General features: G+C 73.0%; 103 protein-coding genes, 1 tRNA gene and 1 riboswitch (1 of these 105 cut by a window edge). Of the genes, 70 read left to right on the top strand and 34 right to left on the bottom strand.

Going from position 1 to position 112,031, the window contains the following annotated elements; all coding sequences use genetic code 11:
- Nucleotides 1-986 carry the 5' portion of an ATP-dependent DNA ligase gene (locus ACFYUZ_RS19860; protein ID WP_389310922.1) on the bottom strand. The gene continues 73 nt to the left of window position 1, outside the view, so the window shows 986 of its 1,059 coding nt (coding positions 1-986); the start codon lies at nt 984-986; the stop codon falls past the left edge of the window.
- 52 nt (nt 987-1,038) lie between these two features.
- Here ACFYUZ_RS19860 and ligD point away from each other — a divergent pair, with 52 nt between their 5' ends.
- The gene (gene ligD, locus ACFYUZ_RS19855; RefSeq protein ID WP_389310920.1) at nt 1,039-2,067 is read left to right on the top strand and encodes a non-homologous end-joining DNA ligase; all 1,029 of its coding nucleotides are present in this window, start codon (nt 1,039-1,041) and stop codon (nt 2,065-2,067) included.
- A gap of 116 nt (nt 2,068-2,183) precedes the next feature.
- Nucleotides 2,184-3,083, top strand: a complete 900-nt coding sequence (locus ACFYUZ_RS19850) for an alpha/beta hydrolase (RefSeq protein ID WP_389310918.1) — start codon at nt 2,184-2,186, stop codon at nt 3,081-3,083.
- Nucleotides 3,084-3,215: 132 nt separating this feature from the next.
- On the opposite strand, the gene ACFYUZ_RS19845 is transcribed toward ACFYUZ_RS19850, so the two are convergent.
- Entirely contained in the window at nt 3,216-3,878 is a 663-nt protein-coding gene (locus ACFYUZ_RS19845; RefSeq protein ID WP_389310916.1) for a TetR/AcrR family transcriptional regulator, read from the bottom strand.
- Between the two features lie 55 nt (nt 3,879-3,933).
- A complete protein-coding gene (locus ACFYUZ_RS19840; RefSeq protein ID WP_389310914.1) occupies nt 3,934-4,728 on the bottom strand; it encodes an IclR family transcriptional regulator in 795 nt (264 codons plus the stop codon).
- Nucleotides 4,729-5,224: 496 nt separating this feature from the next.
- On the opposite strand from ACFYUZ_RS19840, the gene ACFYUZ_RS19835 reads away from it, so the two are divergent.
- Genes ACFYUZ_RS19835 through ACFYUZ_RS19805 form a run of 7 tightly spaced genes read left to right on the top strand, consistent with a single transcriptional unit; the run spans nt 5,225 to nt 11,175 of the window.
- The gene (locus tag ACFYUZ_RS19835; protein WP_389310912.1) at nt 5,225-6,289 is read left to right on the top strand and encodes an ABC transporter substrate-binding protein; all 1,065 of its coding nucleotides are present in this window, start codon (nt 5,225-5,227) and stop codon (nt 6,287-6,289) included.
- A gap of 45 nt (nt 6,290-6,334) precedes the next feature.
- A complete protein-coding gene (locus ACFYUZ_RS19830; RefSeq protein WP_389310910.1) occupies nt 6,335-7,348 on the top strand; it encodes an ABC transporter substrate-binding protein in 1,014 nt (337 codons plus the stop codon).
- Nucleotides 7,345-8,190, top strand: a complete 846-nt coding sequence (locus ACFYUZ_RS19825) for an ABC transporter permease (RefSeq protein WP_389310908.1) — start codon at nt 7,345-7,347, stop codon at nt 8,188-8,190. The genes ACFYUZ_RS19830 and ACFYUZ_RS19825 overlap by 4 nt, the downstream gene beginning before the upstream one ends.
- Nucleotides 8,187-8,930: an ABC transporter ATP-binding protein gene (locus ACFYUZ_RS19820; RefSeq protein WP_389310906.1), complete on the top strand. Its 744-nt coding sequence runs from the start codon at nt 8,187-8,189 to the stop codon at nt 8,928-8,930. Before ACFYUZ_RS19825 ends, ACFYUZ_RS19820 begins: the two co-directional genes overlap by 4 nt.
- Nucleotides 8,927-9,790, top strand: a complete 864-nt coding sequence (locus tag ACFYUZ_RS19815; protein WP_389310904.1) for an ABC transporter substrate-binding protein — start codon at nt 8,927-8,929, stop codon at nt 9,788-9,790. Before ACFYUZ_RS19820 ends, ACFYUZ_RS19815 begins: the two co-directional genes overlap by 4 nt.
- 4 nt (nt 9,791-9,794) lie before the next feature.
- A complete protein-coding gene (locus ACFYUZ_RS19810; RefSeq protein ID WP_389310902.1) occupies nt 9,795-10,877 on the top strand; it encodes an LLM class flavin-dependent oxidoreductase in 1,083 nt (360 codons plus the stop codon).
- Between the two features lie 46 nt (nt 10,878-10,923).
- On the top strand, nt 10,924-11,175 hold the full coding sequence (locus ACFYUZ_RS19805; RefSeq protein ID WP_030686652.1) for a WhiB family transcriptional regulator: 252 nt from the start codon (nt 10,924-10,926) through the stop codon (nt 11,173-11,175).
- 10 nt (nt 11,176-11,185) lie between these two features.
- On the opposite strand, the gene ACFYUZ_RS19800 is transcribed toward ACFYUZ_RS19805, so the two are convergent.
- The 4 genes from ACFYUZ_RS19800 to ACFYUZ_RS19785 form a co-directional block, all read right to left on the bottom strand.
- A complete protein-coding gene (locus ACFYUZ_RS19800; RefSeq protein WP_389310900.1) occupies nt 11,186-12,160 on the bottom strand; it encodes an acyl-ACP desaturase in 975 nt (324 codons plus the stop codon).
- A 230-nt stretch (nt 12,161-12,390) separates the two neighbouring features.
- On the bottom strand, nt 12,391-14,037 hold the full coding sequence (locus ACFYUZ_RS19795) for an ABC-F family ATP-binding cassette domain-containing protein (protein ID WP_389310898.1): 1,647 nt from the start codon (nt 14,035-14,037) through the stop codon (nt 12,391-12,393).
- 245 nt (nt 14,038-14,282) lie between these two features.
- Nucleotides 14,283-14,699 (bottom strand): SsgA family sporulation/cell division regulator, encoded by a 417-nt coding sequence (locus tag ACFYUZ_RS19790; protein ID WP_229313581.1) that lies wholly within the window; start codon nt 14,697-14,699, stop codon nt 14,283-14,285.
- A 130-nt stretch (nt 14,700-14,829) separates the two neighbouring features.
- Nucleotides 14,830-15,300: a (4Fe-4S)-binding protein gene (locus tag ACFYUZ_RS19785; protein WP_389310896.1), complete on the bottom strand. Its 471-nt coding sequence runs from the start codon at nt 15,298-15,300 to the stop codon at nt 14,830-14,832.
- 106 nt (nt 15,301-15,406) lie between these two features.
- On the opposite strand from ACFYUZ_RS19785, the gene ACFYUZ_RS19780 reads away from it, so the two are divergent.
- A complete protein-coding gene (locus ACFYUZ_RS19780) occupies nt 15,407-16,468 on the top strand; it encodes a WD40/YVTN/BNR-like repeat-containing protein (protein WP_389311022.1) in 1,062 nt (353 codons plus the stop codon).
- On the opposite strand, the gene ACFYUZ_RS19775 is transcribed toward ACFYUZ_RS19780, so the two are convergent.
- Complete coding sequence (locus tag ACFYUZ_RS19775) at nt 16,465-16,764, bottom strand: YciI family protein (RefSeq protein WP_389310894.1); 300 nt, start codon at nt 16,762-16,764, stop codon at nt 16,465-16,467. The two genes, ACFYUZ_RS19780 and ACFYUZ_RS19775, sit on opposite strands and share 4 nt — an antisense overlap.
- 117 nt (nt 16,765-16,881) lie before the next feature.
- Between ACFYUZ_RS19775 and ACFYUZ_RS19770 the strand changes: the two genes are divergently transcribed.
- From ACFYUZ_RS19770 to ACFYUZ_RS19760, 3 genes are all read left to right on the top strand, one after another.
- Complete coding sequence (locus ACFYUZ_RS19770) at nt 16,882-17,586, top strand: endonuclease V (RefSeq protein ID WP_389310892.1); 705 nt, start codon at nt 16,882-16,884, stop codon at nt 17,584-17,586.
- Nucleotides 17,587-17,648: 62 nt separating this feature from the next.
- Nucleotides 17,649-17,768 carry a morphogenic membrane protein MmpA gene (gene mmpA / locus ACFYUZ_RS19765; protein ID WP_389310890.1) on the top strand — a complete coding sequence of 40 codons (120 nt, stop codon included), beginning with the start codon at nt 17,649-17,651 and terminating at the stop codon, nt 17,766-17,768.
- On the top strand, nt 17,765-18,133 hold the full coding sequence (locus tag ACFYUZ_RS19760) for a VOC family protein (protein ID WP_389310888.1): 369 nt from the start codon (nt 17,765-17,767) through the stop codon (nt 18,131-18,133). The genes mmpA and ACFYUZ_RS19760 overlap by 4 nt, the downstream gene beginning before the upstream one ends.
- 77 nt (nt 18,134-18,210) lie before the next feature.
- Here the strand turns inward: ACFYUZ_RS19760 and ACFYUZ_RS19755 are convergent, their stop codons facing one another.
- Nucleotides 18,211-19,416, bottom strand: coding sequence for a saccharopine dehydrogenase family protein (locus ACFYUZ_RS19755; protein WP_389310886.1), 1,206 nt, complete (start codon nt 19,414-19,416; stop codon nt 18,211-18,213).
- Between the two features lie 234 nt (nt 19,417-19,650).
- Between ACFYUZ_RS19755 and ACFYUZ_RS19750 the strand changes: the two genes are divergently transcribed.
- The 4 genes from ACFYUZ_RS19750 to ACFYUZ_RS19735 are packed head-to-tail and all read left to right on the top strand — an operon-like array spanning nt 19,651 to nt 25,420.
- Nucleotides 19,651-20,796 carry a CaiB/BaiF CoA transferase family protein gene (locus tag ACFYUZ_RS19750; RefSeq protein ID WP_389310884.1) on the top strand — a complete coding sequence of 382 codons (1,146 nt, stop codon included), beginning with the start codon at nt 19,651-19,653 and terminating at the stop codon, nt 20,794-20,796.
- Nucleotides 20,793-21,944, top strand: coding sequence for an acyl-CoA dehydrogenase family protein (locus ACFYUZ_RS19745; protein WP_389310882.1), 1,152 nt, complete (start codon nt 20,793-20,795; stop codon nt 21,942-21,944). The genes ACFYUZ_RS19750 and ACFYUZ_RS19745 overlap by 4 nt, the downstream gene beginning before the upstream one ends.
- A gap of 46 nt (nt 21,945-21,990) precedes the next feature.
- Entirely contained in the window at nt 21,991-23,205 is a 1,215-nt protein-coding gene (locus ACFYUZ_RS19740; RefSeq protein ID WP_389310880.1) for an acetyl-CoA C-acetyltransferase, read from the top strand.
- A gap of 40 nt (nt 23,206-23,245) precedes the next feature.
- Nucleotides 23,246-25,420: a 3-hydroxyacyl-CoA dehydrogenase NAD-binding domain-containing protein gene (locus tag ACFYUZ_RS19735; protein WP_389310878.1), complete on the top strand. Its 2,175-nt coding sequence runs from the start codon at nt 23,246-23,248 to the stop codon at nt 25,418-25,420.
- Here the strand turns inward: ACFYUZ_RS19735 and ACFYUZ_RS19730 are convergent.
- The 3 genes from ACFYUZ_RS19730 to ACFYUZ_RS19720 all read right to left on the bottom strand — a co-directional run bounded on the left by ACFYUZ_RS19730 (nt 25,407) and on the right by ACFYUZ_RS19720 (nt 27,000).
- A complete protein-coding gene (locus ACFYUZ_RS19730) occupies nt 25,407-26,144 on the bottom strand; it encodes a MerR family transcriptional regulator (RefSeq protein WP_389310876.1) in 738 nt (245 codons plus the stop codon). The genes ACFYUZ_RS19735 and ACFYUZ_RS19730 overlap by 14 nt on opposite strands.
- A 92-nt stretch (nt 26,145-26,236) precedes the next feature.
- Complete coding sequence (locus ACFYUZ_RS19725) at nt 26,237-26,791, bottom strand: Clp protease N-terminal domain-containing protein (RefSeq protein WP_389310874.1); 555 nt, start codon at nt 26,789-26,791, stop codon at nt 26,237-26,239.
- Nucleotides 26,791-27,000, bottom strand: coding sequence for a helix-turn-helix domain-containing protein (locus ACFYUZ_RS19720; protein WP_116165222.1), 210 nt, complete (start codon nt 26,998-27,000; stop codon nt 26,791-26,793). Before ACFYUZ_RS19720 ends, ACFYUZ_RS19725 begins: the two co-directional genes overlap by 1 nt.
- A 90-nt stretch (nt 27,001-27,090) precedes the next feature.
- Here ACFYUZ_RS19720 and ACFYUZ_RS19715 point away from each other — a divergent pair, with 90 nt between their 5' ends.
- Both ACFYUZ_RS19715 and ACFYUZ_RS19710 read left to right on the top strand, forming a co-directional pair.
- On the top strand, nt 27,091-27,573 hold the full coding sequence (locus tag ACFYUZ_RS19715; RefSeq protein ID WP_389310873.1) for a macro domain-containing protein: 483 nt from the start codon (nt 27,091-27,093) through the stop codon (nt 27,571-27,573).
- A 93-nt stretch (nt 27,574-27,666) separates the two neighbouring features.
- Nucleotides 27,667-28,170, top strand: coding sequence for a hypothetical protein (locus ACFYUZ_RS19710; protein ID WP_389310871.1), 504 nt, complete (start codon nt 27,667-27,669; stop codon nt 28,168-28,170).
- 13 nt (nt 28,171-28,183) lie between these two features.
- On the opposite strand, the gene sph is transcribed toward ACFYUZ_RS19710, so the two are convergent.
- Nucleotides 28,184-29,176, bottom strand: coding sequence for a sphingomyelin phosphodiesterase (gene sph / locus ACFYUZ_RS19705; RefSeq protein WP_389310869.1), 993 nt, complete (start codon nt 29,174-29,176; stop codon nt 28,184-28,186).
- 158 nt (nt 29,177-29,334) lie between these two features.
- Between sph and ACFYUZ_RS19700 the strand changes: the two genes are divergently transcribed.
- Nucleotides 29,335-29,823, top strand: a complete 489-nt coding sequence (locus ACFYUZ_RS19700) for a hypothetical protein (RefSeq protein ID WP_389310867.1) — start codon at nt 29,335-29,337, stop codon at nt 29,821-29,823.
- 96 nt (nt 29,824-29,919) lie between these two features.
- Nucleotides 29,920-30,804, top strand: a complete 885-nt coding sequence (locus tag ACFYUZ_RS19695; protein ID WP_389310865.1) for an oxygenase MpaB family protein — start codon at nt 29,920-29,922, stop codon at nt 30,802-30,804.
- Between the two features lie 188 nt (nt 30,805-30,992).
- Here ACFYUZ_RS19695 and ACFYUZ_RS19690 read toward each other — a convergent pair whose 3' ends face one another.
- On the bottom strand, nt 30,993-32,543 hold the full coding sequence (locus ACFYUZ_RS19690) for a M1 family metallopeptidase (RefSeq protein ID WP_389310863.1): 1,551 nt from the start codon (nt 32,541-32,543) through the stop codon (nt 30,993-30,995).
- A gap of 214 nt (nt 32,544-32,757) precedes the next feature.
- Here ACFYUZ_RS19690 and ACFYUZ_RS19685 point away from each other — a divergent pair, with 214 nt between their 5' ends.
- From ACFYUZ_RS19685 to ACFYUZ_RS19675, 3 genes are all read left to right on the top strand, one after another.
- A complete protein-coding gene (locus ACFYUZ_RS19685) occupies nt 32,758-34,773 on the top strand; it encodes a Xaa-Pro dipeptidyl-peptidase (protein WP_389310861.1) in 2,016 nt (671 codons plus the stop codon).
- A complete protein-coding gene (locus ACFYUZ_RS19680; RefSeq protein ID WP_389310860.1) occupies nt 34,770-36,083 on the top strand; it encodes a M14 family metallocarboxypeptidase in 1,314 nt (437 codons plus the stop codon). The genes ACFYUZ_RS19685 and ACFYUZ_RS19680 overlap by 4 nt, the downstream gene beginning before the upstream one ends.
- Before the next feature lie 118 nt (nt 36,084-36,201).
- Nucleotides 36,202-36,504 (top strand): hypothetical protein, encoded by a 303-nt coding sequence (locus tag ACFYUZ_RS19675; RefSeq protein ID WP_389310858.1) that lies wholly within the window; start codon nt 36,202-36,204, stop codon nt 36,502-36,504.
- Between the two features lie 78 nt (nt 36,505-36,582).
- On the opposite strand, the gene ACFYUZ_RS19670 is transcribed toward ACFYUZ_RS19675, so the two are convergent.
- A complete protein-coding gene (locus tag ACFYUZ_RS19670; RefSeq protein ID WP_389310856.1) occupies nt 36,583-37,539 on the bottom strand; it encodes an FAD-dependent oxidoreductase in 957 nt (318 codons plus the stop codon).
- A 70-nt stretch (nt 37,540-37,609) separates the two neighbouring features.
- Here ACFYUZ_RS19670 and ACFYUZ_RS19665 point away from each other — a divergent pair, with 70 nt between their 5' ends.
- The 4 genes from ACFYUZ_RS19665 to ACFYUZ_RS19650 are packed head-to-tail and all read left to right on the top strand — an operon-like array spanning nt 37,610 to nt 40,571.
- Nucleotides 37,610-38,059: a hypothetical protein gene (locus tag ACFYUZ_RS19665; RefSeq protein WP_389310854.1), complete on the top strand. Its 450-nt coding sequence runs from the start codon at nt 37,610-37,612 to the stop codon at nt 38,057-38,059.
- Nucleotides 38,060-38,072: 13 nt separating this feature from the next.
- On the top strand, nt 38,073-39,710 hold the full coding sequence (locus ACFYUZ_RS19660; protein ID WP_389310852.1) for an ABC-F family ATP-binding cassette domain-containing protein: 1,638 nt from the start codon (nt 38,073-38,075) through the stop codon (nt 39,708-39,710).
- Between the two features lie 28 nt (nt 39,711-39,738).
- On the top strand, nt 39,739-40,173 hold the full coding sequence (locus tag ACFYUZ_RS19655) for a 2-phosphosulfolactate phosphatase (protein WP_389310850.1): 435 nt from the start codon (nt 39,739-39,741) through the stop codon (nt 40,171-40,173).
- A complete protein-coding gene (locus ACFYUZ_RS19650) occupies nt 40,170-40,571 on the top strand; it encodes a hypothetical protein (RefSeq protein ID WP_389310848.1) in 402 nt (133 codons plus the stop codon). The genes ACFYUZ_RS19655 and ACFYUZ_RS19650 overlap by 4 nt, the downstream gene beginning before the upstream one ends.
- 79 nt (nt 40,572-40,650) lie before the next feature.
- Here ACFYUZ_RS19650 and ACFYUZ_RS19645 read toward each other — a convergent pair whose 3' ends face one another.
- From ACFYUZ_RS19645 to ACFYUZ_RS19635, 3 genes are all read right to left on the bottom strand, one after another.
- Nucleotides 40,651-41,043, bottom strand: coding sequence for a DUF2690 domain-containing protein (locus ACFYUZ_RS19645; RefSeq protein ID WP_389311020.1), 393 nt, complete (start codon nt 41,041-41,043; stop codon nt 40,651-40,653).
- A gap of 216 nt (nt 41,044-41,259) precedes the next feature.
- Entirely contained in the window at nt 41,260-43,689 is a 2,430-nt protein-coding gene (locus tag ACFYUZ_RS19640; RefSeq protein ID WP_389310846.1) for a Tex family protein, read from the bottom strand.
- Nucleotides 43,690-43,798: 109 nt separating this feature from the next.
- The gene (locus tag ACFYUZ_RS19635) at nt 43,799-44,665 is read right to left on the bottom strand and encodes a hypothetical protein (protein ID WP_389310844.1); all 867 of its coding nucleotides are present in this window, start codon (nt 44,663-44,665) and stop codon (nt 43,799-43,801) included.
- Between the two features lie 126 nt (nt 44,666-44,791).
- On the opposite strand from ACFYUZ_RS19635, the gene ACFYUZ_RS19630 reads away from it, so the two are divergent.
- Both ACFYUZ_RS19630 and ACFYUZ_RS19625 read left to right on the top strand, forming a co-directional pair.
- Entirely contained in the window at nt 44,792-45,763 is a 972-nt protein-coding gene (locus ACFYUZ_RS19630; protein WP_389310842.1) for a GlxA family transcriptional regulator, read from the top strand.
- Nucleotides 45,764-45,925: 162 nt separating this feature from the next.
- Nucleotides 45,926-46,567 (top strand): DJ-1/PfpI family protein, encoded by a 642-nt coding sequence (locus ACFYUZ_RS19625; RefSeq protein ID WP_389310840.1) that lies wholly within the window; start codon nt 45,926-45,928, stop codon nt 46,565-46,567.
- Between the two features lies 1 nt (nt 46,568).
- Here ACFYUZ_RS19625 and ACFYUZ_RS19620 read toward each other — a convergent pair whose 3' ends face one another.
- Nucleotides 46,569-47,312, bottom strand: a complete 744-nt coding sequence (locus ACFYUZ_RS19620; RefSeq protein ID WP_389310838.1) for an enoyl-CoA hydratase/isomerase family protein — start codon at nt 47,310-47,312, stop codon at nt 46,569-46,571.
- Nucleotides 47,313-47,609: 297 nt separating this feature from the next.
- Between ACFYUZ_RS19620 and ACFYUZ_RS19615 the strand changes: the two genes are divergently transcribed.
- Nucleotides 47,610-48,062 carry an ATP-binding protein gene (locus ACFYUZ_RS19615; protein ID WP_389311018.1) on the top strand — a complete coding sequence of 151 codons (453 nt, stop codon included), beginning with the start codon at nt 47,610-47,612 and terminating at the stop codon, nt 48,060-48,062.
- Between the two features lie 97 nt (nt 48,063-48,159).
- Here ACFYUZ_RS19615 and idi read toward each other — a convergent pair whose 3' ends face one another.
- The 3 genes from idi to ACFYUZ_RS19600 all read right to left on the bottom strand — a co-directional run bounded on the left by idi (nt 48,160) and on the right by ACFYUZ_RS19600 (nt 51,333).
- Nucleotides 48,160-48,780, bottom strand: a complete 621-nt coding sequence (gene idi / locus ACFYUZ_RS19610) for an isopentenyl-diphosphate Delta-isomerase (RefSeq protein ID WP_093873169.1) — start codon at nt 48,778-48,780, stop codon at nt 48,160-48,162.
- 152 nt (nt 48,781-48,932) lie between these two features.
- Nucleotides 48,933-50,192: a GNAT family N-acetyltransferase gene (locus ACFYUZ_RS19605; RefSeq protein ID WP_389310835.1), complete on the bottom strand. Its 1,260-nt coding sequence runs from the start codon at nt 50,190-50,192 to the stop codon at nt 48,933-48,935.
- A gap of 199 nt (nt 50,193-50,391) precedes the next feature.
- Nucleotides 50,392-51,333 (bottom strand): cation diffusion facilitator family transporter, encoded by a 942-nt coding sequence (locus ACFYUZ_RS19600; protein ID WP_389310833.1) that lies wholly within the window; start codon nt 51,331-51,333, stop codon nt 50,392-50,394.
- Between the two features lie 387 nt (nt 51,334-51,720).
- Here ACFYUZ_RS19600 and ACFYUZ_RS19595 point away from each other — a divergent pair, with 387 nt between their 5' ends.
- The 18 genes from ACFYUZ_RS19595 to ACFYUZ_RS19510 all read left to right on the top strand — a co-directional run bounded on the left by ACFYUZ_RS19595 (nt 51,721) and on the right by ACFYUZ_RS19510 (nt 70,565).
- Complete coding sequence (locus tag ACFYUZ_RS19595; protein WP_389311016.1) at nt 51,721-53,538, top strand: DUF5941 domain-containing protein; 1,818 nt, start codon at nt 51,721-51,723, stop codon at nt 53,536-53,538.
- Nucleotides 53,535-54,272 (top strand): sugar phosphate nucleotidyltransferase, encoded by a 738-nt coding sequence (locus ACFYUZ_RS19590; protein WP_389310831.1) that lies wholly within the window; start codon nt 53,535-53,537, stop codon nt 54,270-54,272. The genes ACFYUZ_RS19595 and ACFYUZ_RS19590 overlap by 4 nt, the downstream gene beginning before the upstream one ends.
- Complete coding sequence (locus tag ACFYUZ_RS19585; RefSeq protein WP_389310829.1) at nt 54,260-55,321, top strand: iron-containing alcohol dehydrogenase family protein; 1,062 nt, start codon at nt 54,260-54,262, stop codon at nt 55,319-55,321. Before ACFYUZ_RS19590 ends, ACFYUZ_RS19585 begins: the two co-directional genes overlap by 13 nt.
- The gene (locus tag ACFYUZ_RS19580) at nt 55,299-56,111 is read left to right on the top strand and encodes a CDP-alcohol phosphatidyltransferase family protein (RefSeq protein ID WP_389310827.1); all 813 of its coding nucleotides are present in this window, start codon (nt 55,299-55,301) and stop codon (nt 56,109-56,111) included. The genes ACFYUZ_RS19585 and ACFYUZ_RS19580 overlap by 23 nt, the downstream gene beginning before the upstream one ends.
- Before the next feature lie 47 nt (nt 56,112-56,158).
- The gene (locus ACFYUZ_RS19575) at nt 56,159-57,004 is read left to right on the top strand and encodes a glycosyltransferase family 2 protein (protein ID WP_389311015.1); all 846 of its coding nucleotides are present in this window, start codon (nt 56,159-56,161) and stop codon (nt 57,002-57,004) included.
- 49 nt (nt 57,005-57,053) lie between these two features.
- Nucleotides 57,054-57,986, top strand: a complete 933-nt coding sequence (locus ACFYUZ_RS19570; RefSeq protein WP_389310825.1) for an ABC transporter permease — start codon at nt 57,054-57,056, stop codon at nt 57,984-57,986.
- Nucleotides 57,979-58,764: an ABC transporter ATP-binding protein gene (locus ACFYUZ_RS19565; protein WP_123456319.1), complete on the top strand. Its 786-nt coding sequence runs from the start codon at nt 57,979-57,981 to the stop codon at nt 58,762-58,764. The genes ACFYUZ_RS19570 and ACFYUZ_RS19565 overlap by 8 nt, the downstream gene beginning before the upstream one ends.
- Nucleotides 58,765-58,931: 167 nt before the next feature.
- Complete coding sequence (locus tag ACFYUZ_RS19560; protein WP_389310823.1) at nt 58,932-59,579, top strand: TetR/AcrR family transcriptional regulator; 648 nt, start codon at nt 58,932-58,934, stop codon at nt 59,577-59,579.
- Nucleotides 59,580-59,891: 312 nt separating this feature from the next.
- The gene (gene hpnC, locus ACFYUZ_RS19555) at nt 59,892-60,803 is read left to right on the top strand and encodes a squalene synthase HpnC (protein ID WP_389310821.1); all 912 of its coding nucleotides are present in this window, start codon (nt 59,892-59,894) and stop codon (nt 60,801-60,803) included.
- On the top strand, nt 60,800-61,750 hold the full coding sequence (hpnD, locus tag ACFYUZ_RS19550; protein WP_389310819.1) for a presqualene diphosphate synthase HpnD: 951 nt from the start codon (nt 60,800-60,802) through the stop codon (nt 61,748-61,750). Before hpnC ends, hpnD begins: the two co-directional genes overlap by 4 nt.
- 106 nt (nt 61,751-61,856) lie before the next feature.
- The gene (gene hpnE, locus ACFYUZ_RS19545; RefSeq protein ID WP_389310817.1) at nt 61,857-63,383 is read left to right on the top strand and encodes a hydroxysqualene dehydroxylase HpnE; all 1,527 of its coding nucleotides are present in this window, start codon (nt 61,857-61,859) and stop codon (nt 63,381-63,383) included.
- Nucleotides 63,380-64,480, top strand: coding sequence for a polyprenyl synthetase family protein (locus ACFYUZ_RS19540; RefSeq protein WP_389310815.1), 1,101 nt, complete (start codon nt 63,380-63,382; stop codon nt 64,478-64,480). Before hpnE ends, ACFYUZ_RS19540 begins: the two co-directional genes overlap by 4 nt.
- 107 nt (nt 64,481-64,587) lie before the next feature.
- On the top strand, nt 64,588-66,573 hold the full coding sequence (gene shc / locus ACFYUZ_RS19535) for a squalene--hopene cyclase (protein ID WP_389310813.1): 1,986 nt from the start codon (nt 64,588-64,590) through the stop codon (nt 66,571-66,573).
- A complete protein-coding gene (locus tag ACFYUZ_RS19530) occupies nt 66,573-67,244 on the top strand; it encodes a 1-hydroxy-2-methyl-2-butenyl 4-diphosphate reductase (protein WP_389310811.1) in 672 nt (223 codons plus the stop codon). Before shc ends, ACFYUZ_RS19530 begins: the two co-directional genes overlap by 1 nt.
- Before the next feature lie 7 nt (nt 67,245-67,251).
- Nucleotides 67,252-68,277: an adenosyl-hopene transferase HpnH gene (hpnH, locus tag ACFYUZ_RS19525; RefSeq protein ID WP_389310809.1), complete on the top strand. Its 1,026-nt coding sequence runs from the start codon at nt 67,252-67,254 to the stop codon at nt 68,275-68,277.
- Nucleotides 68,274-69,659, top strand: a complete 1,386-nt coding sequence (locus ACFYUZ_RS19520; RefSeq protein ID WP_389310807.1) for an aspartate aminotransferase family protein — start codon at nt 68,274-68,276, stop codon at nt 69,657-69,659. The genes hpnH and ACFYUZ_RS19520 overlap by 4 nt, the downstream gene beginning before the upstream one ends.
- 74 nt (nt 69,660-69,733) lie before the next feature.
- Complete coding sequence (locus ACFYUZ_RS19515) at nt 69,734-70,363, top strand: helix-turn-helix domain-containing protein (RefSeq protein WP_389310805.1); 630 nt, start codon at nt 69,734-69,736, stop codon at nt 70,361-70,363.
- Between the two features lie 46 nt (nt 70,364-70,409).
- Entirely contained in the window at nt 70,410-70,565 is a 156-nt protein-coding gene (locus ACFYUZ_RS19510; RefSeq protein ID WP_189803391.1) for a DUF6126 family protein, read from the top strand.
- Between the two features lie 6 nt (nt 70,566-70,571).
- Here ACFYUZ_RS19510 and ACFYUZ_RS19505 read toward each other — a convergent pair whose 3' ends face one another.
- Nucleotides 70,572-71,393 (bottom strand): tyrosine-protein phosphatase, encoded by an 822-nt coding sequence (locus ACFYUZ_RS19505; RefSeq protein ID WP_389310803.1) that lies wholly within the window; start codon nt 71,391-71,393, stop codon nt 70,572-70,574.
- Nucleotides 71,394-71,733: 340 nt separating this feature from the next.
- Nucleotides 71,734-71,921: riboswitch (cyclic di-AMP (ydaO/yuaA leader) on the top strand.
- A gap of 4 nt (nt 71,922-71,925) precedes the next feature.
- Between ACFYUZ_RS19505 and ACFYUZ_RS19500 the strand changes: the two genes are divergently transcribed.
- Nucleotides 71,926-72,882, top strand: a complete 957-nt coding sequence (locus ACFYUZ_RS19500; RefSeq protein WP_389310801.1) for a peptidoglycan DD-metalloendopeptidase family protein — start codon at nt 71,926-71,928, stop codon at nt 72,880-72,882.
- Nucleotides 72,883-73,032: 150 nt separating this feature from the next.
- Entirely contained in the window at nt 73,033-73,827 is a 795-nt protein-coding gene (locus tag ACFYUZ_RS19495) for an SGNH/GDSL hydrolase family protein (RefSeq protein ID WP_389310799.1), read from the top strand.
- Here ACFYUZ_RS19495 and ACFYUZ_RS19490 read toward each other — a convergent pair.
- From ACFYUZ_RS19490 to ACFYUZ_RS19470, 5 genes are read right to left on the bottom strand one after another with little or no spacing between them, the layout of a single operon-like run.
- Entirely contained in the window at nt 73,814-74,674 is an 861-nt protein-coding gene (locus tag ACFYUZ_RS19490; protein WP_389310797.1) for an STM4011 family radical SAM protein, read from the bottom strand. The genes ACFYUZ_RS19495 and ACFYUZ_RS19490 overlap by 14 nt on opposite strands.
- A 9-nt stretch (nt 74,675-74,683) precedes the next feature.
- Entirely contained in the window at nt 74,684-76,015 is a 1,332-nt protein-coding gene (locus tag ACFYUZ_RS19485) for an STM4012 family radical SAM protein (RefSeq protein ID WP_389310795.1), read from the bottom strand.
- The gene (locus tag ACFYUZ_RS19480; protein ID WP_389311013.1) at nt 76,012-76,833 is read right to left on the bottom strand and encodes an STM4013/SEN3800 family hydrolase; all 822 of its coding nucleotides are present in this window, start codon (nt 76,831-76,833) and stop codon (nt 76,012-76,014) included. Before ACFYUZ_RS19480 ends, ACFYUZ_RS19485 begins: the two co-directional genes overlap by 4 nt.
- 11 nt (nt 76,834-76,844) lie before the next feature.
- On the bottom strand, nt 76,845-78,002 hold the full coding sequence (locus ACFYUZ_RS19475) for an STM4014 family protein (RefSeq protein ID WP_389310793.1): 1,158 nt from the start codon (nt 78,000-78,002) through the stop codon (nt 76,845-76,847).
- Complete coding sequence (locus tag ACFYUZ_RS19470) at nt 77,999-78,958, bottom strand: STM4015 family protein (protein WP_389310791.1); 960 nt, start codon at nt 78,956-78,958, stop codon at nt 77,999-78,001. Before ACFYUZ_RS19470 ends, ACFYUZ_RS19475 begins: the two co-directional genes overlap by 4 nt.
- A gap of 165 nt (nt 78,959-79,123) precedes the next feature.
- Between ACFYUZ_RS19470 and ACFYUZ_RS19465 the strand changes: the two genes are divergently transcribed.
- The 3 genes from ACFYUZ_RS19465 to ACFYUZ_RS19455 all read left to right on the top strand — a co-directional run bounded on the left by ACFYUZ_RS19465 (nt 79,124) and on the right by ACFYUZ_RS19455 (nt 81,507).
- Nucleotides 79,124-79,450 carry a hypothetical protein gene (locus tag ACFYUZ_RS19465; protein WP_389310789.1) on the top strand — a complete coding sequence of 109 codons (327 nt, stop codon included), beginning with the start codon at nt 79,124-79,126 and terminating at the stop codon, nt 79,448-79,450.
- Nucleotides 79,451-79,491: 41 nt separating this feature from the next.
- On the top strand, nt 79,492-80,595 hold the full coding sequence (locus ACFYUZ_RS19460; RefSeq protein WP_389311011.1) for a DUF6745 domain-containing protein: 1,104 nt from the start codon (nt 79,492-79,494) through the stop codon (nt 80,593-80,595).
- 141 nt (nt 80,596-80,736) lie between these two features.
- Nucleotides 80,737-81,507: an SIMPL domain-containing protein gene (locus ACFYUZ_RS19455; protein WP_389310787.1), complete on the top strand. Its 771-nt coding sequence runs from the start codon at nt 80,737-80,739 to the stop codon at nt 81,505-81,507.
- 202 nt (nt 81,508-81,709) lie between these two features.
- On the opposite strand, the gene ACFYUZ_RS19450 is transcribed toward ACFYUZ_RS19455, so the two are convergent.
- A complete protein-coding gene (locus ACFYUZ_RS19450) occupies nt 81,710-82,492 on the bottom strand; it encodes a TetR/AcrR family transcriptional regulator (protein ID WP_389310785.1) in 783 nt (260 codons plus the stop codon).
- Between the two features lie 63 nt (nt 82,493-82,555).
- A complete protein-coding gene (locus ACFYUZ_RS19445) occupies nt 82,556-83,734 on the bottom strand; it encodes a Glu/Leu/Phe/Val dehydrogenase dimerization domain-containing protein (protein ID WP_389310783.1) in 1,179 nt (392 codons plus the stop codon).
- Nucleotides 83,735-83,858: 124 nt separating this feature from the next.
- Between ACFYUZ_RS19445 and ACFYUZ_RS19440 the strand changes: the two genes are divergently transcribed.
- The 4 genes from ACFYUZ_RS19440 to ACFYUZ_RS19425 all read left to right on the top strand — a co-directional run bounded on the left by ACFYUZ_RS19440 (nt 83,859) and on the right by ACFYUZ_RS19425 (nt 86,992).
- Nucleotides 83,859-85,061: an MBL fold metallo-hydrolase gene (locus ACFYUZ_RS19440; RefSeq protein ID WP_389310781.1), complete on the top strand. Its 1,203-nt coding sequence runs from the start codon at nt 83,859-83,861 to the stop codon at nt 85,059-85,061.
- Nucleotides 85,062-85,263: 202 nt separating this feature from the next.
- Nucleotides 85,264-85,803, top strand: a complete 540-nt coding sequence (locus ACFYUZ_RS19435; RefSeq protein ID WP_389311009.1) for a hypothetical protein — start codon at nt 85,264-85,266, stop codon at nt 85,801-85,803.
- 283 nt (nt 85,804-86,086) lie between these two features.
- On the top strand, nt 86,087-86,545 hold the full coding sequence (locus tag ACFYUZ_RS19430; RefSeq protein WP_389310779.1) for a DUF6325 family protein: 459 nt from the start codon (nt 86,087-86,089) through the stop codon (nt 86,543-86,545).
- Between the two features lie 153 nt (nt 86,546-86,698).
- A complete protein-coding gene (locus ACFYUZ_RS19425) occupies nt 86,699-86,992 on the top strand; it encodes an SHOCT domain-containing protein (RefSeq protein WP_389310777.1) in 294 nt (97 codons plus the stop codon).
- Between the two features lie 33 nt (nt 86,993-87,025).
- Here the strand turns inward: ACFYUZ_RS19425 and ACFYUZ_RS19420 are convergent, their stop codons facing one another.
- Entirely contained in the window at nt 87,026-88,333 is a 1,308-nt protein-coding gene (locus tag ACFYUZ_RS19420) for a chloride channel protein (protein ID WP_389310775.1), read from the bottom strand.
- Between the two features lie 336 nt (nt 88,334-88,669).
- Nucleotides 88,670-89,359 carry a TetR/AcrR family transcriptional regulator gene (locus ACFYUZ_RS19415; RefSeq protein ID WP_389310773.1) on the bottom strand — a complete coding sequence of 230 codons (690 nt, stop codon included), beginning with the start codon at nt 89,357-89,359 and terminating at the stop codon, nt 88,670-88,672.
- 99 nt (nt 89,360-89,458) lie between these two features.
- On the opposite strand from ACFYUZ_RS19415, the gene ACFYUZ_RS19410 reads away from it, so the two are divergent.
- The 7 genes from ACFYUZ_RS19410 (at nt 89,459) to ACFYUZ_RS19380 (ending at nt 95,602) form a co-directional block, all read left to right on the top strand.
- Nucleotides 89,459-90,058, top strand: a complete 600-nt coding sequence (locus ACFYUZ_RS19410) for a hypothetical protein (protein ID WP_389310771.1) — start codon at nt 89,459-89,461, stop codon at nt 90,056-90,058.
- On the top strand, nt 90,055-91,014 hold the full coding sequence (locus ACFYUZ_RS19405) for an NAD-dependent epimerase/dehydratase family protein (protein ID WP_389310769.1): 960 nt from the start codon (nt 90,055-90,057) through the stop codon (nt 91,012-91,014). Before ACFYUZ_RS19410 ends, ACFYUZ_RS19405 begins: the two co-directional genes overlap by 4 nt.
- Nucleotides 91,015-91,598: 584 nt before the next feature.
- Nucleotides 91,599-93,617 carry an ATP-binding protein gene (locus ACFYUZ_RS19400; RefSeq protein ID WP_389310767.1) on the top strand — a complete coding sequence of 673 codons (2,019 nt, stop codon included), beginning with the start codon at nt 91,599-91,601 and terminating at the stop codon, nt 93,615-93,617.
- A gap of 6 nt (nt 93,618-93,623) precedes the next feature.
- Nucleotides 93,624-94,058, top strand: coding sequence for a roadblock/LC7 domain-containing protein (locus tag ACFYUZ_RS19395; RefSeq protein ID WP_190159412.1), 435 nt, complete (start codon nt 93,624-93,626; stop codon nt 94,056-94,058).
- A 2-nt stretch (nt 94,059-94,060) separates the two neighbouring features.
- Nucleotides 94,061-94,432, top strand: a complete 372-nt coding sequence (locus ACFYUZ_RS19390) for a DUF742 domain-containing protein (protein ID WP_093873136.1) — start codon at nt 94,061-94,063, stop codon at nt 94,430-94,432.
- Nucleotides 94,410-95,033 (top strand): ATP/GTP-binding protein, encoded by a 624-nt coding sequence (locus tag ACFYUZ_RS19385; RefSeq protein WP_389310765.1) that lies wholly within the window; start codon nt 94,410-94,412, stop codon nt 95,031-95,033. Before ACFYUZ_RS19390 ends, ACFYUZ_RS19385 begins: the two co-directional genes overlap by 23 nt.
- Complete coding sequence (locus tag ACFYUZ_RS19380; protein WP_389310763.1) at nt 95,030-95,602, top strand: GAF domain-containing protein; 573 nt, start codon at nt 95,030-95,032, stop codon at nt 95,600-95,602. The genes ACFYUZ_RS19385 and ACFYUZ_RS19380 overlap by 4 nt, the downstream gene beginning before the upstream one ends.
- A 78-nt stretch (nt 95,603-95,680) precedes the next feature.
- Here ACFYUZ_RS19380 and ACFYUZ_RS19375 read toward each other — a convergent pair whose 3' ends face one another.
- Complete coding sequence (locus ACFYUZ_RS19375; RefSeq protein WP_389310761.1) at nt 95,681-96,889, bottom strand: acyl-CoA dehydrogenase family protein; 1,209 nt, start codon at nt 96,887-96,889, stop codon at nt 95,681-95,683.
- Between the two features lie 580 nt (nt 96,890-97,469).
- Between ACFYUZ_RS19375 and ACFYUZ_RS19370 the strand changes: the two genes are divergently transcribed.
- Nucleotides 97,470-97,543, top strand: a tRNA-Pro gene (locus ACFYUZ_RS19370).
- A 161-nt stretch (nt 97,544-97,704) separates the two neighbouring features.
- Here the strand turns inward: ACFYUZ_RS19370 and ACFYUZ_RS19365 are convergent.
- Nucleotides 97,705-100,293 carry a SpoIIE family protein phosphatase gene (locus ACFYUZ_RS19365; RefSeq protein WP_389310759.1) on the bottom strand — a complete coding sequence of 863 codons (2,589 nt, stop codon included), beginning with the start codon at nt 100,291-100,293 and terminating at the stop codon, nt 97,705-97,707.
- A gap of 1,046 nt (nt 100,294-101,339) precedes the next feature.
- Between ACFYUZ_RS19365 and ACFYUZ_RS19360 the strand changes: the two genes are divergently transcribed.
- The 4 genes from ACFYUZ_RS19360 (at nt 101,340) to ACFYUZ_RS19345 (ending at nt 112,022) form a co-directional block, all read left to right on the top strand.
- Entirely contained in the window at nt 101,340-109,994 is an 8,655-nt protein-coding gene (locus tag ACFYUZ_RS19360) for a DNRLRE domain-containing protein (protein ID WP_389310757.1), read from the top strand.
- A 26-nt stretch (nt 109,995-110,020) separates the two neighbouring features.
- Nucleotides 110,021-110,641, top strand: a complete 621-nt coding sequence (locus ACFYUZ_RS19355; protein ID WP_389310755.1) for an SMI1/KNR4 family protein — start codon at nt 110,021-110,023, stop codon at nt 110,639-110,641.
- A 357-nt stretch (nt 110,642-110,998) separates the two neighbouring features.
- Complete coding sequence (locus ACFYUZ_RS19350; protein ID WP_389310753.1) at nt 110,999-111,172, top strand: hypothetical protein; 174 nt, start codon at nt 110,999-111,001, stop codon at nt 111,170-111,172.
- A 25-nt stretch (nt 111,173-111,197) separates the two neighbouring features.
- On the top strand, nt 111,198-112,022 hold the full coding sequence (locus tag ACFYUZ_RS19345; RefSeq protein ID WP_389310751.1) for an alpha/beta fold hydrolase: 825 nt from the start codon (nt 111,198-111,200) through the stop codon (nt 112,020-112,022).
- The last annotated feature ends 9 nt before the right edge of the window (nt 112,023-112,031 follow it).

Genomic DNA, 112,031 nt, shown 5'->3' with positions numbered 1-112,031 from the left:
CGGTCCGGGCGCCACCGTTTGAACTGGGCGGTGTGGCGGAAGCGGTCCCCCTCCATGTGGTCGTAGCCGACCTCGCAGACCCGCTCCGGCCGCAGGGCCACCCACGAGAGGTCCCTCCCGCCCGACCAGCGGCTGGGAGCGCCCGGAAGCCGGGCCTCCTCGTGCGCGGCCTCGTCCGTCCACGCCGCCCACGGGTGCCCGTCGGAGGGGTCCGTCCGGAGCGGCTCCAGCTCCTCCACGAGCTCGGCGCGGCGGGCGGCGGTGAAGGCCGCGCACACCCCCACGTGCTGGAGGGCGCCCTGCTCGTCGTACAGGCCGAGCAGCAGCGAGCCGACGACGGGCCCGTTCTTGTGGAAGCGGTATCCGGCCACGACGACGTCGGCCGTCCGCTCGTGCTTGACCTTGTACATGAGGCGGGCGTCCGGTCGGTACGCCAGGTCGAGCGGCTTGGCGATCACCCCGTCGAGGCCGGCGCCCTCGTACTGCTCGAACCAGCGCGCCGCGAGCTCGGGATCCCGGGTCGCGGGGGCCAGGTGGACGGGCGCGTCGGCTCCGGCGAGGGCCCGCTCCAGGGCCGCCCGGCGCTCGCTCAGCGGGGTGTCGAGCAGCGAGTCGTCCCCGAGGGCGAGCAGGTCGAAGGCGATGAACCGGGCCGGGGCGGTCTCGGCGAGCAGGCGGACCCGGGAGGCCGCCGGATGGATCCGCTCCGCGAGCCGGTCGAAGTCGAGGCGGCCGTCGTGCTCGACGACGATCTCCCCGTCGACGACGCAGCGCTCCGGCAGCCGGGCCGTCAACGCCTCGACCAGCTCGGGGAAGTAGCGGGTGAGCGGCTTGCCCGTCCGGCTGCCGATGACGAGCTCCGGCCCGTCCCGGTGCACGATCGCGCGGAAGCCGTCCCACTTGGCCTCGTACTGCATCCCGGGCGGGATCCGCTTCACGGGCTTGGCCAGCATCGGTTTCACGGGCGGCATCACCGGAAGATCCATGGGGAGATTGTCTGGTATGCGGCACTTGTCGGCGAGCCCTAGGCTGACCGGCATGGCAGGCAAGGCGGCAGCGGTGGAACTGGAAGTCGGCGACCGGACCGTACGGGTCTCCAGCCCCGACAAGGTGTACTTCCCGGAGTCCGGCTACACCAAGCTGGACCTGGTCCGGTACTACCTGGCCGTGGGCGACGGCATCACCCGCGCCCTGCGGAACCGCCCCACCACCCTGGAGCGCTGGCCCGACGGGGTGGCCGGCGAGTCCTTCTTCCAGAAGCACGCCCCGAAGAACCTCCCGGACTGGATCCCGACGGCCCGCATCACCTTCCCCAGCGGCCGGACGGCCGACGAGGTGTGCCCCACCGAGCCGGCGGCCGTGCTCTGGGCGGCCAACCTCGGCGCCGTCACCTTCCACCCCTGGCCGGTGCGCCGGGACGACACCGACCGTCCCGACGAGCTCCGCATCGACCTCGACCCCCAGCCGGGCACGGACTACGCCGACGCCGTCCGCGCCGCCCACGAGCTGCGCGCGGTCCTCGACGAGCACGGACTGCGCGGCTGGCCGAAGACCTCCGGCGGCCGGGGCCTCCACGTCTTCGTCCCCATCCTTCCCGAGTGGACGTTCACCCAGGTCAGGCGGGCGGCGATCGCCTGCGGCCGGGAGCTGGAGCGGCGGATGCCGGACCGGGTCACGACGAGGTGGTGGAAGGAGGAGCGCGGTGAGCGGATCTTCGTCGACTACAACCAGATGGCCCGGGACCGCACGATGGCCTCCGCCTACTCCGTGCGCCCCCGGTCGAACGCCCCCGTCTCGGCGCCGCTGAGGTGGGAGGAGATCGGCGAGGCCGTGCCGCGGGACTTCGACATCAGGACGATGCCGGCCCGGTACGCGGAGGTCGGCGACGTCCACGCCGACATGGACGAGGAGCGGTTCGGCCTGGAGTCGCTGCTCGAACTGGCCCGGCGGGACGAGGCGGAACGCGGCCTGGGCGACCTGCCGTATCCGCCGGAGTACCCGAAGATGCCGGGCGAGCCCAGGCGGGTGCAGCCGAGCCGGGCGAAGAAGGGGGCCGAGGAGGGGTAGGGGCGGAGGGCCGGGACGCTCCCGGGCGGGCGTCACCGGCCCTCTGGCTCCGTTTCGAAACAACACGAACGGTCGTGCTAATATTTTTTCCTCCAGGACGACCGAGGAGATCCGGCATGTACCCGATGGCTCCGCTCATCCGCACCGCCCTGAACACCACCGCGCGCCTCGCGCCGGGCCCGGCCGGCCGCTGGGCCTTCCACCTCTTCGTCCGGCCGCTCGGCAGGGCCCGGCTCCGGCCCGGCGAGGCCGCGCTCCTCGCGGGCGCGCGCACCGACCGCCTCCGCGTCCGCGGCAAGGAGGTCGTCACGTACGCCTGGGGCGACGGCCGGCGGCCCGTCCTGCTCGTCCACGGCTGGTCCTCCCGCGCCTCGCGGCTCGGCGCCTTCGCCGAGGAGCTCCTCGCGCGGGGATACAGCCCGGTCGCCTTCGACGCGCCCGGCCACGGCGACTCCTCCGGCAGGGCGAGCAACATCGTCGAATACCGGGAGATCATCCGGGAGCTGCACGCCCGGCACGGCGACTTCGAGGCCGTCGTCGCCCACTCGTTCGGCGTCCTCGCCTCCCTCTTCGCCCTCCGCGACGGCGTCCGCACCTCCCGCTTCGTGGGCCTCGGCGGCGTCGGCTCCTTCGACATGGTCCTGGAGGGCTTCCGGGCGGGGCTCGGCCTGGACGAGCGGGTGATGCGGGCCATGCGCGCGTACGTCGAGCGACGGCTCGTCCCCGGCGAGCCCGGTCTCTGGGAGCGCTTCGGCGCCGACCACGCCCCGGACGAACTCGGCGCGCCCGTCCTGCTGTTCCACGACGAGGGCGACGACATGGTGCCCCTGGCCCAGGCGCGGTTCCTCGCCGGGGTCCACGGCGAGCGGGCCCGGCTCGTCGTCACCCGGGGCCTCGGCCACCGCCGCATCCTCGCGGACCCCGGGGTCGTGGCCGAGGCGGTGGGGTTCGCGACGGCGGGCTCCGCCACGGCACGGACGGCCGGCACGCGCGAGGGCGTCGCCTCGACGGCGTAGGGGGAGGGGGCGCCCGCCGAGGGCCGTCGGGGCGTCCGGTCGGGCCGGGGCGCTCGGTCCGGATCGGTCCGGTCGGTCCGGGTCGGTTCGATCAGGCCGGTGGGTCCGGTCGGTCGGTCGGGCCGGGTCCGGTCAGGCCGGGTCGGCGAGCGCCGCCCGGCCCCTGTCCGTGGCCGAGGCGAGCAGGCGGGCCGTGATGCCCCGCTCGGCGCGGGCGTACGAGCCGGGGTCGCCGAACAGCACGGACCGGGCGTTGGCCGCCTCCATGAGGGCGATCACCTCGAAGGCCAGCTGTTCCACGTCCAGGTCCTCGACGAACTCCCCGGCGGCGCGCGCCTCCGTCAGGGCCCCTTCCACGTACGCGGTCCAGTCGCGGCGGGCACCGGCGACGGCGTCGTGCACGGGACCCGTGCGGGCGTCGAACTCGGCCGAGACCGCGTAGAAGAAGCAGCCGCCCGCGAAGACCCGCTCCGCGGAGTACGCGAGCCAGTTCCGGCACAGCTCGCGCACCCGCCGCGCGCCCGGCGGAAGCTCCTTCAGCGGGGCGACCACGCGGTCGGCGAAGACGGCGACGGCGGCCCTGACGGTGGCGAGCTGGAGCTCCTCCTTGGAGCCGAAGAGGGCGAAGACACCGCTCTTGCTCAGCTCCAGCTCGGTCGCGATCCGTCCCAGGGACAGGCCTTCGAGCCCCTCGACCGAGGCGATGTCCATCGTCCGGCCGAGGACGAGGCGCCGCGTCTGGTTGCCCCGCTCGACGCGCCCGTCCGTCTTGGTCCCGGTGCCGCTTCCGCTCATCACCCCATCGTACTGAACGCACGACCGTGCGGATACTTTCGCGCGGCACCGGGCACTACCCGACCCGCTCTCCCGGCTGCCGCCGCTCCGCCGGGGCGAGCAACAGCACCTCCAGGGCCCGCGCGCAGGCCCGCGCCTGCGCCAGGTACCAGTCGAGGCGCGCGTCGGTGATCAGCTCGGGGGTCCCCCGCACCGCGAGCGCGAACCGCGCGTACCCCGTGCGCTCCAGGACCGGTACGGCCACGGTCCGCACCCCGAGAGCCGACTCGCCGTCGTTCAGCGCGTACCCCGCCTCCCGTACGCGCGCCAGCTCGGCTGCCAGGGCGGGCGGTTCGACGATGGTCCGCTCCGTGAACGCGTACAGCGGGGGCAGGGAGTGCGGGCCCGCCTCGCCCGCCCGGGGCCATGCGAGCAGCACCTTCCCGAGCGCCGTCGAGTGCAGCGGCCGGCGCAGTCCCACCTTCGGGGTCACCGACCCGCCCGCCACGATCACCGCGTGCGGGCCGCTGCGCAGCGCCAGGTCGGCCGTCGCGCCGGTCCGTTCGGCCAGATCGGACAGCTCGGGAGCCGCCAGGTGCAGCCCCCGCTGGTGGTACGAGAGCCGGCCCAGCTCCGTCATCGCCGGACCGAGCCGGTAGCGCGCGGTCCGGGCGTCCTGCTCCAGGAAGCCCGCGCCGAGCAGGGTGCGGGCCAGCCGGTGCGCCGTCGAGGTGGAGAGCCCGAGCCTGCGCGCGAGGTCGGAGGCGCTCAGGTCGGGTCCGTTGTCGTGGAAACAGTGCAGCACGTCCAGTGCGCGGCGGACCGCCTGGGCGCCCGCCGGGGGTCGGACGATGCCGGCCTCGGTCGTCATAGGGCTCGTCATAGGGTTCGCTCCCCGTGGGTGATCGGGCTCCCACGCTCCCACATGGCGGGAGCCGAATCGGGCCCCGGGCGGGGTCGGAAACACTCCGTTCATGCGCAATCCCACATCATGGGAGCCGAGTTGTGGGCGACGGAGCGGCCGTGGCAAGGTTCCGGCCAGGACAGCCCAGCGGCAGCGACCCGGAAGGAGCCGGCAGGCGATGAACGCACGACACGTACCGCTCGCCCTCACCCGGCGCCGCCACATCGACCTGGCACGCGTCACCGGCACCGGCTGTCGCTGACCCCGGGCCTCCGCCGACGCGCCGTGCCGTAGCTTTCGCGCCACGCCGTCGGCGCCACACGCACCTCATGCGCCGAGAGCGCCGCACGCCCACGCCCGCCGGTCCTCCACCGGTCCGCAGGCCTGCCCCTCTCCTCCTCCTTCTGCCCCTTTCGCTTCCGGCCGCGCCCCGCCGCCGTCTCCCGACCCACCACACCCCGGGATGCCCTCCATGACGTACGCCCGCGTTCCCGACGCGCTCTGGTTCACCCGCTGCCCCGTCCCCACCGCCACCGGCGTCGCCGCCGACCGGGGCTGGCTGGCCGAGGAGTTCGCCCCGGACGGCATCGCCGTCCGCTCGCTCCAGGACTCCGACCCCGGCGCCGACCGCGCCACCCACTTCACCCACGCCCTGCCCGGGCTCTTCCGCGAGGGCGGCAACGTGCCCGCGCTGTGGGCCCGTTCGCGCGGCGAGCGGACCCGGCTCGTCGGGCTCACCTGGATCGAGGAGCGCCAGGTGGTGCTCGTCGCCCCCGGCTCCCCGGTGCGCGGGGCCGCCGCCCTGCGCGGACTCCGGCTCGCCGTGCCCCGCCACTCCGTGCCCATCGACTTCTGGCGGGCGATGGCCCTGCGCGGCTTCGAGGGCGCCCTCGCCTCGGCGGGGTACGGCCTCGACGACGCCGTCCTCGTCGACGTACCGGCCGACGGTCATCAGGGGCAGTGGGCTGCCGGGCTCGACGCCCTGCGCCGGGGCGCGGTCGACGCCGTCTACGTGAAGGGGGCCCTCGCCGTCGAGGCGGCGCGGCGTGCCGGTGCCGAGGTGGCCGTCGAGCTGGACGACCTGCCCGACCCCGCGCACCGCGTCAACAACGGCACCCCGCGCCCCCTCACCGTCCACCAGGACCTCCTGGACGCACACCCCGAGCTCGTCGCGCGCTTCCTCTCCGTACTGCTCCGCGCCGCCGACTGGGCCGCCGGCGAGCCCGCCGAGGTGGCCCGGATCCTCGGCGCCGAGACCGGCGCGGGCGCCGAGGGCGTCGCCGGCGCCTACCGGCCCGGCACCCACCGCACCCTCCACCCGGACCTGTCCGGCACCCGCCTCGACCTGCTCGCCCGGCAGGAGGAGGCCCTGCGCGCCCACGGCTTCCTGCCCGAGGCCGTGGACGTACGGGCCTGGGCCGACCAGGAGCCCCTGCGCCGCGCCCGCCTGATCGCGGCCGCCGCCGCACCGACGGCGCCCGCGCCGGAACCGCCCGCGCCGGAACCGTCCGCGCAGCCCGTCCCGTAACACCACCCGCCCCGCACGCCCCTCGATCCCCGGAGGACGACCGCCATGCGCCCACTGACCACCCCGCTCGCCGCTCTGGCGGCCCTCGCCGCCCTCACCACCCTCACCGCCTGCGGCGGCGCGGCCGACGGCGGCGAAGCGAAGGGGAGGAAGAGCGGGGAGGGAACGGTCACCGTTCGCATCCCCGACCCCGGCAACGCGGGCGTCCTCGCCCGGGGCAAGAAGGACGGCAGCCTCGACAAGGCCCTCGCCGCCGTCGGTGCCAAGGTCGCCTGGACCGGCAGCGCCGGGCCCTTCGCCCCGGCCGCCCAGGCGATGAACGCCGATCAGCTCGACATCGCGACCGGCTCCATCACCTCCGGCATCACCTCCCTCTCCCAGAGCCCCGGCTTCGTCTTCTTCACCGCCACCGACCCCGACCCCGTCGGCGAGGGCATCCTCGTCCGCGAGGGCTCGGACATCACCTCCGTCCAGGACCTCGTCGGCCGCAAGGTCGCCGTGAACAAGGGCGGCACCGGCGAGTACCTGCTCCTCAAGGCGCTCGCCAAGGCCGGGATCCCCGCCGACAAGGTCGAGCGCGTCTATCTGCGCCCCGACCAGACCGCCGCCGTCTTCAACGCCGGACAGGTCGACGCCTGGGCCGTCTGGTCCACGTACGCCGTCGCCGAGATCGGCACCGGCAAGGCCCGGTTCGTCGCCGACGGCACCGCCATCGGCTCCGACAACTACAGCCTCAACGCCGTCCGTACGGGCTTCGCCAAGGAGCACCCCGAGATCGTCAAGGCGCTCTACGCCTACCTCCACGAGCACAGCGCCGAGGAGAAGAAGGACCCGGCCGCCTACCTCAATGTCTTCACCGACGCCGGCCCCACCGCCCTCGACGGCAAGGCCAAGGACGTCCAGATCGCCTTCACCGCCAAGGGCGGGACGGTCGACCCCATCGGCCCCGAGGACGTCAAGCGCTTCGAGACCGTGGCCCGGTTCTACGCCGACCAGAAGGTCACCCCGGGCAAGGTCGACATCGCCGCCCACCTCCTCGACGTCGAGAAGCTGTCATGACGGCCGCCACCGACGAAGGGGAGCGCACGGACGGACTGGTCACCCCGCGCCCACCCGTCCGCCGCGCCCGCCCCCGCACCTACGTCGTCACCGTCCGCGCCCTCGGCCCCGTCGCCCTGCTCGCCCTCTGGTGGGCCTCCTCCGCCACCGGCCTCCTGACCCCCGACGTCCTCGCCTCGCCCCCGCAGGTCCTCGACGCCGTAGGGGAGCTGTGGGGCAACGGGCAGCTGCCCGACGCGCTCGCCACCTCCCTCACCCGCTCCGGCCTCGGCCTCGTCATCGGTCTCGCCGCCGGACTGGTCCTCGGCATCACCACCGGCTTCACCCGCCTCGGCGACGAACTCCTCGACTCCTCACTCCAGACCCTCCGCACCATCCCCTTCCTCTCCCTCGTCCCCCTCTTCATGGTCTGGTTCGGGATCAACGAGACGGCGAAGATCCTGCTCATCGCCGTCGCCACCACCTTCCCCATGTACGTCTCCACCACCGGTGGCGTCCGCGACACCGACCGCAAGCTCGTCGAGGCCATGCGCAGCTTCGGCCTCGGCCGGCTCGCGATCGTCCACCAGGTCGTCCTGCCCGGCGCGCTGCCCTCGCTCCTCGCCGGACTGCGGCTGTCCATGACGCTCAGCGTCATCGCGCTGATCGCCGCCGAGGAGATCAACGCCACCGAGGGCATCGGCTATCTGATGTCCCAGGCCCAGAGCTACGCCCGCACCGACATCCTCGCCGTCTGCATCCTCGTCTACGGACTCCTCGGCCTCACCGCCGACGTGTTCGTCCGCGGCCTGGAGCGGATCCTCATGCCCTGGCGCACCGCCGGACCGGGAGGGACCACATGACCGCCGTACGCGTACGGGGACTGCGCCGGGTCTTCGGCGACCGCGCCGTCCTCGACGGTCTCGACCTCACCATCGGACGCGGCGAGTTCGTCGCCCTCCTCGGTGCCAGCGGCAGCGGCAAGACCACCCTGCTGCGCATCCTCGGCGCCCTCGACGGAGCCGACGGGGGAGAGGCCCTGGTCCCCGCCGTCCGCACCATCGTCTTCCAGGAACCCCGGCTCATCCCCTCCAAGAAGGTCCTAGCGAACGTCACCGTCGGACTGCCGCGCGGCGCGGAGACCCGGGAGACCGGTCTGCGGGCGCTCGCCGAGGTCGGCCTGGAGCGGCACGCCGAGGCCTGGCCGGCGACCCTCTCCGGCGGCGAGGCCCAGCGCGCGGCCCTGGCGAGGGCCCTGGTCCGCGAGCCCGAACTCCTTCTGCTCGACGAGCCGTTCGCCGCGCTCGACGCGCTGACCCGGCTCCGCATGCAGGACCTGGTCGGCGAACTGCGCCGGATCCACCGGCCGGCCGTCCTGCTCGTCACCCACGACGTCGACGAGGCCGTACGCCTCGCCGACCGGGTGGCCGTCCTGCGCGACGGGCGACTCGTCACCGACGAAACCGTGACCGTGCCCCGCCCCCGCGACCCCGGCGACCCGGCCTTCGTGGCCCTGCGCCGCCGCCTCCTCGCCGACCTCGGCGTCCACGCCCCCGAGGAACCGTCCACCACCGCCCCGTCCCTCGAAGGAGTCTCCGCATGACCGTCGTCATCGGTGTCCACCGCAGCAACCCCTCCCTCTACCACCTCTCCCGCCTCGGCTACGCGGAGGAGGAGCTCGCCGCCCTCGGCGAGACCGTGACCTGGCACCCGTACACGGACGGGGTCCGCACCGGCGCCCACCTCGCCGAGGGCACCATCGACTTCGGCGGCACCGGCTCCACCCCGCCGGTCACCGCGCAGGCCGCGGGCCACGACATCGTCTACACGGCCGTCTCCGCGCCCCGCCCCGACCACGGCGCCCTCCTCGTCACCGAGGACAGCCCGGTCCGCACCGTCGCCGACCTCAAGGGCGGCACCGTCCACCTCGCCGTCGGCTCCTGGCAGACGCACCTCGTCGCCAAGGCCCTGGACGACGCCGGACTCTCGTACGCCACCGACATCACCCCCGTCCGCGCGGACGGGGACAGCGAGGCGAAGCTGCGCGCCGGGGAGGTCACCGCCTGGGTCGCCCAGGGGGCCGAGCTCGCCGCCGCCCGCCGCACCGGTGGCCTGCGGACCCTGATCCGTACCGGCGAGGTCATCAGCGACCGGTCCGTCTTCTTCACCCGCCGCGACCTGGCCGAGCAGCGGCCCGAGCTCGTCGAGGCGCTCATCCGGGCGCTGCGGCGCGCCGACGCGTGGGCCGCAGCGCACCCGCGCGAGGCCGCCGAGCTCGCCGCCGCCGACCAGGGCGGCACGGTCGAGGACTGGGAGACCGCGCTGAAGGCCCTGCCCTGGACCGTCGAGGAGGTCACGGAGGAGTTCATCGCCGAGCAGCAGCAGGCCGCCGACATCTTCCACCGCACCGGATTCGTCGACCGCGCGATCACCGTCGCCGACGCCCTGCCCCGAAAGGCCTGACCCGATGACGCACCCCGCACCCGAAGTCCTCTGGTACGTCATCCCGCGCGAAGGCGCCTATCCGTGGGAGCCGGAGGGCCGCCGCTCCGTCGACCTCGGCTATCTCACCCAGCTCGCCGGCACGGTCGAACGCCTCGGCTTCACCGGCGCGCTGCTCGCCACCGACCTGTACGACGTGTGGCCGCTCGGCTCCGCGCTCGCGTCCTCCACCAGCACCCGCTTCAAGCCGCTGCTCGCCGTCCACCCGGGCCTGATCTCCCCGACCCTGCTGGCCAAGATGGCGCTGAGCTTCGACAACCTCTTCGGCGGCAGGCTCCGGTTCAACGTCGTCAACGGATCGACGAACTCCCTGCGGGAGTACGGCCTGCACGTCGAGCACGACGAGCGGTACGAACTGAGCGCCGAGTACTGGTCGATCGTCAAGCGCCTCACGGCCGGCGAGGTCTTCGACCACAAGGGCCGCTTCTACGACCTCAGGAACGCCGGCGCGTCCTTCCGTGACCTGCGCCCCGTCCAGGCGCCGCACGTGCCGCTCTGGTTCGGCGGTTCCTCGGCGCCCGGCATCGAGATGGCCGCCGAGCACGTCGACGTCTACCTCACCTGGGGCGAGCCCCCGCACCTGCTGAAGGAGAAGCTCGACCACGTCCGGGCCCGGGCCGCCGCCCACGGCCGCACCCTCCGCATCGGCCTGCGGCTCCACCTGATCGTCCGGGACACCGAGGACGAGGCCTGGGCCGCGGCCGACCGGCTCCTGGACGTCACCAGCGAGGCGACCTACGCCCGGCAGCTCGGCGACCGCGCGGGCGAGGACGGCGTCGGCTGGCAGCGCCAGTTCCGCCAGCACGGCGGCAAGGTGCCCGCCCGGGCGCGCGAACTGGAGACCCACCCGAATCTCTGGCCCGGCATGAGCCTCTTCCGCCCCGGCCCCGGCACGGCCGTCGTCGGCTCCACGGCCCAGGTCGTGGAGCGGCTCAAGGAGTACCAGGACCTGGGAGTGGACACCTTCATCCTGTCCGGGAACCCGCTCCTGGAGGAGGCGTACCGGGTGGCCGAGACGGTGCTTCCGGCGCTGGGTATACGCCATTGATCGAACGTTGATGGCGCGTTTACGGCCCTTGGGCAAGCTGTCGGTCATGCAGACGGATACCGACGTGCTCACCGCCCCCGACCTCTCCTGGCGCGAGAACGCCCTGTGCGCCCAGGCCGGCCCGGAGTTCTTCTTCCCGGCCCCCGGCTCCTCGACGCGCGAGGCGAAGCAGCTGTGCGGGGCGTGCGAGGGGCGCCTGGCGTGCCTGGAGTACGCCCTCACCCACGACGAGCGGTTCGGGGTGTGGGGCGGGCTCTCCGAGAAGGAGCGCGGGCGGCTCAAGCGACGGAGCCGCTGAGCCGCCGGGCTCAGCCGGCCGCGCGCGCGGCCATCCGGGCCTTGCGGGCCGCGAGCTTCTCGTCGAACTTGCTCGCCTCGCTGTCCAGCCCGTTCATGTAGAGCCCCAGCTCCTCCTGGGCGCGCAGGCCGTCCGGGCCGAGGCCCTCGATCTGGAGGACCTTGAGGAAGCGCAGGACGGGCTGGAGGACGTCGTCGTGGTGGATGCGCATGTTGTAGATCTCGCCGATCGCCATCTGCGCGGCCGCCCGCTCGAAGCCCGGCATGCCGTGTCCGGGCATCCGGAAGTTGACCACGACGTCCCGCACGGCCTGCATGGTCAGGTCGGGGGCGAGCTCGAAGGCCGCGCCCAGCAGGTTGCGGTAGAAGACCATGTGCAGGTTCTCGTCGGTGGCGATGCGGGCGAGCATCCGGTCGCAGACCGGGTCGCCGGACTGGTGGCCGGTGTTGCGGTGCGAGATGCGCGTGGCGAGCTCCTGGAAGGCCACGTACGCGACGGAGTGCAGCATCGAGTGCCGGTTGTCGGACTCGAAGCCCTCGCTCATGTGCGCCATCCGGAACTGCTCCAGCTTGTCCGGGTCGACGGCGCGGGAGGCGAGCAGGTAGTCGCGCATCACGATGCCGTGCCGGCCCTCCTCGGCGGTCCAGCGGTGCACCCAGGTGCCCCAGGCGCCGTCGCGGCCGAAGAGGCTGGCGATCTCGTGGTGGTAGCTCGGGAGGTTGTCCTCGGTGAGCAGGTTGACGACGAGCGCGATCTTGCCGATCTCGGTGACCTTGGACTGCGACGGCTCCCAGGCCTCGCCGTCCTCGAAGAAGCCGGGGAAGTTCCGGGCGTCGGACCACGGAACGTACTCGTGCGGCATCCAGTCCTTGGTGACCTTCAGGTGCCGGTTGAGCTCCTTCTCCACGACCTCTTCCAGCGCGTAGAGCAACCGTGCGTCGGTCCACTCCGCCGAGCTGCCGAGAGAGGGGGAGGTGAGCGTCACGGGAACTCCTGGGATGGGGGACGGGGAGGGCATACGGGTATACCTACGGATTCGTAGGTTACGAGACCGTAGGTTAAGCCTCCGTAAGGCGTCGGCCAAGCCCGTCCCGGCGATGTCCGGTTACGTTCCGTTATGCGCGCAGCTCCGGCGGGGCGCCGGAGACGCAGGTCACGTGCCGGTCGGCCGCCGGGGACCCGGCGGCCGACTACACAGCGCAGACGCCCGACGGCTCAGAGCAGGGGCTGCGGGGCCGCCCCCCTGACCTCCTCCGCCGTCGTCGGCCGCAGCCCGCCGTCGAGCAGCAGCCAGCGGGTGATCCCCAGCGACTCGAGGAACGCCACGTCGTGGCTCGCCACGATCAGCGCCCCCTCGTAGGCCTCCAGGGCCGCCGTCAGCTTCCGCACCGACGCCATGTCCAGGTTGTTCGTCGGCTCGTCCAGCATCAGCAGCTGCGGAGCCGGCTCCGCGAGGAGCAGCGCGGCGAGCGTCGCCCGGAACCGCTCCCCGCCCGACAGGGTGCCGACGGGCTGATCCGCCCGCGCCCCGCGGAACAGGAACCGGGCGAGGCGCGCCCTGATCGTGTTCGCCGTCGCCTCGGGCGCGAAGCGCGCCACGTTCTCCACCACGCTCAGCCCGTCGTCGAGCACGTCGAGCCGCTGCGGCAGGAAGCGCAGCGGCACCCGCGCGTCCGTCTCGCCCGCCAGCGGCTCCAGCTCCCCGGCGATCGTCCGGAGCAGCGTCGTCTTCCCGGCGCCGTTCCGGCCGACCAGGGCGATCCGCTCCGGGCCCCGCAGCTCGAACGCCCCGTCGACCCGGGCCCCGTGGCGCAGCTCCAGGTCCCGCAGGTGCAGCACCTCGCGGCCCGGCGGCACCGAGGTGCGGGGCAGCTCGACACGGATCTCGTCGTCGTCCCGTACCGCCTCCACCGCCGCGTCGAGCCGCTCCCGCGCCTCCGAGAGGCGCTCGGCGTGCAGGGTGCGCTGCTTGCCGGCCGTGACCTGGGCGTTCCTCTTGTTGCTGTTGGCCACGAGCTTGGAGGCGACCCTGTTCTCGAAGCTCTTCTGCCCGTACCGCCTGCGGCGCGCCGACTTCACCTGGCTGTCGGCGAGTTCGCGCTTCTGGCGCTGCACGTCGGCCTCGGCGACCCGCACCATCCGCTCCGCCGCCTCCTGTTCGGCGGCGAGCGCCGTCTCGTACGCGGTCCAGTTGCCGCCGTACCAGGCGACCTCGCCGTCGCGCAGATCGGCGATCTGGTCGACCCGCTCCAGGAGTTCCCGGTCGTGGCTGACCACGACCAGGACCCCCGACCACTTCTCCACCGCCTCGTACAGCCGGGCGCGGGCGTGCAGGTCCAGGTTGTTGGTGGGCTCGTCGAGCAGCAGCACGTCGGGCCGGGCGAGCAGCAGCGCGGCGAGGCGCAGCAGCACGGACTCGCCGCCCGAGATCTCGCCCACGGTCCGGTCCAGGCCGACCCGGTCGAGTCCGAGCTGGTCGAGGACGGCCCGGGCCCGCTCCTCGATGTCCCAGTCGTCGCCGAGGGCGGTGAAGCGCTCCTCCGCGGCGTCGCCCGCCTCGATGGCGTGCAGGGCGGCCCGCTTGCCGGCGATGCCGAGGATCTCGTCCACCCGCCGCGAGGTGTCCAGGACCAGGTTCTGCGGGAGGTGTCCGAGCTCGCCGGTGACCCGGACGGTGCCGGACGCGGGCGTCAGTTCGCCCGCGATCAGCTTCAGGAGCGTGGACTTGCCGGAGCCGTTGAGCCCGACGAGCCCGGTGCGGCCGGGGCCGACCGAGAGCCGGAAGTCGTCGAGGACCTCGGTGCCGTCGGGCCAGGAGAAGGAGAGTGCGGAACAGGTGATGAAGGTGGGGTGATGCGCCATGGAGGCCTCCCGGTCGCGCGAGCGTGGAAAGGGGCAACGCGAGGAGACACCGGGGCGCGGGCAGTGTGGAGAACGGCTCGTACGCCGAGGTCGAGAACGGCACGACGCGGCACAGGGGGCACGCGCGGCTCGGTGTCTCGCAACCTCAGACGAGCAACGTCCTTCTCCGATCGGGCGACGACAAGGTCGGTACGGACCGTACGGCCCGGACCGGGAGGCCCGCAAACGATTTACGGGGCGGGTCCTCAGGGATGCTCGCGGAGCAGCTCCGCGAGGTCCTGGTCCCAGTCCAGGTACTGGTGCTCGCGCCCCGCCGGCACCAGGTGCTGCGAGCGCTCCAGGAAGAGGCGCAGCTCGGAGGTCCGCACGTGGACCATGGCCACCCCCTCCGGGGCGTGGAACTCGACCACCGTGCGGTCGTAGCCGTACGGCCGCAGCCGCACGTCTCCGACCCCGGCCGGGCGCTCGACCCCCTGCACGAGCAGTTCGCGCGCGAAGGCCCAGGAGACCTCGACGCCCTCCAGGGTCGCCGGCGGCGGGAAGGCCATGCTCACGGCGTACGGATCCTCCCGGTCGTACCGCAGCGTGGCGGGGACGGTCTCCATCCGGGGAGCGGACGCGACCAGACGGGCCTGCACGGCCTGCTCGATGACGGCGGACAAGACCGGCTCCTCTCACGCGGGCTTCGGATCCTGTGCGTCTCCCCGACACCAGGGCACCTGACACCCTTCAAGACGAGCGGCACGGCCGGAACGTGCACTCGGGTCCCACGTGAGCTGCGTCACCGAGCGGTCAGCGCTCCTCGGGGGCGTCGTCGTCCGGCTCGGCGCAGGGACCGGAGTGGTCGCAGTACGGCTGGTTCCCGGAGGCCCCGCAGCCGCAGAGCATCACCCGCGTCTCGTGCCGGTCGCCGTGGGTGCCGGTCACGACGAGGTCGCCCCGCACCACCAGCTGCCCGGCGGGCGTGCGCCGGACCGTGGTCGGGGAGTCCGGGGGCTCGGCGACGGCGTCCTCGGGGCGGTGGTGGTACTGGAGCGCGCCGGAGGGGCAGCGCCGGACGACCTCCGCGACCCGGGCGGGGTCCGCGGCGTCGGGCAGCACCCACGGGCGCCGGGACAGGTCGAAGACCTCCGGCAGGCCGTGGACGCACTCGGCCGCGTGCAGACAGCGGCGCGGTTCGAAGGTGACGGTGATGCCCTCGCCCTCGTACTCCTTGAGCCTCGGCTTCTCGTCGCCCGTCCGCTCGCTCGTACGGTCGGTCATGCGACCCAGCCTAGGAACGCCCGGCCGAGGACGCACCCTGGACGGGGACCCGCCCGGGGCACTAGTTTCCGGCGCCATGACGTCCATGGGGAAGACGAGACGAACGATGGCGGTGGGGCTGATCGGGGCGGCGCTCGCGCTGACCCTGGCCGCCCCGGCGCGGGCCGGGGAGACCCCCACGGCAGCGGCCGGCTGGGAGCTGACACCGACCGGCACCGACGCCCGCTTCCGGGGGCTCGCGCCGGTCGACCGCCGGACCGCGTGGGCCGCGGGTTCGAAGGGGACGGTGCTGCGCACCACCGACGGCGGCCGGAGCTGGCGAAACGTGTCGCCGGCCGGCGCGGGCGACCTGGAGTTCCGCGACGTCGAGGCCTTCGACGCCCGCCGGGCCGTCGTCCTCGCCATCGGCGAGGGCGAGGCCTCCCGGGTCCTGCGCACCGAGGACGGCGGCGCCACCTGGACCGAGTCCTTCCGGAACACCGACCCGCGGGCCTTCTACGACTGCATGACCTTCTTCGACCACCGGCACGGACTCGCCATGAGCGACCCGGTCGACGGGAAGTACCGCATCCTCTCCACCCGCGACGGCGGCCGCTCCTGGCAGGTCCTGCCGAGCGCCGGGATGCCGGACGCGCTCCCCGGCGAGGCGGGCTTCGCCGCGAGCGGCCAGTGCCTCGTGTCGGCCGGCCCCCGGGACGTGTGGCTCGCGACGGGCGGCGGCGCCACCGCGCGCGTGCTGCACTCCGCCGACCGGGGACTGACCTGGACCGCCACGGAGACGCCGATCCCGGCCGGCGACCCGGCCCGCGGCGTCTTCGGGCTCGCCTTCCGCGACCGCGCGCACGGCATCGCCGTCGGCGGCGACTACCGCAAGGACCAGCCGTCGCCGCGGGCCGGCGCGGTCAGCACCGACGGGGGCCGCACCTGGCACGGCTCGGCCACCCCGCCGCCCGCCTACCGCTCCGGCGTCGCCTGGCTCCCGCACGGCAAGGCGGCCGCGCTCGCCGTCGGCCCGACCGGCACCGACCTCACCACCGACGGGGGCCGCACCTGGCGCACGGTCGACACCGGCTCGTACGACACGGTCGACTGCACCCCGGACGGCTCCTGCTGGGCCTCCGGCGAGAAGGGCCGCATCGCCCGCCTGGTCAGGAAGGACAGGCCCTAGGCGGGCAGCTCCTCCCGGTACGCGGCGATCCCGTCGACCGTCTTGGTCGCGTAGAACTCCGTGATCCGGTACGCGCACACGCCCTCGACGCTGAACGGGTCGGCCGCCGCGATCTCCTCGATCTCCGCGCGGCCGACCCCGGCGGCCAGGATCACCCCGCCGTCCCGGGGGTTCTTCCGTCCCGACGCCAGGAACACGCCGGCGGCGTACTGCGCGTCGAGCCACTCCACGTGCGCGTCGAGCAGCGCGTCCACCCGCTCGACGGGCGCGGTGTAGGTCAATTCGAGTATGAACATGATCGCCAGGCTACCCGTGCCTCCCGGCGACCGTTCGGCCCGTCGGGAGAGGCGTACCCGGCGGCGGGCATCGCGGCCCTCGGCCACCGACCCCCGGGCGCCTAGGGTGGGCCCATCATGACGATCATCGAGATTCCGGCGGGCTGGCCCGCCGACGAGGACGCGGCGCGGGACGTGCAGCGGGAGCTGCGGGGGCGGCTCGTGCTGGGGGAGAGCGGGCCGCCGCCGGGGGAGGGGCACGTCACCGGCCTCGACGTGGCCTACGACGACGAGCGCGACCTCGTCGCCGCCGCGGCCGTCGTGCTCGACGCGCGCACCCTCGACGTGGTGGAGGAGGCCACGGCGGTCGGCCGGGTCTCCTTCCCGTACGTCCCCGGGCTCCTCGCCTTCCGCGAGATCCCGACCGTGCTCGCCGCGCTCGGCGCCCTGACCGCCGACCCCGGCCTGCTGGTCTGCGACGGCTACGGCCTCGCCCACCCCCGCCGCTTCGGCCTCGCCAGCCACCTCGGAGTGCTCACCGGGCGGCCGTCCATCGGCGTCGCCAAGAACCCCTTCACCTTCACGTACGACCGACCCGGCGGCGCGCGCGGCGACTCCGCGCCGCTCCTCGCCGACGGGGAGGAGGTCGGCAGGGCCCTGCGCACCCAGGCCGGCGTCAAACCCGTCTACGTCTCCGTGGGCCACCGCGTCTCCCTCGACAACGCCTGTGCCCACACCCTGTTCCTCTCCCCGCGCTACCGCGTGCCCGAGACCACCCGTCACGCCGACTCCCTCTGCCGCAAGGCGCTCAAGGAGGCACAGGACTCGCTCGGGACCGTCTGAGTATCCCGGGTGAGTACCCGTACGGATGCCCGTTGTCGGACCCCCACGGCAGAGTGGGGTCCATGACAGCTCGCGTTCCCGCACCCCGCGGTCTCACCGTCGCCCTCGCCGTCGCCGGGGTCTCCGCCCTCGCCTGGGCCTGCGCCGTCCTGTACGTCATCGCGGACTGGACGCTCGGATGATCGGACGCCTGCGCTGCGCCGTGCTCGACTGCCCGGACGCCCGCGAACTGGCCCTGTTCTACCAGGGTTTGCTGGGCGGAGAGGTCGAGTGCCCCGACCCGGCGCTCGCCGTCGGCGAGGGTTCCGCCGTGCTGTGCGACGAGGGCGGCCCGGTGCTCGCCTTCCAGAGCGTGGCCGACCACCGTCCGCCCGTCTGGGGCGCGCCCGAGCAGCAGTTCCACCTGGACGTACGGGTCGGGGACCCGGCCGCCGCCCACGAGGCCGTGCTCGCCCTCGGGGCCACCCCGCTCGACGGGGGCGATGCGCCCTCCTGGCGCGTCTACGCGGACCCGGCGGGCCACCCCTTCCGCCTCGTCCGGCACTGACCCGCCCCACGGCGCCGGCCCCGCCCCGCGGGACGGGGCCGGCGCCGTAACGCCGTCCGTTGGGCGGGCGGCGCGTCCTAACCGCGGTGCGCCACCCGGAAGCGGATGCCCGCCGCCCGCAGGCGGTCGGTGAGGGCGTCGCCCATCGCCACCGCCGTCGTCACCTGGCCGGCGGTCTTCGGCAGGGGGTCGAAGGCGAGGCAGAGGGCCGCCTCGGCGAGCATCCTCGCCGTCTCGTCGTAGCCCGGGTCGCCGCCCGAGACCTCGGTGAAGACCCGCCGTCCACCGCCCTCGCCGACGAACCGGACCGAGAACCAGCTGCGGGCGCGGCGCTCGGGCGACGGGCCCTGTCCCGATGAGTAACGCGCCATCAGCCAGGAGCGGACCGGCGGCAGTTGGGCGGCCGCGACGCTCGCGCCGATGGCGGCGGTGCCGCCCAGGGCCATCGGGAGGGTCTTCACGGAGGCGTAGTGCCGGTAGCGGAAGTCCGGTCCGTAGCGTTCGAGGGCGGCGGCCGAGCGGGCCACCACCTGCGGGTCGAGCGTCGGCAGCGGAAGCGCCCAGGTGCCCGTCTCCCGGCTGAACCTCGGCCCGCCGAGGGGCGCGCGGGCCCGGCGGCCCACGAGGCGCGGCTCGTGCAGCCGCCGCTCGTGCGCGGCCCGCAGGATCTCCCGGCCCCGGCCGAACGCGGTCAGCGCCGAGGCGAAGGTGCCGCCGGAGAAGGCGGCCCCCGCCCGGACGAAGCCGTCGACGCGCAGCGGCACGTCCTCCGGCAGCTGCCGGACGGTGAAGTACACGCCCAGGTCGTGCGGGACGGAGTCGAAGCCGCAGGCGTGCACGATGCGGGCGCCGGTCTCCCGGGCGCGGGCGTCGTGCCGTACGAACATGAGGTCCACGAACTCGGCCTCGCCCGTCAGGTCCAGATAGTCGGTGCCCGCCTCCGCGCAGGCCGCGACCAGCCCCTCCCCGTGCCAGACGTACGGGCCGACCGTGGTCGCCACCACCCGCGCGGACTCGGCGAGTTCGCGCAGCGACCCGGGATCGGCGGAGTCGGCGACGACCAGCGGTAGGGCGGCGAGCCGCGGACGCCCGGCGGCCAGCCGGTCCCGCAGGGCCTCCAGCCTGCCGAGGCTGCGCCCGGCGAGCGCCCAGCGGCAGTTCGCGGGGGCGTGCTCGGCCAGGTACTCCGCGGTGAGTTCGCCCACGAAGCCGGTCGCCCCGAAGAGGACCACGTCGTACGGCCTGGTTCCGGTCTCGCGCCCCACGCCCGCCCCTGTCTCCATCAAGCCCTCATCTCGGCCGTACCGCGCCGCCGCGCGCGGATGTCGTCGGCGGAGGATAGCGGAACCGGGGGCGGGCCCCCGCCGCCGGATCCGGCCGATCCGGAGGAGGGGGCCCGGACCGCGCGCCTCCGGAATTTCCAAGCGCTTGCTCGGCCCGGGGGCTTGTGCCGAGTGGAACGCGTTCCTAGCATCTTCGGTGTTACATCATTGGTGTCACACACTCCTGGGGGCTCGATGAGCACGACGCACACCGCCCGCAACGGCCCGCTCACGGGCGTGCGCGTGGTCGAACTCGCCGGGATCGGGCCCGGCCCCTTCGCCGCCATGCTCCTCGCCGACCTCGGCGCCGACGTCGTCCGCGTCGACCGCCCCGGCGGCGCCGGCATCGGCATCGACCCCGCCCGCGACCTCACCAACCGCAACAAGCGCTCCGTCCTGGTCGACCTCAAGGCCGAGGACGGCCCCGCCACCGTGCTCGACCTCGTCGAGCGGGCCGACATCCTCGTCGAGGGCTACCGCCCCGGCGTCGCCGAACGCCTCGGCGTCGGCCCCGGGGCCTGCCTCGCCCGCAACCCGCGCCTCGTCTACGGCCGGATGACCGGCTGGGGCCAGGACGGTCCGCTCGCCCCGACCGCCGGACACGACATCGGATACATCGCGATCACCGGCGCCCTCGGCATGTTCGGCCCCGACCCGGACGGCCCGCCCACCATCCCCGCCAACCTCGTCGGCGACTACGCGGGCGGCTCCCTCTACCTCGTCATCGGCGTCCTCGCCGCCCTCCAGCACGCCCGGACGCACGGCGAGGGCCAGGTCGTCGACGCCGCCATCGTCGACGGCACCGCGCACCTCACCACCATGATCCACGCCATGCTCGCGGCCGGCGGCTGGCAGGACCGCAGGGGCGTGAACCTGCTCGACGGCGGCTGCCCCTTCTACGGCGTGTACGAGACCTCCGACGGCGGACACATGGCGGTCGGCGCCCTGGAGGAGCGGTTCTACGCCGACTTCGTCCGCCTCCTCGGCGTCGAGGACGCCGCCTCCGCCCGCCACGACCTCGCCCGCTGGCCCGAACTGCGCAAGGCCGTCGCCGACCGCTTCCGGAGCCGCACCCGCGAGGAGTGGACCGCCGTCTTCGACGGCTCCGACGCCTGCGTCGCCCCCGTCCTCTCCCTCCGCGAGGCACCCGCCCACCCGCACCTCTCGGCCCGCGCCACCTTCACCGAGCGGGACGGCATCCCCCAGCCCGCCCCCGCACCCCGCTTCTCCGCCACCCCCGGCACCCTCCGCACGGGCCCCGCCCTGCCCGGTGCCGACACCGCCGAGGTCGCCCGCGACTGGGCCGTACCCGCCCTGAAGAGCCAGGAGTCCGAAGCATGAAGCGCCAGCTGTACACCGCCGACCACGAGGCCTTCCGGGCGGTCGTCCGCACCTTCCTGGAGAAGGAGGTGCTGCCCCACTACGCCCAGTGGGAGAAGGACGGCATCGTCTCCCGCGAGGCCTGGCTCGCCGCCGGCCGGCAGGGCCTCCTCGGGCTCGCGGTCGAGGAGGAGTACGGCGGCGGCGGCAACCCCGACTTCCGGTACGCCTCCGTCCTCGCCGAGGAGTTCACCAAGGCGGCGGCCCCCGGCCTCGCCATCGGCCTGCACAACGACATCATCGGCCCGTACCTCACCAAGCTCGCCACCGACGAGCAGAAGCGGCGCTGGCTGCCCGGCTTCTGCTCCGGCGAGATCGTCAGCGCCATCGCGATGACCGAACCCGGCGCCGGCTCCGACCTCCAGGGCATCCGCACCACCGCCGAGGACCACGGCGACCACTGGATCCTCAACGGCTCCAAGACCTTCATCTCCAACGGCATCCTCGCCGACCTGGTGATCGTCGTCGCCCGGACCACGCCCGAGGGCGGCGCGCACGGGCTCTCGCTCCTCGTCGTCGAGCGGGGCATGGAGGGCTTCGAGCGCGGCCGCAACCTCGACAAGATCGGCCAGAAGTCGCAGGACACCGCCGAGCTCTTCTTCACCGACGTCCGCGTCCCCAAGGAGAACCTGCTCGGCGAGCTCAACGGCGCCTTCGTGCACCTGATGACCAACCTCGCCCAGGAGCGCCTCGCCATCGCCGTCGCCGGCATCGCCGGAGCCGAGCACCTCCTGGAGCTCACGACGCGGTACGTGAAGGAGCGCGAGGCCTTCGGCCGGCCGCTCGCCAAGCTCCAGCACGTGCGCTTCGAGATCGCGGAGATGGCCACCGAGTGCGCCGTCACCCGCACCTTCGTCGACCGCTGCATAGCCGAGCACGCCGATCCGACCGGCCTCGGGCTCGACCCCGTCAACGCCTCCATGGCCAAGTGGTGGGCGACCGAGCTCCAGAAGCGCGTCGCCGACCGCTGCCTGCAACTGCACGGCGGATACGGCTACATGAGCGAATTCCCGGTCGCACGCGCCTTCACCGACGGCCGGATCCAGACCATCTACGGCGGTACGACGGAGATCATGAAGGAGATCATCGGCCGCTCCCTCCTCGGCTGACCCCGTCCCGCACCCCTCGAAGAACCCTCATCGCGAAAGGCTTCCCGTGAGCACCGAAGCGTACGTGTACGACGCGATCCGCACCCCGCGCGGACGCGGCAAGGCCAACGGCTCCCTGCACGGCACCAAGCCCATCGACCTGGTCGTCGGCCTCATCCGGGAGATCCAGGCCCGCAACCCCGGACTCGACCCGGCCGCCATCGACGACATCGTCCTCGGCGTCGTCGGCCCGGTCGGCGACCAGGGCTCCGACATCGCCCGGATCGCCGCCGTCGCCGCCGGCCTGCCCGACACCGTGGCCGGCGTCCAGGAGAACCGCTTCTGTGCCTCCGGCCTCGAAGCGGTCAACATGGCCGCGATGAAGGTCCGCTCCGGCTGGGAGGACCTCGTCCTCGCCGGCGGCGTGGAGTCCATGTCCCGCGTCCCGATGGCCTCCGACGGCGGTGCCTGGTTCGCCGACCCGATGACCAACCTGGCGACCAACTTCGTCCCCCAGGGCATCGGCGCCGACCTCATCGCCACCCTGGAGGGCTTCTCCCGCCGCGACGTCGACGAGTACGCCGCCCTCTCCCAGGAGCGCGCCGCCGCCGCCGTCAAGGACGGCCGCTTCGCCCGCTCGATCGTCCCCGTCAAGGACCGCGCCGGACTCACCGTCCTCGACCACGACGAGTTCCTCCGCCCCGGCACCACCGCCGACTCCCTCGCCCGCCTCAAGCCCTCCTTCAAGGACATCGGCGAACTCGGCGGCTTCGACGCGGTCGCCCTGCAGAAGTACCACTGGGTCGAGGAGATCGACCACGTCCACCACGCGGGCAACTCCTCCGGCATCGTCGACGGCGCCTCGCTCGTCGCCATCGGCTCCAAGGAGGTCGGCGAGCGGCACGGCCTGACGCCGCGCGCCCGGATCGTCTCGGCCGCCGTCTCCGGCTCCGAGCCGACCATCATGCTCACCGGCCCGGCCCCGGCCACCCGCAAGGCCCTGGCCAAGGCGGGCCTCACCATCGACGACATCGACCTGATCGAGATCAACGAGGCCTTCGCGGCCGTCGTCCTGCGCTTCGTCAAGGACATGGGCGTCTCCCTGGACAAGGTCAACGTCAACGGCGGCGCCATCGCGCTCGGCCACCCGCTCGGCGCCACCGGCGCGATGATCCTCGGCACCCTCGTCGACGAGCTGGAGCGCCAGGACAAGCGCTACGGCCTCGCCACCCTCTGCGTGGGCGGCGGCATGGGCATCGCCACCGTCGTCGAGCGCGTCTGACGTCCCGTCCGCACCCCTTACTCACGGAGAAGCAGCAGTCATGAGCGAGAGCACCACCATCCGCTGGGAGCAGGACGAGACCGGGATCGTCACCCTCGTCCTCGACGACCCCAACCAGTCCGCCAACACCATGAACCAGGCCTTCCGGGCCTCGATCAAGGCGATCGCCGACCGCGTGGAGGCCGAGAAGGACTCCATCCGCGGCATCATCTACACCTCCGCGAAGAAGACCTTCTTCGCGGGCGGCGACCTCAAGGACATGATCCAGGCGGGCCCCGAGCACGCCCAGGACATCTTCGACAGCGCGATCGAGATCAAGAACGCGCTGCGCCGCATCGAGACCCTCGGCAAGCCGGTCGTCGCCGCGATCAACGGCGCCGCGCTCGGCGGCGGCTACGAGATCGCCCTCGCCTCCCACCACCGCGTCGCCCTCGACGCGCCCGGCTCCAAGATCGGCCTGCCCGAGGTCACCCTCGGCCTGCTCCCGGGCGGTGGCGGCGTCGCCCGCACCGTGCGCCTCATGGGCATCACCGACGCCCTCCTCAAGGTGCTGCTCCAGGGCACCCAGTACGCCCCGAAGCGCGCCCTGGACAACGGCCTCGTCCACGAGATCGCCGCCACCCCCGAGGAGATGATGGCCAAGGCCATCGCCTTCATCGACACGCACCCGGAGTCCCAGCAGCCCTGGGACGTCCCGGGCCACCGCATCCCCGGCGGCACCCCGTCGAACCCGAAGTTCGCCGCCAACCTGCCGGCCTTCCCGGCCAACCTGCGCAAGCAGCTGAACGGCGCTCCCTACCCGGCGCCGAAGGCCATCATGGCCGCCGCCGTCGAGGGCTCCCAGGTCGACTTCGAGACCGCCCTGACCATCGAGAGCCGCTACTTCACCGAGCTGGTCATCGGCCAGACCGCGAAGAACATGATCCAGGCGTTCTTCTTCGACCTCCAGGCGGTGAACTCGGGCGCGAGCCGCCCGAAGGACGTGGAGAAGCGTCAGGTCCGCAAGGTCGCCGTCCTCGGCGCCGGCATGATGGGCGCCGGCATCGCGTACTCCTGCGCCCGCGCCGGCATCGAGGTCGTCCTCAAGGACGTCTCCGCCGAGTCCGCCGCCAAGGGCAAGGGCTACTCCGAGAAGCTCTGCGCCAAGGCGGTCTCCCGGGGCCGCACCACCCAGGAGAAGGCCGACGCCCTCCTCGCCCGCATCACGCCCACCGCCGACGTGGCGGACCTGGCCGGCTGCGACGCGGTCATCGAGGCGGTCTTCGAGGACACCGCGCTCAAGCACAAGGTCTTCCAGGAGATCGAGCACGTCGTCGCCCCCGACGCCCTCCTGTGCTCCAACACCTCCACCCTGCCCATCTCGGTCCTCGCCGAGGGCGTCGAGCGGCAGGACGACTTCATCGGCCTGCACTTCTTCTCGCCCGTCGACAAGATGCCGCTCGTCGAGATCATCAAGGGCGAGCGGACCGGCGACGAGGCACTGGCCCGCGCCTTCGACCTGGTCCGGCAGATCAACAAGACGCCGATCGTCGTCAACGACTCGCGCGGCTTCTTCACCTCGCGGGTGATCGGCCACTTCATCAACGAGGGCGTCGCCATGGTCGGCGAGGGCATCGAGCCCGCCTCGATCGAGCAGGCCGCCGCCCAGGCCGGCTACCCGGCGAAGGTCCTCTCCCTCATGGACGAGCTGACCCTCACCCTCCCGCGCAAGATCCGCAACGAGACGAAGAAGGCGGTCGAGGAGGAGGGCGGCACCTGGGTCACGCACCCGGGCGAGGCCGTCATCGACCGCATGGTCGACGAGTTCGGCCGCCCCGGCCGCAGCGGCGGCGCGGGCTTCTACGAGTACGGCGAGGACGGCAAGCGCGGCAAGCTCTGGCCGGGGCTGCGCGAGCACTTCACCAAGCCCGGGTACGAGATCCCGTTCCGCGACATGCAGGAGCGGATGCTGTTCTCCGAGGCCCTGGACACCGTCCGGCTCCTGGAGGAGGGCGTCCTGACCTCCGTCGCCGACGCCAACATCGGCTCCATCATGGGCATCGGCTTCCCGGCCTGGACCGGCGGCATCCTCCAGTACGTCAACGGCTACGAGGGCGGCGTGGCCGGCTTCGTAGCCCGCGCGCGCGAGCTGGCGGAGACGTACGGCGAGCGCTTCGCCCCGCCGGCCCTCCTGGTGGAGAAGGCCGAACGGGGCGAGACCTTCACCGACTCCTGAAGGCGCTCCGCAACTCCTCGCTCAGTGAGCGCTGGAAAGCGGTGAGGAGGGCCTGGACCACCATCGGCTGCATGTGCGCCGAGAGCGACTTCATCGCGCTCAGGTGGTCCGGGTCCTCTCCGCTCTCCCGGTACGGGCTCCACACCTCGTCCCGGAAGAGCCGGGAGAGCTCCTGCGCGGCCGCGCGGGCGTGCTCCAGGAGCACGGTCCGGGAGGCGAGGATCGTCTCGTGCTCGATGGGCACGTCGAGCAGCTCGACCCCGAGCCGCAGCAGCGCCCCGTCGAGGCGGTACGTGTCGTCCTCGTCGGTCCGGTCGAGCACGCCCATCGCGGCCAGCCGGTCCACGTCCCGCCCGGTCAGCGCCCGCCCGGCCCGCCGCTCCAGCTCGCGCCGGGTGATCGTCTCGGCGGACTCCGGCGCCCACGAGGCCACGAGGGCCCGGTGGATGGCGAGGTCCTGCGCGCTCAGGTCGTCCGGCAACTGTCCGAGATACCGCTCGATCGCGGCCAGCGTCATGCCCTGCCGCTGGAGCTCCTCGATCAGCGCGAGCCGCGACAGGTGGTCGGCCCCGTAACGCCCGACCCGCCGAGCCCCGATGACGGGCGGCGGCAGCAGCCCCCGGGTCCCGTAGAACCGCACGGTCCGCACCGTGACCCCGGCCCGCGCGGCCAGCTCGTCCACGGTGAAGGTGGGCACCAGGTCGTCGTCGCTCGCGTCCTCCATGGTTCAACAGTATTGCTGTCTCACCACTGCTGTAAAAGCCCTGCGGAGCCGGCCGTGAAGATCCCGGCCCGCCGGACGCCGTGGCCGGAGGATCAGAGGGGTGCCGGGGAGGACAGGGCCGTGTCGACGGAGGCGAAGGTGACGCCCTGGTCGGCCAGCGCCTCGGAGACGACGCCGCCGAGGAGGGTGAGGGCCAGGAGGAGGTGCTCGTCGCCGATCTCGCGGTCCTTGCGGGCCAGGGCCGTGCGGAGCGACTTCTCCAGGACGGTCTTCGCCTCGCGGGAGAAGGTGAGGCGGCCCGACCACCACCCGGTGTCCTTGCGGTCGCCGGACAGCGCGCCCGCGCCGTGGGTCTCCTCGACGCGCTCGACGATCGCGCCGACGTCGATGCCGAGGCCGGCCAGGGCCTCCGCGTCCGCCCGGGACAGTCCGGCCCGGCGCCGCGCGTCGGAGAGCGCGGAGAGGAGGGACGGGCGGCGCTCCGGCGGGCACAGCCGCCCGAGCACCGCCGCCGCGCGGGTGTCCTCGCGGTCGAGGAGGGCCAGGAGGAGGTGCTCCGGGGTGACGACGGCCGCGCCGCCGCGTTCCGCGTGGGCGGTCGCCCCCTTCACCGTGGCGCGCGCGGCCTTCGTGAACCGTTCGAACATCACTGCCTCCCGTACTTCTTGTGGACGGCCTGCCGGCTGACACCCAGCTCGGTCGCGATCTCCTGCCACGACCATCCGTGGTTGCGCGCGCTGCGCACCTGGACGGCCTCCAGCTGTTCCAGCAGTCGCCGCAGGGCGGAGACGGCCCGCAGCCCGACCCGGGGGTCGCGGTCGCCGGCCCGTGCGGCGAGATCGGTCGCATCGGTCATGCCGTCAATGTAGGTTGACACCCGGCGCGTGTCAACCATGGTTGACACGCGGGCCGCCCCGTTGTCGGTGCCGCCTCCTACGGTGACCCCATGACCGTGATCGAGTACGTACGAGGGGACGCCACCGCGCCCCGGGGGAAGGGCGTCCGGATCATCGCCCACGTCTGCAACGACCTGGGCGGCTGGGGCAAGGGCTTCGTGCTCGCCGTCTCGCGCCGCTGGCCGGAGCCGGAGGCGGCCTACCGGCGCTGGCACCGGGAGCGGGCGGGCAACGACTTCGGGCTCGGCGCGGCCCAGTTCGTCCAGGTCTCGCCGTACCTCTGGGTGGCGAACCTGGTGGGTCAGCGGGGGATCCGCGCCGGCCGGAGCGGTGGCGTCCCCGTGCGGTACGAGGCGATCGACGCGGCCCTCGGCCTGCTGGCGGACAAGGCCGTCGAGCTGGGGGCCTCGGTCCACATGCCCCGGATCGGCTGCGGACTCGCCGGTGGCACCTGGGACCGCGTGGAGCCGCTGGTCCGGGGGCGGCTGACGACCCGGGGGATACCGGTCACCGTGTACGACTTCGGCGGGTAACGGGCGCCGGGGCGGGGCGTCGTGGGGGTGTTCGGGCGGGCGGGCTAGAGTCGGCGGCTGTTCGAATCGGGGGATCGGGAACAGGGGAGTCAGATGTACGCGCAACTCAGGGAGAAGGCCGACGAGTTGGCCGGGGTCCTGTGGCGGGAGCACACCGTCTACCGGGAGCGGGGCGGCGGTGTGGTGATCCGGGGCGAGCACGTGCGCCGGTGGATCAGCCTCGCCCCGACCGGGGGGAAGGACCGGGCCCTGCTGCGGGCCGGTCGGATCCTGGACGGGGGGACGACCGCCCCGGCCCGTACGGAGGTGGTCGTCGACCTGACGGCCGGGACGGCGGAGCTCGCGACCGTCTGCCGCCGGCTGCTCGCCGAGGTCGCCGCGGCCGCCGAGCCCGCGCCGGGGCCGTCCCGCGCCGGAAGGCCGGGGGAGCGGGGGAGGGGGAAGGGGAAGCCGGGCCGGACGGCTCGTGCCGCCCGGCCCGGCCGTCGCCCCCGTCGGGAGCGGCACACCAGCCCCGGTTCCTGGTTCGTCCTGCTCTGCGTCGTCGCGGTGCTCGGCGCCTGGCTGTACGGCCTCTTCGGGCAGTACCGCTACTGAGGGGCCGCTCCGGTCAGAAGCCGGTGACGGGGTAGTGGTCGGAGAGGTTGGTGTAGGTGTACTGCGTGCCCCAGCTGGAGACCGTCCACGGCGCGCTCTGCTCCAGGACCACGTTGTTGGTCCAGCCGGCGGGCCGGGCGTTCCCGGACCGGTAGAGGACGTAGTCGAGGTCCTCGCGCGGGTCGGTCGGGTAGCGGTAGGACGCGATCGAGTTCAGCTGGGTGTCGAAGGAGTACGGGTGGCCGGTGCGGGCGTCGGCCGGCGCCAGGTCCGCGTCGGCGAGCATCGTGCCGTACTCGGGGGTGTGCGAGTCGACGTTCATGTCGCCGGCGACGATCACCTGCTCGTTCGCCGGGATGTTCTTCGCGTCGAGGAAGGCGTCGATCGTCTTGAACTGCCGGCTGCGCATCTGCGCCGCCTCGCCCGCCGAGCAGCCCGGGTCGGTGGACTGCGCGTGGGTGCCGACGACGTGCACGCGGGTGCCGTTCACGTCGAGCACCGTGTAGGCGAAGCCCTTGTTCGAGTACCAGTCGGCGCCGCAGGCGTCCTTGTAGACGTACTGCTCCTTGCGGACGATCGGCCACTTGCTGAGGATCGTCACCCCGCCGTCCTCCGGCGTGGTCGAGGAGTAGGCCCCTCCGGTGGCGTCCCAACCGGTCTTGCCGCGGCCGACGACGGGGGTCTGGTACGGGTACTGCGCGGCGGCGTTCGCCTTGAGGGCGTCCGAGGCGGAGTTGTCGAAGGCCTCCTGGAGCACGACGACGTCCTGCCCCTGGAAGAAGGGGGCGGCGGGGATCGCCTTGGCCCGGTGGTCCTGTCCCCAGTTCGGGTACAGGGTCTTGGAGAACAGGAACGTGTTGTACGTGAGCACCTTCAGCCGGGGCGCCCCGGTGGAGGCGGCGGTCGCGGCCGGGGCGGCCGTCACCAGGGTGGCGGCGGCGAGCGCGAGGGAAAGGGCGGCGCCGGGGGTGCGGCGGAGCGCGGCGAACGACACGTGAACTCCCATGATTGCGTGGGGGGTTGGACTGGCGCCGCACATACAATCAGCCGTGGTTACCTTCCGGTAGCCTCTGGGTGCCGGGAATATTGCCGAGCCTGCAAGATCACGCCAACTCTCGCCCGGGTGCCTGATTTGGCGTGTTTTGGAGCAGGTAGAATGCGCGCATGACCCTCGCGACGAACTCCACTGTCTTCAAGATGGACCTCGGTCCGCTCAACCCCGTCTGGGCCGAGCTCATCCTCGGTCTGGTGTTGTTCGGGCTCACCTTCCTGATCCTGGCGAAGGGCATCCTTCCGAAGATCAAGCGCACCCTCGACGAGCGTGACGACGCCATCGAGGGCGGCACCGGCCGCGCCGACGACCTGCGCGCCGAGGCCACCGCCATCCGCGAGCAGTACGAGGCGGAGCTCGCCGAGGCCCGCCACGAGGCCGCGCGCATCCGCTCCCGGGCCACCGAGGAGGGCTCGGCCGCCATCGCCGCCGCCCGCGCCGAGGGCCAGGCCGAGCGCGACGCGATCCTCGCCGCCGGTGCCGCCAAGATCGCCGAGGAGCGCGCCGCCGCCGAGCGCGAGCTCAACGCCGACGTCGACGCCTGGGCCCACGCCCTCGCCGCCCGCATCGTCGGCGAGCCGGTCGGTGCCGACCGCGCCTGACCCCGTACTTCCCGGAAGGGGCCGTCACCAGGGCCGCAGCGCCCGCGTGACGGCCCCTTCGTCATGGGTGCAGCCTGGACACATGAGGAGAAGGCGATGGAACGTGTGAAGCCGCTCGACCGCGCCCCGGCCGGTCACGACCCCGCGCCGCCGCCCGTCGGCGGAGTGCTGTGGAGCGTCGCGGGGGACGTCCGGGCGCTCCTGATGCTGCCCGCCGCCCTCACCCTCCAGGTCGCCCACCCCGCGATCGGCGCCGGCGTCGACGACCACTCCGTCTTCCGCACCGACCCCTGGGGCCGCGGGGAGCGCTCCCTGCGCTCGCTCCAGCTGTGGATCTACGGCGGTGAGGAGGCCGCCGGAGAGGGCCGCCGGCTCCGGGAGCTGCACCGGACCATCCAGGGCACCGACGCCCACGGCCGCCGCTACCACGCCCTCACCCCGGCCTACTACTCCTGGGTGCACGCGACCGGCTTCCCGATCTACCGGCACGGGCTCCGCCTCCTCGCCCGCCCCCTCACCGAGGCGCAGGAGCGGCAGCTGTACGCCGAGTGGCTCCAGGTCGGGCGGGTCCTCGGCATCCACGACCGGGACATGCCGCAGACGATCGAGGCGTTCTGGCCGTACTACCGGAAGGTCCTGGCCGAGGAGATCGAGGCCACCACCGTCGTACGGGAGCTGCTTGACACCGACCTGCCGCTGCCCGCCCCGGACCGGGGCCCGCTGCCGCTGAGGCTCGCCCTCCGCCTCCTGTGGCCCGTCCTCCGCCGCCCCTTCCTGCGGCTGCGTGCCTTCCTCACCGTCGGGCTGATGCCGCCGGACGCCCGGGAGGCCATCGGCCTGGAGTGGACGGACGCGCAGGAGCGCACCCTGCGCCGGTTCGCCCGGGTCGTCCGGGCCGTGGTCCCGGCCCTGCCCGAGCGCCTGCGCTACCTGCCGATGGCCAGGAAGGCCCGAGAGGCCGCCCGCCGCGCGACGCGCTGACGGACGGCCTCCCGAGGGACCCGGGGCCCGCGGATCGGGTTCACGGATCGGGTTCACGGAGCGGGTTCACGGATCGGCCCGCGCACCGCAGACCCGCGCACCGCAGACCCGCGCACCGCAGGCCCCCGGACCGAAGCGCGCGGCCCGGGCGCCGACCGGCCCGCCGGAGCCGGTCGGCAGGCTCCGGGTCAGTGACCCGCGTGGCCCCCGTGGCCGCCGTTCTCGTGGATCGTGTTCGTCTCCGCGATCTTCTTCCACGACTTCGGCTGCACGGGCTTCGCCGGCTTCGCGGCGGAGCGGGCCGACGGCGCCGCCGCGGGGGCGGACAGGCCGGCCGTGGCGGCCGCCGTGGCGGCCGGCTTCGACGGCTGGTAGAGCCAGGTGTCGAAGAGCGCGGCCAGCGGCTTGCCGGAGACGCGCTCCGCGTACCGGACGAAGTCCGAGACGTGCGCGTTGCCGTACGCGTGCTCCTGCGGCCAGCCCTTCAGGATCGCGAAGAAGTCCTCGTCGCCGATCTCGTTGCGCAGGGCCTGGAGCGCCAGCGCCCCCCGGTCGTACACGGCGCCGTGGAACTGGTTCTCGGCGCCCGGGTCACCCGGCTTCACCGTCCAGAACGGGTCGTCGGCCGCCCGGGAGGCGTACACGTAGTCCGCCAGCTCCTGGGCCGTTCCCTCGCCCTCCTTCTCCGACCACAGCCACTGGCTGTAGCGGGCGAAGCCCTCGTTGACCCAGATGTCCTTCCAGTCGGCGACGGACACGCTGTCGCCGTACCACTGGTGCGCCAGCTCGTGGACGACCACCGACACGTTCGCGCCGTTGGCGAACTGGCGCGGGCTGTAGAACGGACGGGTCTGCGTCTCCAGGGCGAAACCGCTGGTCACGTTCGGCACGTAGCCGCCCAGGGCGTTGAAGGGGTACGGCCCGAAGACCGACTCCAGCCACTCCGCCACCTCGGTCGTGCGCTCGATCGAGGCGCGCGCCGCGCCCGCGTTGTCGCCGAGGTCCTTGCTGTACGCGTTGAGGACGGGCAGCCCGTTCGCGGTCCTGTCCGTCGTGATGTCGAACCTGCCGACGGCCAGCGTCGCCAGGTAGGTCGCCTGCGGCTTGTTGGAGCGCCAGTTGAAGCGGGTCCAGCCGAGCCGGGAGGACTGCGACTGCAGCACGCCGTTGCTGATGGCCTGGTGGCCGTCCGGCACGAGCACCGAGACGTCGAAGGTGGCCTTGTCCAACGGGTGGTCGTTGGACGGGAACCACCAGACCGCCGAGTCCGGCTCCTGCGCGGCGACGCCGCCGTCCGGGGTGCGGGCCCAGGCCGACCAGCCGTCGATCTTGAACTCGGAGGGCTTGCCCGCGTAGCGGACGACCACCGAGATCGGCGTGTTCTTCGCCAGCGGGGACGCCGGGGTGACCTCCAGCTCGTGGTCGCCCGAGGTGGCGAACTTCGCCGGGCGTCCGTTCACCCGGATCTCACTGACCTTCAGGCCGAGGTCGAGGTTGAAGCGGGACAGGTCCTGCCTGGTGGTGGCGAGGATCGTCGCCGTGCCCTCCAGGAGGTCCGTCGCCGGCTGGTACTTCAGGCGCAGGTCGTAATGGGAGACGTCGTAGCCGCCGTTGCCGCTGGCGGGGTAGTAGGAGTCGCCGATGCCCGGGGCGCCGGGGGTGAAAGAGGCCGCCGATGCCGGGATCGCCAGCAACAGAGAGGCCGCCAGGGCGCTCGGAACGATGAGTCTGCGGTGCACGGGTGCTCCCCAAGTCATAAGAAACGTAAGACGCGCGGGTGGTCGTCGGTCCTTAGTTCGGACCTTATTCAGCCCCCCGACGCACCGTCACGTCCAGAGGACCCCCTGTCACACGATCGCCATTCGGCCGACATGTACCGTGCGCCACCCGAATCGCACCCGAATGCCTCCGGCACTCTTTTGTCCGGGAGTTGACCGGGGTACGTTCCGGCGCATGCCGATGCGAAAGCGGAGAACCCGCGGAGCCCGACTGACGTACGGAACCCTCGTGTCCGCGGCCACGGCCGCCCTGTTCGCGACCCTGGTCACCCCCGCCGGCGCCCGGCCGGAACCGGTGTCGTCCTTCCCGCGCGAGTCCCGGCCCGTCCACTCGTACGCCGACGCCGTCCGCGAGTCCGTCTGGGTCGACACCGGCCTCGACGGCGACGGCGACGGACGCGCCGACCGGGTCGCCGTCGACATCGTGCGCCCCCGCGAGCCCGCGGCGGCCGGCCGGAAGGTCCCGGTCATCATGGACGCCAGCCCGTACTACTCCTGCTGCGGACGCGGCAACGAGGGCCAGAAGAAGACCTACGACGCCGACGGCGACCCCGTCCAGCTCCCGCTCTTCTACGACAACTACTTCGTCCCCCGCGGCTACGCCTTCGTCGCCGTCGACCTCGCCGGCACCAACCGCTCCGACGGCTGCGACGACGTCGGCGGACGCTCCGACGTCCGGTCCGCGAAGGCCGTCGTCGACTGGCTGAACGGCCGCGCCCGCGGCTACACCTCCCGCACCGGCGGGACCCCGGCCCGCGCCACCGCCTGGAGCACCGGGAACGTCGGCATGATCGGCAAGAGCTGGGACGGCACCATCGCCAACGGCGTCGCCGCCACCGGCGTGGAAGGGCTGAAAACGATCGTCCCGATCGCCGCGATCTCCTCCTGGTACGACTACTTCCACTCGCAGGGCGCCCCGCTCTACGACGCCAACCCGAGCTGGCTCTCCGAGTACGTGAACAGCCCCGAGGCGCAGGGCCGCTGCGGCGCCGTCCAGGACCGGGTCACCGCGGGCACCCCCTACAGCGGCGACTGGACCCCGGCCTGGACCGAGCGCGACTACGTGAAGGACGCCGGCAAGGTCAGGGCCAGCGTCTTCGTCGTCCACGGACAGCAGGACCTCAACGTCCGCACCGGTCACTTCGGCCGGTGGTGGGACGCGCTCGCCGCCCACGGCGTCGAGCGGAAGATCTGGCTCTCCCAGACCGGCCACGTCGACCCCTTCGACTTCCGGCGCGCCGACTGGGTCCGCACCCTGCACCGCTGGTTCGACCACTACCTCCTCGGCTACGACAACGGCGTCGACCGCGAGCCGGTCGCGGACGTCGAGCGCGCCCCGGACGTCTGGGCCACCGACCGGCAGTGGCCGGCGCGCGCCGCGACGACCACCACCCTGCGCCCCGCCCCCGGCCCCGCCTCGGGCCCGGGCGTCCTCGGCCGCGCGCCCGCCGCCCCCGGCTCCACCGCGACCTTCACCGACGACCCGGGCCTGGGCGAGCTGGACTGGGCCGCCCGGATCGACGGCACGACCCCCGAGAAGGCCGGCTTCGTCACCCGCCCGCTCTCCCGGGACCTGCGGATCTCCGGCTCCTCCGAGGTGACGGTCACCGCGACCCCGACCACCTCCACCGCGCACCTCTCCGCCGTCCTCGTCGACCTCGGCCCCGACACCATCCGGGACTACGCGGCGGCCGGCGAGGGCATCACCACCCTCACCGACCGCACCTGCTGGGGCGCGAGCACACCGGGCGACAGCGCCTGCTTCAATGAGACCGCGGCCCGTACGGCGGACGTGGCGTACACGGTCGTCAGCCGCGGCTGGGCCGACCTCGGCACCTGGGCCGACCCGCGCCGGGAGCGCCCGCTGACCCCCGGAAGGGCGTACACCCTCACCCTCGACCTCGCCCCGGCCGACCACGTCGTCCCGGCCGGCCACCGGCTCGCCCTGATCGTGGGCGGCACCGACAAGGACCTCCTCGATCCCCCGTCGACCACCCCGACCCTCACCCTCGACCTCGCCCGCACCTGGGCGAAGGTGCCCCTCGTCGGCGGCGCCGGGGCGTTCGAGCGGGCGACGACGGGAGCGGTCCCGGCCGTGCCCCGGCCCACGGCGGGCCCGTCCCTGAGCGGTTCCGTCCCGCCGGTGGCCGTCACCGGACCGCGTCTGCCCGGCGTGGAGGAGGCCCGATGAATTCCCCGACCAGGTACCGGAGTTCCCGGCGGTCGTTCGCCCTCGTGGTGGGTGCCGCCGTCCTCGCCCTGCCGCTCGTCACCGTCCCCGCCAAGGCGGCGGACAGCGCGCCCGCGAAGCCCCTCCCGCGCACCGGGTTCGAGGAGAGCCTGGGCGCCCGGTGGACGACCGAGGCCGAGGAGGGCGAGTTCCTCGCGGCGGTCGACCGGGGCAGCGACCGGGTGTCGCTGCGCGAGATCGGCACCACCGGCCAGGGCCGCCCGCTGCGGCTGGCCACCGTCGGCGCGGGTCACGCGGGCACCACCGTGCTGCTCGTCTGCAGCCAGCACGGCGACGAGCCGGCGGGCCGGGAGGCCTGTCTGAGCACGGTGCGCGACCTCGCGTACGCGCAGGACCGGGAGACCCGGCGCTTCCTCGCCCGCACCACCCTCCTGGTGGTCCCCACCGCCAACCCCGACGGCCGGGAGGCCGACACCCGGGGCAACGGCGACGGGGTCGACGTCAACCGCGATCACCTCGCCCTGCGGACCGCCGAGGCACGCGCGATCGCCGCCGTCGTCCGCGACCGGAAGCCCGCCCTCGTGTACGACCTCCACGAGTACGGCGCCACCCCCCGCTACTACGACAAGGACCTGCTCGCCCTCTGGCCCCGCAGCCTCGACGCCGACCCGCACGTCCACGACGAGTCCCGGACGCTCTCGGAGTCCTACGTCCGGCCCGCCGCCGGGCTCGCCGGTCACAGCAGCGGCATCTACGGCATCTGGACCGACCCCCTCACCGGCGAGCCGGTCAAGCAGGTCGCCGGTGACGGCCAGGAGCGGATCCTGCGCAACACGGCCGGCGTCAAGCACTCCGCCGGGCTGCTCGTCGAGACCCGGGTGGACGCCCTCGACCAGGCGGAGAAGGACGATCCGTCCCTCAACCACCGGCGCCGCGTCGCCACCCACCACGCCGCGCTGGAAGGGGCCTTCGCCTATCTCGACGAGCGGCGCGGGCCGCTCACGGCGGCCACCGCCCTCGCGCGGCGCGCCGGCTTCGCCGACCGGGGTCCGGTCTACCTCGGCGGCGCCGACAACGATCCGGCCGAGCCGGAGGAGATCCTCGCCGATCCGCCCTGCGGCTACCGCCTGGACGCCGCCCAGTACGCCGAGGCGGGCGACGAACTCGCCCTGCACGGCGTGACCGTACGGGCGGAGGGCGCCGGGGCGTTCGTGCCGCTGCGCCAGTCGCAGCGCGCGCTCGTCCCGCTGCTGCTGGACGCGCGGGCCGCCTATCACCTCGTCAGTGGGAGTCCTGTGGAGGAGTGTTGACGATCGGGTGACCCCGGCCCGGCGTCGCGCGATCCGGGTGTTTGCCGAGGTAAAGTTACTGGTCGGTACTGACCATGCCTCGAACAGGGCCCCACGGCCCTGAAGTTGGAGAACCATCATGCGCCACACCAAGCCCGCACGCCGTGCGCTCACGGCTCTGCTCGCCACCACGCTGCTCGCCGGGGGCGTGCTGCTCGGACAGACGGCGACCGCCGGGCCGGCCGCCGCCAAGCCCATCACCTGCAACGTCGCCCAGCTGCGGGCGGACGCCCACAAGGAGCGCGACCGGGGCAACCAGCTCAAGCGCCTCGGCGCCAGGGAGGAGGCCCGCAGGGCCTTCGCCCGCGCCGACGCCCTGGAGCGCAGGGCCCAGCAGTGCATCGACGCGGAGCGGAACAACAAGCCGCCGCTCTGGAAGTAGTGCACGACGCGGGGCGGTCGCCATCCGAAAGGAGGCGACCGCCCCGCGGTCGTTCCGGCCCGGACCCCGCGCCGTCCCTCAGCCGACGGCCAGCTCCGCCGCCCGCTCCGCGCAGCCCCAGGCCACCGTCACCCCCGCGCCGCCGTGGCCGTAGTGGTGGACGAGCCGCCCGCCGCCCGGCAGCGGCACCGCCTCGATCCGCACCCCGCCGGTCCGCGCGGGCCGCAGACCCACCAGGTGCCCCAGGACCCGGGCCCCCGCTATCTCCGGCCGCACCCGCGCGCACCGCGCCACGATCGCCGCCGCCGTCGCCGGATCCGGAGCGAGCCGCTCGTCGCCCTCCTCCGCCGTCCCGCCGAGCACCAGCCGGTCGGCGTGGGGGAAGTAGTACGTGGTCTCGCCCGCCGACTCGTCCGCCGCCGTGAACCACTCCTCGATCCCCGGGTTCTCCACCAGCACCAACTGCCCCCGCACCGGCCGCACCCCGGGATCCGGCACGAGCTCCCGCGCCGCGAGCCCCGTGCAGTCGACCACCACCGGGGCCAGCGCCGCCGCCTCCTCGAAGCCGTCGACCCGGCGCTCCTCGAAGATCCCGCCCATCGCCTCGAACCGGCCGCGCAGGAAGGCCAGGTGGACCGGCATGTCGATCAGCGGAAGACGCGCCGCGAGCCCCGTCCGGTACGGCCCCGGCACCTCCTCCGGCGCCAACTGCCGCAGCCCCTCGACCTCCTTCGCCCACGGACCGAGCCCGTCGAGGACCGTGCCCGCGTGGACCCCGGACACCCACCGGACCCCGCTGCGCTCCGGATCGACGGCCAGCTCCTCGTACACCCGCAGGGAGGCGAGCGCCCAGGCCCCGACCTCGGCCGCAGGCTCGATCCGGTACGGCCACCACAGGGCGCCCGCCACCGCCGAGGTCGTTCCCGTCACGGCGTCCCGGGACCGGATCCGGACCCGCAGCCCGCGCTCCGCCAGCCTCGTCGCCGTCGCCAGGCCGACGACCCCGCCCCCCACCACGATCACGTCGCTCGTCATGCCCGGGACCGTACCGGGACCGGGACATTTCCGGGACGGTGCGGCCACGGAAGGCGGAAATACTCGAGTCATGCCGGTCCCGTACACGTCCTTCGACCTCGTCCCCGCCACCCCGTCGGGCGGCGACCCCCACCACCACGACTTCCTCGTCGACGGCAGGCCGCTGCTCCACCGGCTCGACGAGACCGACGGCTTCGACTCCGTCTCGCCCCTCGCGGCGGACCTCCCGCCCACCGTCCGCCCCGAGCACGCCCACCGCCTCCTCCTGGCCGACGGCACCCGCCGGGTGATCCACTCCTGCCCCGACTGCGAGGACCCCGGCTGCGGCGCGGTCACCGCCGTCGTCGCCCGCGAGGGCGGGGACGTCGTCTGGCGCGACTTCGCCTGGCAGACCGGCACCGCCGCGGACCCCGTCCGCGAGGGCTACCCCGGCGTCGGGCCGTACCGCTTCCACGGCGCCACCTACCGGTCCGTCCTGCTCAGGCTCCTCGAATCCCCGGCGTGTCGCAGCGTCGCCTAGGATTCGTTCCCTGATGACTGCAACCCTCGTCGCCAAGGACCTCGCCGCCGGCCACGGCGAACGCACCCTCTTCGCCGGGCTCGACCTCGTCGTCGCCCCCGGTGACGTCATCGGCCTCGTCGGCGTCAACGGAGCCGGGAAGTCGACCCTGCTGCGGCTGCTCGCCGGGCTCGACACCCCGGAGGAGGGCGAGCTGCGGCTCTCCCCGCCCACCGCCGCCGTCGGCCACCTCCCGCAGGAGCCCGAGCGGCGCACGGGGGAGACCGTGCGGGAGTTCCTCGCCCGCCGCACCGGCGTCGCCGCCGCCCAGACCGCCATGGACGAGGCCACCCAGGGCCTCGTCGACGGCACGCCCGGCGCGGACGACGCGTACGCCGTCACCCTGGAGCGCTGGCTGAACCTCGGCGGCGCCGACCTCGACGAGCGCGCCGAGGAGGTCGCCGACTCCCTCGGCCTCACCGTCGGCCTCGACCAGCCGATGACCGCCCTCTCCGGCGGCCAGGCCGCCCGCGCCGGCCTCGCCTCGCTGCTGCTCTCGCGCTACGACGTCTTCCTGCTCGACGAGCCCACCAACGACCTCGACCTCGAAGGCCTGGAGCGCCTGGAGTCCTTCGTGAAGGGGCTGCGCGCCGGGACGGTCGTCGTCAGCCACGACCGCGAGTTCCTCACCCGCACCGTCACCAAGGTCCTCGAACTCGACCTCGCCCAGCAGCAGATCACCCTGTACGGCGGAGGCTACGAGGCGTACCTGGAGGAGCGGGACACCGCCCGGCGCCACGCGCGCGAGGAGTACGAGGAGTACGCCGACAAGAAGGCCGCCCTCGAAGGGCGCGCCCTCATGCAGCGCAACTGGATGGACAAGGGCGTCCGCAACGCCCGCCGCAAGGCCTCCGACAACGACAAGATCGGCCGGAAGCTGCGCGGCGAGGCCAGCGAGAAGCAGGCCGCGAAGGCCCGGCAGACCCAGCGCATGATCGAGCGCCTCGACGTGGTCGACGAGCCCCGCAAGGAGTGGGAGCTGCGCATGGAGATCGCCGCCGCGCCCCGCTCCGGCTCGGTCGTCGCGACCCTGCGCGAGGCCGAGGTGCGCCGCGGCGACTTCGCCTTCGGCCCCGTCACCCTCCAGATCGACTGGGCCGACCGGGTCGCCGTCACCGGCGCCAACGGAGCCGGGAAGTCGACCCTGCTCGCCGCCCTCCTCGGCCGTCTCCCGCTGGACTCCGGCGACTCGGTCCTCGGCTCGGGCGTCGTCGTCGGCGAGGTCGACCAGGCCCGGAAGCTCTTCCACGGCACGGAGACGCTCCTGGAGGCCTTCTGCGCGGCCGTGCCCGACACCGAGCCCGCCGAGGTCCGCACGCTGCTCGCCAAGTTCGGCCTCAAGGCCGTCCACGTGCTGCGGCCCGCCACCACGCTCTCCCCGGGCGAGCGGACGCGCGCCGCGCTCGCCCTGCTCCAGGGCCGGGGCGTGAACCTGCTCGTCCTCGACGAGCCGACCAACCACCTGGACCTGCCGGCCATCGAGCAGCTGGAGTCCGCCCTCGACTCGTACACCGGCACGCTGCTGCTCGTCACCCACGACCGGCGCATGCTCGACGCGGTCCGCACCACCCGCCGCATCGAGGTCGCCGCCGGCAAGGTGACCGAACTCTGATGCCGCTCCTTTCCGGGCCGGCCCCGCGATGACGGTCTCCTTCGGCCGGGGGCCCGCCGGAGCGAGGGCCCTCGCTCCGGCGGGCCCCCGCGTGGTCGTGGTCGACGTGCCGTCCTTCACCACCGCCGTGGGCGTCGCCGTCGAGCGCGGCGCCGCCGTCCTTCCGTACCGTCGGCGCGACGCCACGGCCGCCGCGTACGCGCGGGAGCTCGAAGACCTGCTGGGGGCGGGAGCGGTGCTCTCCGCCTTCGGCGGCCCGCACACCCGAACGACCCCGGAGGCGACCGCGGCGGCCACGCTGTGGGCGGCGACCGAGGACCCGGTCGCCGCCTTGCACGGCTGCGACTCGGGCCGTGAACTGTACGAGTACGGCTTTCCGCAGGACGTGGCCGTGGCCGCCGAGATCGACAGCTCGACGACCGTGCCCGTTCTGGTGGACGGCGCTTTCCAGGAGGCACGATGACCGACCTACTGACCCGGCTGACCGAGATGCTGGACGATCTGGACGCGGACGTGGACGAGACGATCGACCTCGCCGACGAGATCGCCGCCTCGGGCGACGCCGGTCTCCTGCCGCGCCTCCAGGCGGAGCTGGACCGGGCCCTCGCCGAGCGGAACGCCTACGCCCGGGAGCTCCTCGGCGGCGTCCTCGCCGCCCTCGGCGGCCCGGACGTCCTCCCCGCCCTGGTCCGCGCCTCCGCCGTCGACCTCGGGGACGACCAGGACGGCCTGGCCGCCGAGATCGTCGACCTGGTCCAGGCGGACCCGAAGGCGGCCCGTCGTCTCCTCCAGCCCATGACGGAGGACGACGACCTCTCCGTCGCCAACCGCGCCGACTGGGCGCTGCGCTTCCTGCCGTAGGCGGGGCGCACGCGAAGAGGCCACGGCCCGGTGGGGCCGTGGCCTCTCGTACGGTCGCGGAGGTCGCGGAGGTCGGGGTCTACCAGTAGACGCCGCGGTCCACGGCGCCCGTGCCGGAGTCCTTGAGGCACACGCGGTAGTGGTAGCCGCTGCCGCCGAGCACGTCGGACCAGTCGGACGCCGGGTCCGGGATCGTGACGGAGGGGCTGCGGACCAGCGGGCCGGCGTGGCCGTTGTGCTTCTCGATGCGGCCGTAGCGGTCCCACCGGTTGTCGGGGCCGTAGGGGTCGCTGACGCGGACCCAGGCGGCCTGGCACGTGGCCGACCAGCGCAGCTCGGCCTTGCCGATGCCGTCGGAGACGGACGCCTCGGTGACGGCGTCGCCGTCGCAGGCCTGGGAGACGGGGCCGAGGTCGTCGCAGCCGGCGCCGCTGCGGCCGGCGGCGTACGAGGTGCCGGCGAGCGGGACCAGGGCCGTGGTTCACCGCGGCGGCGGAGACGCCCGAGGCCTTCGCGATCACGGGCTTCGCGAGCACGGGCCTCATGGGCTTCACGGGCGGAACGGGCCGCCCCGTTCCGATGCCCGATGCCCGATGCCCGGTGGACGCGGGCCGTCCGCGCGCCCCCTGTCGGGGAGCGCGTGAACGGCCTCGGACCGCCTGCCGGACACCCCGTCCGGCCCGCGCGTCTATCGGCGCTTGCCGCCGCCCTCGCCGAGCAGACCGGCCTTGCGGAGGGCGTCCGCCATCGCGCTGTTCGCGGGCGCGGGCGCCGCCGAACGGTCCCGGCCGCCCCGCTCCCCGCGGTCGCCGCGGTTTCCGCCCTCGGCCCGGCGACCGCCGCCGCCCTGACGCTGCTGCGGCGGCCGGCCGGAACGCTCGCCCCGGTCCCCGCGCTCGCCCCGCTCGCCGCGGTCACGCCGGGGCGCACCGCCCTGGCCGCCCGCGCCCGCCTCGTCGTCCAGCCGCAGCGTCAGCGAGATCCGCTTGCGCGGGATGTCCACGTCCACGACCTTCACCTTGACCACGTCACCGGGCTTCACCACGTCGCGCGGGTCCTTGACGAAGGTCTTCGACATCGCCGACACGTGCACCAGGCCGTCCTGGTGCACGCCGACGTCCACGAACGCGCCGAACGCGGCCACGTTGGTGACGACGCCCTCCAGGACCATCCCCGGCGTCAGGTCGCCGATCTTCTCGACGCCCTCCTTGAAGGTGGCCGTGCGGAACGCCGGACGCGGGTCACGGCCCGGCTTCTCCAGCTCGCGCAGGATGTCCGTCACCGTCGGCAGGCCGAAGGTCTCGTCCACGAAGTCGTCCGCCCGCAGCGAGCGCAGCGTGCCCGTGTCGCCGATCAGCGCCGCGACCTCCCCGCCGGTCGCCTTCACCATCCGGCGCACCACCGGATACGCCTCCGGGTGCACCGCCGAGGCGTCGAGCGGGTCGTCGCCGCCCCGGATGCGCAGGAAGCCCGCGCACTGCTCGTACGCCTTCGGGCCGAGCCTGGCCACGTCCTTGAGCGCCTTGCGGGAGCGGAAGGGCCCGTTGGCGTCGCGGTGCGCGACGATGTTCTCCGCGAGGCCGGAGCTGATGCCCGAGACCCGCGAGAGCAGCGGCGCTGAGGCGGTGTTGACGTCCACGCCGACGCCGTTCACACAGTCCTCGACCACCGCGTCGAGCGAGCGCGAGAGCTTCACCTCGGCCAGGTCGTGCTGGTACTGGCCGACGCCGATGGACTTCGGGTCGATCTTCACCAGCTCGGCGAGCGGGTCCTGGAGCCGCCGGGCGATGGAGACGGCGCCGCGCAACGACACGTCGAGGCCCGGGAGTTCCTGCGAGGCGAAGGCGGAGGCGGAGTAGACCGATGCGCCGGCCTCCGAGACCATCACCTTGGTCAGCTTCAGCTCGGGGTGCTGGGCGAGGAGCTCGGCCGCCAGCTTGTCGGTCTCGCGGGAGGCCGTGCCGTTGCCGATCGCGATCAGCTCGACCGCGTGCTCCTTCGCCAGCCGCGCCAGCTTCTCCAGGGCCTGGTCCCACTTGTTGGCGGGGACGTGCGGGTAGATCGTGTCGGTGGCGACGACCTTGCCGGTCGCGTCGACGACGGCGACCTTCACGCCCGTGCGGAAACCGGGGTCGAGCCCCAGCGTCGCCCGGGTGCCGGCCGGCGCGGCGAGCAGCAGGTCCCGCAGGTTCGCCGCGAAGACCCGGACCGCCTCGTCCTCGGCGGCCGTGCGCAGCCGCAGCCGCAGGTCGATCCCGAGGTGCACCAGGATCCGGGTCCGCCAGGCCCAGCGGACCGTGTCCTGGAGCCACTTGTCCCCGGGGCGGCCGCGGTCGGCGACGCCGAAGCGGTGCGCGACGATCCCCTCGTACGAGGAGGGTCCCTCCGTGGGCTCCTCCGGCTCCAGCTCCAGGCTGAGGGCGTCCTCCTTCTCGCCGCGCAGCATGGCGAGCACCCGGTGCGAGGGCAGCGCCGTGAAGGGCTCGGCGAAGTCGAAGTAGTCGGCGAACTTCGCTCCGGCCTCCTCCCGCCCCTCGCGGACCTTCGCCACGAGCCGTCCGCGGCCCCACATGCGCTCGCGCAGCTCGCCGATGAGGTCGGCGTCCTCGGAGAACTTCTCGGCGAGGATCGCCCGCGCGCCCTCCAGGGCCGCGGCGGCGTCCGCGACGCCCCTGTCGCCGTCCACGAAGGCCGCGGCGGCGGCCGCGGGCTCGACGGACGGGTCGGCGAGCAGTCCCTCGGCCAGCGGCTCCAGACCGGCCTCACGGGCGATCTGGGCCTTCGTCCGCCGCTTCGGCTTGAAGGGCAGGTAGATGTCCTCCAGGCGCGCCTTGGTGTCGGCGGCCCGGATGCTCGCCTCCAGCTCGGCCGTCAGCTTGCCCTGCTCGCGCACCGAGTCGAGGATCGCCGACCGGCGGTCCTCCAGCTCGCGGAGGTAGCGCAGCCGCTCCTCCAGGGTGCGCAGCTGCGCATCGTCGAGCATCTCGGTCGCTTCCTTGCGGTAGCGCGCGATGAACGGCACGGTCGAACCGCCGTCGAGGAGCTCGACGGCTGCCTTCACCTGTCGCTCGCGTACGCCGAGCTCCTCGGCGATCCTTGCTTCGATGGACGTCGTCACGGTGTCCCGACTCGCCTTCTCGTGCCTCAAGCTTGCGAGTGCATTCTGCCGGGTCGGTCACCCGTATGCGGCAACCGACCCGTCCCGCGCGCGTCCCCGTCCCGCCGGGTCAGCCCTTGCCGAGCAGGTCCGCCGGGAAGGCGCCCGCGCCGGCCGCCGCGACCAGGAAGCCGCGTCCCAGCTCGGTGAGGCGCTCGACCCCGGCGGCACCGAGGTGCTCGTACGGGGCGGAGTCCAGCCGGTCGGTGTGCTCCTCCAGCTCGGCGCGCAGGGCCGTCCCCGCCTCCGTCAGCTCGCCCTCGGCGTCGAGGAGCCCGCGCTCGCGCAGCCGCTCCCTCGCCGCCTCCCAGTCGGCGCTCCGCCAGCCGCGCGTGCCGAGGACCCAGCGCGGGGACATCCCCTTGCCGGTGGCGGTGTGGGAGGCGAGGGCCTCGACGGGGTCGAGGCCGGCGGCGAGCAGGGCCGAGAGGTGGCCGTCGCCGCGGTGCTCGCGGAGCAGGGTGGCGGCGTACCAGTAGGCGAGGTGGGGCTGCTCGGGCACCGGCAGGTCGGCGTTGGCCGAGTAGAGCGGCCGGGCGTGCCGGGTGCAGGCCTCGGTGGCGCGCAGGGCGAGCTCCGCGGCCTCGGCCATCTCCGGGGAGGCGACGACGTCGTCGCCGAGCAGCCGCCGCAGGGTGGCGTCGGCGGTGCGCAGCCGCGCGTCCAGGACCTCGGCGGGGGAGGCGGTCTCCCAGACGGCCGGGAGGTGCCCGGAGAGGAACGCGTGGTTGTAGTTGTAGAAGGTCGCGGCGACCGTGCCCGCGCCCACCGCGCCGAGGGCGGCGCTCCGCGCGGCGAGCCGCATCGCGCTCCGGTCGGTGAAGCCGAGGGCGGTGAACTCCCGGTCCAGGTCCGGAGAGAAGTACAGCGTGGAGTGGATCGGATTGAGGGCGTTGTGGCACTGGCGGCCCGCGCGCGGGGCAAGAGCAGTCGTCATGGGCGGAACGTTACCGACTGGTCGGTACGACGGAAACGGCCGGAGGGGGGCGAGCGGGCGCGGGATGGCAGAAAAGGTGGGCTCTCCGTCGTTGCGGACGCCCCCGCACCCGCCAAGGATGGAGCCATGACGCAGCGCCCCGTCCTCGTCGTCCTCTTCGACGACGTCCAGAGCCTCGACGTCACCGGCCCCGTCGAGGTGTTCGCCGGTGCCGGCCGCGCCGCCGGCGACCCGTCCGCCTACCCGATCCGCACGGCCTCCCTGGACGGCGGACCGGTCCGCACGCACAGCGGACTGCGGCTGCTCCCCGACACCTCCCTCGACGCCGCCGTCGCCGACGGGGCTCCGCACACCCTCGTCGTCCCCGGTGGCGAAGGCACCCGCGCGCCCGACCCGGCCCTGATCGACTGGCTGCGCATCCAGGCCCCGAAGGCCGGACGCCTGGTCTCCGTCTGCACCGGCGCCCTGCTCCTCGCCGAGGCCGGACTCCTCGACGGACACCGGGCCACGACCCACTGGATCGCCTGCGACCACCTCGCCCGCCGCCACCCCGAGGTCGAGGTGGACCCGGACCCCATCTTCGTCCGGGACGGCCGGCTCGCCACCTCCGCCGGGGTCACCGCCGGCATCGACCTGGCCCTCGCCCTCGTGGAGGAGGACCTCGGCCGGGACGTCGCCCTCACCGTCGCCCGCCATCTGGTCGTCTTCCTGCGCCGCCCCGGCAACCAGGCCCAGTTCAGCGCCCAGTTGGCCGCCCAGACCGCCCGCCGGGAGCCGCTTCGGGACCTCCAGGCCTGGATCACCGAGCACCCCGAGGCGGACCTCTCCGTCGAGGCGCTGGCCGCCCGCGCCCGGCTCTCGCCCCGTCACTTCGCCCGCGCCTTCCACGCGGAGACCGGCGTCCCGCCCGGCCGCTACGTGGACCGGGTCCGGCTCGAACACGCCCGCCGCCTCCTGGAGGAGACCTCGCACGGGGTCGAGGAGGTCGCCCGCGCCTCCGGGTACGGCACGCCCGAGGCCATGCGCCGCGCCTTCCTGAAAGCCCTGGCGACCGGCCCCGCGGAGTACCGCCGCCGCTTCCACGCGGTCCTGTCCTGACCGTCCGCCTGTTCCGTCGTCGGCCTTCTGCCGGCGCCGGTCGGCCCCGCGGCCGATCGGGCGCCGTCCGGAGGCGGTCCCTTCGTGGACCGGCCCTCCGCCCGTGCATCCACGGGCGGGCGGTCCCGTCCTCACCGTTCCCACCCACCGAGAGGAACCCCCGTGCAGATCGCCGTCCTGCTCTACGACCGCTTCACCACCCTCGACGCCGTCGGCCCGTACGAGCTGCTCGCCCGGCTCCCCGGTGCCGAGACGGTCTTCGTGGCCAAGGAGGCCGGCCCGGTCCGCAACGACCAGGGCAGCCTCGCGCTCGTCGCCGACCGGAGCCTCGCCGAGGTCCCGAGCCCGGACATCGTCCTGGTCCCCGGCGGCCCCGACGCGCGGGTCGCCATGGACGACCCGGAGATCCTCGACTGGCTCCGTACCGCCGACGCCACCAGCACCTGGACCACCTCCGTCTGCACCGGCTCGCTGATCCTCGCCTCGGCGGGCCTGCTGGAGGGCCGCCGGGCGACCACCCACTGGCTCGCCTTCGACGAACTGCGGGCGCTGGGCGTCGAGCCCACCGGCGAGCGGGTCGTCCTCGACGGCAAGTACGTCACGGCCGCCGGCGTCTCCTCCGGCATCGACATGGCGCTGCACCTGCTCGGCCGGATCGCCGGGGACGAGACCGCCCAGACGATCCAGCTCCTCACCGAGTACGACCCGCAGCCGCCGTACGACGCGGGCTCGCCGGAGAAGGCCCCGGCGGCGATCGTCGCGCACTGGCGGGGCCGGCCCGTCGAGTCGCTGCCGCAGGGCTGACTCAGAGCACGTACGTGAAGCGGGGCGCGCGGCGCTCCAGGAAGGCGGCGACGCCCTCGGCGGTGTCGCCGCTGCCGCGTGCCTGCTCCGCCCAGTGGGCGTCCCGGTCCAGACGGCCGTCGGCGAACTCCTTGGCCGCCGCCTGGGTGAGCAGCGAGCGGGAGGCGAGCAGCCGGGCGAACTCGGCCACCCGCTTGTCCAGCGCGCCCGCCGGGTGCAGCTCGTCCACGAAGCCGGTCCGCAGGGCCCGCTCCGCCTCCATCAACTCGCCGGAGAACAAAAGGTACTTGGCGGTCGAGGGGCCGACCAGGGCGGTGAGTCTGCGGGTCGAGGAGGAGGCGTAGACGATGCCGAGCTTCGAGGGCGTGATCCCGAAGCGGGCGCCCTCCTCGGCGAAGCGCAGGTCGCAGGCGGCGGCGAGCTGGCTGCCGCCCCCGACGCAGAAGCCCCGCACCGCCGCGACGGTCGGCTTGGGGAAGGCCGCGAGCGCCTCCTCGGCCCGCACCGAGAGGGCCTGCTGCTCGTCCCCGGGCTCCCGCAGCGCCGAGATGTCCGCCCCGGCGCAGAAGGTGTCGCCCTCGCCGGTGAGGACCAGCACCCGGACGGCCGGGTCGGCGGCGAGCCGCTCCAGGACGGCGGGCAGGGCGCGCCACATGCCGACGCTCATGGCGTTGCGTTTGGCGGGGTTGGAGATGACGACGGTGGCGATCCCGTCCGTGACGCTGTCCTTCAGCTGCGGCTCCATGGGCCGGATGCTATCCGCCGGGCCCGAACGTACGATCAGGAAGGGGTCGCTCCGAACCTCGGCGCCGCTCCCCGGCCGGCTGCCGCTCCTCGGCGGCGCCGTCGCGGCCGCTGGAGGGACCGCTTCCGGAATCCTCAGAAAGCGCGCAGGATCAGTCGAACAACTGACGTTGGCATACCCAGCCGATCAGAAGGTGACCGATAGGTGTCGACTTCTGGTCAGTAGGCCGGTCCGCTCGCGCGTATTGCCAAGACTCGATCCGTGGCGAGAATCGAGCACGAGGGCGGGAACGGGACCGTGGACACCCACGGGGGTGTCCCCGCCCGGCAACCGTCCTACGAAGGAGTCTGGCGCTTCACCGCTGCAGCGGTCGACGTCTCCGTCCCGCAGGCCCGGCACGCCGTACGCGACCTGCTGGTCCGCCAGGGCGTCCCCGTCCGCGAGGAGATCATGGACGGCCTGCTGCTGATCGTCTCCGAGCTGGTGACCAACGCCGTGCGGCACGCGGCGCTGCTCTCCCCGGAGATAGCGGTGGAGGTCGCGATCGGCCCCGAGTGGGTCAGGGTGTCCGTCGAGGACAACCACCCCTACCGTCCCAAGGCCCTGGAGGCGGACTGGGGCCAGACCGGCGGCCGGGGGCTCCTCCTGGTCCGCGAGATCGCCCAGGAGTCCGGCGGCGCCTGCGACGTCGAACACACCGCGAGCGGCGGGAAGATCATCTGGGCGGCGCTGCCCCTGGGGCCCGCCTGAGGGGCCCGCCTGAGGGGCCCGCCGGGCCCGGATCCGGCGCGCACGGCTGGAAGGCCCCGGCCCCGATGGCACCGGGGCCGGGAGGCGCTCCCGGGGGTCACCAGCCCCCGGACGGGCCCGTCAGCTCCCTGATCGCCGGCCGCGCCGCGTCCAGGACCGTCATGAACCAGGCGGAGAAGGGCGCGGCGGCGTGCCGCTCGGCCAGTTCGTCGGCGGTCACGAAGTCGGTGGACTCGATCTCCTCCGGGTCCGGCCGCGGGGCGGCCTGCACGAGGCCGACGAAGAGGTGGTTGAACTCCTGCTCCACCAGGCCCGAGGCCGGGTCCGGGTGGTTGTAGCGGACGGTGCCGGCCTCCGCGAGCAGCGTCGGCGAGACGCCCAGCTCCTCGAAGGTCCGCCGGGCCGCCGCGGCGAACGGCGCCTCGCCCGGGTAGGGGTGGCCGCAGCAGGTGTTCGACCAGACGCCGGGGGAGTGGTACTTGCCGAGCGCCCGCCGCTGGAGCAGCAGCCGGCCCGACTCGTCGAAGAGGAAGACGGAGAAGGCGCGGTGGAGCTGCCCCGGCGCCTGGTGCGCGGCGAGCTTCTCCGCGGTGCCGATGGTCCTCCCCTCCTCGTCGACCAGTTCGAGCATGATCGGCGCCGGGACTCCGGACGGCTGGACACCGTTCGACGTGATCTCCGGCGAGATCTGAGCCGCGGTGGCTGGTGTGGTCGGCATACCCATCCTTCGCATCGGTCCTCGGCCCGTTGGGGCCCCCACAGTGTGCCGTACAAAACCGGCTTGTCCGCACTTCGGCGTCCGGACGTGGCCGCTCCCACCGCACCGGAGTACAGGCGGTGCGGCGGGAGCGGGAGGGGTCCAAAGGGGCACTACACCCCGAAAGGTGCCGGATAGGCGAGTGTGCCCGGCGGCACGGGCGCGGAAGCGTCCAGGACGAGCGCCATCATCGCCTCGTCCGGGACCTCGAAACCTGGCTTGATTCCATACTCGGACGCCCGTACGAACCCGAACCGCGGGTAGTACTCCGGATGGCCCAGGACGAGCACGAGCGGCTCTCCGCGCAGCCGGGCCGCGTCGAGCACCGCCCGGACGACGGCCTGCCCGGCCCCCGTCCGCTGGTGGGCGGGCGCCACCGACACCGGGGCCAGCGCGGCCGCGGGGACGCCGTCCACCAGGCACCGGGTGATCAGCGCGTGCGCCGCGATCGTGCCGTCCGGGGCCTCGGCCACGTACGACAGGCCCGGCAGCCAGGCGTCGTCGCGCCGGAGCGCGTCGACCAGATCGGCCTCCGTCTCCGAGGGCGCGGCCTCCGACCCGAAGGCCGCGGCCACGACCCGCCGGATCTCCGCCGCGTCCGCCTCGGTCTCCGGCCGGGTGCGCCAGCGCGGATCGGCGGCCCGCAGGACGAAGCCGGCGTACCCGTAGTCGGAGCCGTGCCCGCGCCGCAGCGCGATCTCGGCGCGGGCCCCCGCCACCGCCTCGGCCATGCCGGGCACGGTGGTGTCCGCCGCGTCGGCGTGCGCGGCGAGCGGGACGTAGTACTCGTCCCAGTCGCTCTCGGGCTGCGGGACGGTCCCCAGGACGTGGTAGCCGGCCGCCACGGCCGCCGCCGCGTTCCCGGCGACGGTACGCAGGGTGTAGTGCTCCTCCCAGAAGGCGCGGGCCGCCGGGCCCGGCTCCTCGGTGGTCCAGACGCACTCGGTGAGCACCAGCGTGCCCCCGGGGGCCAGCAGCCGGCGCCATTCGGTCAGCGCCCGGTCGAAGCCGAGGACGAAGACCGAGCTCTCCGCCCAGACCAGGTCGAAGGAGCCGTCGGGGAACGGCAGGGCGCGCATGTCGGCGTTCAGGGTGCGGATCGCGCCGTCGAGCCCGCGGGCGGCGGCGGTCTCCCGCAGCTCCGCCAGGAACGGCTCGTGCGTGTCGACGGCGGTCACCTCGGCGCCCGCCTCGGCGGCCAGGAGCAGCGCGGAGCGGCCGGGGCCGCAGCCCAGGTCGAGCACGCGCGGCCGCTCCGGGAGGCGGCCCGAGAGCGCGAGGAGCCGGCGGGTGGTGGCGTCGGAGCCGGGGCCCTGCCGCGGCAGGCCGTGGTGCAGGGCGAAGAAGGAGTCGTGCAGAGCATTGTCGGACAACGTGGAAACCCTTGGGGTGAAAGGGCCCCGGCCGACGACGTGACGTACCGGTGGAAGGACCGGGATCAGGTCAGCCGGAGACCCGGAGGCTGAGGGACGACCGGGTGCTGCCGCACGGGGCAGCCTCCATCGCGACGGTCATCAACCTCAGCTCCTCTCCACACGCGTTCGTGCGAGGAGACTAACAGCCGGAGGCCGCTCAGAGGCAGAGTTTCGCCTCGTGCTCCGCGTGCCCGGCGGGCTCCAGCTGGAAGGTGCAGTGCTCCACGTCGAAGTGCGAGCCCAGGCAGCCCTGCAGGGCGTGCAGCATCTTCTCGTGCCCGACCGAGTCGAGCGCGTCCTGGTCCACGACGACGTGCGCGGAGAGCACCGGCATCCCCGAGGTGATCGTCCAGGCGTGCAGGTCGTGCACGTCCTCGACGCCCGGCAGGGCCAGGATGTGCGCCCGCACCTCCGCCATGTCGACGCCCTTCGGAGCCGCCTCCAGGAGGACGTCCAGGGTCTCGCGCAGCAGCTTGAGCGTGCGCGGCACGATCATGAGGCCGATCACGATCGAGGCGATCGGGTCCGCGTACTGCCAGCCCGTCGCCAGGATGATCGCCGCCGCGACGATCACGGTGACCGAACCCAGCGCGTCCGCGAGCACCTCCAGGTACGCCCCGCGCACGTTGAGGCTCTCCTTCTGGCCCCGCATGAGCAGCGACAGCGAGATCACGTTGGCCACCAGGCCGATCACCGCGAACGCGATCGCCGGTCCGCCCTTGGTGTCGGCCGGTTCGATGAACCGCTGGACCGCCTCGTACAGCACGTATCCGCCGACCACGAGCAGCAGCAGACAGTTGGCGAGCGCGGCCAGGATCTCGGCCCGGGCGTACCCGAACGTGCGGTTCCCCGAGGGGGGCCGGTTCGCGAAGTGGATCGCGAGGAGCGCCATCGCGAGGCCGACCGCGTCGGTCGCCATGTGCGCCGCGTCCGCGATCAGGGCGAGGGAGTCGGCGACCAGGCCGCCGACGATCTCGATCACCATCACGGAGAGCGTGATGCCGAGCGCGATCCGCAGCCGGTTCTTGTACGCGGCGGCCGCCGTGCCCGTCGGCGGCGGGCCGCCGTGGCCGTGCCCGTGATCGTGTCCAGCCCCCATGACAAGGCCTCCCGGTCGTGTCGGATGTGTGCCCCGATTCGCAAGTGAACTACGGGTGGGGGGTATGTGCAACACGGTACTGAACACCGTTGTCATATGCTCTGACCTGCGGCGACGTCGGAGCGAGGGCGCGCGCCGCCGGCCTCTCGGGGCGGGCTTCGCGGGGCGGGCCGCCGATCGCCCGCGATGATCTCCGCGGAACGCGGCGCACCCGGACGGACACGGACGGTCCCGGGGGAGTCCTGTCGGCGAAGCCTCGGTGAAATCGTCCTCCGTTCATCCGATAGCCTCAGCCGACGTGTCGCCGCCCGGTGCCGGGCCGCACCGCCGCGCCGGGGCCGCCATGGCCCCGCCGGCCCCTCCGTCAGCTCCAAGGAGTGAGTTCGTCTGTCGACCGCCATCCTCACCGGCCCGCCGGCACCCGGATCCTCGCTCGACGGTGATCTGCGGTCGCTCGGCTTCGACGTCCGGATCGCCTCCGGCGCCGAGGAGGCCGGCGCCCTGCTGGCCGCCGTCCCGGCGGGCGAGCGCGTCGCGCTCGTCGACCCCCGGTTCGTCGGTCACCTGCACGCGCTGCGCCTCACCCTGACCGACCCCCGCTTCCCCGCGGCCGCCGCCCCCGGCGCGCTCACCGCCCAGCGGGAGGCCCGCCCCGCGCTCGCCCGCGCCCTGGAAGCGGTCTCCACGACCGCCGGGGCCGCCGGCAGCGACACGCTCACCGACGCCCACGGCCTCACCGACTCGCTCGCCGAGGCCCTCGACGCCGACGGCGTCGCCGTGCACCGGCCCCAGCTCGGCACCCTCGTCGCCACCGTGCCCACCGACGCCGAGGCCCGCCACGAGGCGCGCGCCGCCGTCGACGCCGTCGACGACGAGGCCGTGCGCCTGCGCTCGGCCGTCAAGGCGCACGACGGCTTCTTCACCACCTTCTTCATCAGCCCGTACTCGCGCTACATCGCCCGCTGGTGCGCGCGCCGCGGCCTCACCCCGAACCAGGTCACCACCGCCTCGCTGCTCACCGCGCTGATCGCGGCCGGCTGCGCGGCCACCGGCGTCCGCGGCGGCTACATCGCCGCCGGCGTCCTCCTCATCGTCTCCTTCGTCCTCGACTGCACCGACGGGCAGCTCGCCCGCTACGCGCTCAAGTACTCGACGATGGGCGCCTGGCTCGACGCCACCTTCGACCGGGCCAAGGAGTACGCCTTCTACGCGGGCCTCGCCCTCGGCGCCGCCCGCGACGGCGACGACGTGTGGGCGCTCGCCCTCGGCGCCATGGTCCTCATGACCTGCCGGCACGTCGTGGACTTCTCCTTCAACGAGGCCAACCACGACGCCACCGCCAACACCAGCCCGACCGCCGCCCTCTCCAGCAGGCTCGACAGCGTCGGCTGGACGGTCTGGGCCCGCCGCATGATCATCCTGCCGATCGGCGAGCGCTGGGCGATGATCGCGGTCCTCACCGCCGCCACCAGCCCCCGGATCGTCTTCTGGGCCCTGATCGTCGGCTGCGCCTTCGGCGCCTGCTACACCACGGCGGGCCGCGTCCTGCGCTCCCTGACCCGCAGGGCGAAGCGGACCGACCGGGCAGCCCAGGCGCTGGCGGACCTGGCTGACTCGGGCCCGCTGGCCGGGATCGCGAGCCGTGCCCTCGCCCGCACCGGCCTGCGCGGCCCCGGCTTCGTCCTCGCCCTGATCGCCACCGGAGCGCTGCTCGCCACGGTCCTCGCCCGCCCCTTCGGGGACCGGCAGACCGTGATCATCGCGGTCTTCTACGCGGTCTTCGCCGGCGCCGCCGTCGCCCGCCCCCTCAAGGGCGCCCTCGACTGGCTGGTCCCCCCGCTCTTCCGCGCCGCCGAGTACACCACCGTCCTCGTGCTCGCGGCCCGCTCCGACTCCCCGCACGCCCTTCCCGCCGCATTCGGGCTGGTCGCGGCCGTCGCCTACCATCACTACGACACGGTGTACCGCATCCGCGGAGGCACCGGCGCGCCGCCCGCCTGGCTGGTGCGCGTCACCGGCGGACACGAGGGGCGCACGCTCCTGGTGACCGCTCTCGCCGCCCTGCTGGCGGACCGCGGCGACGACTTCACCCTGGCACTGACCGCGCTCGCGGTCGCCGTCGCGCTGGTGGTGCTGGTGGAGTCCATCCGCTTCTGGGTCTCCTCCGGAGCACCCGCCGTTCACGACGAAGGAGAAACAGCATGATCGGCCTCGTACTGGCAGCCGGTGCCGGACGGCGTCTGCGCCCCTACACCGACACCCTTCCGAAGGCCCTCGTGCCCGTGGACGGCGACACCACCGTCCTCGACCTCACGCTGAAGAACTTCGCCGAGATCGGCCTCACCGAGGTCGCGATCGTCGTCGGCTACCGCAAGGAGGCCGTCTACGACCGCAAGGACGCCCTGGAGGCCAAGTACGGCCTCCGGATCACCCTCGTCGACAACGACAAGGCCGAGGAGTGGAACAACGCCTACTCCCTGTGGTGCGCCCGTGAGGTGCTCAAGCGCGGTGTGATCCTCGCCAACGGCGACACCGTCCACCCGGTCTCCGTCGAGAAGACCCTGCTCGCCGCCCGCGGGAACGGCCAGAAGATCATCCTCGCCCTCGACACGGTGAAGAACCTCGCCGACGAGGAGATGAAGGTCATCACCGCCGAGGGCAAGGGCGTCCAGCGCATCACCAAGCTCATGGACCCGGCCACCGCCACCGGCGAGTACATCGGCGTCACCCTCATCGAGGCCGAGGCCGCCGAGGAGCTCGCCGACGCCCTCAAGGCCACCTTCGAGCGCGACCCCGACCTCTACTACGAGGACGGCTACCAGGAGCTCGTCAACCGCGGCTTCACCGTCGACGTGGCCCCCATCGGCGACGTCAAGTGGGTCGAGATCGACAACCACGACGACCTCGCGAAGGGCCGTGAGATCGCGTGCCAGTACTGACCCGGCTGATCCCCTCGCCGGTCGTCGTCGACATCCGCCGGGGAGCGCTGGACGACCTGTCCGCGCTCCTCGCGGACCAGCGGATCTCCAGCAACGGCAAGATCGCCGTCGCCATCAGCGGCGGCTCGGGCCTCAAGCTGCGTGACCACTTCGCCCCCGAGCTGCCCGGCGCCGACTGGTACCCGGTCTCGGGCGGCACGATCGACGAGGCCGTGAAGCTCGCCGACGCCATGCGCGGCAAGCGGTACGACGCCGTGGTCGCCCTCGGCGGCGGCAAGATCATCGACGTGACCAAGTACGCGGCGGCCCGGGTCGGGCTGCCGCTGGTGGCCATCGCCACCAACCTGTCGCACGACGGGATCTGCTCGCCGATCTCCACCCTGGACAACGACAACGGCCGCGGCTCGTACGGCGTCCCCACCCCCATCGCGCTGGTCGTCGACCTCGACGTGATCCGGGACGCCCCCGTGCGGTACGTCCGCTCCGGCATCGGCGACGCGATCTCCAACCTCTCCGCCATCGAGGACTGGGAGCTCTCGCACCGCGAGAACGGCGAGCCGGTCGACGGCCTGGCCGCCGCCATGGCCCGCAGCGCCGGCGAGGCCGTGCTCCGCCACCCCGGCGGCGTGGGCGACGACGACTTCCTCGTCACCCTCTCCGAGGGCCTGGTGATGTCCGGCATCGCCATGTCCATCAGCGGCGACAGCCGCCCCTCCTCGGGCGCCTGCCACGAGATCAGCCACGCCTTCGACCTGCTCTTCCCGGCGCGGGCGGCCAGCCACGGCGAGCAGTGCGGCCTCGGCGCGGCCTTCGCGATGCACCTGCGCGGCGCGCGGGACGCCTCCGGAGTGATGGTCGAGACCCTGCGCCGGCACGGGCTGCCCGTCCTGCCGGAGGAGATGGGCTTCACCGTGGACGAGTTCGTCCGGGCGGTGTCCTTCGCCCCGCAGACCCGGCCGGGCCGCTACACCATCCTCGAACACCTCGACCTGTCCGACGACGAGATCAGGGACGCGTACGCCGACTATGCCAAATCCATCGGTAGCTGAGCTCCGTCCTCCGCGGAAGCCCTCGGTGGCGGAGCTCCGCCCGGTCGTCCACCCCCCGGGTGTGAAGGACCGGCGGAGCGGTGAGCACTGGGGCGGCCGCCTCTACATGCGGGAGATCTCGCTCAGGATCACCCGGCAGCTCGTCGGCACCAGGGTCACGCCGAACCAGCTGACGTACGTCATGACCCTCGCGGGCGTCCTCGCCGCACCGGCCCTGCTGGTGCCCGGGATCCCGGGGGCGCTGCTCGGCGCGCTCATGGTCCAGCTCTACCTGCTGCTCGACTGCGTCGACGGCGAGGTGGCCCGCTGGAAGAAGCAGTACTCGCTGGCCGGCGTCTACCTGGACCGGGTCGGCGCCTACCTGTGCGACGCCGCCGTCCTCGTCGGCTTCGGCCTGCGCGCCGCCGACCTGTGGGGCTCGGGCCGGATCGACTGGCTGTGGGCCTTCCTGGGCACGCTCGCCGCGCTCGGCGCCATCCTGATCAAGGCCGAGACCGACCTCGTCGGCGTCGCCCGCCACCAGGGCGGGCTGCCGCCGGTCAAGGAGGCGGCGTCCGAGCCGCGCTCCTCCGGCATGGCGCTGGCCCGCCGGGCCGCCGCCGCGCTCAAGTTCCACCGGCTCGTCCTCGGCATCGAGGCCTCGCTGCTCATCGTGGTCCTGGCGATCGCGGACCACGTCAGGGGAGACCTCTTCTTCTCCCGGCTCGGTGTCGCCGTCCTCGCCGGCATCGCCCTGCTCCAGACCGTGCTGCACCTCGTGTCGATCATGGTCTCCAGCAGGCTGAAGTGAGGCCGGCCGTGAGTACGCCGCTCAGGGTGGGTGCCGTCGTCATCACGATGGGCAACCGCCCCGACGACCTGCGCGCGCTCATCGACTCGGTCGCCGCGCAGGAGGGCGACCCGGTCGAGGTCGTCGTCGTCGGTCAGGGCACCCCGGTCACCGGGGTGCCCGACTGGGTGCGGACCGTCGACCTGCCCGAGAACCTCGGGATCCCCGGCGGCCGGAACGTCGGCATCGAGGCCTTCGGCCCCGGCGGCACCGACGTCGATGTCCTGCTCTTCCTCGACGACGACGGGCTGCTCGCCCACCGGGACACCGCGGAGCTGGTCCGGCAGGCCTTCACCGCCGATCCGCGCCTCGGCATCATCAGCTTCCGGATCGCCGATCCGGAGACCGGGGCCACCCAGCGCCGGCACGTGCCGCGGCTCCGCTCGGCCGATCCGATGCGCTCCTCGCGGGTGACCACCTTCCTCGGCGGCGCCAACGCCGTCCGCACCAAGGTCTTCGCCGAAGTCGGCGGCCTGCCGGACGAGTTCTTCTACGCGCACGAGGAGACCGACCTCGCCTGGCGCGCGCTCGACGCCGACTGGATGATCGACTACCGTTCCGACATGGTGCTGCTGCACCCCACCACAGCCCCGTCCCGGCACGCCTCGTACCACTTCAACGTGGCCCGCAACCGAGTGTGGCTGGCACGTCGCAATCTGCCCGCGCCCCTGGTGCCGGTCTATCTCGGCGTCTGGCTCCTGCTCACCCTGGCCCGGCGGCCCTCGCCCTCCGCGCTGAAGGCGTGGCTCGGCGGCTTCCGCGCGGGCTGGACGACCCCCTGCGGACCGCGCCGCCCCATGAGGTGGCGTACGGTGTGGCGCCTGACCCGGCTGGGTCGCCCCCCGGTCGTCTGACATCGTGGTACTCCACGTGCCGCGCATCTTGAACACGAAAGTTTCGACTGTGAGTGACACACACCTGGGCGGGGCGGTCGCGACGAGCGCGCCTCCGTCCTCCGTCGACGAGGGCCTGGAGCCGGCCGCCCTCGCCGCGAAGTACGGCCTCGCCGTCAGCGGCGCCCGGCCCGGCCTGTTCGAGTACGTCCGCGATCTGTGGAGTCGTCGCCACTTCATCCTGGCCTTCTCCTCGGCGAAGCTGACCGCCCAGTACAGCCAGGCGAAGCTGGGCCAGGTGTGGCAGGTGGCGACCCCCCTGCTGAACGCCCTGGTGTACTACCTGATCTTCGGGCTGATCCTCGGTGCCGGTAAGGGCCTGAGCAAGGACGTCTACGTCCCGTTCCTGGTCACCGGCATCTTCGTGTTCACCTTCACCCAGAACTCGGTGATGGCGGGCGTCCGGGCGATCTCGGGCAACCTGGGTCTGGTCAGGGCCCTGCACTTCCCGCGCGCGACCCTCCCGATCTCCTTCTCGCTCCAGCAGCTCCAGCAGCTGCTGTTCTCGATGATCGTGCTCGTGGTGGTCGCGATCTCCTTCGGCAGCTACCCCTCCCTCCGGTGGCTGCTGGTGGTGCCGGCGCTGCTCCTGCAGTTCGTGTTCAACATCGGACTGGCTCTGATCATGGCCAGGATGGGCGCCAAGACGCCCGACCTCGCCCAGCTGATGCCGTTCGTCATGCGCACGTGGATGTACGCCTCCGGCGTGATGTTCTCGATCCAGGCCATGCTGGCGGACAAGCCGGCGTGGATCGCCGACGTCCTCATGTACAACCCGGCGGCGGTCTACATGGACCTGATCCGCTACTCCCTCATCGAGGGCTACGGCGCCGAGAACCTGCCGTCGCACGTCTGGATGACCGCCCTCGCCTGGGCCCTGGTCTTCGGCATCGGCGGTTTCGTCTACTTCTGGAAGGCCGAGGAGAGGTACGGCCGTGGCTGACACGAACCAGGACCGCGTCCCCACCGTCATCTGCGACGACGTCCACATCGTCTACCGGGTCAACACCGGCGGCGGAGGCAAGGGCAGCGCCACGGCGGCGCTCAGCCGGATCGTCGGCCGGGGCAAGGCCGAGGTCTCCCGGGGCGTCCGCAAGGTCCACGCCGTCCGCGGCGTCACCTTCACCGCCTACCGGGGCGAGGCCATCGGCCTCATCGGCACCAACGGCTCCGGCAAGTCCACGCTCCTGCGCGCCATCGCCGGCCTGCTCCCCACCGAGAGCGGCAAGGTCTACACCGACGGGCAGCCCTCGCTCCTGGGCGTCAACGCGGCCCTCATGAACGACCTCACCGGCGAGCGCAACGTGATCCTGGGCGGCCTCGCCATGGGCATGAGCCGCGAGGAGGTGCGCTCCCGCTACGAGGACATCGTCGACTTCTCCGGCATCAACGAGAAGGGCGACTTCATCAGCCTCCCCATGCGGACGTACTCCTCCGGCATGGGCGCCCGGCTCCGCTTCGCCATCGCGGCGGCCAAGAACCACGACGTCCTCCTCATCGACGAGGCGCTCGCGACCGGTGACCGCAAGTTCCAGATCCGCTCCGAGGAGCGGATCCGCGAGCTCCGCAAGGAGGCCGGCACGGTCTTCCTGGTGAGCCACAGCAACAAGTCCATCCGGGACACCTGCGACCGGGTGCTCTGGCTGGAGAAGGGGCAGCTCCTGATGGACGGCCCCACGGAGGAGGTCCTCAAGGCGTACGAGCGGGAGACCGCGCGCTGAGGCCCGCCGCCCGAGAGCTCCTGCCGGATTCGTCCGGCAGGAGCTCTTCCGTCCCCCCGTCTCCCGCCACCACCCTTCCCGGAAGGTGCCGCGCACCCGCCCCTTCCTCCGCGCGTCGCTCCCCCACCTGGAATGTTCATGCGGTTAACTTCGGGCAGGATGAGTCCATGGCAGCGACCTCGGCGGGAAAGACCTACCACCACGGCGATCTGCGCAACGCGCTGATCTGCGCGGCCGTCGACCTCGCCACCGAAGGCGGTCCCGAGCGGGTCGTCCTGCGCGAGGCGGCCCGCCGGGTCGGCGTCTCGCCCACCGCCGCCTACCGGCACTTCGACGGGCGCGGCGAACTCCTCCGCACCGTACGGGCCCACGCCCGGCGGGAGCTCGCCGCCGCCATGGAGCGGGCCGCCGCCCGCGAGCCCGGCGCCGACGACCCCGGCCTCGCCGCCGAGCGCCGGGTCGCCGCCCTCTGCCGGGGATACGTCGGCTTCGCCGTGGAGCAGCCCGGCCTCTACCGGGCCGCGTTCTGCGTCCCCCGCCCCGCCGCCGCGGACGAGCCCGTGCCCGCCCGGCCGCCCGCCGAGCCCGAGATCCGCGCGTTCGCCCTGCTCAGGGAGGCGCTCGAAGCCCTCGCCCGGCAGGGCGCCGCCCGGCCCGGCACCCGGCCCGCCACCGCCGCCGCGGCGTGGTCGGCCGTGCACGGACTGTCACTCCTCCTGGTCGACGGGCCCCTTCGCCGTCTCTCCGCGCAGGGCCGCGGCGTCGTCGTCGAGGCGACCCTCGCGATGGTGGTCTCCGGATCGGCTGCCGGCTGACCCCGAACTCCCTTGCGAGACGGGAGCGTTGGCGGGCGGCGTGGGCCCCGTACGGGTGAGGTGCGCGACGCCCGCCACCCGGGAATGGCGAAGGTCGTCGTACAACGTAAGCTGGACCGGTCTGTTTCGAGGCAAGTAGGGCGATACCCGCGGCCATCGGGCCCGCGCGTGGCGGACCTACGGGCAGGGGTCGGCGGCGTGTCCGAAATAGGATGGATTGGATCGGCAGTGTAGAACGGGAGACGTGACGGCCATGACGCAGAATCTCCAGCTCCACGAGGGTGTCGCCGTCCCTCCGTCAGGAAGCGCCCAGTGACGGAGACCCGGCAGGCGCGCACCGACGCCTCCTCGCGCACCACACTCGGCAAGGCCGCGGACGAGAACTTCCCCGTGGCCCCCTTCTTCCTGCCCCGCGCCTGGCGCGACGACCTCATGGCCGTCTACGGATTCGCCCGGCTCGTCGACGACATCGGCGACGGCGACCTCGCCCCCGGCGGCGCCGACGCCCGCCACCTCGGCGTCCGCCCCGAGGCCGCGGACGACCGGGTCGTCCTCCTCGACGCCCTCCAGACCGACCTCCGGCGGGTCTTCGACTCCACCCCGCACCACCCCCTGCTGCGCGCCCTCCAGCCGACCGTCCGGCGCCGCGGACTCACCCCCGAGCCCTTCCTCGGGCTGATCGCCGCCAACCGGCAGGACCAGCTGGTCCGCCGCTACGAGACGTACGACGACCTCCTCGCGTACTGCGAGCTCTCCGCCAACCCCGTCGGCCGGCTCGTCCTCGCCCTCACCGGCACCGACACCCCCGAGCGGATCCGGCGCTCCGACGAGATCTGCACCGCCCTGCAGATCGTGGAGCACCTCCAGGACGTCGCCGAGGACCTCTCCCGCGACCGGATCTACCTGCCCGCCGAGGACCTCAAGCGCTTCCACGTCACCGAGCGCGACCTCGCCGCCCCCACCGCGGGCGCCTCCGTGCGGGCCCTGATCGCCTTCGAGGCCGAGCGGGCCCGCGCGCTCCTCCACGCGGGCGCCCCGCTCGTCGGCAGCGTCCACGGACGGCTCCGCCTCCTCCTCGCCGGCTTCACCGGCGGGGGACTCGCGGCGCTCGACGCGATCACCGACGCCGGGTACGACGTGCTGACCGGCCCACCGAAGGCCACCAAGCCGAGCCTGATGCGCCAGGCGGGAGCGGTTCTGCTCCGGGCGCGGAGAGAGGGGTGAGCACGACCGTGGAGGCCCAGCACCAGCCGTCCGCACCGGTCCAGGCCGCCTACAGCTACTGCGAGGCGGTCACCGGACAGCAGGCCCGCAACTTCGCCTACGGGATCCGGCTGCTCCCGGCCGAGAAGCGACAGGCGATGTCCGCGCTGTACGCCTTCTCGCGGCGCGTCGACGACATCGGCGACGGCACGCTCGCGGCCGGGGAGAAGCGGGAACGGCTCGAAGCCACCCGCGACGTCCTCGACCGCGTCCGCAAGGGCCTGGTCGAGGAGGACGACACCGACCCCGTCGCCGTCGCCCTCGCCGACTCCGCCCGCCGCTTCCCGATCCCGCTCGACGGCCTCGACGAGCTCATCGACGGCGTCCTCATGGACGTGCGCGGCGCGACCTACGAGACCTGGGACGACCTCAAGGTCTACTGCCGCTGCGTCGCCGGCGCGATCGGCCGGCTCTCCCTCGGCGTCTTCGGCACCCAGCCCGGCGCCCCGGGCGCCGACCGGGCGCCCGAGTACGCCGACACCCTGGGCCTCGCGCTCCAACTCACCAACATCCTCAGGGACGTACGCGAGGACGCCGGGAACGGGCGCACCTACCTGCCGGCCGACGACCTCGCCAAGTTCGGCTGCGGAGACGGCTTCGGCAGCGAGACCCCGCCCCCCGGGTCGGACTTCGCCGGCCTCGTCCACTTCGAAGTGCGGCGCGCCCGCGCCCTGTTCGCCGAGGGCTACCGGCTCCTCCCGATGCTCGACCGGCGCAGCGGCGCCTGCGTCGCCGCCATGGCCGGCATCTACCGGCGCCTCCTCGACCGGATCGAGCGCGACCCCGAGGCCGTCCTGCGCGGCCGCGTCTCGCTGCCGGGCCGCGAGAAGGCGTACGTCGCGGTGCGCGGCCTCTCCGGCCTCGACACCCGCACCATCGCCCGGCGCACCGTCAGGAGACGCGTCTGATGCGCCCCCGCGCCCCCGCCCTCCGGGCAACCCCGGGCGCCGCCCCGGCGTCCCTGCCCCAGACACCCCCGAAACCGACCGCGACGACGACCCGAACGGAGGCGGCGTGAACCACGAGGAAACCGAGCGGACCATCCCGCCGGGCGCGCCCGCCGACGGCGGGGCGGTCACCCGCGGCGGCCGGGGGACGGGCCCCGGCCCCGGCACCGGCGGAGGGGCACGGCCCCGCGCCGTCGTCGTCGGCGGTGGGCTCGCCGGCGTCACCACCGCGCTCCGGCTCGCCGAGGGCGGCGTCCACGTCACGCTGCTCGAAGGCCGGCCCCGGCTCGGCGGCCTCGCCTTCTCCTTCCGCCGGGGCGACCTGACCGTGGACAACGGCCAGCACGTCTACCTGCGCTGCTGCACCGCCTACCGCTGGTTCCTCGACCGGGTCGACGGCGCCCGGCTCGCGCCCCTCCAGGACCGCCTCGACGTCCCCGTCCTCGACGTCGGGCACCCCCGCGGCCCCCGGCTCGGCCGGATCCGCCGCGACGACCTCCCCGTACCGCTGCACCTCGCGCGCAGCCTCGCCACGTACCCGCACCTCTCCCTCGCCGAGCGCGCCTCCGTCGGCCGGGCCGCGCTCGCCCTGAAGAAGCTCGACCCCGCCGACCCGGCGCTCGACGGCATCGACTTCGCCACCTGGCTCGGCCGGCACGGACAGTCCCCGCGGGCCGTCGAGGCCCTCTGGGACCTCGTCGGCATCCCCACCCTCAACGCCCCCGCCCCGCAGGCCTCCATGGGGCTCGCCGCGATGGTCTTCAAGACCGGGCTCCTCTCCGAGCCCGGCGCCGCCGACATCGGCTGGGCCCACGTCCCGCTCGGCGAACTCCACGACACCCGGGCCGCGAAGGAGCTCGACGCCCTCGGCGTCCGCACCCTGCTCCGCACCAAGGCCGAGCGGATCTCCCGCACCGAAGACGGACGTTGGACCGTCGACGTGCCGGGGGAGCGGATCGAGGCCGACGCCGTCGTCCTCGCCGTCCCGCAGCAGGAGACCCACGGCCTGCTCCCCGAAGGCGCCCTCGACGACCCCGACCGGCTCCTCGACATCGACACCGCCCCCATCCTCAACCTGCACGTCGTCTACGACCGCAAGGTGCTGAAGCGGCCCTTCTTCACCACGCTCGGCTCCCCGGTGCAGTGGGTCTTCGACCGCACCGACTCCTCCGGGCTGCTGAGGGGCGGGCCCGAAGGGCCCTCGGACAAGGGTGGCGGTGGGCGACGGGTGGGCCAGTACCTCGCCGTCTCCCAGTCCGCCGCCCGGGACGAGATCGACGAACCCGTCGCCGCCCTGCGCGCGAAGTACCTCCCCGAGCTGGAGCGGCTCCTGCCCGCCGCCCGCGGCGCCGGGATCCGCGACTTCTTCGTCACCAGGGAGCGGACGGCCACGTTCGCCCCCACCCCGGGCGTCGGCCGGCTCCGGCCCGGCGCCCGCACCAGGGCCCCGGGGTTGTACCTGGCCGGGGCCTGGACCGCCACCGGCTGGCCCGCGACCATGGAGGGTGCCGTCCGCAGCGGATTCAGCGCCGCGGGCGCCGCGCTCTCCGCCCTCGGCCGCCGCCATGACCATCCGCTGCAGGAGGCGGTATGAGTGTGAGTACCGGAACAAGAGGAGAGACCGTGCCGACAGCGCCGCCGGAACATCCGGCCGTCGACACCGCGGACGTGTCCGCACTGCTGGAGCGGGGGCGGACCCTGTCCACCCCCGTACTGCGGGCGGCCGTCGACCGCCTCGCGTCGCCCATGGACACCGTGGCCGCCTACCACTTCGGCTGGATCGACGCGCAGGGCAACCCCGCCGACGGCGACGGCGGCAAGGCCGTCCGCCCGGCGCTCGCCCTGCTGTCGGCCGAGGCCGCGGGCGCCGCGCCCGAGGTCGGCGTCCCCGGCGCCGTCGCCGTGGAGCTCGTGCACAACTTCTCGCTGCTCCACGACGACCTGATGGACGGCGACGAGCAGCGCCGCCACCGCGACACGGTGTGGAAGGTGCACGGCCCCGCGCAGGCGATCCTCGTCGGCGACGCCCTCTTCGCGCTGGCCAACGAGATCCTGCTCGAACTCGGCACCGTCGAGGCCGGCCGCGCCACCCGCCGGCTGACCACGGCCAGCCGCAAGCTCATCGACGGCCAGGCCCAGGACATCTCCTACGAGCACCGCGAGCGGGTCACCGTCGAGGAGTGCCTGGAGATGGAGGGCAACAAGACGGGCGCCCTGCTCGCCTGCGCGGTCTCCATCGGCGCCGTCCTCGGCGGGGCCGACGACCGCACCGCCGACAAGCTGGAGGAGTACGGCTACCACCTCGGCCTCGCCTTCCAGGCCGTGGACGACCTGCTCGGCATCTGGGGCGACCCGGAGGCCACCGGCAAGCAGACCTGGAGCGACCTGCGCCAGCGCAAGAAGTCCCTCCCGGTCGTCGCCGCCCTCGCCGCGGGCGGACCGGCCTCCGAGCGGCTCGGCGAGCTGCTCGCCGCGGACGCCAAGTCCATCGACTTCGACACCTTCTCCGAGGAGGAGTTCGCCGCCCGCGCGGCCCTCATCGAGGAGGCCGGAGGACGCGAGTGGACCTCCCAGGAGGCCCGCCGTCAGCACGCCGTCGCGATCGAGGCCCTGAACGAGGTGGACATGCCCGCCCGCGTGCGGGCGCAGCTCACCGCACTGGCCGATTTCGTGGTCGTACGGAAGAGATGATCACCATCACCCTGATATGAGTTCGCGGTCGCCGGCCGGTGCCACCCGGCGCCGGCCGACGGCAGACCCGCAGGAGCAGAAGGAACCGACTGCACGAAGGGGAAGCCATGACAGCGACGACCGACGGAAGCGCCGGGGCCGTGGGCCCCCGGGCGGCCGCGGCCAGCAGGACGAACGACGCCGACGCCTCCGCGTCCGGCCTCGACGGCACCGCCGCGCGGGCCGTCGAACGGGCCGTCGAACACCTGCTCGCCCGGCAGGACCCGGCCGGCTGGTGGAAGGGCGACCTGGAGACCAACGTCACCATGGACGCCGAGGACCTGCTCCTCCGCCAGTTCCTGGGCATCCTCGACCCCGACACCACCCGCGCCGCCGCCCTCCACATCCGCCGCCGGCAGGGCGAGGACGGCGCCTGGGCCACCTTCTACGGCGGACCCGGCGAGCTCTCCGCCACCGTCGAGGCCTATGTGGCCCTGCGGCTCGCCGGAGACCCGCCCGAGGCCCCGCACATGGCCCGCGCCTCCGCCTGGGTCCGCGCCCGGGGCGGGATCGCCGCCGCCCGGGTCTTCACCCGGATCTGGCTGGCCCTCTTCGGCTGGTGGCGCTGGGAGGACCTGCCCGAGCTGCCGCCGGAGCTGCTCTTCCTGCCGAAGTGGTTCCCGCTCAACATCTACGACTTCGGCTGCTGGGCCCGGCAGACGATCGTGCCGCTCACCGTGGTCTCCGCGAAGCGCCCGGTCCGGCCCGCGCCCTTCCCCCTGGACGAGCTCCACACCGACCCCGCCCGGCCGAACCCGCCCCGGCCGCTCGCCCCGGCCACCGGCTGGGACGGGATCTTCCAGCGGCTCGACAGGGCGCTGCACGTCTACCACCGCTTCGCCCCGCGCGGGCTGCGGAGAACGGCCATGAACGTCGCCGCCCGGTGGATCGTCGAGCGCCAGGAGAACGACGGCTGCTGGGGCGGCATCCAGCCGCCCGCCGTCTACTCGGTCATCGCCCTCCACCTCCTCGGCTACGACCTGCGGCACCCGGTCATGCGGGCCGGCCTGGAATCCCTCGACCGGTTCGCCGTCTGGCACGAGGACGGCTCGCGGATGATCGAGGCCTGCCAGTCGCCCGTCTGGGACACCTGCCTCGCCACCATCGCCCTCGCCGACGCGGGACTCCGCCCCGACCACCCGGCGCTCGTGAAGGCCGCGGACTGGATGCTCGACGAGGAGATCACCCGGACCGGCGACTGGGCGGTGCGACGCCCCGGACTCCCGCCGGGCGGCTGGGCGTTCGAGTTCCACAACGACAACTACCCCGACATCGACGACACCGCCGAGGTCCTGCTCGCCCTGCGCCGGGTCGAGCACCCCGACCCCGCCCGGGTGGAGGCGGCCATCGCCCGCGGCGCCCGCTGGACGCTCGGCATGCAGTCGCGCAACGGCGCCTGGGGAGCCTTCGACGCCGACAACACCAGCGCCTTCCCCAACAGGCTGCCGTTCTGCGACTTCGGCGAGGTCGTCGACCCGCCCTCCGCCGACGTCACCGCCCACGTGGTGGAGATGCTCGCGTACGAGGGGATGACCGAGGACCCGCGCGCCCGCCGGGGCATCGAGTGGCTGCTCGCCGAACAGGAGCCCAACGGAGCCTGGTTCGGCCGCTGGGGCGTCAACCACGTGTACGGCACGGGCTCGGTGCTCCCGGCGCTCGCCGCCGCCGGACTGCCGGGCTCCCACCCGGCGATCCGCCGGGCCGTCGCCTGGCTCGCGACCGTGCAGAACGACGACGGCGGCTGGGGCGAGGACCTCCGCTCGTACAAGGAGGAGGAATGGGTCGGGCGCGGCCCCTCCACCGCCTCCCAGACGGCCTGGGCGCTGATCGCCCTCCTGGCAGCCGGCGAGCGCGACTCCGAGCCCGTCCGCCGGGGCGTCGCCTGGCTGGCCGAGACCCAGCGGGAGGACGGCTCCTGGGACGAGCCGTACTTCACCGGCACCGGCTTCCCCTGGGACTTCTCCATCAACTACCACCTCTACCGGCAGGTGTTCCCGCTCACGGCGCTCGGGCGCTACGTGCACGGGGACCCCTCGCCGCGCAAGGCGGGCTGATGGGCCGCGCGCCCGGCCCGGGCGCCGGACCTCCGCTGCTGATCGCCTGCGCGCTCGGCATCGAGCAGTTCGCCCTGCGCAGCGGGGAGCGGGGCGGCGCACCCGGCCCGGTGACCGTGCTGCGCACCGGCATGGGGCCGGACCGGGCGCGTCGGGCGGTGTCCGGGGTGCTCGGCGAGGAGTCCTGGCGGGACGCCGCGGTGATCGCCTCCGGCTTCTGCGCGGGTCTCGCCCCGGGCATGCACCCGGGGGACCTGATCGTCGCCGACGAGACCCGCGGCGCCGACGGCACGACCCTCTGCACCGGGACCGAGCTCCTGGTGAAGGCCCTGGTCAAGGCGGTGCCCGGGCGCGCCGTCCACACCGGGCCGCTGATCGGCTCCGACCATGTGGTGCGCGGCCCCGAGCGGGCCGCGCTGGCCGCCGGCGGCGCGATCGCCGTCGACATGGAGTCGGCCGCCACGCTCCGTACCGCCCGGGCCGCCGGAGGGCTCGGGGAGGGGCCGGACGGCCGCCCGGTTGCGGCCGTCCGGGTGGTGGTGGACGCTCCGGAACATGAACTGGTCCGGATCGGCACGGTACGCGGGGGAATATCAGCTTTCCGTGTTCTTCGTGCCGTCCTTCCCGCGTTCTTCGAATGGCACCGTTCTTTGCTGCTCCCCAGGAGGTGAACGAGTTATGGCCATGCCGCTCCGTCAGTCCATCCGGGTCGGGACCTACCTCTTCGAACAGAAGCTCCGCAAGCGGGACAAGTTCCCGCTGATCGTCGAGCTGGAGCCGCTCTACGCCTGCAACCTCAAGTGCGAGGGCTGCGGAAAGATCCAGCACCCGGCGGGTGTCCTCAAGCAGCGCATGCCGGTCGCCCAGGCGGTCGGCGCGGTCCTGGAGTCCGGCGCGCCCATGGTGTCCATCGCGGGCGGCGAGCCCCTGATGCACCCTCAGATCGACGAGATCGTCCGCCAGTTGGTGGACCGGCGCAAGTACGTCTTCCTCTGCACCAACGCGCTGCTGCTGCGCAAGAAGCTGGAGAAGTTCACCCCCTCGCCGTACTTCGCCTTCGCCGTCCACATCGACGGGCTCCGTGAGCGCCACGACGAGTCCGTCGCCAAGGAGGGGGTGTTCGACGAGGCGGTGGCGGCCATCAAGGAGGCCAAGCGGCGCGGCTTCCGGGTCACCACCAATTCGACCTTCTTCAACACCGACACCCCGCAGACCATCATCGAGGTGCTCAACTTCCTCAACGACGACCTCCAGGTCGACGAAATGATGATCTCTCCCGCCTACGCCTACGAGAAGGCCCCCGACCAGGAGCACTTCCTCGGCGTCGAGCAGACCCGCGAACTCTTCAAGAAGGCCTTCGCCGGCGGCAACCGGCGCCGCTGGCGGCTCAACCACTCGCCGCTCTTCCTGGACTTCCTGGAAGGAAAGGCGGACTTCCCCTGCACCGCCTGGGCCATTCCCAACTACTCGCTCTTCGGCTGGCAGCGCCCCTGCTATCTGATGAGCGACGGATACGTCCCCACGTACCGCGAACTCGTCGAGGACACCGACTGGGACAAGTACGGCCGCGGCAAGGACCCGCGCTGCGCCAACTGCATGGCGCACTGCGGCTACGAGCCCACCGCCGTCCTCGCCACCATGGGCTCCCTCAAGGAGTCCCTGCGCGCGATCCGTGAGACGGTCTCCGGGAACAGCACGTCATGACCGGCGGGTTCGACCTGCGGGCGCTGCTCTCCGAGCGCGGCGCGGAGCGGTACGAGCTGCACGCCAGGTACCTCAACCCCCAGCTGCCGCGCATGCTCCACACCATCGGCTTCGACAAGGTCTACGAGCGGGCCGAGGGCGCCCACTTCTGGGACGCCGACGGCGTCGACCACCTCGACATGCTCGCCGGCTTCGGCGTGATGGGCCTCGGACGGCACCACCCCGTCGTCCGCAAGGCCCTCCACGACGTCCTGGACGCCCAGCTCGCCGACCTCACCCGCTTCGACTGCCAGCCGCTGCCGGGCCTCCTCGCCGAGAAGCTGCTCACCCACAGCCCGCACCTCGACCGGGTCTTCTTCGGCAACAGCGGCACCGAGGCCGTGGAGACCGCCCTCAAGTTCGCCCGGTACGCCACCGGGCGGCCGAGGGTCCTCTACTGCCACCACGCCTTCCACGGGCTCACCACCGGCTCCCTCTCCGTCAACGGCGAGCAGGGCTTCCGGGAGGGCTTCGACCCGCTCCTGCCGGACACCGCGATCGCCCTCGGCGACCTCGACGCCCTGGAGCGGGAGCTGCGCGGGGGCGACGTGGCCGCCTTCGTCGTGGAGCCCATCCAGGGCAAGGGCGTCCACGCGGCGCCGCCGGGCTTCCTCCGGGACGCCCAGGAGCTGCTGCGCCGGCACGGCGCGCTGCTCATCGCGGACGAGGTGCAGACGGGTCTCGGCCGGACCGGCGACTTCTACGCCTACCAGCACGAGGAGGGGGTCGAACCGGACCTGGTCTGCGTCGCCAAGGCGCTCTCCGGCGGCTACGTCCCGGTCGGCGCCACCCTCGGCAAGGACTGGATCTTCAAGAAGGTCTACTCGTCGATGGACCGGGTCCTGGTCCACTCGGCGAGCTTCGGGGCGAACGCGCAGGCCATGGCCGCCGGGCTCGCCGTCCTCTCGGTCATGGAGGAGGAGGGCACCGTCGCGCACGCCCGCCGGATCGGCGACCTGCTCTCGGGCCGTCTGAGGGAGCTCGTGCCGCGGTACGAGCTGCTGCACGAGATCCGCGGGCGCGGCCTGATGATCGGGATCGAGTTCGGGCGGCCGTCCTCGCTCGGGCTGCGCGGGCGCTGGACGATGCTCCAGGCGGCCCGCAAGGGCCTCTTCGCCCAGATGGTCGTCGTCCCGCTGCTCCAGCGGCACCGGATCCTCACCCAGGTCTCCGGGGACCACCTGGAGGTGATCAAGCTGATCCCGCCGCTGGTGGTCGACGAGGCGGACGTGGACCGCTTCGTGACCGCCTTCACCGCGGTCATGGACGACGCCCACGGGGGCGGCGGGCTGATGTGGGACTTCGGGAAGACGCTGGTCAAGCAGGCGGTCGCGCAGCGCTGACCGGTTCTCGACGCCGCTTTTGCCTCTGAGGCAATAAATTTGCCTCAGAGGCACGATCCTGGCGGAATGGACGCATGGACCACGTCCCCGGGGAGACCTCCCCGGCCCCCGCCACCCCCGACGTCCTGCCCGACGTCGCCCCGCAGCTGCGGGCCCTGCGCCGCCGCCGGGGGCTCACCCTGGAGGCCGCCGCCCAGCGGGCCGGCCTCTCGCCCGCCCACCTCTCGCGCCTGGAGACGGGGAACCGGCAGCCCTCGCTGCCGATGCTGCTGGCCCTGTCCCGTATCTACGGTACGACGGTCTCCGAGCTCCTGGGCGAGGCGCCCCCCGAGCGCGACCCCGTCGTCCGGGCCGGCCGCTCCGAACCCGTCGAGGCCGACGGCTGGATCTACCGCCAGGCGGGCGGCGCCGGGCGAGCCCTGCAGTGCCTGCGGGTCCACGTGCCGTACGCCACCCGGGCCGACATCGTGCGCGTCCACCCCGGCGAGGAGTGGATCCACGTCCTGGAGGGGCGGGTCCGGCTCGCGCTCGGCGAGGCCGTCCACGTGCTCGACCCCGGGGACAGCGCGCACTTCGACTCGCTGACCCCGCACCGGATCGGCGCCGCCACGTCCGGCGGGGCCGAGCTGCTCTTCGTCCACACCCTGATGCAGAGCCCCGCCGCCGAGCTGTGCCTCGGCGACGGGACCCCGCACCGGCGCTGATCCCACGCCACCCTTCCGAGTCCTGAATATCCAGGAAAGGAAAGACATGTCCGAGAAGTCCGTACCGGTCACCGGCGAGGAGCGCGGTGAAGGCAAGTTCCCCAAGGGGCTCGTGCTCCGCCTCTTCGCCTATCTGATCGCGGGTCACCTCTTCGCCGGCTTCCTCTATCTGCTCTTCATGCTGGGCGGGCAGAACCAGTAGGCGGCCTCAGGCCTCCGTGAGCAGCCGCTCCCGCAGGCGCTCACGGGTCTCCGGGGCCAGCTTCAGGCCCTCCGCGAGGTAGGCGTCCACCGAGCCCCAGGTCGCCTCGATCGTCTCGAAGGCGGCCCGCAGGTACTCCACCCGCGCGTCGAAGAGCGGGCTCAGCAGCTCCATCACCTCGGGCGACATCGCGTCCGAGGAGGTGGAGCTGCGGCGCACCTTGTAGCGGCGGTGCGGGGCGTTCGACTTCACGTAGTCGGCCTCGATGGCCTCCCGCTCGACCCCGACCGCGAGCAGGGTGATCGCGACGGCGAGCCCGGCCCGGTCCTTGCCGGCCGCGCAGTGCATGAGCGCCGGGACGCTCTCCTCCGCCATGGAGTGCAGGATCCGGCTGTGCTCCACGGTCCGCTCGACCACCATCTTCCGGTACGAGTCGGACATGCGGGCGGCCGCCTTGCCGTCGCCGAGGACCTCCCGCAGCTGCGCGATCCCGCCGTCGCGCACCAGCTTCCAGAACTCCTTGCCGTCGGCCGGGTCGTTGAGGGGTATGTTCACATTCCGGACGCCGGGCAGGTCGACGTCCGCTCCCTCGACCTTCCGGTCCGACTCGTTGCGGAAGTCGAAGACGGTGTGCAGGCCCAGCGAGGCGAGGAAGGCGGCGTCGTCCTCCGTCGCGTGGGCGAGGTGACCGCTGCGGAAGAGCCGGCCGGGGCGGACGGCACGTCCGTCCGTCGTCGGCAGGCCGCCCACGTCCCGGAAGTTGCGGACCTCCGTCAGCTCGGGCTCGGCGGCTTCGGCGGGCGGGACCTGCGGCAGCTGCTGCGTCACGGCTGCTCCTGTTCTGTTGATCGGTTCCTGGGGCAATCATCCCGGCTGGGAACCCCGGCACGCACCCCCTCGGACGGGAATGGGCGATCTGTCCGTATTGAGGGGTTCGATGTAACCCGCCCCGGTTGCAGGGGAGATGGGGATCGGTGCGTGAGCAGCGTCATAACCGTGACGGACCGTGCCTGATCGTCTTTTCCAAATACCCCCCGGGAAAAGGGGATCGAAGGGCCGTCATCCACGGAGGGTGACCGGAATTCCGGCGGGATGTCAAGGAATCCCGGAGTGCTCGAAAACCGTGGCTTGTTCACGCCGACCCCACTCGTCTAGCGTCGCGCTCAATCCGGACGGACCGCCGAATCCTGCCACCGACCGGAATCCGCACTCACCCGTACGAGGCAGGAGCGGGGGACCCAGGTAAGTCGCCGATCCCTCGAAGAAGGACGGCTCGGGGTGAAGTCGCGTGGACACGCGGCCGGACATCTCCAGTCCGAACCCGACAGCTCACCTCGCAGGCGCCGGAGAGGAATTCGCCATGCCCGCGAAGGGTAAGCACCGCCGCACCAAGTCCAACCGTCTGACCCGCGGCATCGCCGCCGCCGGCACCGGGGGCGCCGTCGTCGCCCTCCCGCTCCTCGGAGCCACCGGCGCCCACGCCGCCGAGCAGGCCGCCCCGGCCGCCGCCCCCGCCCAGGCCGTCGCCCACGTGGCGGCCGCCGCGCCCGCCACCGCGAAGACCGCGCCGAAGACGTACTCCGTCGTCCGGGGCGACTACCTCTCGAAGATCGCCACCGAGCACCACCTCGCGGGCGGCTGGCAGAAGCTGTACAAGGACAACCGCCGGGTCATCGGCGAGAACCCCTCGCTGATCCTGCCCGGCATGAAGCTCACCCTCGGCGCGAAGAACACCGCCGCAGCCGCCGCGCCGAAGGCCGACCACCAGGGCGCGCGGAGCTCCGGCAAGAACGGCGACGCGGCCCCCCGCGCCTCCCGCGGCGGCGAGCGCTCCTCGGCCCCGGCCGCCGCGACCACCGCCCCGGCGCCGGCCTCCGCGGCGCCCTCGCCGGCCGGTGCGCCCTCCTCCTCCGGCTGGGTCGCCCCGATCGCCGGTGCCGGCATGTCGACGCCCTACCACCAGTCCGGCTCCATGTGGTCCTCCGGCTACCACACCGGTGTCGACTTCATCGCCTCCACCGGCACCCCGATCCACGCGGTCGGCCCCGGCACCGTCTACTCCGCCGGCGACGGCGGCGCGTACGGCAACCAGGTCGTCATCCAGCACGCCGACGGCACCTTCTCGCAGTACGCCCACCTCTCCTCGATCTCCGTCTCCGCCGGCCAGACCGTCAACGGCGGCGACCAGATCGGCCTGTCCGGCGCGACCGGCAACGTCACCGGCCCGCACCTGCACTTCGAGATGCGCACCGGGCCGGAGTACGGCTCCGACATCGACCCGCTGGCCGCCCTGCGCCAGCACGGCGTGAGCATCTGACACCGCTTCGGCACCGGGGCCCGGCACGTACGTGCCGGGCCTCCGGCGTATTCCGGTTTGGCGGAATCTTTATCGGTGGCATATGTCACCCGCCGTCAACCCCTCCTTACGGTCGCGTAGGTCACATCCCAAAGGGAAAGATGTGCTCCCGTGGCAGACGATTCGAGATCAAAAGAAAAGAACGCATTCGGGTCGTACGCGGCGATCGGTGACAGCTTCACCGAGGGCGTCGGCGACCCCGGCCCCGACGGGACGTACGTCGGCTGGGCGGACCGCTTCGCGGTCCTGCTCGCCGACCAGCTGCCGGAGCACGACGCCTTCCGCTACGCCAACCTGGCCGTACGCGGGCGCCTCCTCGACCAGATCGTGGCGGAACAGGTCCCGCGGGCGAAGGAACTCGCCCCCGACCTGGTGACCTTCTGCGCGGGCGGCAACGACATCATCCGCCCCGGGACGGACCCGGACGACGTGGCCGAGCGCTTCGAGCGCGCCGTCGCCGACCTGACCTCCGCCGTCGGCACCGTCATGGTGACCACCGGCTTCGACACCCGCGACGTGATCCTCCTCAAGCACCTGCGCGGCAAGATCGCCACCTACAACGGTCACGTCCGGGCCGTCGCGGACCGCTACGGCTGCCCGGTCCTCGACCTGTGGTCGCTGAGGTCCGTCCAGGACCGGCGCGCCTGGGACGACGACCGGCTGCACCTCTCGCCCGAGGGACACACCCGCGTCGCCCTGCGCGCCGCCCAGGTCCTCGGCCTGCCCGTGCCCGCCGACCCGGACCAGCCCTGGCCGCCGGAGCCGCCCCGCGGCACGCTCGAAGTGCGCCGCGACGACATCCACTGGGCCCGGGAGTACCTGGTGCCCTGGATCGGGCGCCGGCTGCGCGGCGAGAGCTCCGGCGACCACGTCGAGGCGAAGCGCCCCGACCTCATGCCCCTGTAGTGCGCGGTGCGGCGGGGATCCGCTCCAGGACCCCGCCGGCGAACACGTCGTACAGCGGCAGCGTCTCCAGGTGGACGTAGCCGATGTGGCAGTCGCAGACGGCGAGGGGGCAGGCGCGGGGACGCAGCGCGGCACGGTACGAACCGTCGTACAGGTTCCCCAGCTCGGCCCTGACGAAGTGACAGCGCCGCACCGTCCCCTCGCCGTCCACCGAGACCACCGACTCCCCGGTGCGACAGGGCAGCCCCGCCGAGCGGTGCGGATGCCGGCTGTACGGGAAGAGCGGGTCGAGCTCCGTCCAGCCCTCGGCCTCCGCGTCGGTGTACGTGTGCCCCTCGGCCGCGTTCACCCAGAGGTAGACGTGCGGCGGCAGCGCGTCCCGCAGCCGCCGGGCGTGCTCCCGGTGCTCGGGCAGCCCGACCACCCCGACGCTGTACCGCACCCCCCGCTCCGCCAGCTCGTGGCACTTCGCGAGGAACCGCTCGTACGGAGTCTGCCCCGGGTGGTACGTGCACCACAGGGCCACGCTCTCCGGGTCCGCCTCCGCCAGCCACTCCGTCCGGCAGCTCAGATTGGTCTGGATCGCCACCCGCTCCACGTGCGGCAGCCGGGACAGCTCGACCAGCGCCCGCCGGTACCAGGAGCGGACGAGCCCCTCGCCCCACGGAGTGAAGAGGATCCGCAGCCGGTCCCCGGTCTGCGCGGCGGCCCAGCCGGTGAACCGTTCGAGCGCCGCCCGGTCCGCGCGCAACTGCTCCCGGCTGTCCCGGCGCTTGGCGAAGGGACAGTACGGGCAGTCGAAGTCGCAGGAGGAGAGCGGGCCCCGATAGAGCAGGGTGAGGTCCACGGCCGCCGCCTACTTCGCCTCGTACGCGGCCATCGCGGCCCGTACGGCGGGGGAGAAGAGCTCGGGACCGAGCCCGTCGGAGTGCGCGAGCCCCTCGGGTGACAGCCGCAGCAGCCCCGCCGGGGCGTCCGCGATCCAGCCGTACTCCTCGAACCGGGCGAGCTCCGGGCCGAAATCCTCGAACGGCGAGGAACCGAATCGCTCCTCGTACCCGGCGACCGGCATGCCCTCGGCCTGGAGCAGCGACTGGAGCAGATGCCGGCGGCGGGCCTCGTCCCCGTCCACCGCCCGGCCCACCTCCGCCCGGGAGAAGTCCTCCGTCTCCGTGTACGCGTCGATGATCGAGCGGATCTCCCGCATGTCGACGGCGTAGTCGAAGGAGTAGTGCAGGGCCGAGGTGTACGAGCGGGCACCGCAGCCCAGGCCGATCATGCCGTCCGTCTGGCAGGCGTAGTCGTCCGGGCCGGCGGGGCCCGCGTCCGCGCGGCGGAACATCCGCATCGACACCTGCTCGTAGCCGTGCGCCAGGAGATGGTCCCGGCCGTACCGGTACAGGCGCAGCCGCGCCTCGTCCCACTCCCGGTCGGCGGCCGCCGGGTCCTGGATCCGGCCGAGACCGGTGAGCGGGCGCACGTACAGCGGGTAGAGGTACAGCTCCTCGGGCCGCCAGGCCAGGGCCGCGTCGAGCGAGACCCGCCAGGACCGCTCCGTCTGCCCGTCGATCCCGTAGATCAGGTCGATGTTGAGCACGGGCACGCCCGTGTCCCGGATCCGGCCGAGCGCCGCCTCGACGTCCGCGCGGCGCTGCGGCCGGACCGCCGCCCGCGCCTCGGCCTCCACGAAGCTCTGCACGCCGATGCTGAGCCGCGTCGCGCCCCGGTCCGCGAGCAGCGCGAGCCGGTCGGCGGTGGCGGTCGCCGGCGAGGTCTCCACGGAGAGCGGCACCGCCCGCAGGTCCACGCCCGTCCGCTTCTCGGCGATGTCGCAGAGCCGCTCCAGCTCGGCGGCGGTGAGGAAGGTGGGCGTGCCGCCGCCGAACGCGGCCGTGGCGAACCGCACCGGCGACGCGTCCCCCAGGGCCTCGCGGACGGCGGCGGCCTGGCGGTCGAGGGCGTCGAGGTAACGGGTGGTCAGCTCGTCCGGTGCGCCGATCCGGGTGAAGAGGTTGCAGAAGCCGCAGCGGACCTCGCAGAACGGTATGTGGGCGTACAGGGAGAGCGCGTCCTTCGGCTCCCCGGCCCAGAGCGCGGCCAGCTCCGGGCGCTCGGGGAGCGCGCGGTACGCCGTCTTGTGCGGGTAGGCGTAGACGTAGCTCCGGTACGGACGGGGGATGCCGCTCATGCCGCCACCCCGCCTTCGGGGCCGGCCAGGACGAACTGCGCGTACGGCACGGTCCACACGACCTCGTGGCCGAGCCGGTGCCCGGTGAAGCCGTCCTCCCCGTACGCGGTGCCGTGGTCGGAGCAGACGATCGCGAAACAGGGACGGCGGCTGCTCATCGCGGCGAAGAGCCGCCCGATGTGCCGGTCGACGTACTCCAGGGCGGCCGCGTGCGTCTCCCGCGAGTCGCCCGCCTCCCGGGTCGCCCCCGGCAGATGGAACCAGTTGGGCTGGTGCAGCGCCGACACGTTGACGAAGAGGAAGAGGCGCTCCTCGCGGGGGAGGCCGGCGACGACCTCCTCGGCGCACGCGACCTGGGACTCGAAGGAGGTCGGGGAGGCGACGCCGAAGGAGGGCTCCCAGTGGCTCTCCCGGAACAGGCCGGGCAGCACGGAGCCCAGGGGCGGCTGCTTGTTGAAGAAGCCCACCCCGCCGACGCACACCGTCCGGTAGCCCTCGCCCGCCAGCGCGGAGACGAAGTCCGGGGTGTCGTGGACCCAGGTGCCGTCCGCCGTCGACTCGCTGCCCGCGAAGCGGGCCGCGAACAGCCGCGGATGGGGGCCCTGGGCCGCGGGGGTCGGCAGGAACCCGGCGAAGATCGCCTGGTGGGAGGCGTACGTGAAGCTCCCGGGCGCGTGCCGTCGCTCCCAGACGCCGCCGGGCAGGTGACGGGCCAGGTTCGGGATGCGGCCCTCGGCCGCGAGCTCGGCGGCCACGTCGTACCGGAGGGTGTCGAGGGTGACCAGGAGCAGATCGTGGCTGCCGACGATCGCGTTCATGTCGGGCTGGTTCACGTGGTGCTCGTTCCTGTGGTGCGGGAGGAGTCGTGGGGACGGTCGGGTGCCCGGCGGCCGACGAACTGCGCCGCGACCTGGGCACCGTACGTGTCGAGCCCCTCGGCGCCGCTGCCGGGCAGGCCCGTGAGACCGGGGAGCAGATCACCGAAGGCGTTCACCTCGCCCACGGCGAAGCGGCGCCAGCCGGTCGCGGGCAGCAGGTCGACCCCCACGCACCGGGTGCCGGGGAAGACGGCGGCGGCCCGCTCGCAGACCGCGAGGGCGTCCGCCCACCGGCCACCGGCCGCGGCGATCGCCGCCCGCGCGGCGTCCAGATCGCCCCGGGCACCGCCCAGGTGCAGATTGGTCATGGGGGAACGGCTGGTGCGGAGCACGGCATGGGTGGCCCGCCCGTCGACCACCACCACCCGCAGATCGGCCGCCCGGCCGTCCTGGGTCGCCTTCGGCAGCCAGCGCTCGACGTGCAGACCGTCGGGGGCGAGGGCGTCCACGATCGAGGCGACCTCGCGCTCGCCCGTGTAGCGCCGCACCCGCAGGGAGTTGAAGAGCCGTCCGTCGGCGCCGAGCTCCACCGAGGTGGTGGCCTGGACCCGGCCCGCGCCGTTCGTCTCCACCGCGAGCACCCCCGAGGCGGAGGAGCCGTGCGCGAGCTTCACGAACACCCGGCGCAGACCCGCCCCGGCGGTCAGCGCCCTGACGTCCGCCCAGCCGCGCACCACCGGGGCGTCGGCACCCGAGGTCGGCGACTCGGGCACCGGGACCCCGGCCGCCCGGAGCCGGCCGTGGCCCAGCCTCTTGTCGAACAGGACCGCGAGCTCGGCGGGATCGTCGACGAGGACGGCGCCCGCCTCCGCGACGGAGCGGGCGAGGTCCGCCACGGCGGCGGTGAACCGTCCGTACCAGCGGCCGGTGCCCTCGACCCGGGCCGGATCGTCGACCCCGCGCAGCAGCCGGTCGGCCTCCGGATCCTCGCCCGGCGAGTCGAGGCGCACGGTCTCCCCGTCGGCGAACCGCGCCCGGCCCCGGAGCACCTCCGGCCAGGACACCGTCCGCGCCTCGGGCAGCCCGGCGGCCCGCAGCGCGTCCTGGAAGAACGCGACGCGGCGGCCCGCCGGATCGCCGACGACCACGAGGCGCGGGCCGGAGGTCATTCGGCGACCGCGACGTAGCGCCAGACGTCCCCGTCGCCGTCGTCCTCGCCCACCTGCGCGTCACCGAGGTCGACGGTCACGCCGTACGGGACGAGCGCGGCGCGGACCCGCTCGCACATCGCCTCCGACAGGTAGTGGTGGGAGAGGTCGAGGTGGGCGAGATGGGTCAGCGGCTGCCCGTCGAGAAGGGCCGCCGCACCCGCGTCGGTGAGCACGCCCATGGACAGGTCGAGCCGCTCGAGGCGCGCGACGACGGGCGCGCCCGCGACGGCGGCCGCCACGGCGTCCTGGATCACGCTGTCGCACAGGCCCAGGCGGCGCAGGGCGGGGAAGGCCGTGCCGGCGAGGAGCGGCGCCAGGTCCTCGGGGGTGCTGTCACCGCCGTACTCGTCGGTGCCGAGCCAGAGTTCCAGGTTCTCCAGGGCGGGCAGGTCGCTGCCCACGATCCCCCGCACCACCTCGGCGCCCAGGCCGCCGGTCTCCACGACCAGGGTCTCCAGACCGGTGTGCCGGACCGACGGGAAGGCCAGCTCCGAACCGCCGCGCACGCCGAACTCCCGGAGGGCCGGGTAGGCGGCGAGGAGCGGCGTCACGTCGGACTGGACGATCCAGGAGATCTCGCAGTCCTCGCTGGTCATGTCGCCGAGGAACACCGCCTCCAGGGCCGTCAGCCGGTCGTTGGCGCCGATCAGCGCGGTGACGATGTCCGCGGAGGAGTTCTCGTAGGCCTCGTCCCAGCCGCCGACGACCAGCGCGCGGACCCGGCCCGTCTCGACCGTCTTCAGGAACCGCTCGAACTGCGGCCCCCACAGCTCGTCACCGGGGTCCGAGTACGTCGGGGCGGAGATCCGCCAGGCGACCGAGTCCGCCGCCGGCAGCTCGACCTGCGCGTCCACGCCCGGGAAGTCGAACACGGGCAGGCCGTGGAATTCCTGCAGGTGGGTGCCAACGGTCATGACGGTGCTCCAGACAACGGTCGAGTGGGTCGGCTGATGGAGAGAGTTCTACCAAGCGGCACCGACAACGCCCCTCGCCGGGTCGCCTCCCGGCCGATTGTCAGTGCCGGGTTCTAGCGTCGTTCCCGTGTTCGGCCGCATGCGCCGGACGGGGAGGGGAGAGCCATGTACCGGCAGGGAGACGTGCTGATCGCGCCCGTCGCGGAGGCGGCCGTTCCGGAGCGGGTGAAGGAGGCGGCGGGGGAGCCGAGGGACGGCCGGGGCCGCCTGGTCCTCGCCCTCGGCGAGGTCACCGGACACGCCCACGCGATCCCCGGCCCCGGCCGGCTCGTGCGGGAGGCGGGCCCTCTCGGCCCGCTCCTGCTCGAACTGCCGGAGGGCGGACGGGTGGTGCACGAGGAGCACGCGCCGATACCCCTCCCCAAGGGCTGGTACCGGGTGGTGCGGCAGCGGGAGTACGTGCCCGGCGCGTACCGGATCGTCGCTGACTGACGTCCGCGGGAGAAGCAGGGAAGGACATGGGGGACACCGAGATGAACCGCACCACCGGCACCACCACCGGCACCACCACCGGCACCACCGCCGTCGACAGGTGGCGGGCCGTCGCCGCCGCCACCGGACCCGCCGACCGCGCCGCCGCCGAGGCCGGCGTTCGGTTCGCCTATCGTTCGGCCGGCCTCGCCCAGCCGGAACGGATCCTCTGGGCGGACTCGCCGCTCGCGGCCGTCACGCTCCTCGGGGGCCTGACGGACAAGGGCCGTTCGGTACGGGACGAGGTGCGCACCCGGCCGTGGGCCGAGGAGCGCCGCCGCCTCCACGACGCGCTCGGCCCGGCCGGGTGGGCGGCCCACTGGCAGGCGACCGGGGCGCCGCTCTGGGACCTCACGCGGGCCCTCGTCGACCGGATACGCGCGGCGGCGACGGAGGCCTTCGAGGAGGCGGAGGCCGGCGAGGCCGCGGAGGACGTCGAGCGGGCGGAGGCCTTCGAGGAGGCGGAGGAGAAGGCCGGGGCGGGCGACGTGCGTCTCGTGCTGCTCGACGCGGTGCTCGGCCAGCACGACGCCGCCTGGCTCGCCGCCTTCGACGGACACGGGGAGCGCCTCGCGGGACTCGCCGCCGTCGCCGAGCACGCCGGCTGGTGGTGGCCGTACGAGAACGCCGTCGTGCTCTGCGAGCGGCCCGTCGAACTCCACCGGGACGAGGCCGGACGCCTCGACCGGGGCGACGGTCCCGCGCTCGCCTTCCGGGACGGGTTCGCCCTCCACGCCTGGCGGGGCATGCGGGTCTCCGCCGAGTTCCTCGCCGGTCTCACCGACCTCACCCCCGAGCGGATACGCGAGGAGGAGAACGCCGAACTGCGGCGCGTGATGCTGGAGTACTACGGCTACGACCGCTACCTCGCCGCCTCCGGCGCCCGGCACGAGCACAGCGACGGGACGGGCGTCCTCTGGCGGATCGAACTCGCCGACGACGAGGACGTCGTGATGGTCGAGGTCGTCAACTCCACGCCCGAGCCGGACGGCACCCACCGCACGTACTGGCTGCGGGTGCCTCCCAGGACCCGGACCGCGCGGGAGGGCGTCGCCTGGACCTTCGGCCTGCGCCCCGAGGAGTACGAGCCGCTCGTCCAGACCTGAGCGCACGCCCGGGGCCAGGCCACGGTTGGTGCGGAGAGGTGAAGGGAGCCGCCGGTCAGGAGTGGCGCGCGGGAGGCGGCGGCGCCGGGTGCTGGGATGTGCCCGCCGGAGCCCCGGCATCCACCCCCGAAGGGACCGCCCGTGACGATCCGCCGGCCCAGCGCCGTCCGCACCGCCCGTCTGCTCGCCGCCACCGCCGTGCTCGGTGGCCTCCTCGCCGGCACCGCGGCCCCCGCCCTGGCCGCCGTGCCCGACCGCCCCTCCCTCCGCACCACCGCCCGGGAGACCACCCCGGCCACGGTCACCGTCACGGGCAACGGCCGCGCGTCCGCCGCGCCCGACCTGGCGATCCTGTCCGTCGGGGTCGAGGCCACCCGCCCGACGGCGAAGGAGGCGATGGCGGCACAGACCACCGCCGCCGAGACGGTGCTCGACGTGCTGCACAGACAGGGGATCGCCGACCGGGACATCCGCACCGACAGCCTCTCGCTCGTCCCGGTCTACACCCAGAACAAGGACGGGGACAGCAAGGTGACCGGCTATCAGGCGGGCCAGTCCTTCTCCGTGAAGGTCCGCGACCTCGACAGGACCGGCCAGGTCATCGGCGCGGTCAACGAGGCCAAGAAGGACGCGGGCCGGATCAACGGCGTCGTCTTCGACGTCGCCGACCCGTCCGCGCTGCGCGCGAAGGCCCGCGAGGCCGCGTACCAGGACGCGTACGACAAGGCCGTGCAGCACGCCCGGCTCAGCGGTCACCGACTCGGCCGGCTCGTCTCGCTGAGCGAGGGCGAGTCCGTGCGGCCCGGCCCCGGCGCGGCCCCCGAGGTCTCGGCGGACGAACCGACCGTTCCCCTGGCACCGGGCGAGATCGAGGAGCAGGTCACGGTCTCGGCGGTCTACGAGCTGATCTGAGGGGGAGGGCGGCCGGGGCGGGGCTCCGGGGCACCGAGCGCCGGATCCGCGGGGAGCCGGCCACGGCCCTGCCTCCTGCCCGGGCCCGGCCCCGTGACGTCCGGCCGCCAGGGCCTCCGCCCGGCCGCGCCCCGCGCCGGGCCCCGACCGCGTCCTACGTCCGCGACTTGCACCCCGGCCTGCGCCCCGCCTCCGGCCCCGCCTACGCCTGGCCCCCAGGCGCGACCTGTACCCCGGCCCCTGCCTCGGTCCCGGCCTGCCTCCCGGCCCCTGCCTCGGCTCCGGCCTCGGTCCCGGCCTGCCTCCCGGCTCCGGCCTCGGCCCCGGCTCCGGCCTGCTCCCCGGCTCCGGCCTCGGTCCCGGCATCCCCGTCCGGGGCCGCCATGTCCTGGGCCGGGAGGTCCAGTTCACGGACCAGGGCCGTGTCCGCCCAGCGGAGCATCGTGGTGCGCGAGAGGGAGCCGGCGTAGGCCGTCGTCTGGACGGCGAGGCCGTCGAGGAAGGCGGTGAGCCGCCAGGCCGCCGCCACCGGGTCCGCGCAGCGGAACTCTCCGGCGGCGACCCCCTCCTCGATCACCCGGGTCAGCGCCGCCTTCCACTCCTGGTCGAGGGAGGCGGCGACCCGGCGCAGCTCCGGGTCGCGGAGCGAGACGGCCCAGCTCTCGATCCACAGCCGCCAGCCCTTGGCCTGGCCGGTCGGGGCGTACCAGCGCACCGCGGCCCGCAGCCGTCGCACCGCCGTGGAGCGCCGTCCGAGCAGCCGCCGGAGCTGGGCGAGGTCGGCCTCGGCGGCGTGGGCGAAGGCCGCGGCGACCAGCTGTTCCTTCGACGAGAAGTGGTAGAGCACGAGCGCGTTGCTGACGCCGAGCGCGGCGGCGACGTCGGAGATCCGGACGGCCGCGACGCCGCGCGCCTCGATCTGCTCGACGGCGGCCCTCAGCAGTTCGTCCCGTCGCTCGGCCACGCTCAACCGCACTCTCGCCACGCCGTGCAGCCTACACAGCGCGTGACAAGAGCATGATCGTCCACGGTTCGGGGCGCGGCCGGTTCAGTACCAGCCGTAGCGCTCGGCGATCACCGGCAGCCGCTCCTCCACCAGCGCGTGCGCGGCGGCGCGCGGACTGGTGCCGTCCGCCTCCGCCCGGTCGAGCATCCCGCCGACGAGCGTCCGCATGGCCCGCCGCACCCGGTCGAAGGCCTGACCGGCGTCGGCCTCGATGTCGCCGAAGAGCGTCCACCACCACCAGGCGTTGGTGCAGGAGTTCACGACCACGTCCGGCAGCACGGTCACCCCGCGCGCGGCGAGCGCCTCCTCGGCTTCCGGGAGGACCGGCATGTTGGCAGCCTCGGCGATCCAGCGGGCGGTGATCCGGTCCTGGTCGGCGGGGCCGATCGCGTACGAGACGGCGGCGGGGACGAGGACCTCGGCGTCGACGGAGAGCCAGGCGTCCCCGGGCTCCTCGCGGTCGCCGGGCCGCAGCGCGGAGCGGTCGACGGCGCCGTGGGCGTCCCGGGCGGCGAGCAGCGCCTCGACGTCGAGGCCGTCGGGGTTCACGATCGTGCCCCGGACGTCGGCGACGGCCACGATGCGCAGTCCGGCCCGGGCCAGGAAGCGGGCGGTCGCGCCGCCCATCGTGCCGAGCCCCTGCACGGACACGCGGGTCCCCGCGTACGGCCGTCCGGCCCGGTCGAGGGCGACGAGCACGGACTCGGCGACCCCGAGGCCGCCGACCAGTCCGTCGAGCCCGATGCCGTCCACCTCGACGGCGAACGCGTCGGCGAGCCGCTTCCGGGCCTCCGCCTCGTCCTCCAGGAGCGGGTACACGGCCTGCACGGAGGAGACGAGCCCGGCCTCGGCCACCGCCCGGTCCACCAGGTCCTGGGTGAGCCCGAGGTCCTCCCCGGTGGTCCAGAAGCGCTCGACGTACGGTCGCATCGCGCGCAGGTAGCGCACGAGCACGCCGTACGCCTCGGGGTCGCGCGGGTCGCAGTCGATGCCGCCCTTGGCGCCGCCCAGCGGCACGTACCGGGCGGACGGGTCGTAGTGCAGGGTCTCCTTCATGGTCATGCCGCGGGCGAGCCCGGCGACCTCCTCCGCCGTGCACCCCTCCCGCATCCGCAGGCCGCCGCTGGCCACCCCGCGCACCAGCCGGTCGACCACCAGGTGGCCCCGGCGGCCGGTCACGTGGTCGGTCCAGCCGACGGACAGCAGGGGAGCGGTGTTCATGGGGGTCTCCAGGTCGGGGAAGGGCGGGATGGTACTGAATAGTCGTTCAGTATGACCGACCGGCCCGGCCGCCTCCGGAGCGGGCCGCCCATAATGGAACGACCCCCAGAGATCAGGAGGTCCTGTGACCGGTACCGGCTCCGACCGTTCGCCACGGGCCCGGCTGCGCGAGCTGCGCCCCGAGTCCTTCGGCGCGGAACCCACGGGTGCGCGTCTCGCCCGGATCCGCCGCTCGCCGAACTTCGCCGACGGGATCTTCCAGAACCCCGAACCGGCGCGGCGCGGCCCCTCCGGCTCCGGCGTCGAGTTCGCCAAGATCTACTTCGAGAAGGAAGGGCGTGCGCGCCGAGCCCCCACCGGCGCGATCCCCGTCCACCCCACCACCCTCGCCGACCTGGCCAGGCCTCCGGCCACCGGCCTGCGCCTGACCTGGATGGGGCACTCCGGCGTCCTCGCGGAGATCGACGGCCACCGGGTCCTCTTCGACCCGGTCTGGGGCGACCGCTGCTCCCCGTTCCCCTTCGCCGGGCCCAAGCGGCTCCACCCGGTGCCCGTGCCGCTCGCCGAGCTCGGCCCGGTCGACGTCGTCGTGATCTCGCACGACCACTACGACCACCTCGACCTGCCGACGATCAAGGCCCTGGCCACCACGGACACGCTCTTCGCGGTGCCGCTCGGCGTCGGCGCGCACCTCGAACGCTGGGGCGTGCCCGCCTCCCGCCTGCGCGAGCTGGACTGGAACGAGTCCACCGAGGTCGGCGAGCTCCGGCTCACGGCCACCCCGGCCCGGCACTTCTGCGGCCGCGGCCTGCGCAACAAGCAGCACACGCTCTGGGCCTCCTGGGTGGTGCGGGGTCCGGCCCACCGGATCTTCCACAGCGGGGACACCGGCTACTTCTCCGGTTTCAAGGACATCGGCGCCGCCCACGGCCCCTTCGACGCCACCATGATCCAGATCGGCGCCTACTCCGAGTTCTGGACCGACATCCACATGACCCCCGCCGAGGGCATGCGGGCCCACCTGGACCTCCAGGGCGGCGCTCCGGGCGGGGTGCTCCTGCCGATCCACTGGGGCACGTTCAACCTCGCCCCGCACCCCTGGGCGGAGCCGGGGGAGTGGACGCGGGACGCGGCCGAGGAGGCCGGCCAGGCGGTGGCGTTCCCCCGCCCCGGCGAGCCGTTCGAGCCCGCGGGCAAGCTGCCGGGGGAATCGTGGTGGCGGGCGCTCTCCCACCCGATCACGTACCCGTGGCGCATCCCCCGGGGGGTCGAGGTCGCGACCGGGGAGACGCGCAGCGACGATCTCGACCTCGCGGGCGACAGGTGACGAGGGGTTCGCGTCCTTCCGGCGTCATGGCCCCGGGACGGTGGAAGGGCTGAGGAGCGAGAGGCCGCACGCGCGGGCCCGGCCCGCACGGCATGTCCGCCGTGCGGGCCTAGTTCTTCCCCCATGCGACTACACAGCGTGCCCGTTCTGGGGTGTGGCATCACTTTCGGTTACGTGTGCGTGTGCGGATGCACGTCCATGAATCGAAAGGAAAATCGACGATGAGTGCTCGTCAGAGCCGGCGGAACGGCGCACGCACGGCAGGAGCGAGAGCGGCGACAGCGACGCCACCGGCGACGCGAGCGGCAACGGCGGCGACGACACCCTGAACGGCGGCGCCGACGGAGGCCTCCAGATCGGCGACCACAACATCCGCGTCGCGAGCGGCGGTTACGCCACCGGTTCCGGCCGCGACCGCATCATCGGCGGCTCCGGCTCGGAGATCCTCGTCGGCGAGAGCTCGGTCGTCGACGCCGACCTCAGCTCCGCGAGCGGCGACCGGATCGAGGGCGGCGGCGGAGACGACAGGATCTTCGGGGACGACACCGACTTCGACATCACCGGCTCGGTCGGCACGGCCGGCGGTCGCGACGACCTCGCCGCCGGCGCCGGTGCCGACACCCTCCGCGCGGGCCCCGGCGACGACCTCGACGGTGGCGACGGCGGCCCCGACCTCTGCGACGGCGAGTCCGGCACGGACACCGCCACGTCGGGCTGCGAGGCCACCCCGAACGTCCCGTAGCCCCTGGCCGTCCGGCCCCCGGCCCCCGGCCCCGTGACCCGGTCGCCCCCGGGGTGTTCGCCTGCTCCGCCCGGGGCCGTGCCCGCTCCGCCGGAACGCCGCGCTCCCCCCACCCCGGCGATCCGTTCGAGCCCGCGGGAAGGCCGCCGGGGCACCCGGTGAACGTGCGAGGCGCTCGGGCGGGTGCTGCAATGGGGACAGGACTGCGTCCGTCGCGCCGGTCGAGACGCGGCACGGACGGGGCGGGTTCGGTCAGGTCCTTCCAACGGCGTGTGGAGTGGTCATGAGCGATGAATTCGAGGACATGGGACCGGTGGACTTCCTGGTCATCGAGTTTCCCGGCAACCGCATGACGGGCAAGGGGTTGCCTCTGCTCCTCGATCTGGTCGACAGAGGCATCATCCGCGTTCTCGACCTCACGTTCGTCCGGAAGGATGCCGACGGCAGTGTCGTCGCCCTGGAGCTACGGGATCTCGACGCCGACGGAGAGCTGGACCTGTCCGTGTTCGAGGGCTCCTCGTCCGGGCTCCTCGGGCAGGACGACCTCGACGAGGCGGGAATGGCCCTGGAGCCGGGCAATTCGGCCGGCATCATCGTCTACGAGAACCTCTGGGCCGCCCCCCTCGCGCGGGAACTGCGTCGCGGCGGCGCCCAGCTCGTGGCCGGCGGGCGCATCCCCGTGCAGGCCCTGCTGGCCTCGCTGGAGGCCGCGGAGGCGGCCGGGGACAGCGCCGCCGCCTGACGCAGGCGGACGAGGGCCATCGGACGGCGGCCTCCGGGCGAACGTCCCGGACGGCTGCCGCCGGGCGACCGTCTCCGTACGGCCGTCTCGGGGCGACGGTCTCGCGACGGCCGAGAAGGTCGATCCACTCGAAAGCGGACAAGGAGAACCGACATGCCAGGACTTCTTCGAGGCGTGGCGCGCACCGCGGTGGTGGCCGGGACGGCGACCGCCGTCTCCAACAGGGTCTCGCGGCGCCAGGCGGGCCGTTGGGCCCAGCAGGACATGGCGGCGGCCGAGCAGTACGCCCCGCCCCCGCCCCAGGCCGCGGCGCCCCCGCCCCCCGCACCGGCCGACGACATGAGCAGCAAGATCGATCAGCTCAAGGAACTCGGACAGCTGAAGGAACAAGGCGTGCTGACCGAGGAGGAGTTCGCGGCCCAGAAGAGCAGGATCCTCGGCTCCTGACCGCCGGCGCGAGCGCACCCCCGCCCCGGCGGCTCATGGCCGCCGGGGCGGGGTGCCGTGCGCTCGGCCGCTCGGGCCCTCGTCGAAGGCGGGGATGCGCGGGCCCTGTGGCAGGAGCTCGGTGACGACGAAGGACAGGACGGCGGCCAGCACCACGAGGGCGACCGTCTCCACGTTGCCCAGCAGGAGCACGACGAGGATCACGCTGCTCACCGGCAGCCGCAGGGCAGCGGTCACCGAGGCCGCCATGCCGACCGCCATGGCCGGCACCAGCCCCAGGCCGGGCAGGGGGGCCAGCAGGACTCCGGTCGCCCCGCCCAGGAACAGGGCGGGGAAGACGGGGCCGCCGCGCAGGCTGCCCAGACACAGCGCGTAGGCCAGGCCCTTGAAGACCAGCACCGCGACGAGGGCGCCCACCGACCAGGCGTGGGGGTTCTGCGCCAGGTCGGACAACGTCGCCTCGCCGGACAGGGCCGCCTCCGCCGGCGAGCGACCGGTGGTGACGGCGTAGAGCGTGACGCAGACCGCCGCGCCCGCCGCGCAGAGAACGGTGTTCCGTACGATCCGGCTCACCACGAAGCGTGCCGCGAATCGGCCGGCCACCAGGGTCCAGTGGACGACGAACGCGACGACGGGCGCCAGCACCAGCACCCACAGCACATCCGCGCCGTCGAGCGGCGGTGGCTCGGGCAGGCCGATGTTCAGGCTTCCCGTCTCCAGTCCCGTCCAGTGGACGAACCCGGTGAAGATCAGCGCTCCCACGCCGCTGGACAGCAGGGCCGGCAGCATCACCGCGAACAGCTGGGGGCCGCCCACCCCGGCCACCTCCATCAGCAGCACGGCACCGACCACCGGGTTCCCGAAGAGCGCGGAGATCGCCGCCGCGGCCCCGGCCGCGCCGAGCAGCGCCGTGCTCGCCTGGGTCTGCGGCGCCCGGGCCAGGCCCGCGAAGAACAGCGCCAGCCCTCCGCCGAGGGCGATCAACGGCGCCTCGGGGCCCAGGACGGCGCCGAGCGGAAGACCGGCCACCGCGGTGAGGACGACACCGGGCAGCGCCTCCTTCGCGATCCCGCCCGAGTGCAGCCCGCCCGCGGGAATGTGCCCGCCCCGCCCGGGAAGGTGCGCGACCACCAGGCCGACGACGAGGCCGGCCACCGGCAGCAGGACGAGCCCCCACCACCAGGGAGCCTGTTTCCAGCCCAGGTCCTTGGGCCAGTCGGTCCAGACGAGCTGCTCCAGCTGGTGCAGCGTCACGAGGAACCAGAAGGCGACGAGCGCCACCGGAACGCCGATCAGTCCGGAGAACACCAGAGCCTTGCGGTACTCCGGTCGCCCCAGCATGGTCCGCAGCAGGTCGGCTTCCTGGGGCTGGCTTCCCTGAGCATCCGCCGAGGGGCTCTGAGGCGGGGTTCCGGCGATGGGGTCCTCCTCGGCTCGGCACCACACGGGGCTGCCGGCCGGCAGGACGCGTGGTGGTTCCGTACGCATATGTGAGGGCGTACATACCGTGAGGGCGGCGCGGTTATGCGTGTGCCCGGCGGTTCGGCCGCCGAGGCGAGCGGATCTCGCCCACGGGGAGTCCGGCGGGGGACGGCCTGCGGCGCTGGCGCGGGACCCGCCGGGCCGGCACCGCGACGCCGGGAAGGGGCTTCAGCTCTCCGCCCCCGGGAAGGGGCTTCAGCCCTCCGCCCGCCCCGCGATGCCGTCCAGGACCCGGTCGAGCCCCCACGCGTACTGCTCGTCGGAGACGAACCCCGCGATCGTGTCCGCCGCCTCGGCCGTGCGCGGGTAGCGGTCGGCGGGGACGGCGCGGAGCTGCTCCCGGCGGGTCGCGACCCGCTCGGCGACCGGCGGGGCCGGGGCGGGTGAGGGGAGCTCGGCGGCTTCCAGGGCGATCGCCCCGAGGACCTGGACGATCAGCAGGTACGAGGCGCGGGCCGCCTCCGTCGGGTCGAGGCCGGCGTCCGCGAGGGCCGTCAGGAGGGCTTCGCCGAGCGCGAGGGCGTGGGGGCCGTCCATCGGGCCGGAGAGCAGGAGGTGGACCGCTCCCGGATGGGCGAGCAGACGGCGCCGCAGATCGGCGGCGAGCCCGTGGACGCGGTCCCGCCAGGGCGTGTCGCGGTCGGTGAGGGCCGGGAGGTCGGCCTCGCCGAGCAGGTGCTCGACGACCGCGCGCACCACCGCGGCCCGGTCCGGGAAGTACGTGTAGACGGCGTTCGGCGCGAGTCCCAGCTCGGCGGCGATCCCCCGGATGCTCACCGCGTCGGCGCCACGGGCGCCGAGCAGCCGTACGGCCGCCGCGACGACCTCTTCCTCCCGGACCGCCCGCTTCCGGCCCCGCTTCGCCGGTGGCGTGTCCTGTGCCATCCGTACGCCTCCTCGTCCGTCCCGACCCGAAACCTTGACGCGCCATTTTTGCACGGCGTACATTAATTGCACACCGTACAGAATTGGAAGGTGATCCCCATGCGCGTCTTCCCCCGGGGCCCCGGGCGCCCCGCCCTGCGCGCCTGGATCCGGTGGACGGCCGGTTTCCTGGCGTTCCCGGTCGCCGGGCTCGCCGGCCGCGCGGCGGCCGGTCCGGTCGACGACGCGACGAGCGCCCTGCTGGGCGGGGTCGTGACGGGAGCGGTGATCGGCGCCGGGCAGGCGCTGGTCTCCTCCGGCCGGCTGAGCGTGCCGCGCTGGTCCGCGGCCACCGCGGCCGGCGGCGGGCTCGGGCTCCTGCTCGGTGCCGCCCTGGCCGGCCACCGGACCGATCTCGGTTCCCTGGCGCTCATGGGTGCCGTCCCAGGCGTCCTGCTCGGCGCGGCACAGGCCCGCGCCCTGCCGCCCGCCGCCCGCCCGCCGTGGCTCTGGGCGGCGGCGATGCCGGTCCTGTGGGCGGCGGGCTGGACGGTGACCACCCTCGCCGGCGTCGGGGTGGACGCGCGGTTCACCGTCTTCGGCGCCACCGGCGCCCTCGCCTTCTCCGCCCTCTCCGGCGTCCTGCTCCACAGGCTCCTGCCCCCCACCGCTCCCGGCCGGGCCACCGGCTCGAACCCCCTTCGCGAGGTCGGCACATGAAGCACACCACCACCCCCCGTCACGTGATCTTCGGCTCCGGCGCCGTGGGCACGGCCGTCGCCGAGGCGCTGGTGCGCCAGGGGGAGTCCGTCCGGATCGTCAACCGGTCCGGCCGCGCGGACGTCCCCGACGGCGTCGAGGTGGCCGCCGGCGACGCGGCCGATCCCGCGTTCACCACCGCCGTCGCGGCCGGCGCCGCCGTCGTCTACCAGGCGCTCAACCCGCCCTACCACCGCTGGCGGCAGGAGTTCCCCGCCCTCCAGGCCGGCGTGCTCGCGGCGGCCGAGGCGGCCGGTGCCCGCATGGTCTCGATGGACAACGTCTACAGCTACGGGCCGCCCGGGGGCCGCCCCTTCACCGAGGAGACCCCCGACGCCGCCACCACCCGCAAGGGCCTGCTCCGGGGCCGGATGGCCCAGGACCTGCTCGCCGCGCACGGGGCCGGGCGCGTGGAGGTGGCGATCGGCCGGGCCTCCGACTACTTCGGGCCGCGCGGCGGAGCCCAGTCCAACCTCGGCGACCTGGTCTTCCCGGCCCTCCTGGCCGGCCGTACCGCCACCGTCCTCGGCGATCCGGACCAGCCGCACACGTACACCTTCATCCCCGACGTCGGGGAGGCGCTCGCCCTCCTCGGCCGCCACCCCGACGCCCCGGGCCGCATCTGGCACCTCCCCAACGACCCCCGCACCCGCACCACCCGCGAGCTCGTCGAGCTGGCCCACCGCGCCACCGGCCGCCCCGGCACCGCCCGGCTGCGCCGCCTGCCGACCCTCGCCCTCTACGCCATGGGCACCGTGAACCGCACCGTCCGCGAACTCATCGAGATGCGGTACGAGTTCGCCGAACCCTTCGTCGTCGACTCCTCCCTCATCGGGGACCGGCTGGGAGCCGTCGCCACCCCCGTCGAGGAGGCGATCGAGCGGACCGTGGCGGCCTACCGCGGCAGCGGAAGGTGACCGACGGGCCGTCACCGCCGGCCCGTGGGAGACCCGCCCCGCCCCGCCACGACCGCGGCCACGCCGGAGCCCCGCCGGGCTCCGGCTCTCACCGACCGTCACCGCCCGCACGGATCCGGAGGGCGGCGACGTCGGCGATCCGGGGATCGGAGGGGCTGCCGGGGAACCCGGCGGAGGCGGGGGCGGGGCGGACCGGGGGCGCGCTCGCCTCGGGAAGGGGGCGAGTACCGGCCGAGGAGTCACGTCTCCTCCGGGGGATTCCGGTAAGGGGTGATTTCCGCCGAGAGCGGTGGTGTGGGGGCACCTTCGGACCCTTCCGTTCCCGCTCCCCGGTGCCTCCGTCCAGCCAATGCGTCGACTTTCGGCCGATCATTCTCGGCCGGTCGCCCCAGGGTCGATACCAGAGCGCCCCGGTCTACGGGTAAGTTTGTCAACTGCGCACCGCACATGAACGGTTGACGACTACAGTGTGTGGCTGATGATCATCGGTAGGCTCATCGAACGTCTGTAGAACACCTCCCCCGTACACCCCCTGCAGAACACCCCGCAGTACGCCGATTCCTGGGCACGTACCAAGGACACTCATGTCTCAACTTCGCGCACCCGCCTCGCGGCCCGATCGACGCGAGGGCGGACGGCACGGCCGGCCAGGCGCCCGCTCCGCCACCGGCACCCACAGCAACCCCCCGGGGCAGACCTCCGCACCGCTTCCCGCCGAAGCCCGCATACGCCCCCAACTCCTGCGCACCTCCGTGCTCCCCGCCGTCGCGGTGGCCCTGGGCGGCGCGGCGGCCGTCCTCTTCACCATCCGCTCCACGGGAGCCAGCCCGAGCCCCGGCCTCTGGGCCGCGCTCACCGGCGCCGCCGCCCTCACCATCGCCTCGGTGACGGCCGCCGCGCTCGGCGCCGACCGGGCGGCCAAGGCCGTCCTCGACCGCTGCAACTCCCTGCGCCGCACCAGCGCCCGGAGCCAGGGCGAACTCCGGGCGGTCGTCGAACAGCTGCGCAGGGGAGAGGCTCCGCCGACACGGCCGGCGCAGCCGACCACCCCCGCCTCCAGCGATGAGTTCGACCTCCTGTCGCAGGAGTTGTCCCGCTCCCACGAGGCCGCCGTGGCGGCCGTCGTGGAGGCCTCCCGGCTCTCCAGCAGCGTCGGGAACGAACAGAAGGTCGAGGTCTTCGTCAACCTCGCCCGGCGCCTGCAGTCCCTGGTCCACCGCGAGATCCAGCTCCTCGACGAGCTGGAGAACGAGGTCGAGGACCCGGAGCTGCTCAAGGGCCTGTTCCACGTCGACCACCTGGCCACCCGCATCCGCCGCCACGCCGAGAACCTCGCCGTGCTCGGCGGCGCCATCTCCCGCCGCCAGTGGTCGAACCCGGTCACGATGACCGAGGTGCTGCGCTCCTCGATCGCCGAGGTCGAGCAGTACCCGCGGGTGAAGCTCGTGCCCCCGATCGACGGCACGCTCCGGGGCCATGCCGTGGCCGACGTCATCCACCTCCTCGCCGAACTCGTCGAGAACGCGACGCTGTTCTCCGCGCCGCACACCACGGTGCTGCTGCGCGCCCAGTACGTCACGGCGGGCCTCGCGATCGAGGTCGAGGACCGGGGCCTGGGCATGCCCGTCACCGAGCAGAACAAGATGAACGCCCTGCTCGCCGACCCCGACCAGGTCAACGTCGCGCATCTGCTCCAGGACGGCCGCATCGGACTCTTCGTCGTCTCGGCGCTCGCCCGCCGGCACGGCATCGCCGTGCGCCTGCAGTCCAACATCTACGGCGGCGTGCAGGCCGTCCTCGTCCTCCCGCAGGGCCTCCTCGGCTCCGACCCCGAGGGCCTCGCGCAGCACGAGCGCCAGACCGCCGCGACCGCCGGCTCCGCGGCGATCCCGCCCGACCAGGTGCAGATGCAGCCGCAGGCCCGGCCCGCGGCCGCCGTCACGGCCCCGGCCCAGGCCCCGGGCCACGCCCCGGTCTCCGTGCCGGGCCACGGCCCGGTCCAGACCCCGGCGACCGCGCCGAACCAGGCCCCGGTCCAGGCTCCGGTCCAGGCCCCGGCCTTCGTGCCGAACCAGGCACCGGCCCCGGTCGCGGCACAGGTCACGGGCCACGCCCCCGGCCATGCTCAGGCGCCCGCGCCGGCCGGCATGGACGGGACGGCCCCCACCGCTCCCGTACCGCAGCCCGCATCCTCGCCCTCCCCGGAGCGGGCCGTCGCCCACCACGAGCAGGCCCCCGTGCCCGGCTCCCACCCGTACCTCCGCACGGGCGAGCGGCCGAGCGGGTACGGAGACCCCGGACCCGCCCCCGCGATACCGGACCAGCCGGTCGGCGCCGGGCCCGCCGGCCCGCCGGACCACCTGCTCTCGCCGCTCCCCCCGGCCCCCCGTGCCGAGGAGGACGGCAGGCCCCTGCTCCCCAAGAGGCGCGCACAGGAGCACATCGTCCCGCAGCTGCGGGACGAGCCCGTGGCCCGCAGGACCGAGGAGCACGCCCTGCACGACCCGGGCCTGATGGCCGCTTTCCAGCGCGGCATCGGCCTCGCCGAATCCCAGCCCGCCCCCCACGAATCGCAGCGTCCCGGCGACGCGCACAAGGAGTAGATCACCATGGCGAGCAATGTGCCGACCGGCCATTCCTCGGACCTCGACTGGCTGCTCAGCGGACTGGTCCAGCGGGTCCCGTACACCCGCAACGCCGTCCTGCTCTCCTCCGACGGTCTCGTGAAATCCGTGCACGGCCTCGACCCCGACGCCGCCGACCACATGGCGGCCCTCGCCTCCGGGCTGTACTCGCTCGGCCGCAGCGCGGGCGCCCGCTTCGGCGACGGCGGCGAGGTCCGCCAGGTGGTCGTGGAGCTCGACTCCACCCTCCTGTTCGTCTCCACCGCGGGCTCCGGCACGTGCCTGGCCGTCCTCGCCGGGCGCGAGGCGGACGCCGCCGTCCTCGGCTACGAGATGGCGATGCTCGTCAAGAGCGTCCGGCCGTACCTGGTCACCCCCGCCAGGCAGGCCGCCGGCGTGGTCGGCGGGCGCGGGCAGTAGACGTGACGTCCCATCAGGAAGGACCCTGGCTCGACGACGCGGCCGGGCGGCTGATCCGCCCGTACACCGTGAGCGGCGGCCGGACCAAGCCCACCACCGCCCTGGACCTGCTGTCCATGGTGATGGCGACCGGTTCGAGCCCCCAGGCTCACATGGGTCCCGAGCACAGCCTGGCCCTCGGGCTGTGCGACGGGCCCACCTCGGTGGCCGAGATCGCGGCGCACTTACGGCTCCCGGCCGTCGTGACCAAGGTCCTGCTCTCCGACCTCGTGGACTGCGGGGCGCTGACCGCCCGGGCGCCCCGCTTCCACGCCAATCCAACCGACCGTTCCTTGCTGGAGGCAGTGCTCGATGGCCTACGACAACGGCTCTGAGCGCCACGACGGCTTCGCGGCCGACCCCTTCCCCACCGCGCTGAAGATCCTGGTGGCGGGCGGGTTCGGCGTCGGCAAGACGACCCTCGTGGGCGCGGTCAGCGAGATCGAACCGCTGAGCACCGAGGAGCTGCTCACCTCGGTCAGCGCGGCCACCGACAGCCTGGAGGGCGTGGAGTCCAAGACCACGACCACCGTCGCCATGGACTTCGGCCGCATCACGCTCGACGACCGCCACGTCCTGTACCTCTTCGGCACCCCCGGCCAGGAGCGCTTCTGGTTCATGTGGGACGAGCTCTCCGAGGGGGCGCTCGGGGCGGTCGTCCTGGCCGACACCCGCAGGCTCCAGGAGTGCTTCTCCGCCGTGGACTTCTTCGAGCGGCGGGGCATCCAGTTCATCGTGGCGGTCAACGAGTTCGACGGCGCCTACCGCTACGAACCGGACGAGGTACGGGCCGCCCTCGACCTCAAGCCGGAGGTGCCGGTCGTCACCTGCGACGCCCGGATCTCCAGCTCCGGCATCCGCACCCTGCTGACCCTCGTCCAGCATCTGCTCACCACCATCCCGGACACCGTGCCGAGCTACGGAGCCACGCCATGACCTACGACCCGACCGGTCACCTCCTGCTGACCCCCATCGACAAGGAGGCGCCCGCCCGCGTGCAGCGGCTGCGCGAACTCGGTCTCGGGGAGCGGCCGGACCCGGCGTTCGACGACTTCGCCCACCGGCTCGCCGAGGTGACCGGCGCCCCGTTCTCGATGGTCAACTTCATCGACGAGAACCGGCAGTTCTTCGCGGGGCTGCACACCCCCCAGGGGACCCACTCCGGCAGCGACCTGGGCGCGGCCGCCGCGGGCGGTGGCGGCGTCGGCCGCTTCATGGCCCGCGACCACGGCTACTGCCCGCACGTCGTGGTGCGGCGCAAGGCGCTCGTCCTGGAGGACGTCTGCGACTACCCGCGCTTCGCGGGGAACCCGGTCGTGGACGAGATCGGCATCCGTTCCTACATGGGGGCGCCGCTGATCGACCGCACCGGCGTCGCCCTCGGCACCATCTGCGTGGTCGACACCGACGTCCGGCCGTGGGGGCGCGCCGGTCTGGAGACGATCAAGACGATGGCGGCGGAGCTCATGGAGCAGATCCACCGCCGCGAGGACGGCATGTTCTGACCGTCATCCTCCGACGACAGCCGGGAGCCCCGGTACGGCAGCGGCCGTACCGGGGCTCCCGGCTCGTGGGGGTGGGGATCAGACGTGCAGGAGCTCCGGCTCACGCGTGCGGACCAGCTCGGACAGGCGCTCCGACCAGCTGCCCTTGTCCTGGCCGAGGGCGACCTCGGCCAGCCGCAGGAGCTGGATGTCGGAGGTGCCGGCCGGGGCGAAGATGTGGTGCGCGTCCCGGAGGTAGCGCTCGATGGCCCGGTCCGTGAAGAGGCCTGCGGCGGCGTGGATCTCCATGGCGTTGCGGCCGGAGTCGATGGCCGACTCGACGTTGACGAGCTTGGCGTTCATCAGCTCGGTGTCGCAGGAGAGTCCCTGGTCGAGCAGGTGCACGGCGTGGTACGCGGCCAGCCGGGCGGTCATCAGCCGGGACTGCATCTGCCCCAGCTTCAGCTTGACCGTGGGCAGGTCGTGGAGCGGCTTTCCGTAGCGGATGCGCTCGGAGGCGAACCGCGTGGTCTCCTCCAGGATCGCCTGGTGGATGCCGAGCGAGACGGCGGTGAGGTTGGCCCGTCCGTACAGCACGCTGGAGGAGTACGCGACGGCGAGGCCGTCGCCCTCGTCGCCGAGCCGGTTGGAGGCCGGCACCCGGCAGTCCTCGAAGATCAGCTCACCGAAGCTGAAGCCGTGGAGGCCCATCGCCTCCTGCTGGGGACCGGTCCTGAATCCCGGGCGATCGGATTCGACCAGGAAGGCGGTGAGCCCCTTCGATCCCGGACCGGTCCTGACCACGACGCCGTGCAGATCGCCGACGTGGCTGTTGCCCACGTAGACCTTGCTGCCGTTGAGGACGTAGTCGTCGCCGTCCCGGACCGCGCTGGCGGTCATGCCGAGGACGTGACCGCCGGACTCGGGCTCGGTGACCGCGATGGTCGGCAGGCACGCCCCGGCGGCGATCTCCGGAAGCCAGGTCTTGCGCTGCTCGTCGCTGCCGAAGTGGACGATCTTGGCGGTGCCCAGCTGTGAGGCCTGGACCATGGCGCCCATGGCGCCGCTGACCCGGGAGAGCTCCTCGATGATGATCGTCTTGGCCAGGTGACCGGCGCCCATGCCGCCGTACTCCTGGCTGATTGTCGCGCCCAGCCAGCCCTGCTCGGCGATCTTGCGGGACAGCTCGTGGTGGACCGTCCGGGACTCCTCCATCTCGGCTATCCGGGGCCGGACCTCACGCTCCGCGAAGTCACGGACCGTCTTCCTGAGCTCATGATGCAGTCGGCTGCTGAAGTAGCTGTCCATCCGAGTCCTCACCTGCGAAACGCCTGTCCGGCGGGTTGTCCGAACAGGTGGAGCATCGGCAGTGGTCCCGTCCCGAACAGGCCGACCCATTCATGGTGTTGATCTTTCCGGAACGGATCAATATCGCCATGAAGTTTGTCCGAAACCGGAGCGGTTGACGATCGAATCTGACTGTGTTTCGTGTGGTCTTGGCCCTCTCGACCGGATCCGGACCTCCTTCCCGAGGGTCGTCTTTTTGCCACATGCCAACGGCGAAGAAGATGACGATCAAGCATGACAAGTCAGAGTGGATCACCATATGAGCTTCTTCCTCCTCAGATGGGAGGCATTCCGGAACCTCTTCCTCCTCTCCGCCCGTCCGAGGGGCGCCCCTCCGCACACCCTCGTCTCCCCCTTCCGCCGCGCCTGGGCGCGCACGCGGGTGCACGCGGGGGCGTGGAGGGGCGTCACGGAGAGTGAGCGCCGCCCGCCCGGCGTGCGCCCGAGCGCGCGCCCGGAAAGGCGTGCGCGACCACCGGTGAAAGTGCGGTATTGTTCTCATGCGCGTTCGGCCAGGGGAAACCCCAGGTCAGACGGGTATCGGGACGTGGCGCAGCTTGGTAGCGCACTTGACTGGGGGTCAAGGGGTCGCAGGTTCAAATCCTGTCGTCCCGACTGTGCGGAAACGCAGGTCGGAGGCCGTTCTCTCATCCGTGAGAGGGCGGCCTTTCGTGCGTCCCGGGGCGCGGTGGTCGCAGTCGTGCGGGCCGGCCCGCACGGTCCCCCTCCGCATCGCCCTCCTGGGGGTGACGGCCGGCTGGCAGAGGCCGCGCACCCTAGGAGAGGGGCCGGCCGGCAGCGGGCAGGACCTGTTCGGCCCAGATGACCTTGCCTTCCGGGGTGTACCGAGTGCCCCAGTGCTCGCTGATCTGCGCCACCAGGAACAGTCCGCGGCCTCCCTCGTCCATGCCGGCCGCGTACCGCAGGTGCGGGGCGGTACTGCTGCTGTCCCACACCTCGCAGGTCAGGGTGCGATCGCGCAGAAGCCGCACGCGAACCGGCGCCGCGCCGTACCTTATGGCGTTGGTGATGAGCTCGCTGAGGATCAGTTCCGTGCTGAAGGCGAGTTCCTCCAGACCCCACTCTTCGAGCTGCGCAGCCGCGCGGCTGCGCACGGCGCCGACCTCGCTCGGGTCGAACGGAACGTCCCACTGGGCGACCTGGCCGGGCCCCAGGGTGCGTGTCCGCGCGATGAGCAGCGCGATGTCGTCGGACGGCTGACTGGGGAGCAGGGCGTCGAGCACGGCGCGGCGGCTGGCGTCCGGGTCCCGGCCGGGGTGGCTCAGCGCCGTGCGCAGCCTTTCCAGGCCCTCTGCGATGTCCCGGCTGCGCTCCTCGACCAGCCCGTCGGTGTACAGGACGAGCTGACTGCCCTCCTCCAGGCGCAGTTCCATGGTCTCGAAGGGCATGCCTCCCAGCCCCAGCGGGGGACCGGCCGGCAGTTCCGAGATCGTCGTCGTGCCGTCCGGGGCGACCACGAGCGGTGGCATGTGTCCGGCCCGTCCCATGGCGCAGTTCCGGGAGACCGGGTCGTAGACGGCATACAGGCAGGTCGCGCCCAGAACACCGCCCTCAGGGGCGGTGCCGTCGCCTTCCTGGTCCATGCGCTGGACGAGGTTGTCGAGACGGGCGAGGAGTTCGTCGGGCGGCAGGTCCAGGGAGGAGAAGTTGTGCACGGCCGTGCGCAGCCGCCCCATGGTGGCGGCGGCGTGCAGGCCGTGCCCGACGACGTCTCCGACGACGAGCCCGACGCGGCTTCCCGGCAGCGGGATCACGTCGAACCAGTCCCCGCCCACTCCTGACTGGGCGGGCTGGTAGAAATGCGCGACATCCACGGCGCTCTGCTCGGGCAGATCCTGTGGCAGCAGGCTGCGCTGGAGCGTCACGGCGAGATGGTGTTCGCGCGTGTAGCGGCGGGCGTTGTCCATGCTGACCGCGGCGCGGCCGACGAGCTCCTCCGCCAAGGACAGGTCGTCCTCGTCGAACGGTTCGGGCTTCTGCGACCGCCAGAAGTTGACCACTCCGAGCACGACGCCCCTGGCCTTCAGCGGGGCGGCGATGAGCGAGTGGATCCCGTAGTCGACGATCGCCGATGTCCGGCGCGGGTCCTGGGCGTGCCAGCCCGGCGCGTCACGCAGATCGGGTACGAGTTCGGCCGCGCCCGTGCCGTAACCGCGGGCCTGCGGCGTGGACGGCAGGAAGTCGATCAGACTGCCGAGCGGGTACAGCGGGTGATCGGGGCGGATGCCGTTGACCGCCGTGCGCCGCATGTCGGCGCCCGGGCCGGGCTCGTCGCCGTGCAGCACCGCATCGGCCAGGTCGACCGTCACGAAGTCCGCGAACCGGGGGACGGCGACGGCGGCCAGCTCCTCCGCGGTCCGCACCACGTCGAGCGTGGTGCCGATGTCGCCCCCGGCGTCGTAGAGCAGCTTGAGCCGTCTGCGGGCCGTTTCCGCTCGGCTGCTCAGGAGCCGCATCTCGGTGGAGTCACGGATGGTGACCGCCGAGCCCTGCGGGCGGCCCCCGGGGCGCGTGGGTCGCTGATTGACCACGAGCAGCCGGTCCCCGGCCTCCAGCACCTCGTCGGTGGCGATCCGGCCGGACAGCAGCAGGTCCGCCATCCGGCGGTCCATGCCGACCTCGTCGACGGGGCGCCCTTCGGCGTCGTCCGGCAGGTCGAGCAGCCTTCCGGCCTCGTCGTTCGCCAGGAGCAGCCGTCCTTCGCCGTCGGTGATCAGCACCCCTTCGCGGACGGTGTGGAGCACCGCGTCGTGGTGCTCGTACATGCGGGTCATCTCCTGCGTGCCGAGCCCGTGGGTCTGGCGGCGGAGTCTTCGGCTGATCAGCGCCGTGCCGACGGTGGCCAGCGCCAGGCCGCCGGCGATGGACAGGAGGATGACCGGAAGCTGTCGGTTGGCGATGCCGGTCACGCTCTTCACCGTCAGACCCGCCGAGACGAGGGCGACGACATCGCCTTCGGGCGAGTCGACCGGCACGATCGCCTGGATCTCCTTGCCGAGCGGCCCCTGCACGCTCTCGGTGTGCACCTGGCCGGCGAGCGAGGGCCCGATCGTGCCGACGAACCGCTTGCCGATGAGATCGGGCTGAGGGTGGCTGTAGCGGATGCCGTGGGTGTCCATCACCACGAGGAAGTCCACCCCCGCGGCCTTGCGCGTCTCCTCGGCGAGAGGCTGCAGGACCGAGGACGGGTCCGGCGTCTTCAGCGTTTCCCGCAGGCCCGGGGACTTCGCGAAGGTCTGGGCCACGGAGACCGACCGGTTGCGCGCCTCTCGGTCGATGTCGTGCCGCGACTGCAACACCAGGGCCAGCAGGGCCCCGGCGGCGAGCAGCACCACGATCGCCACCTGAAGGACGAAGACCTGCCCGGCGACGCTTCCGAATCTTCTGCCTAGGCTCGACCGCACCGGTACGCCGGACACGAGACACAAGACGGGCTCACAACCCCAGTTGTAACACCTCGCCGCGGCCTGGTCCTCCGGTGCTCACCGTACGCGTCGGGGCCGCCTCACAGGGTCTCCGCGCCCGGGGGACCGCGGGGACGGGCGGCCGGGCAAGGGCGCTCCTCGTCCTGGGGGGCTCCGTCCGGTCCAGCGGGGGAGGGCGGAGACCGGCTTCCGGGCGGGACGGGCCACTGCGTCGGGTCGGCGACCGCGACCGCGCGGCGAGCGCGATGTCCGAGGGATCACCGTCCCGGAGACCTCCCTGCCCGGGATCCGTCCTCCCGGCCGATGAGGTCACGTCGTCGTCTGATGACGCCGCAACCCCGACCGTCGTATTCGCGCACCGGCCTCTCGGGTGCCGAAGGCGAGCGGGCCGGGGCGTGAGAAGAGCCGCTCCCGTACGAGGACTCGTCACTGACCTTGACGACCTGCCCTTCGGTGCTGCTCACGTCCCACTCCCTTCCGGCCGACCATTCGCCATGGGCCGAGACCGCCCCGCTTCGCCGACTGCCTGAGGGCGGTGGGGGGGGCGAGCCGGCCGAGCTCGAGAGGGGTGAATAAGGGGTGAATGCGAAAAGGAGCGGAGGGCACCTTCTTCGTTCCGGTCGGAAGCCCCCCGCCCCGGCATGCGTGAGAAAGTGGCGCTCCAGATCGCCGCGTACGGCAACACGGGCCGCGTCGTCCGGACCGCCTGTCAAATATCCCAATTATTCCCCTGTTTGACATGATCATGAAATAAGGCCTAGAAACCCCCCGCCATGAACGGTGTACCTCCGGAAGGTCAGTCCCGTCCGCGGAGTGGCCTGTTGTCGCATGCCTGAGGGGCGCCGGCCGGGCTGATTCGCCGCGACCGACGAGGAAGGTGCCTCGCCGGCGTGCCGGTGCGCCCCCCGCGCGTGCGCGGGGGTGCCGACGGAGGGAATGGCTTGAAAACGAGATCAGGGCGGGCAATGGCGTGCCTTGTGGTTTCCGCGATCGTCTCCACCGCATTACCGCAATTCGCGTACGCCGCATCAACGCCGCAATCGATATCGGACGACGGTGACGGAAAAGGCATCGTCGACACCGTCAAGGGCTGGTTCTCGGACGACGAGGCCGGGACCGGGCAGCCCGACGAACCCGAGACCGGCGGAACCCCGGTCCTGCCGAGCCGGGAGGACGTCCCGCCCGGCAAGGCGGCCCCGAAGGGCAGACGCGTCGCGGAGCTGACCGGCAGGCGCACGGCGAACACCCGGTACTGGCGGCTCTCCGACGGGCGGGTCCAGGCCGAACTGTCGACCGCGCCCACCGCCTACCGCGCGGGCACGACGTGGAAGGACATCGATCCGACGGTCCGCCCGGCCCGCACCGCCGGATTCGACTTCGCCAACACCACCAACACGACCCGCAGTTGGTTCGGCTCGGAAGCCGACCGGCTGATGCGCTTCGACGCCGGCGGCGGACACGCGGTCACCCTCGGCCTCCAGGGCGCCGGAAGGCTCGCGCCGACGGCGAAGGGCGACACCGTCACGTACGAGGACGCGGTATCCGGCGCGGACCTGTCGTACCAGGTCGGTCCGGGGCGGGTGAAGGAGAACATCGTCCTGGCCGAACGGCCCGAAGGGCCGGTGTCGTTCACCTTCACCCTCGACGCGGGCGGCCTGCGGCCCGAGGCCGGCGAGGACGGCTCGGTCGCGTTCTACGGGGAGGGTGCCGACCCGGTGCTCATGATCCCGGCCGCGTTCATGACGGACGCCGAGCGGGACGCGCGGTCGCCGTACGGGAACCGCTACAGCACCGCCGTGGAGCAGAAGCTCGTCAAGGCGGGCAAGGCCTGGAAGCTGACCGTCACCCCCGACGCGAAGTGGCTGGCCGCACCCGAGCGGCGCTACCCCGTCACCATCGACCCGACGATCACGATCGCGCCGACGCCGTCCCAGGCCCAGGACGTGATGATCTCCTCGGACGGACCCGCGGAGAACTACGACGAGAGCTGGCGCCTGTCGGTCGGCAACACCTCCTCCGGCTCCTCACGGGCCCTGCTGAGGTTCCCGCTGGCCGGAATCCCGGCCGGCACCAAGGTCGACTCGGCCGACCTGAGGTTGTACTACGACCAGACGCACACCACCGGTGACACCGAGGTGCAGCTGGAGGCGCACCGGGCCACGCAGGAGTGGAGCGAGTCCACCGCGACCTGGAACAGCGCCAACGGCATCACCGGTGAGCTGTCCGGCACCTCGGTCCTGGTCGACGACGGGGACGCGGGCACCACGGCCGCCAAGGGCTCCTGGCCCGCCTCGGGGAACACCGCGTACACCCAGTACGCGACCAACCGGGACTACCTCTACAACAAGGACTCGGTCTCGGGCGACACCTACACCTGGCAGCCGAGCCTCCCCGAGGACGGCACCTACCAGGTCGAGGCGCACTACGTGCCGGCCCCGGACCGCGCCACCGCGGCCCCGTACACCGTCACCTTCGACGGCGGATCCCGGACCTACCAGGTCAACCAGGCCGCGGGCTCGGCCGGGGTGTGGAAGACGCTGGGCACCCACCCCTTCAAGGCGGGAACCCTGGGCAAGGTCGTCCTCGGCGACGGTCCCGCCTCCACCTCCACCGCGGTCCTCGCCGACTCCGTCCGCTTCACCAAGGGCGGAGTGGTCACCAAGAAGCCGGGCGAGGCCAACGCCTGGCACTCGTTCCCGGTGACCAGGACCGTCCAGTCCTGGGTGGACGGCACCAGCAGCAACCACGGCTTCGTGATCAAGGCGGGCGACGAATCGGCCGGCGGCCCCAAGGGCGGCCCGCGGTACGAGGGCAGCGAGTACGCCTACATGGGCGAGACCGCCAACTACCCGCGCCTGGTGCTGACCTTCGGCCGGCAGGGCGTGGACCTGGCGCCGCCCGCCACGGTCCACGACACCGGCGCGGAGCTGAACTGGTCCGCCTACCAGGACAAGGACCCCGTCGCCACCGGCGACGACCTCGTCGAGTACCAGGTCCACCGCTCCGTCTACCAGACCTTCACCCCGTCGGCGTCCACGCTGGTCTCCCCGGTGGCTCCGGGGACGACGGCGTTCACCGACAGCACCGCCGTGCCGACCAGGGCGGACGACCCCGATCCGCTCGGCCGGGCGTACTACTACATGGTCGCGGTGAAGACGAAGGACGGACAGGTCGTCGCCGCACCGACGCAACTGGTACGGCTGCCGAAGGCCGGCCGCATCACCAAGGTGCTCGAAGCCGCCCAGGACACCACGCTGTCCTCGGCCGAGCCGACGGCCCCGCACGACACCCTCGACGACGGGGGACCGCAGAACTGGGTCTCCGTCGGCAACAACTCGCCGACCCTCGGCAAGGCGCGGACCCTTCTCAGGTTCCCCGCCCTCGGCATCCCCGCCACGGCTCGCGTCGTCGAGGCACAGGTGCGGATGTGGAGCAGCACGACCACGCGCGACGCACCCGGCGCGGTCTACGAACTGCGGCCACTGACCCTGGACTTCGACGAGGCCACGGCGACGTGGACCAAGGCGGACGCCACCACCGGCTGGACCGCCCCGGGCGGTGACGCCGGGGCCTCCGTCGCGGACATCGGGGCGATCGGCAACGACCCGGCCCGCCGCGAGTGGAACGTCACCTCGCTCGCGCAGTCCTGGGTGGCCGCCCCCGCCTCGCAGAAGGGCGTGGTCGTCAGGACGGCCGACGAGAACGCCGCGCAGGAGCGCACGGTCTTCCTCTCCTCCGAAGCGGGCGAGACCCGGCTCCGCCCGAGGATCGTCGTCACCTACATCGACTCCACCACCGAGTCGACCTACTACGCGCCCGGGACGCCCGCCCGGATGACGCCCGACTCCACGCACACGGTGGAGTTCACCCTCACCAACACCACCACCGCGGTGTGGAAGGCCGCCGACCGGGTCCTCACCTACACCTGGGCGCTGCCCGACGGCACGGACGTCACCAACGGCGGCAACCAGGTCCGCACCGCCCTGCCGAACGACGTCGCGCCCGGTGACTCGGTCACCCTCCAGGCGCAGGTCAAGACCCCGATCAACTCCGACTCGGGCAACAAGCGCACCGAGTACGTGCTGAACTGGGACGTCCTCGACAAGACCGCCGGCACCTGGCTGTCGGCCACCGGCGGCATACCCGGCCTGAAGCAGAACGTGGCGGTCGAGGACCCCACCTCGGACCAGCTCGGACTGGAGAAGTACTACTCCTACTCCGGCAAGAACACCGGCGCCGGCTCGACCGTCATGAACAACACGGCGGCGGGCAACAGCGTCTGGTCCTACAACGCGTTCAGCAACCCCGGCCGCGGACTCACCACCTTCGCGCGCTTCGCGTACAACTCCCTCGACACCTCCGACACGGTGTCCGGACCCGGCTGGTCGTTCCAGGCGGCGGGGCCGGTCCGGCTCGGCGCGCCCCTGGACTTCCGTCCCAACCCGCACCCGACCGAGATCCGTCTCCCGGACGGCGACGGCACCACGCACGTCTTCCGCAAACAGGACGACGGCTCCTGGAAGGCCCCCGCGGGCGTCCACTACAGGCTCACGTCCAAGCCCGGCCTGGACTGCACCCCGGCCAAGGACCCCGTTCCCGACGCCTGGACGATGACCCGCCCGGACGGGACGCGGTTCCTCTTCGGCTGCGACGGCTACATGACGTCGACGGTCGACAGGAACGGCAACACGCAGACGTTCACCTACCAGGAACGCAAGTCCAACAACAAGCCGACGAAGTTCCTCGTCTACGTCACGGACCCGGCCGGCCGGCAGTCGCTGACCGTCGACTACTACGACAAGACCGAGGCCTCCGGCCCGAAGATCGTCGACCACGTCCAGTCGATCACCGACGTCTCCGGACGCAAGGTCGCCTTCCAGTACTCGGACAAGGGCCTCCTGACGAAGCTGACGGACGGCGCGGGCTCCGCGCAGCCCAAGGTCTTCGCCTTCGAGTACGACGCCACCCAGGGCAACAAGAACGTCAAGCTGGTCAAGGTCACCGACCCGCGCGGCAACAGCACCGGCCTGGCCTACCACTACCCGCGCGAGGGCGACGACCCGAAGTACCACTGGTGGACCCAGACGCTCACCGACCGTCTGCAGGGCGCCACCACCTTCGCGTACAAGGCCGACACCACCAACCCGAAGTTCACCGCCACCCGGGTCACCGACGCCGAGAACCACTCCACGGACTACGTGACCGACGACTTCGGCCGTCCGCTGCGGACCACCAACGCCAAGGCGCAGACGACGACCCTCACCTGGGACGCCGACAACAACGTCACCTCCCTCGAAGAGGCCAACGGCGCCACGACCGCGTACTGCTACGACCCGAAGACCGGCTACCCGCAGTGGAAGCGCGACGCCGAGCACAACAGGGCCGGCGTTCCGCCGCGGAGCGACTGCGCGCCCGGCGTCTATCCCGTCAACGCGCAGAAGTACGAGTACCGGACGCGTCTCGACGGATACTCGGCCGACCTCTCCCGCAAGACGTCCACCCAGGGCCGCTCCTGGATCTTCGGGTACGACACCTTCGGCAACCTGAAGGCGGTCACGGACCCCAAGGGCGTGGCCTCCCCGGCGGCCGGCGACTACACCACCTCGTACGAGTACGACTCCCACGGTCTGCTCACCAAGGTGACGGACGCCAACGGCAACCCCACCACCCACAGCGAGTTCGGGCCGACCGGATACCCGGCGAAGACCACGGACGCCCTGGGCGCCACCACGTCGTACACCTACGACGAGCGCGGCCAGGTCACCCAGGTCACCGACGCGCTCGGCAAGAGGACCACGCAGACGTACGACGTCTACGGGCGTCCGCTGGTCAACACCGTCCCCAAGGACCAGGCCAAGGGCGTCCTGATCACCACCCCGGCGCCGGTCTTCGACGCCAACGACAACGTCACCAAGGCCACGGCCCCCAACGGCGCGGTGTCCACGGCCGTGTACGACGCCGCGGACCAGATCGTCTCGGCGACCGCGCCCAGGGACTCCGACACCGCGGCCGCGCGCACGACGACGTACACGTACGACAAGGCCGGCCACGTCGTCAGGACGACGGAGCCGAAGGGCACCGCGACCACGGCGAACCCGGACGACTTCGTCACCACCAACCACTACAACCAGATCTACCAGCTGACCTCCGTGGTCAACGCGCTGGGCGACCGGATCTCCTACGAGTACGACGTCGTCGGCAATCCGGTCAAGGTCGTCGACCCGAAGAAGAACGCGACCGCCGACCCCGACGACTTCTCCGCCGAGAACACCTACGACCTGAATCACCGCATCACCCGGGCCACCGACGCCCTCGGCAAGAGCACGTCCCGCACGTACGACAAGGACTCGCTCCCCGTCGCCACCAAGGACGCCGAGGGCAACGAGACCCTGATCAGCTACGACGAGCGGGGCAAGCAGACCGAGGTCAAGGTCCCGCACAAGGGCACCGGTGGGGACCTCACCTACCGGACGACCACGTACGAGTACGACCAGGTGGGCAACACCACCCGGGTCGTCACTCCGCGGGGTACGGCCACCGCCGCCCCCGACGACTTCGCCTCGCGGACCGAGTACGACGCGCTGAACCGGCCCGTCAAGCAGTTCCAGCCGTACGACCCGGCGGACGGCCGCTACAACAGCCCGAACGTCTACACCCGGACGACCTACGACGAGCTCGGCAGGGTCGTCAAGACCTCGCTGCCCCCGTCGGAGGGCCAGACGGTCCGCAACGACACCACGGTCACCTACTTCGACAACGGCTGGGCCAAGTCGTCCACCGACCCGTGGGACATCGTCACCACCTACGACTACAACGACCTCGGGCAGCAGACCTCCCGGACGCTCACCTCGGCGGGCGGGTCCGTCAGCCGCACGATGGGCTGGTCGTACCACCCCAACGGCAAGCTCAAGGAGAAGACGGACGACGGCGTCCCCGTCGGCACCGCCGTCCCGCTCGTCGACAACTCCGACGTCCAGAACACCGGTTCCACCGGCACCTGGACCAAGGGTTCCCTCGCCGGACAGCAGGGCTACGACCACCAGGTCCACGCCGCCGGCGCCGGAACGGACGCGTTCGCCTGGACACTGAACATCCCCAGGAACGGCACGTACACCGCCTACGTCAGGTTCCCCCAGGTCTCCGGCGCCGCGACGACCGCGAAGTACAAGGTCACGCACTCCGGCGGAACGACCGAGAAGACCGTCGACCAGTCGAGCGGGGCCGGCGCCTGGACCAGTCTGGGCTCCTACGACTTCACCCAGGGCAACACGGCCAGGCTGGAGCTGTTCCAGAACAGCGGCGGCGCGGTCGTGGCCGACGGCGTGAAGCTGGTGCGCGACACGGCGGGCGAGACCGACACGGAGAAGCACCACTTCCGTTACGGCTACGACCTCAACGGCAACCTCACGTCGATCGACGACACCTCGTCCGGCGCGAAGGTCGACGCGTACAGCATCGCGTACACGGATCTGAACCAGGTCGCCAAGGTCACCGAGGCGCTGGCCGGCCAGGAGAAGAGGACCACCGCCTACACCTACGACGCCAACAGCCAGGCGGAGACGGTCACGCACCCGGACCAGTTCTCCCGGTACACCTACGACCTGCGCGAACTGGTCAAGACGGTCTCCGTCGGCACCTCGCCCACGGACCCCGACCCCAAGGTCTCGTCCTACACCTACACCGACCGCGGCAAGGTGCTGCGGGAGACCAAGGACAACGGCAACACCGTCGACACCGCCTACTACCTCGACGGTTCGGTCAGCGGCACCACCGAGAAGAAGCCGGACGGCGCCCTCGTCGCCTCGCACGCCTACGCCTACGACGCCAACGGCAACAAGGCGCAGGACGTGTCGAAGAAGATGAACGCCGACGACCACGCGGCCTATCTCGAGTCGACCACGGACTTCGGCTACGACCCGGTGGACCGGCTCGCCGAGGCGGTCAAGACCGGCAACGGAGCGACCACCGAGACGTACGTCCACGACGACAACGCCAACGTCGTCAGCCAGACGGTCGACGACACCCCCACGACCTTCGGCTACGACCGCAACCGGCTCCTGACCTCGACGACGGCGGGCGCCACGTCCTCGTTCAACTACGACCCCTTCGGACGGCAGGAGTCCGTCACCAAGGGCGGCCGGATCGTGTCGCGGAGCGTGTACGACGGCTTCGACCACGTGGTCGAGTCGCAGCAGCGCGACGGCACCGGCGCGATGAAGTCCACCACCTACACGTTCGACCCGCTGGACCGCACCACGTCCAGGACCGCCGACGGCAAGACGACCGACTACACCTACCTGGGCCTGTCCCAGGAGGTCCTCAACGAGGAAGTCGCCGGCAAGCTCACCAAGTCGTACCAGTACAGCCCCTGGGGCCAGCGACTCTCCCAGGTCACGCACCACGACGACGGGACGACCGAGGACGCGTACTACGGCTACAACAGCCACACCGACGTCGAGACCCTGACCGACAAGAACGGTGACACCAAGGCCACCTACGGCTACACGGCCTACGGCGACGAGGACCGGTCGGAGTTCACCGGCATCGACAAGCCCGACGCCGGCGACCCCACCAAGGAGGAGTACAACTCCTACCGCTACAACGCCAAGCGGTGGGACTCCCAGTCCGGCACCTACGACATGGGCTTCCGCGACTACGACCCGGGGCTCAACCGCTTCACCACCCGGGACATGTACAACGGCGCCCTCGCCGACATGGGCCTCGGCAGCGACCCCTTCACCGGCAACCGCTACGCCTTCACCGGCGGCAACCCTGTCACGAACGTCGAGATCGACGGGCACTTCGCCTTCCTCGCCGCGCTCGCGCCCATCGCGGCCGCGGTGGCCGTGCTCGAAGTAGTCGCCGTGGTCCTGGTCGTGGCCGTGGTCGTCCTCGCGGTGGCCGCGGTCGTCGAGAAGGTCGCGGAGGAGATCAGCGAGGACGCCGACGAGGGCGAGGAGGCGAAGCCGGACAACGATCCCAAGCCCATCCCGCTTCCCCTCCCGACACCGGACGGCGACGATGACGACGACGACAAGAAGGGATGCGGCGACGGCTGGGTCAAGCACGGCGAGCTGGACGCGAACAACGGCAACCGGTCCACGGGCGTGACGTCCTGCCTCACCAAGGACTACCTGGACTCCCACAGCGGCTCGGCCACGGACACCTCCACGGTCGCGCCTCCCGGATACCGCTGGGGACAGCGCGTCGCCGGTCACCTGGGCGTGAGCCCGCGGGAGAACATCAACGCCTGCCACCTCCTGGGCAACCAGCTCTCCGGATCGGGCACCGACCTGAAGAACCTGGCCACCTGCTCCCGCGGGGCCAACGCCTGGCAGACGGGCTCCGCCCAGGGGGCCAACAACATGCAGAACTACGAGCAGCAGGTGTACGACGCCGTCCAGGCGGGACAGGACGTCCTGTACTCGGTGACACCGACCTACAGTGGCCCGAGAACGGTGCCGACGGGCTTCACCCTGACGGCGTACGGCACGAACCCCGACGGAACTCCGGGAATCCAGATCAACACGTTCATCCCGAACACCCTGCAGGGACAGAACCTGGGGATGTACAACGACCAGAACACCGGGAATCCCGTGCCCACCGGTTCGATGCCATGACGCGGCCGCCTGGAGGAGAGAGAGGAATGACTGAGGTGCACCGACTGGAGGAGCTGCGCCGGCTCATGCCGCCCACGACCGAGAGCGACACCTCGGTCGACTGGACCCGCATGGCCGAGACCTGGGGAACCGGCTTCCCCGAGGACTACCGGCAGTTCATCGCGGCGTACGGGGCCGGGACGATCGAGAACTACCTCGTCGTCCAGGACCCGGAAGCGAAGGGAGAGCACGCACCGGAGGCGACCGGCGGCATGCTCCACGAGACGGCGAACGCCACGCTGGTCTGGACGAAGGTGCCCAAGTCGGCCGAACTGGCCGACGCGCGCCCGGAGCTGATCGCGTGGGCCGCGGACGCCAGCTCGGACATCCTGTGCTGGGACGCCTCGGGCGACGACCCGGACGCCTGGCCCGTCCTGGTCCACAACCGGGACGACAACCTGTGGCGGCGCTACGACTGCGGCATGGTCGAGTTCCTCGTACGGGTGCTGCGCGCGGACTTCGAGGAGTGCCCGCTCGGCGACCTGTCCCTCTGGGGAAAGGACGGGATCACCTTCCTGACCCGGCGTGAGGAACAGCGCCGGATCAAGGCGGGCCTCGACCCGTGGACGGGGGAGCCCGACCCGTTCGCCGGGATGTTCGGGGACTGAGCGCGGATCGGGGGGAGGGGTGCGGCGTCGGCCGCGCCCCTCCCCCTCCGCCGTGTCGCGGTGGCGGGCCGCCGGGCCGGTCGGGAGCACGGGAACGGCGGGGGAGAGGTGGGTCGGCCTCCCCCGTCGCCCAGGACGGTGAGCAGGACCAGAGGAACCCGGCCGTCGCCGCCGCCAGCGCGCGAGCGCGGCACTGACCGGCCGTTTCGCCTGCAACAGCTGTTCGCTGTGCATGCTCGGTTCCTCCCCGCTCTTCACCGACAAGTTTTTTCTTTATTCCGGCCGCCCGCCAAGACGTCCGGGCCACGGGCCCGCGCACAGAAGCCGGCCTTCACCCTTGGGAGTTATCGTGACCGTGTGACCAGGGACGAGAGCGGCGAGAGCACGGAGACGGCCCCGGCCGACCTGCTCCTGGAGGCCGTCCTCGCCCAGAGCGCCGGCGAGTGCTGCGTCCGGCTGCGGCCCGCGCCGGACGGCCCCTCCCGGGACCGGGCCGGGGCCGACGGCCGACCACCCCGTCGCGACAGCTGATCCTCCCGACCCGGAAAGAGGCCGTATGACCTGGTCCGAACGCACCGTGGAACGCGACGGCGTCCGTCTGTCCTGCCGTGACTGGGGCGGCTCGGGGCCGTCCGTCGTCCTGCTGCACGGGCTGGCCGGACACGCGGGCGAATGGGACGACCTCGCCCGAGACCTGAGCCGCCGTCACCGGGTCGTCGCCGTCGACCAGCGCGGCCACGGCGCCAGCGAGCGCCTCCCGCGCGACGTGGGCCGTGCCGCGTACGTCGCGGACGCCGTCGCCGTGATCGAACAGCTCGGTCTCCGGCAACCCGTCCTGGTGGGCCAGTCCCTGGGCGGCCACACCGCCATGCTCACCGCCGCCGCGCACCCCCGTCTCGTACGCGCTCTCGTCCTGGTCGAAGCAGGTCCGGGCGGGCCGAACCCGAACGTGCAGGCCGAGATCGGCGGTTGGCTCGACTCATGGCCGGCACCGTTCCCGTCGCGGAAGGCCGCCGTCGACTTCCTCGGCGGCGGTGCGGTCGGCGAGGGCTGGGCCGCGGGCCTGGAGGAACGCGGGGGCGGCTGGTGGCCCCGCTTCGACCGGGACGTCATGGTCGACTCGCTGGCCGAGAACGCCCGGCGCTCCTTCTGGGACGAGTGGGCGAGGATCACGTGTCCGGTCCTGGCCGTCCTGGGCCAGTCCGGCATCATCCCTCCGCAGGAGTCCGAGGCCATGCTCCGACAGCGCCCGGGGGCGACGGCCGTGAGCGTCCCCGGCACGGGCCACGACGTGCACCTGGAACGCCCCGACGTCCTGCGGCGTCTGATCCGGGACTTCCTCGACGAGCTCGCCGCGCATCCCGCCCGCGAACGGCCCTGACCGCCGGAC

This window comes from Streptomyces sp. NPDC004266, from assembly GCF_042874095.1.
Lineage (GTDB): Bacteria > Actinomycetota > Actinomycetes > Streptomycetales > Streptomycetaceae > Streptomyces.
Note: the sequence above shows the minus strand (reverse complement) of the source record. Positions and strands in the feature narration are given on the sequence as shown.

Excerpts from the sequence above, each read along its gene's own strand:
- ACFYUZ_RS19660 (WP_389310852.1), top strand. The coding sequence starts at position 38,073 with ATGACTGCAACCCTCGTCGCCAAGGACCTCGCCGCCGGCCACGGCGAA.
- ACFYUZ_RS19600 (WP_389310833.1), bottom strand. The coding sequence starts at position 51,333 with ATGGGGGCTGGACACGATCACGGGCACGGCCACGGCGGCCCGCCGCCG.
- ACFYUZ_RS19460 (WP_389311011.1), top strand. The coding sequence starts at position 79,492 with ATGAACCGCACCACCGGCACCACCACCGGCACCACCACCGGCACCACC.
- ACFYUZ_RS19500 (WP_389310801.1), top strand. The coding sequence starts at position 71,926 with ATGCCCGCGAAGGGTAAGCACCGCCGCACCAAGTCCAACCGTCTGACC.
- ACFYUZ_RS19580 (WP_389310827.1), top strand. The coding sequence starts at position 55,299 with ATGCCAAATCCATCGGTAGCTGAGCTCCGTCCTCCGCGGAAGCCCTCG.
- ACFYUZ_RS19670 (WP_389310856.1), bottom strand. The coding sequence starts at position 37,539 with ATGACGAGCGACGTGATCGTGGTGGGGGGCGGGGTCGTCGGCCTGGCG.
- ACFYUZ_RS19420 (WP_389310775.1), bottom strand. The coding sequence starts at position 88,333 with ATGCTGGGGCGACCGGAGTACCGCAAGGCTCTGGTGTTCTCCGGACTG.
- ACFYUZ_RS19840 (WP_389310914.1), bottom strand. The coding sequence starts at position 4,728 with ATGACGACCGAGGCCGGCATCGTCCGACCCCCGGCGGGCGCCCAGGCG.
- ACFYUZ_RS19475 (WP_389310793.1), bottom strand. The coding sequence starts at position 78,002 with ATGACCTCCGGCCCGCGCCTCGTGGTCGTCGGCGATCCGGCGGGCCGC.
- ACFYUZ_RS19465 (WP_389310789.1), top strand. The coding sequence starts at position 79,124 with ATGTACCGGCAGGGAGACGTGCTGATCGCGCCCGTCGCGGAGGCGGCC.
- ACFYUZ_RS19445 (WP_389310783.1), bottom strand. The coding sequence starts at position 83,734 with ATGAACACCGCTCCCCTGCTGTCCGTCGGCTGGACCGACCACGTGACC.
- ACFYUZ_RS19755 (WP_389310886.1), bottom strand. The coding sequence starts at position 19,416 with ATGGAGACAGGGGCGGGCGTGGGGCGCGAGACCGGAACCAGGCCGTAC.
- ACFYUZ_RS19560 (WP_389310823.1), top strand. The coding sequence starts at position 58,932 with ATGGCAGCGACCTCGGCGGGAAAGACCTACCACCACGGCGATCTGCGC.
- ACFYUZ_RS19415 (WP_389310773.1), bottom strand. The coding sequence starts at position 89,359 with ATGGCACAGGACACGCCACCGGCGAAGCGGGGCCGGAAGCGGGCGGTC.
- ACFYUZ_RS19385 (WP_389310765.1), top strand. The coding sequence starts at position 94,410 with ATGGCCTACGACAACGGCTCTGAGCGCCACGACGGCTTCGCGGCCGAC.
- ACFYUZ_RS19815 (WP_389310904.1), top strand. The coding sequence starts at position 8,927 with ATGACCGTCGTCATCGGTGTCCACCGCAGCAACCCCTCCCTCTACCAC.
- ACFYUZ_RS19715 (WP_389310873.1), top strand. The coding sequence starts at position 27,091 with ATGACCGTGATCGAGTACGTACGAGGGGACGCCACCGCGCCCCGGGGG.
- ACFYUZ_RS19700 (WP_389310867.1), top strand. The coding sequence starts at position 29,335 with ATGACCCTCGCGACGAACTCCACTGTCTTCAAGATGGACCTCGGTCCG.
- ACFYUZ_RS19680 (WP_389310860.1), top strand. The coding sequence starts at position 34,770 with ATGAATTCCCCGACCAGGTACCGGAGTTCCCGGCGGTCGTTCGCCCTC.
- ACFYUZ_RS19375 (WP_389310761.1), bottom strand. The coding sequence starts at position 96,889 with ATGGACAGCTACTTCAGCAGCCGACTGCATCATGAGCTCAGGAAGACG.
- ACFYUZ_RS19430 (WP_389310779.1), top strand. The coding sequence starts at position 86,087 with ATGAGCGATGAATTCGAGGACATGGGACCGGTGGACTTCCTGGTCATC.
- ACFYUZ_RS19780 (WP_389311022.1), top strand. The coding sequence starts at position 15,407 with ATGGCGGTGGGGCTGATCGGGGCGGCGCTCGCGCTGACCCTGGCCGCC.
- ACFYUZ_RS19720 (WP_116165222.1), bottom strand. The coding sequence starts at position 27,000 with ATGACCGATGCGACCGATCTCGCCGCACGGGCCGGCGACCGCGACCCC.
- ACFYUZ_RS19395 (WP_190159412.1), top strand. The coding sequence starts at position 93,624 with ATGGCGAGCAATGTGCCGACCGGCCATTCCTCGGACCTCGACTGGCTG.
- ACFYUZ_RS19835 (WP_389310912.1), top strand. The coding sequence starts at position 5,225 with ATGCCCTCCATGACGTACGCCCGCGTTCCCGACGCGCTCTGGTTCACC.
- ACFYUZ_RS19425 (WP_389310777.1), top strand. The coding sequence starts at position 86,699 with ATGCCAGGACTTCTTCGAGGCGTGGCGCGCACCGCGGTGGTGGCCGGG.
- idi (WP_093873169.1), bottom strand. The coding sequence starts at position 48,780 with ATGCCGACCACACCAGCCACCGCGGCTCAGATCTCGCCGGAGATCACG.
- ACFYUZ_RS19825 (WP_389310908.1), top strand. The coding sequence starts at position 7,345 with ATGACGGCCGCCACCGACGAAGGGGAGCGCACGGACGGACTGGTCACC.
- ACFYUZ_RS19470 (WP_389310791.1), bottom strand. The coding sequence starts at position 78,958 with ATGACCGTTGGCACCCACCTGCAGGAATTCCACGGCCTGCCCGTGTTC.
- ACFYUZ_RS19355 (WP_389310755.1), top strand. The coding sequence starts at position 110,021 with ATGACTGAGGTGCACCGACTGGAGGAGCTGCGCCGGCTCATGCCGCCC.
- ACFYUZ_RS19530 (WP_389310811.1), top strand. The coding sequence starts at position 66,573 with ATGGGCCGCGCGCCCGGCCCGGGCGCCGGACCTCCGCTGCTGATCGCC.
- ACFYUZ_RS19850 (WP_389310918.1), top strand. The coding sequence starts at position 2,184 with ATGTACCCGATGGCTCCGCTCATCCGCACCGCCCTGAACACCACCGCG.
- ACFYUZ_RS19400 (WP_389310767.1), top strand. The coding sequence starts at position 91,599 with ATGTCTCAACTTCGCGCACCCGCCTCGCGGCCCGATCGACGCGAGGGC.
- ACFYUZ_RS19685 (WP_389310861.1), top strand. The coding sequence starts at position 32,758 with ATGCCGATGCGAAAGCGGAGAACCCGCGGAGCCCGACTGACGTACGGA.
- ACFYUZ_RS19345 (WP_389310751.1), top strand. The coding sequence starts at position 111,198 with ATGACCTGGTCCGAACGCACCGTGGAACGCGACGGCGTCCGTCTGTCC.
- hpnH (WP_389310809.1), top strand. The coding sequence starts at position 67,252 with ATGGCCATGCCGCTCCGTCAGTCCATCCGGGTCGGGACCTACCTCTTC.
- ACFYUZ_RS19485 (WP_389310795.1), bottom strand. The coding sequence starts at position 76,015 with ATGAGCGGCATCCCCCGTCCGTACCGGAGCTACGTCTACGCCTACCCG.
- ACFYUZ_RS19760 (WP_389310888.1), top strand. The coding sequence starts at position 17,765 with ATGATCGGACGCCTGCGCTGCGCCGTGCTCGACTGCCCGGACGCCCGC.
- shc (WP_389310813.1), top strand. The coding sequence starts at position 64,588 with ATGACAGCGACGACCGACGGAAGCGCCGGGGCCGTGGGCCCCCGGGCG.
- ACFYUZ_RS19590 (WP_389310831.1), top strand. The coding sequence starts at position 53,535 with ATGATCGGCCTCGTACTGGCAGCCGGTGCCGGACGGCGTCTGCGCCCC.
- ACFYUZ_RS19745 (WP_389310882.1), top strand. The coding sequence starts at position 20,793 with ATGAAGCGCCAGCTGTACACCGCCGACCACGAGGCCTTCCGGGCGGTC.
- ACFYUZ_RS19650 (WP_389310848.1), top strand. The coding sequence starts at position 40,170 with ATGACCGACCTACTGACCCGGCTGACCGAGATGCTGGACGATCTGGAC.
- ACFYUZ_RS19665 (WP_389310854.1), top strand. The coding sequence starts at position 37,610 with ATGCCGGTCCCGTACACGTCCTTCGACCTCGTCCCCGCCACCCCGTCG.
- ACFYUZ_RS19540 (WP_389310815.1), top strand. The coding sequence starts at position 63,380 with ATGAGTGTGAGTACCGGAACAAGAGGAGAGACCGTGCCGACAGCGCCG.
- ACFYUZ_RS19820 (WP_389310906.1), top strand. The coding sequence starts at position 8,187 with ATGACCGCCGTACGCGTACGGGGACTGCGCCGGGTCTTCGGCGACCGC.
- ACFYUZ_RS19735 (WP_389310878.1), top strand. The coding sequence starts at position 23,246 with ATGAGCGAGAGCACCACCATCCGCTGGGAGCAGGACGAGACCGGGATC.
- ACFYUZ_RS19785 (WP_389310896.1), bottom strand. The coding sequence starts at position 15,300 with ATGACCGACCGTACGAGCGAGCGGACGGGCGACGAGAAGCCGAGGCTC.
- ACFYUZ_RS19725 (WP_389310874.1), bottom strand. The coding sequence starts at position 26,791 with ATGTTCGAACGGTTCACGAAGGCCGCGCGCGCCACGGTGAAGGGGGCG.
- ACFYUZ_RS19635 (WP_389310844.1), bottom strand. The coding sequence starts at position 44,665 with ATGACGACTGCTCTTGCCCCGCGCGCGGGCCGCCAGTGCCACAACGCC.
- ACFYUZ_RS19830 (WP_389310910.1), top strand. The coding sequence starts at position 6,335 with ATGCGCCCACTGACCACCCCGCTCGCCGCTCTGGCGGCCCTCGCCGCC.
- ACFYUZ_RS19775 (WP_389310894.1), bottom strand. The coding sequence starts at position 16,764 with ATGTTCATACTCGAATTGACCTACACCGCGCCCGTCGAGCGGGTGGAC.
- ACFYUZ_RS19805 (WP_030686652.1), top strand. The coding sequence starts at position 10,924 with ATGCAGACGGATACCGACGTGCTCACCGCCCCCGACCTCTCCTGGCGC.
- ACFYUZ_RS19510 (WP_189803391.1), top strand. The coding sequence starts at position 70,410 with ATGTCCGAGAAGTCCGTACCGGTCACCGGCGAGGAGCGCGGTGAAGGC.
- ACFYUZ_RS19360 (WP_389310757.1), top strand. The coding sequence starts at position 101,340 with ATGGCGTGCCTTGTGGTTTCCGCGATCGTCTCCACCGCATTACCGCAA.
- ACFYUZ_RS19620 (WP_389310838.1), bottom strand. The coding sequence starts at position 47,312 with ATGGAGCCGCAGCTGAAGGACAGCGTCACGGACGGGATCGCCACCGTC.
- ACFYUZ_RS19710 (WP_389310871.1), top strand. The coding sequence starts at position 27,667 with ATGTACGCGCAACTCAGGGAGAAGGCCGACGAGTTGGCCGGGGTCCTG.
- ACFYUZ_RS19410 (WP_389310771.1), top strand. The coding sequence starts at position 89,459 with ATGCGCGTCTTCCCCCGGGGCCCCGGGCGCCCCGCCCTGCGCGCCTGG.
- ACFYUZ_RS19750 (WP_389310884.1), top strand. The coding sequence starts at position 19,651 with ATGAGCACGACGCACACCGCCCGCAACGGCCCGCTCACGGGCGTGCGC.
- ACFYUZ_RS19795 (WP_389310898.1), bottom strand. The coding sequence starts at position 14,037 with ATGGCGCATCACCCCACCTTCATCACCTGTTCCGCACTCTCCTTCTCC.
- ACFYUZ_RS19575 (WP_389311015.1), top strand. The coding sequence starts at position 56,159 with ATGGGCAACCGCCCCGACGACCTGCGCGCGCTCATCGACTCGGTCGCC.
- ACFYUZ_RS19675 (WP_389310858.1), top strand. The coding sequence starts at position 36,202 with ATGCGCCACACCAAGCCCGCACGCCGTGCGCTCACGGCTCTGCTCGCC.
- sph (WP_389310869.1), bottom strand. The coding sequence starts at position 29,176 with ATGGGAGTTCACGTGTCGTTCGCCGCGCTCCGCCGCACCCCCGGCGCC.
- ACFYUZ_RS19655 (WP_389310850.1), top strand. The coding sequence starts at position 39,739 with ATGACGGTCTCCTTCGGCCGGGGGCCCGCCGGAGCGAGGGCCCTCGCT.
- ACFYUZ_RS19810 (WP_389310902.1), top strand. The coding sequence starts at position 9,795 with ATGACGCACCCCGCACCCGAAGTCCTCTGGTACGTCATCCCGCGCGAA.
- ACFYUZ_RS19845 (WP_389310916.1), bottom strand. The coding sequence starts at position 3,878 with ATGAGCGGAAGCGGCACCGGGACCAAGACGGACGGGCGCGTCGAGCGG.
- ACFYUZ_RS19695 (WP_389310865.1), top strand. The coding sequence starts at position 29,920 with ATGGAACGTGTGAAGCCGCTCGACCGCGCCCCGGCCGGTCACGACCCC.
- ACFYUZ_RS19405 (WP_389310769.1), top strand. The coding sequence starts at position 90,055 with ATGAAGCACACCACCACCCCCCGTCACGTGATCTTCGGCTCCGGCGCC.
- ACFYUZ_RS19520 (WP_389310807.1), top strand. The coding sequence starts at position 68,274 with ATGACCGGCGGGTTCGACCTGCGGGCGCTGCTCTCCGAGCGCGGCGCG.
- ACFYUZ_RS19770 (WP_389310892.1), top strand. The coding sequence starts at position 16,882 with ATGACGATCATCGAGATTCCGGCGGGCTGGCCCGCCGACGAGGACGCG.
- ACFYUZ_RS19380 (WP_389310763.1), top strand. The coding sequence starts at position 95,030 with ATGACCTACGACCCGACCGGTCACCTCCTGCTGACCCCCATCGACAAG.
- ACFYUZ_RS19480 (WP_389311013.1), bottom strand. The coding sequence starts at position 76,833 with ATGAACGCGATCGTCGGCAGCCACGATCTGCTCCTGGTCACCCTCGAC.
- ligD (WP_389310920.1), top strand. The coding sequence starts at position 1,039 with ATGGCAGGCAAGGCGGCAGCGGTGGAACTGGAAGTCGGCGACCGGACC.
- ACFYUZ_RS19730 (WP_389310876.1), bottom strand. The coding sequence starts at position 26,144 with ATGGAGGACGCGAGCGACGACGACCTGGTGCCCACCTTCACCGTGGAC.
- ACFYUZ_RS19515 (WP_389310805.1), top strand. The coding sequence starts at position 69,734 with ATGGACCACGTCCCCGGGGAGACCTCCCCGGCCCCCGCCACCCCCGAC.
- mmpA (WP_389310890.1), top strand. The coding sequence starts at position 17,649 with ATGACAGCTCGCGTTCCCGCACCCCGCGGTCTCACCGTCGCCCTCGCC.
- ACFYUZ_RS19630 (WP_389310842.1), top strand. The coding sequence starts at position 44,792 with ATGACGCAGCGCCCCGTCCTCGTCGTCCTCTTCGACGACGTCCAGAGC.